We start from the raw sequence: 88806 nt of genomic DNA, 5'->3' as shown, positions 1-88806 counted from the left end.
CGCTTCGCCCCCGCGCGGTCCCCGAGCGCGCGCCCGTCGCCCCCCCCCGCGCCCCGGCGAACGCGACGCCGCCCAGCGACCTCCACGGCGAGGGTCGCCGCCGCGACTTCGACATCACCGTCGAAGGCACCGGCGCGATGGGCGACGGCCGGGTCCTCGACACCCTCGCGGTGGAGATGGACGCGGACATCTACACCCAGACCCCGGCTGCCGCCTCCGCCGACCTCGCGAAGCTCCCGAGTGTCATGAAAGGGTCTTTCAGGGCAATTTTTGCCCTGAAAGACCCTTTCATGACACCTTCGATGCCTGCGGCGGGGCAGGCGATCCTCGCCACTTGGCGGCAGCTGATCGACAACGGCTCGCTCCAGGACGAAGAGCCGCACCTCAAGGGCACCCAGCGCACGCCCGTCGCGCGGCTGTCGGCGAAGACCGCCGAAGGCCTCGGTGGCAGCGTCAAGGTGTTCACCGAACGCGGTGCGATCACCCTGCCGGTCGAGGTCTCGGACCTGCCGGACGGCGTGGTGTGGCTCCCGGGCAACTCGGACGGCTCCCAGGTTCGCGCGTCACTCGGCGCGGGACACGGCGCGGTCGTCAGCATCACCGGAGGTGGGGAATGAGTGCGCGGACGGTGTTGTCTCCACAGCGCCGCGCCCCGGCCGAAGGCCCCGCTATCGCGGCGGCGGCAGGGCGCCCTGCCTTCATCACGCGAGGTGCGTACCTTGGCAGCGCCCTGGTGACGGGATCGCGGTCGCGCGGCCTCAAAGAACACGGAGGTGAGAAGTGACCCCGCAGCTCACGCAGTTCCTGGCGGCGGTGCCGGACCAGGCGGAGCGGGCGCGGCTGCTGGCGGACGATCCGCTGTGGCTGATCCTGCTCAAGACCGTCGTGGTCCTGCTGATCGGGCCGATCCTGACGATCGTGCTGATCGTCTGGGAGCGCAAGGCCGTCGGCCGGATGCAGAACCGGCCGGGCCCCAACCGCGTCGGCCCGAACGGCTACCTGCAGTCGCTCGCGGACGCGATCAAGCTGCCGTTCAAGGAACAGATCATCCCGGACACGGCCGACCGCAAGGTGTACTTCCTCGCGCCGATCCTGTCCGCGGTGCCCGCGCTGATCGCGCTCGCCGCGATCCCGTTCGGCCCGGTGGTCTCGATCTTCGGTGAGCGGACGGTGCTCCAGCTGGTCGACCTGCCGGTCGGCGTGCTGGTGATCCTCGCCTGTTCGTCCATCGGCGTGTACGGCATCGTGCTCGCCGGCTGGGCCTCCGGCTCGCCGTACCCGCTGCTCGGCGCGCTGCGCTCGGCGGCGCAGGTGATCTCGTACGAGATCGCGATGGGCCTCTCGATCGTCGGCGTGATCCTGTACTCGGGTTCCATGTCGACCTCGGCGATCGTCGACGCGCAACGCGGCGGCTGGTACTTCTACCTGCTGCTGCCGAGCTTCGTGATCTACGCGATCTCCATGGTCGGCGAGACCAACCGCGCGCCCTTCGACCTCCCCGAGGCCGAATCCGAGCTCGTCGGCGGTTTCCACACCGAATACAGCTCGATGAAGTTCGCGATGTTCTTCCTCGCCGAGTACGTCAACATGGTGATCGTCTCGGCGTTCGCGACGACGCTGTTCCTCGGCGGCTGGATGTTCCCGTGGGTGGGCCCCGATTCGGCGCTCAACCAGGGCTGGTTCCCGGTGCTGTGGTTCGGCATCAAGCTCGTCACGCTGCTGTTCGGCTTCATCTGGCTGCGCGGCACGCTGCCCCGGCTGCGGTACGACCAGTTCATGCGGCTGGGCTGGAAGGTCCTCGTCCCGCTGAACCTGGTGTGGATCCTGGTCATCACCACGGTCCGCGCGATCCGCCACAGCGGTGGCCTGTCCACCGTGCAGATCCTCATCGGCGGCGGCGTGGTCATCGTCGCGGTGGTGCTGCTGAGCCTGCTGCTGCCGGAGAAGAAGGTCCCGGACGAGAACTACGTGCCGATCACCGGTGGCGGGTTCCCGTTGCCACCACTGGATCTGAAGGTCCCCGAGACCACCCCTCGCCAGAAGGCACTGGCCAGGGCCGAGGCGAAGGCGGCCAGGCGCAAGCCCGCGGTCGTCGGTACTTCCACCACACAGGAAGGGGCACAAGATGGGGATGTTTGATCCCATCAAGGGCTTCGGCGTCACCTTCTCGACGATGTTCAAGAAGGTCGCCACCGAGGAGTACCCCGAGGCCGGTGCGCCCGCCGCGCCGCGTTACCACGGCCGTCACCAGCTCAACCGGCACCCGGACGGGCTGGAGAAGTGCGTCGGCTGCGAGCTGTGCGCCTGGGCCTGCCCGGCGGACGCGATCTTCGTCGAGGGCGGCGACAACACCGAAGAGGCGCGGTTCTCGCCCGGTGAGCGTTACGGCGCGGACTACCAGATCAACTACCTGCGCTGCATCGGCTGCGGGCTGTGCGTCGAGGCCTGCCCGACCCGGTCCCTGACGATGATCAACTTCTACGAGCTCGCCGACGACGACCGTCAGCGGCTCATCTATACGAAGGAAGACCTGCTCGCCCCGCTGCTGTCCGGTATGGAGCAGCCGCCGCACCCCATGCGGCTCGGCGACAACGAGCAGGACTACTACGTGAACGGGCCCGAACTCGCCAAGAAGGAGTCGGCCCAGTGATCGCGCTGCTCAGCGGGGCCACCGTGCTGCTCGCGCAGGCTCCCGACCCGTCGGCGGGCGTGTCCACCGGTGAGACGATCGCCTTCTGGATCCTCGGCCCGCTCTCGCTGCTCGGCGCGCTCGGCATGATCTTCTCGCGCAACGCCGTGCACTCCGCGCTGTGGCTGGTCCAGACCATGCTGTGCCTCGGCGCGCTGTACATGATCCAGCAGGCGCCGTTCCTCGGCTTCACGCAGATCATCGTCTACACCGGCGCGATCATGATGCTGTTCCTGTTCGTGCTGATGCTGGTCGGCCGGGAGAGCTCGGACTCGGTCGTCGAGGTCCTGCGCGGACAGCGCCTGGTCGCGACGCTGCTGGGCATCGGCCTCGCGGGCCTGCTCGCGGCGGGCCTCACCCGCGCGCTCACCAACGTCACCCCGGCGCAGCCGCTCGACCCGGCCAGCCTGGACGGCGGCGGCCCCGGCGGCCTCGGGCGGCTGATCTTCACCCAGTACCTCTTCCCGTTCGAGCTGACGTCGGCGCTGCTGATCACCGCCGCGCTCGGCGCGATGGTGCTCGCGTTCACCGACCGCCACGCCAAGGGCGGCAAGATGAGCCAGAAGGACCTGGTCATCGAGCGCTTCACCGGCGGCCACGCCCGGCCTTCACCCCTGCCCGGCCCCGGGGTGTTCGCCACGGCCAACTCCGTCGCCACCCCGGCGCTGCTGCCGGACGGTTCGGTTGCCCCGGAGTCCCTGTCGGTGCTCATCGAGTCCACCTCGGCCGCGCGGCTGCAGGCGGAGCGCCAGCAAATCGCCGACGAGGGCCCGAAGCCGGACGCGCACGCGCTCATCGGCGGGGAACCCGAGAAGGGTGAAGAGAAGTGACTCCCACCTATTACCTGCTGCTTTCGGCGCTGCTGTTCGCCATCGGCGCCGTCGGCGTGCTGGTGCGGCGCAACGCGATCGTCGTGTTCATGTGCATCGAGCTGATGCTCAACGCGGTGAACCTCACCCTGGTCACGTTCGCCCGGATCAACGGCGGACTCGACGGCCAGGTGATGGCGTTCTTCGTGATGGTCGTGGCGGCCGCCGAAGTCGTCGTCGGGCTCGCGATCATCATGGCGATCTTCCGCACCCGGCGCTCGGCCTCGGTCGACGACACCAACCTGCTCAAGTACTAGGGGCGTAGCACAGTGACCGCATCATCGTGGCTGTTGGTGGCCTTTCCCGCCCTCGGCGCGCTAGCTCTCTTCCTGCTGGGCAAGCGCGCGAAGGGCTGGGGACACCTGCTCGGGACCGGCACGGTCGTCGCGTCCTTCGTGTTCGGCCTGCTCCTCTTCTTCGCCGCCGACGGCAAGTCCACAGTGGACACGAAGCTCTACTCGTGGATCCCGGTCAGCTCGCTGCAGGTGGACTTCGGGATCAGGATCGACGCGCTCTCGCTGACGTTCGTCCTGCTGATCACCGGCGTCGGCATGCTGATCCACTTCTACTCGATCGGCTACATGGCGGAGGATGCCGCTCGGCATCGATTCTTCGCGTACCTGAACCTGTTCGTCGCCTCGATGCTGATCCTGGTGCTGGGCAACAACTTCATCACGCTGTACCTCGGCTGGGAGGGCGTGGGTCTCGCCTCGTACCTGCTCATCGGCTGGTACCAGGACCGCCCGTCCGCGGCCACCGCGGCGAAGAAGGCGTTCCTGATGAACCGCGTCGGTGACGTCGGGCTGGCGCTGGCGATCTTCCTGATGTTCTCCTACGTCGGCAGCACGGGTTACGCCGAGGTCTTCGCGAACATCGACAAGATCCCGCCGGGCGCGGTCACCGCCATCGGCCTGCTGCTCCTGCTCGGCGCGTGCGGCAAGTCCGGCCAGTTCCCGCTGCAGGCCTGGCTGCCCGACGCGATGGAGGGCCCGACCCCGGTCTCGGCCCTGATCCACGCGGCGACGATGGTCACCGCCGGGGTCTACCTGGTCGCCCGCTCCAACACGATCTTCAACGCCAGCCCCGACGCGCGGCTGGTCGTCACCATCATCGGCGCCATCACGCTGCTGATCGGGTGCGTCATCGGCTGCGCCTACGACGACATCAAGAAGGTCCTCGCGTATTCGACGGTCAGCCAGATCGGCTACATGATGCTGGCGGTCGGGCTCGGCCCGGTCGGGTACGCGCTGGGCATCATGCACCTGGTCGCGCACGGCTTCTTCAAGGCAGGGCTCTTCCTCGGGGCCGGTTCGGTCATGCACGCGATGAACGACGAAGTCGACATGCGGAAGTTCGGCGGCCTGGCCAAGAAGATGCCGATCACCTTCGTCACCTTCGGTCTCGGCTACCTCGCGCTGATCGGCTTCCCGTTCCTCTCGGGCTACTTCACCAAGGACGCGATCATCGAGGCCGCGTTCGGCGAGGAAGGCTGGCGGGGCTGGGTGTTCGGCGGCGCCGCGATGCTGGGCGCCGGGCTCACCGCGTTCTACATGACGCGCCTGGTGATCATGACGTTCTTCGGCAAGGAACGCTGGAAGGACATCAAGAGCAGTGACGGCCGCGACTTCCACCCGCACGAGTCGAAGCCGGTCATGTGGATCCCGATGGCCATCCTGGCGGTCGGCTCGGTCGGCGCCGGCGCGTTCTTCAAGATCGGCGACCGGTTCACCACCTGGCTCGCGCCGAGTGTCGGTGCGCTCGAAAAGTCCGAGCACGGCCCGCTTTCGGCGGGGCTGATCACGACGTTCACGCTGGTGCTCATCGCGCTCGGTGTCGTCGCCGCCTGGGCGTTCGTCCGCCGCGGTGTCCCGGTCGAGCGCCCCGAGCGGGTCTCGATCTTCGTGCGGGCCGCGCGCAACGACCTCTACGGCAACACGCTCAACGAGACGCTGGTCGCCCGTCCGGGCACCTGGCTGTCCCGTGCGCTGGTCTACGTCGACAACCGTGGCGTGGACGGCGCGGTGAACGGCCTGGCCGCGCTGCTCGGCGGCGGTTCCGGGCGGCTGCGGCGGCTGCAGACCGGGTTCGTCCGGTCGTACGCGCTGTCGATGCTCGGCGGCACATTCCTGCTCGTGGTGGCTCTCCTGCTGGTGAGGTTCTCCTGATATGACTTGGTTACTAGCCCTCATCCTGCTGCCGCTCGTCGGCGCCGCCGTCGTCGCGGGGATGAAGTCCAACGACAAGCTCGCCGTGGCGACCGCGCTGGCCGTCACCGTGGTCGAGCTCCTGCTGGTCATCCCGTTCTGGGCGAGCTACTCGCCGTCCGGTGCGCGGATCCAGCAAGCGACCACAATGGACTGGATCCCCAGCTTCGGTATCCACATCTCGTTCGGCACGGACGGCATCTCGCTGGTGATGATCGCGGTCATCGCGCTGCTGGTGCCGATCGTGGTCGGCGCGCTCGGCCTGACCGACAAGCTCCCGGCGGGGCGCAGCGCGGGCGGGTTCCTGTCGCTGATCATGCTGCAGGAGGCGCTCACCATAGGCGTTTTCGCCGCCACCGACGTCTTCCTGTTCTACGTGCTGTTCGAGATCATGCTGATCCCGATGTACTTCCTCATCGGCGGTTATGGCGGCCCGAACCGGCAGTACGCGGCGGTCAAGTTCTTCCTGTACTCGTTCCTCGGCGGGCTGATCATGCTGGCCTCGGCGATCGGGGCGTACGCGCTCTCGGTCGACAAGTACGGCAAGGGCACCTTCGACTGGGCCACGCTGGTCACGGTCGTGCGGGACGCGCCGAAGGGCACGCAGATCTGGCTGTTCCTCGGTTTCTTCCTGGCGTTCGCGATCAAGGCGCCGCTGGTGCCGTTCCACACCTGGCTGCCGGACGCGGCGGGGCAGGCGCCCATCGGCGTCGCCGTGCTGCTCGTCGGCGTGCTGGACAAGGTCGGCACGTTCGGCTTCCTGCGCTACTGCCTGCCGATGTTCCCCGAGGCCAGCAAGGCGTTGGCACCACTGGTTTTGGTGCTCTCGGTGGTCGGCATCCTGTACGGCTCGATACTCGCGGCGGGTCAGACCGACATGAAGCGCTTCATCGCGTACGTGTCGATCGCCCACTTCGGGTTCATCGCGCTGGGCATCTTCACCTTCAACGAGCAGGCCATGGTCGGCTCGGTGTCGTACATGCTCAACCACAGCCTCGCGACCGGCATGCTGATCGTGGTCGTCGGCCTGGTCATCATGCGCGGCGGCTCGACCCGGATCTCCGACTACGGCGGCATGGCGAAGGTGACCCCGCTGCTCGGCGGAATGCTGCTGATCGCCGGTCTGTCCACTTTGTCCCTGCCGGGCACGAACTCGTTCATCAGTGAGTTCCTGGTGCTGCTGGGGTCCTTTGTGGACCACCCGGTGTACACGATCCTCGCGACGCTGGGCATGGTCCTCGCCGCGGCGTACGTGCTTTGGCTGTACCAGCGCGTCATGCAGGGCCCGGTGCGCGGGGACGCGCTGTTCTTACCGGCCCCGACGGGGTCTCCCACCCCGACCAGTGCGGGGTCGGCCAGCGCTGTAGGTACGGCGACCGTGGTCGATTCCAAGGCCCTCAAGGCCATCAAGGACCTGGGCGTCAGGGAGATCGCGATCCTCGCTCCCATGGTCGTGCTGATCATCGGGCTCGGGTTCTACCCGAAGCCGGTGCTCGACACCGTTACCCCGTCGGTGCAGCAGACGTTGTCTGCCGTGCAGGGAGGCAAGTAAACCGTGCTCGTAACACTCCTGGCACAACAGCCGCAGCCGATCGCGACGCCGTCGATCAACTACGCGGCCGTCGCGCCGATGCTGATCGTCTTCGGTGTCGCGTGCGTGAGCGTGCTGTTCGAGGCCTTCCTTCCGAAGCAGCTGCGCTGGTCCATGCAGGTGGTGCTGACGCTGGCCGGGATCGCGGCGGCCGGTGTCGCGCTGGTGATCTACGCCAGCGCCGATTCCACGAGCAGCGCGGGCACGACGACGTTCGCCAAGGCCATCTCGGTGGACCGGCCGTCGCTGTTCCTGTGGGGAACGCTGCTGCTGCTCGCGCTCGGCGCGGTGCTGCTGATCGCGGACCGTTCGGTGGAGCCGGGCGGTGCTTTCGTGGCACAGGCCGGGATCCGGCCGGGTACGTTGCAGGATCGGGCGCAGGTCCAGTCGACCGGCATGCAGACCGAGGTCTTCCCGCTGACGCTGTTCGCGCTCGGCGGCATGATGGCTTTCTGCGCGGCCAATGACCTGCTGACCATGTTCATCGCGCTCGAGGTGCTGAGCCTGCCGCTGTACCTGATGTGCGGGCTGGCCCGCCGTCGTCGTCTGCTCTCGCAGGAGTCGGCGGTCAAGTACTTCCTGCTGGGCGCTTTCTCTTCGGCGTTCTTCCTTTATGGACTCGCGCTGCTCTACGGGTACGCGAATTCCGTGAAGCTGGCGGACATCGCGAACGCGGCCGCCGGTTCCGACCGGTCCGACACGCTCCTGTTCGCCGGGCTCGGCCTGCTCGTGGTCGGCCTGCTGTTCAAGGGTTCCGTCGGTCCGTTCCACACCTGGACCCCGGACGTCTACCAGGGCTCGCCGACGCCGGTCACCGCGTTCATGGCCGCCTGTACCAAGGTCGCCGCGTTCGGCGGGATCCTGCGGGTGCTGTCGGTGGCGTTCTCCTCGACCAGCTGGGAATGGCGCGGCGTGCTCTGGGGCGTCGCGATCATCTCGATGGTGATCGGCGCGATCCTCGGCCTCACGCAGACCGACGTGAAGCGGATGATCGCCTACTCGTCGATCGCGCACGCCGGGTTCCTGCTCGTCGGTGCGATCGCGATGACCTCGCAGGGGCTTTCGAGCACGCTGTTCTACCTGCTGGCGTACGGTTTCACGACGCTCGCGGCGTTCGGCGTGGTGAGCCTGGTGCGCGACGGCAACGGCGAGGCTTCGCACCTGTCTTCGTGGGCGGGGCTGGCGAAACGTTCACCGGTGGTGGCAGGCGTGTTCACGTTCCTGTTGCTGGCGCTGGCAGGCATCCCGTTGACGAGCGGGTTCGTCGGCAAGTTCGTGGTGTTCTCGGCGGCGCTGTCCGACGGCATGGCCCCGCTGGTCGTCGTGGCGCTGGTGTTCAGCGCGGTCGCGGCGTTCTTCTACCTGCGGGTGATCGTGCTGATGTACTTCTCCGAGCCCGCCGCGGACGGCCCGACCGTCACCGTCCCCGGCGCCTTCACGACCACCGCCATCACCCTGGGCGTGATCGTGACCCTGGTGCTGGGCCTCGTCCCCTCCTTCGCCCTCAACTGGGCGGGCGGCGGCGGCTTCGCCTCGTAGTTTTGATTGCCCCTGAAGGCCACCATGAGGGACTCTAACGCCCTCATGGTGGCCTTCAGGGTCAGTTGGGCTAGAGGTTCATGATGGTGTCGAAGTTTCCGGCCCCGGCTGTGCGCTTCAGGGTGCTGAGGATCGCCAGGGAGTGGTCGTGGGGGCCGTTGACGTAGAACGGCCTCCCCTCCTTGCCGAAGGTGATGGCGCTGGGGCCGGTCCACGGGCCCAGGTGGGCTTCGACGTGGGGGAAGTCCTCGTGTGGTTCGAAGCCCAGGGTCCGGGCGTAGTCGATCGCGCCGAGGACCACTTCGCGGGCCAGTTCGATCGGTGCTTCCAGGGGTGCGGCGTCGTATGCCTTGAAGTAGTGGGGGACGAACTTGGGTAGTTCGCGGTCGTCCATGACCTCCGGGCCGAAGACGTTCTTCACCCCGAGGCAGTAGGTGTCGACCAGGTAGCCGCAGACCAGGATCTTGTCGTAGCGGTGGTGCCGGGCCACCAGGACCATGACCATGCCGTCGGCGGTCGTGTTCTCGCTGGAGTCCGTGGGCAGTCCGGACTGGGTGTCCACGGTCAGGCCGGTGCTCCAGCCAGGACTGATCCAGCAGCCGGCCAGCTGGGCTTCCGCCGGGGCTTGGGACGCGGCCGCCGCACGGACCAGGCGGGCTGCCTCGGCGGGCTTGATGCCCAGTTCCCTGGCTATTTCCTTGGGGCTGCGGCCCAGCTGCCGGAGCTTGGTCACCTGCGCGATCTGTTCCGCTGAATGCATCGGCTGATCGTAGAGGTCGGTTCGGCCAGATGGGCGAGTGCCGTATTTTTCGCGGCCGGTCGTCGCACTTACTGGCATGGGCATGGCACACACCGCCCGCAGGCCGTCCGTCCACAGCCGGTTGCGGGAAGCGAAGAGATTCTCGTGGACCGGGTTCCTGGTGACCGTCGCCGGGTCGCTGCTGGGCGCGCTGGTGCCCGGTGCGATCGGGGCGGGCTCGAACGCCACTCGCGTGACCATCCTGGTGATGGCGACGCTGACCGCGGGCGGGCTGGCCGCCACGGACGGGTCCGCGCGGGGGGTGAAGGCGATCGCGATCGTGCTGCTCGCGGCCGGTGCGCTGGCGCTGACGGTCTCCGGGGTGACCCTGCTCGATCTGGTGCGGGGCGCCTCGGTGTCCGGCGATCGCACCACCACCTTTCCCGTCGTGCCCGAAGCCGATGAACCACCCGCCGACGCCGCCGTGCCGGACATCAGGATTCCGGACAACGTGGCCTGCGGGAAGGTTCCCGTCGACAGCAGCGCGTCCTGCAAGGTCACGGTGACGAGCTCGGTCAGCCGACCGTGCACCAGAACGTCGCGGGCTCGGTATCGTTCGTCACGCTGACCGGGGAGGGCACGGCGGGCTGAGCGCGATGGCTGATTCTCGCCAGCGACGTCCGGGCTTGATCGCGAGACTTTCTTGGTGAGCAACGAACAGAACGACCTCGCGACGCTGGATCCGCACGTGGCCATCGAGCCGGGAATCCTGTACTTCGGGACGCCCGTGGTGCTGATCAGCACCGTCAACCCCGACGGTTCCGTCAACCTCGCGCCGATGTCGTCGGCGTTCTGGCTGGGCTGGCGTGGCGTGCTGGGCCTCGGTGCGCGAGCGCAGACGGCCCACAACCTCTTGCGCACCAGGGAATGTGTGCTGAACCTGCCGTCGGACGCGCTAGTGTCCCATGTGGACAAGCTCGCGCTGACGACCGGCTCCGACCCCGTCCCGCCGGGCAAGTGGAAGCGGGGTTATCGCCACGAGCCGGACAAGTTCGGCCGGGCAGGGCTCACGCCCGTGGCGTCGGAAACCGTGTCACCACCGCGTGTCGCGGAATGTCCGGTCGCCATGGAGGCCGTCGTCGAAGCCGTCCACGGCATCGCCGAGGACGATCCCGAGCAGCGCGGCGGCATCGTCACGATCGAGGTCCGCGTCCAGCGCGTCCACGTGCACGACACCATCCGCGTGCCCGGTTCGCCGGACCGGATCGACCCCGATCGCTGGCGTCCGCTGATCATGAGCTTCCAGCACTACTACGGCCTGAGCCCCCGGCTGCACGACTCCCGCCTGGCCACCATCCCCGAGGACTTCTACCGTGGCCCGGACATCGCCAAGGCCCGCGCTTGAAGGTCCCTGAAGGCCACCATCACGGCGTTTTACGCCGTGATGGTGGCCTTCAGGGGCAACTACGGAGTGGGGGAGCAGGCCGTGGCGCCGATGACGACGTCGCCGGTCATGCCCGAGGGCGGGAGGAACCTGAGGTGCAGCAGGTTCAGCGCGACGCTGCCGTCGCCGGGGATGATCTGCTCGTTGAACATCGCGTTCGCCACCACGGTCCCGTCCGGCCGGGTGATCGGCTGGACGTAGTTCGCCGGGGTCGGCGACGGCGGGGCGGTCAGCCCGCTCATGCCGCCGAACGTCCAGCTCGCGCTCGTCTGGGTCTGGGTCGCCGCACAGCTGACCGTGTACGACTTCAGCCGGATGCGCTTGCCGCCGCGGCCGACGAGCGCGGACAGGTCGAAGTCCTTGCCCGTCGCCTCGGACTTGGTCGTGGTCACGTGGTTCGCCGCGTCCACCACCGTGGTGGTGCAGGTCGACGTGCCCCCGCCGAACGTGATCCCGTTCCCGGTCACCGGGTCCGCGCTGGAGCTGGCGGGCCCGCTGAGCGAGCAGCCGCCCTGGGTCTCGATCGAGGTCGTGTTCTGGCCGGTCCTGGTGAAGTTCGCCGAACCCAGCGACGCGACGCCCGCGGCGGTCTCCGCCTGCGCGGGCGGTGCGGTGAGGCCGAGCCCGAGCATGAGGACCACGCCACCGAGACCGGCGCGCCTTGCCGTGGTGCTGCGCATGTCGCTACCTCCTGAAGTGCCGGAGAGCTGGCCGGAGTGGCAGTTCTTCCTCCAGGACTATCCGCGCGTCCGATCAGCCCGTTCCTCGTTCCGGAGGGGTGTCACTCGTTCGTGGATCAGGGACGCCCCGATCGGGTGGCCGGTCCTGGATATTCAGGCGAGTATTCAGATACAGATCTGTATCTTGGGCGCATGGCCACCTACCGCGTCCTCGTCAACGGCAAGTTCGATCACCCCGACGACGCAACCCGCGCCCGGCTGCTCGCCGACGCCGAGCCGCAGGGGCTCGCGCAACTGAGGTTCACCGAAGAAGGTTCGCTCGCCTACAGCCCGCACCTCGGCAGCTTCGGGTTCCGCTGCACCGTGCGGGCCGAGGAGGAGCGCGACGCCGTCGACGAGGCCGAGTTCAAGGCGGCCGGGCTGCTGGAGGCCCACGGCTACCCGTACCGCGACCTCGTCTCCAAGGTGACCTGCATGGACGACATCAAGATCAAGCGCCGCTCGGGCTCAGCGAAGTGACGCGAGGAAGGCTTCCCAGGGCTGGCGGGCGAAGCTGACGTCGCCGGAGTGGGGGGCTTTGCTGTCGCGGACGTGCATCGTGCCGGGTTCGACGCGTGCTTCGACGCAGTTGTTGTTCCCGCCGTTGCTGTAGCTGCTCTTGAACCACTCGTGGGGGTGACGGGTCGAGGTCATTGGTCGAACTCCCTTACGCATTCGGCGATGAACTCGCGCGACGGCTGCGGGCCGAGGGCGCTGGCCCTCAACTTATCGTACGCGCGGAAGCAATCCCGGGTGTCGTTCTCATCGTCGGTGTAGACCCCGCTGCCGAACACTGTGGTCTGGTGGACGATGTCGGCGGCCCCGCCAGTGAACCGGAACGCCGTAAGCGAACCGCTCAGCAGCGGGTGGGCGCCGATCATGATCGGGATGACCTGGATGGTGATCCATGGCTGGTCGTCCATGATGGCCAGCAGACGTCGCAGCTGCCCGGCCATCACCTCGTCGCCGCCGATGGGTCGGCGTAGTGCGGGCTCGCCGATGATGAACCACATCCGTGGCGGGTCGTCGCGATCGAGGAGTTTCTGCCGGTCCAGCCGGAACGCGACCCGCGCTTCGATCTCGTCCTCCGCCGACGACTGCTTGCTGGAGATCGCGTTGCGCACCAGCGCTCTTACGTAGTCAGGGGTTTGCAGCAGACCGGGGATGAGCTCGCCGCTGGAGTCGAAGATCTCCGCGGCGTCCTCTTCGAGGTCGCCCAGGCGGCGGAAGGCGCCGGGCAGTGCGTCGGAGTAGACGTGGCGGGGCTGGCGCTTCCGCGCTTCCTGGCCCAGTGAAAGGATTTCGTCGCGTTTCGCCGCGTCGACGCCCAGGAAGTTCAGCAGGGCGGTGAGTTCCAGGACCTTGAGCGCTCGCTCGCCCTTCTCCACCTTGCTGATCTGGCTGGTGTCGCATTCGAGGACCTCGGCCACCTCGCGCTGGTTCTTGCCGGCCTCGATCCGCAGCCGCCGGAGCTCGGTCCCGAGCTGGCGCCGCCCGATCGGCCTTCGCGGCTGGTTCACGTCGAGCCTCCACAGGTTCACCCAGTTGATGTCATGTGTCAGTGTCGCATGACAGCTATGCTGAGGCAAGCACAGGGTGTCGAAACGTGTGCACACAGTAATACAACGGGAGGCCGTCATGTTCACACAGCAGGGGATCGCACTGGATTCCTGGGCAAGGATCGACGGCGATTGTGCCCTGTCCTACCAGGTCAGCGACGGCGAAGTGCAGTTCGAGGCAGGCACTCGCACGGCGTCGCTGACGCTGATCTTCACCGAACGTGGCTTGCGGAACTTCGTGGCGGAGGCCGCCGACGCGCTACTTGCCGGAGCCCAGCAGCTCGACCAGCCTTTTGCCGAGGACTGAAATGCCGGGCGTCGGCTCGCGGTCGAAGTAGTCCGGTTTTCTTGCGGCGCAACAGTTTTTCGCCGTCACGCGGCCACGAGAAGCCAGTTTTGCGCAGGACGGTGCCGAAGATCGCGTCCACGCCCTCGGGGTGGCGCTCCACCAGGCGACGGATCGCCACGGGTGACACCGAGTCGTCTTCCAGGTATTCGCGCAGCTGCGCGACGTACGTGCGATCGCGGACCAGGGCCGGATCGGCGAACAGCGCGTCCAGCCTGCCGAACTCCGCGTAGATGGTGAGGCCCTCGACCTCGTCGTAGATCAGTCCGAGGCTCTCCGAGTCCAGAAAGTCGTCGGAAAGGAGGCCGAGCTCCTCGCCGCCGAGATCGGAAGCCTGGCTCGACGCGGCTGCTGCCCGCCGTCGGCGGTAGTGCTCCTGTAGCTGCTTCTGTGCCTCGGCCGGGGACAGGATCACCAGGTCGGCGCCGAACGTGGCGATGAACCCGGCGCGATCCTCGGCCTGTTGTGCCCAGGCGCGTCGCAGCTTGTCCGGGTTGCGCCAGAGAAGGCGGGGGTTGGCCGTCACCATTTCCAGGGCGGCCTTGGCTAGCTGGCGTCGCTGGGACTTGGGGAACACGGACAGATACCCGGAGATCATCCACGCCTCGGTCGCCGGGTGGACCGGCACGATGCGGCAGATGGCGAACATGCCCTCGCGGACCTGCGCGAAGACACTGGGACCCACGTTGGAGTAGGTCCGGTAGACGAGGTCGTCAACGAGATTGTGGAGGACGATAGCGTCCTCGTCGATTGCTTGAACCTCGAAGACACCCTCGACGACGTCGCGCCAGCCGAGCACCATCTCGCGTTCTTCGGCGGACAGCGCCGGTCGTCGCCGCGTGGCGAACTGCTCCACGACGGTCTGGCCGCCGGGCAGCGGATACTGCAGGGCGAAGTGATCGATCACGTGCACTAGGCCGGAGTCGTCGAAGTAGCCGTCCTCGCCGCCCGCGTCCGCCAGCCGGGCATTCAGCTGTTTGGCGAAGCGAGGGCCTTGGGCGAACTCCACGAGCTCGCCCTTGAGACCCGCGCCCCGCTCCACCAGCTCGTCGATCCGCCGTGTCATCGCCTGCTCCGGGATCGTGTGGACGTCTTTCGCGGGGCGAACGTTACCCGGGCCGCTGGACACGTTCGGGGACCGATGTCATGTTCGTCACCGTTTCCGCAGGACAGCAGGTCAACGGGCTCAGCGGGGTAGCCATTACCCTGGAGTCACCCCGACCGGCGTACGAGAGAGCGGAGCCGACGTGTCTGTGTCTTCACCAGCCCCCGGGCAGGGGCCTGTGCCCCCGGCGGAGGTCGGCGCCATCGAGGACCTCCGCGCGGCCGTCGGCCTTCAGATCACCGACGATCAGCTGGTACGCACCCTGGCCGCCGGCCTGAGCGACGTCGAGAACCTGCTGCGGGAGGTCGTCCGCAGCGACGTCCGCGCCGTGCAGGACGCCGCTTCGCACCTGGTCGAGGCCGGGGGCAAACGCTTCCGTCCGCTGTTCACCCTGCTGTCCGCGCAGTTCGGGCCGAAGCAGGACAACCACGTCGTCATCGCGGCCGCGGCCGTGGAGCTGGTGCACCTGGCGACGCTGTACCACGACGACGTGATGGACGAGGCGACCATGCGGCGCGGCGCCGAGAGCGTCAACGCCCGCTGGGACAACACCATCGCCATCCTCACCGGCGACTTCCTGTTCGCCCACGCTTCGCGGCTGGTCGCCGACCTCGGCACCGACGCGGCGCGGATCATCGCCGAGACCTTCGGCGAGCTGGTCACCGGCCAGATGCGCGAGACCGTCGGCCCGGCCGACGGGGACGACGCCGTCGACCACTACCTGACCGTGATCGCGCAGAAGACCGGGTCGCTGATCGCCACCTCCGGCCGCTTCGGCGGGATGATGTCGGGCGCCTCCGACGAGTACATCGCCGCGCTGCGCCGCTTCGGCGAGCTCATCGGCACCGCCTTCCAGATCTCCGACGACATCATCGACATCGCGTCGGCGTCGGACGAGCTGGGCAAGGCGCAGGGCACCGACCTGCGTGAAGGCGTGCGCACCCTGCCGATGCTCTACGCGCTGGCGGACGCGGACGCCGAACCGCGGCTCGTCGAGCTGCTGTCCGGCCCGATCGCCGAAGACACCCTGGTCAAGGAGGCGTTGGAGCTCCTGCGCGCCTCTGCCGGACTCGAACGGGCAAGGGAAACTCTTTCCGACTACGCTCAGCGAGCGCGTGCCGAGCTCGCTGCGCTGCCCGCGTCGCCCGCGCGGGACGCCTGTGAGTCGGTCGCCGACTACCTGGTCGCGCGAACGCATTAAAGGGGCAGAGGATATGTCCATTTTCGGACAGGTTTGGCTGTGGAGCCTGCTGGCGTTCGTCGTCGGCGCGTTGCTCACCTGGCTCGTGCTGGTGCGTCCCGCCCGCAAGCGGATCCGCGAGCTGGAGGGCCAGCTCAACGCGGCGCACGCCGAAACGGCACGGGTCCCGGCCAACGTGAGCGCGCTCGCCGGTGGCACTCCGTTCCCGGCGCAGCAGGCACAGCAGGCACCCGAGGACGACGAGCCGGACTTCAGCCCGGCGGCGTCGTACCCGGCCACGGTGGCGGAGCACAAGCCGGTCGTCGACTACCCGGAAACCGTGGTCGAAAAGCCCGTTTACTTCGAAACGGGCTCCGGCGAGGCCACGGATCCGGACTATCCGGAGACGGTCATCGACCAGGCCCGCGAGCAGGCCTGGGCCGAGGCGGACACCGCCGACGAGCCCCACGAGGCCGAGCAGACTCGGATCTTCGAGCCCGCGGCTGACTACCGGACGGCGCCGGAGTCCGAGGCGGTCACCGAAGACCCGTACCACGCCGCCGCGACCCAGTACCTCAGCCCGGTTTCGGGTGAGGCCGAGGTCGAGTACGTCGACCCGGAACCCGCGGAGTCCGCACAGTCTTCGCAGTCCGACGTCGAGTTCGCCGAGCTTGAGCACCAGTTCGCCGAGGACGAGCCCGCGTACCAGCCGGAGCCGCCGTACCGGTCGAGCCTGGAGGCCCGGCTCGACCCCGGTGCCGAGGCCCAGCCCGAGCTGCCGGACCCGGAGTCGGTCTCGATGTTCCAGCCGCCGCCGCGGCACGAGCACGTCCCGGCGCCGGACTGGTTCGACCACGAGCCGTCGCCGGAACGTTCGCCATTCGAGGAACCTCCCGGCGAGAACGTGGCCGCCGAGCAGGTCGAGCACGTCGCGCCGGAGCCCGAGGACGAGCCCGCGTACGCCTTCGGCGGGGACACGCATGAGGAAGTCGTGCCCGAGTCGGCCGCGGAGTCGACCCAGCTGCTTCCGAAGCGGCAGCCGCGCGAATCGCCGCGGGGTGGTTTCGAGCAGCCGCGCCCGATCCAGCCGTCGATGCGGGCCGTCGAGCGTCGCGAGCCCAGCCCCGAGCTGACGGGCGGGCACAGCGGTTCGCTGTTCGAGCCGTCCGTGCAGCCGAGCCAGTCGGCCGCCCAGCTGCCCCCCGCTCCGGAGCCGCCGCCCGCCCGCCACGCGAACTCGGACTCGGTGCCGCCGGGGCCGTTCGGGCCCGGTTCGGCGATGCCGCGTCCCGGTGGCGGCCGCCCGGCCGACGAGTTCACGGTCAAGGCGAGCGTGACGGCGTTGCGGTACTGCACCGACGAGTCGCCCCAGTTCCCGCGGATGGTGGCCGAGGTCTGGTTCCGCAACGCCACCGACGCCGAGCGCGTCGGCTTCCGCCCGCTCACCTGAGTTCATTGCCCCTGAAGGCTTTTAGGGCGTGAGGTCAGCGGCGGCGCGAGGTCGAACGTTTCCGCTCCCGGGGCGAAGCGGTTGACGAGCCACTCGGCGCGCATCGCCGCTTCGTGCTCCACCATGAGCTGACGGATCTGCGCTGAGGCGGCCCGCACCAGCTACCGGCTCGCCGCCCGGCGGACGCTGAGTATTCCCGAGCGCCGGTACCTCGAGTCTCGCGCGGCGCGGCTGAATACCTGATGTAGCAAGGAAAAAGGGGGAAGACCATGGAATCGGCAGAGCAGTCTTTCGAACAGGGGTTGAAGCTGATCCAGCGCTTGGGCGGGCAGGAGCGGCCCGCGGTGCTCGACCTGTTCGAGAGCCTCGGGGAGGCAGAATTCGGCGAGCAGTGCGTCGGGTTCATCTACGGGACCGTCTACCACCGGCCGGGCCTTTCGCTGCCGGTGCGGCAGCTGGTCACGGTCGCCGCCCTGACCACATTCGGGTATGCGTCCGCGCAACTCGCCTTCCACGCGAAGGGCGCACTGGCCGTGGGGTGCACGCGGCGGCAGGTCGTCGAGTCGATCGTCCAGGTCAGCGAGCTCGCTGGTTTCCCGGCCACACTCGAGGCTTTGACGGCGGTGAAGGAGGCGTTCGCCGGTTCCGGCTCTGAGCAGGTCGGCGATGCCGCGGGGAGCGAGCTGGTGGAGGCGCTCCAGGAAGTCGCACCGGACGTGGCCCGATACGTCGTCGAGTGCGCTTTCGGCGACACCGACGGCCCGCTGGACCCGAAGCACCGTGAGGTCGTCACGATCGCGGCTTGCACCGCGCTCGGCACGGCCCTGCCGCAGCTCAAGGCGCACATCCATGCGCTGCTCGACCTCGGCGGCAGCGAGCGCGAGGTGGTCGAAACGCTGCTGCACCTGGCGTTCTACGTCGGATTCCCGGCGTCGCTCAACGGCTTGGCCGCGGCCAGGGAGGTCTTCGCGCAGCGGGCCGCAGGCTGAGTGCCCGCTTCGAATGCCCCTGAAGGCCACCATCACGGCGTAAAACGCTGTGATGGTGGCCTTCAGGGGCCGTTGAGAGCGGTTAGACGACGGTCCAGGTGTCCTTGCCGCGCAGGAGGCCCTGGAGGTCGGCCTTGCGGGCCGCCTTCGCCGCCGTGACCTGGGCGCGGGCGTCGTCGTCGTAGGTGGCGCGCTGGACCTGGCGGAGCACACCCATCGGGGTGTGGGTCAGGTTCTGGTCGCCGAGACGCGAGAGGGCGAACGCGTACGACGTGTCCTCGATCGCCGGGTCGTGCACGATGAGGTTGTCCTCGCCGATGTCGACGACCTTGCCCGTTTCGAGCCCGCCCCAGCCGCCGCGCGTGACGCCGTACTCGCCCGCGGGGCCGAACCGGATCGGTTCGCCCGCCTTGAGCGGGATGATCCGCTGGGCCGCCTCGTCCCTGTCCTTCAGCACGTCGAACGCGCCGTCGTTGAAGATCGGGCAGTTCTGGTAGATCTCCACCAGCGCGGACCCGCGGTGCTCGGCGGCGGCCTGCAGGACCTCGGTGAGGCCCTTCTTGTCCGAGTCCATCGCCCGGCCGACGAACGACGCCTCGGCGCCGATCGCGAGTGACAGCGGGTTGAACGGGGTGTCGACCGAGCCCATCGGGGTGGACTTGGTGACCATGCCCTGCCCGGACGTCGGGGAGTACTGGCCCTTGGTGAGCCCGTAGACCCGGTTGTTGAACAGCAGGATCTTGAGGTTCACGTTGCGGCGCAGCGCGTGGATCAGGTGGTTGCCGCCGATGGACAGCGCGTCGCCGTCGCCGGTGACGACCCACACCGAAAGGTCCGGCCGGGACACGGCGAGCCCGGTCGCGATCGACGGCGCGCGGCCGTGGATCGAGTGCATGCCGTAGGTGTTGAGGTAGTACGGGAACCGCGAGGAGCAGCCGATCCCGGACACGAACACGATGTTCTCGCGCTTGAGGCCCAGTGTCGGCAGGAACGACTGCACGGCGTTGAGCACGACGTAGTCACCGCAGCCGGGGCACCAGCGCACTTCCTGGTCGGACTTGTAGTCCTTGGCCTTCTGCGGCTCGTCGGTGGTGGGGACGAGGTCCAGGCCGCCGAGAGTGGGCAGCCCGATGTCGATCGCGGTCACTTCGCCGCCTCCGTACTGGCTTTGGTGATGATGTCCGTGAACACGCCTTGCAGCTCTTCGGCCTTGAACGCCATGCCCGCGACCTTCGTGTAGCTGTGCACGTCGACGAGGAACTTGCCTCGAAGGAGCAGCGAGAGCTGCCCGAGATTCATCTCCGGCACGACCACGGTGTCGTAGGACCGCAGCACGTCCCCGAGGTTGCCAGGGAACGGGTTGAGGTGACGCAGGTGGGCCTGCGCGATCGCCATGCCCTCCTTGCGGACCCGGCGGCACGCGGCACCGATCGGGCCGTAGGACGAACCCCAGCCGAGCGCGAGCACGCGGGCCTGGCCGCCGCTCGGGTCGTCGACCACGAGGTCCGGCACGTCGACGCCGTCGATCTTGGCCTGCCTCAGGCGAACCATCTTCTCGTGGTTCTCGGGCTCGTACGAGATGTGCCCGGTCTTGTCGGCCTTCTCCAGCCCGCCGATGCGGTGCTGCAGGCCGGGGGTGCCCGGCACGGCCCAGGCGCGGGCCAGGGTCTCGGGATCACGCACGTAGGGCCAGAACTCGCCCGAGCCGTCTTCGGCGTTGGGCTCGCTCGCGAACTCGACGCGCAGGTCGGGCAGGTCCTCGACGTCCGGGACCAGCCACGGCTCGCTGCCGTTGGCGATCGCGCCGTCGGACAGCAGGATCACCGGCGTCCGGTACTTCAGCGCGATGCGGGTGGCCTCGATCGCCGCGTCGAAGCAGTCCGCCGGGGACAGCGGGGCCACGATCGGGACGGGGGATTCGCCGTTGCGGCCGAACATCGCCTGCAGCAGGTCGGCCTGCTCGGTCTTGGTCGGCAGGCCGGTCGACGGGCCGCCGCGCTGGACGTCGATGATGACCAGCGGCAGCTCGGTCATCACGCCCAGCCCGATGGTCTCCGACTTCAGCGCCACGCCGGGCCCGGACGTCGAGGTGACGCCCAGCGCGCCGCCGTACGACGCGCCCAGCGCCGCCCCGATGCCCGCGATCTCGTCCTCGGCCTGGAAGGTCAGGATGCCGAACTGCTTGTGCTTCGACAGCTCGTGCAGCACGTCCGAGGCGGGCGTGATCGGGTACGTCCCCAGCAGGATCTGCAGCCCGGACTGCTGCCCCGCGGCGACGAGGCCGTAGGCGAGCGCGGTGTTGCCGGTGATCTGCCGGTAGGTGCCCTGGTTCAGCTTGGCCGGCGCGACCTGGAACGTGGTAGCGAACGACTCGGTCGTCTCGCCGTAGTTCCAGCCCGCGCGGAAGGCGAGGATGTTCGCCTCGGCGATGTCGGCCTTCTTGGCGAACTTCTCGCGCAGGAACCGCTCGGTGCCCTCGGTGGGCCGGTGGTACATCCAGGACAGCAGGCCGAGCGCGAACATGTTCTTGCAGCGCTCGGCGTCCTTCTTGCCGAGGCCGGTGTCCGCGAGCGCGCCCTGGGTCAGCGTGCCCATCGCGACGCGGTGCACGGTGAACGAGGCCAGCGTCTCGTCGTCGAGCGGGTCGTTCTCGTAGCCGACCTTCACCAGATTGCGCTTGGTGAAGTCGTCGGTGTTGAGGATGACCGTCCCACCCTTCGGGACGTCGGCGAGGTTCGCCTTCAGCGCGGCCGGGTTCATCGCGACCAGCACGTCCGGCCGGTCGCCAGGGGTGAGGATGTCGTAGTCCGCGAAATGCACCTGGAACGAGGAGACCCCGGGGATGGTGCCCTGTGGTGCTCGGATCTCCGCGGGGAAGTTGGGCATGGTCGACAGGTCGTTGCCGAAGGCCGCGGCCTCGGACGTGAACCGGTCACCTGTCAGTTGCATCCCGTCGCCGGAGTCGCCCGCGAACCGGATGACGACCCGGTCGAGTTTGCTGATCGCGGTCGTCCTGATGGCGGACAAGGAGCCGTTGCCGTTCGCACTCGTGCTCATGGGTCAGGGAATCCCTCTCTCCCGACTTGCTGCTCGGTCCCCGGTCTGCCCCGGGGTCCTGACTTTCGCTCAGCGATGTCGGCTAGATCACCACGTACTCCACGAGGTTAGCCCGTGTCGCACTCCTAATAGTGCTAGGTGTGGCCCCTGACCTACTCCGGGCTTGCCGTTTCCGCTCACCGCTGAGCTGTACCCGATTTATGTGTTACTCATGGTAACGGTTAACCGGATGGACCTGTTGTGAGCCACGTCTCCATCGCTTGCGGAAGTGTCCCAGGTCACGATCGAGGCCTGCTGATGCGGGACTGGAGACCGGCGAGCGCGCCGGTGACGATCACCGCGTGCACGCTCTCGTCACGCTCGGTGTTCGTCACGGCCTCGCTGAGCTGGGCGGACAGCGCGAGCGTGAGCGCGTTGCGGCTGGCGGGCGCATCGATCGTGAGGATCGCGACGCCGTCGCGGTGGTCGGTGCGGATCTGGTCGGTCATGGGTCGAGGGTGCCCCGGGTTCGGGAGTGTCATGAAAGGGTCTTTCAGGGCAATTTCTGTCCTGAAAGACCCTTTCATGACACTTCAGGGGCGGGAGGGCGCTCCAGTAAGCGTGACAGGACGACGGTTGAAACGGTCCGGTCCACAATCTCCAGCCCGCGGAGCCGCTCCAGCGCCGTCTCGAGGTGGTGGATGTCCGAAGCGCGCAGGTGGACGATCGCGTCGGCGGCGCCGGAGACGGTGTACGCCGCGACGACCTCGGTCAGGGGTTCCAGGCGGGCGCGGATGCGGGCGGGGGTGATGTTGCCCTGGCAGTGGACCTCGACGAAGGCCTCCGTGCCCCAGCCCAGCGCCTCCGGGTCGACGACCGCCGTGAAGCCGCGCAGGACGCCGGTTTCGAGCAGCCGGTCGACGCGGCGTTTGACCGCCGGGGCGGACAAACCGACGATCTTGCCGATATCGGCGTAGCTGGAGCGCGCGTTCGCGACGAGACACGAAATGATTCGCTGGTCGATGGTGTTCACACGCAATGTTTAGCAGGTATACGCGCAGCGAACAGCGATTGATTGCGGATTTGGCGGCCTCTACCCTGCAGATATGCAGGTTTCAGTGCCGCAGGACATCAGCCGTGTGCCCACGACCCGCCGATACCTGATGTGCCCGCCGCGGTTCTTCGCGGTCGAGTACGTGATCAACCCCTGGATGGACCCCACCAAGCCGGTCAGCGTCGAGCTCGCGATGGCGCAGTGGACCGAGCTGCGCGACACCTACCGCCGCCTCGGCCACACCGTCGAGGAGATCGACGCCCAGCCGGGCCTGCCGGACATGGTGTTCGCCGCCAACTCCGGCACGGTGATCGACGGCCGGGTGCTGGGTTCGCGCTTCCGCGCGCCGCAGCGCACCGCCGAGGCCGAGCACTTTCGCCGCTGGTTCGTCGAGCACGGCTACCGCGACATCACGATGCCGGAGAAGATCAACGAGGCCGAGGGCGACTTCGCCTGGACCGGACGGCTGCTGCTCGCCGGCACCGGCTTCCGCACCGACCCGGCCGCGCACGCCGAGGCGCAGGAGTCGCTCGGGGTGCCGGTCGTCTCACTGAAGCTGATCGACCCGCGCTACTACCACCTCGACACCGCGCTGTTCGTGCTCGCCGAGGCGACCGACAGCACGCCCGGCCAGATCGTCTACTACCCGGAGGCGTTCTCGCCCGGGTCACAGCGCGTGCTCAAGCGGCTGTTCCCGGACGCGGTGCTCGCGACCACGGCGGACGCGGAGTGCTTCGGCCTCAATGGCGTTTCCGACGGCCGCAACGTGGTGCTGCCGGTCGAAGCGACCGAGCTGGCGGACCGGCTGGCGGCCCGTGGGTACGAGCCGGTATTTGTCGACATTTCGGAACTTCGCAAGGCCGGGGGCGGTCCGAAGTGCTGCACTTTGGAGATTCGTAAGTAGTTTTCTGTAGAAAGTGTAACTACTCCAATTGCCAACGCGATTAATCGGGAAACGCTCTGACCAGCTTCCCGAGGAGACGCACTTTGTCGGCATCCCTGATCAACCTCGCCGTACACGGGATCGGCCGCCCGGCGCGGGCGCTCGATCCTGGTGAGGAAGAACGCTGGGTGAGCGTCGAGCAGTTCGAGCAGGTGCTCGACATCGTCACCGAGCGCGACGACGTCCACCTGACGTTCGACGACGGCAACGCCTCGGATGTCGAGATCGCGCTGCCGCGGCTCGTGGAGCGCGAGCTGATCGCCGAGTTCTTCCCGCTCGCCGGCCGGATCGGGCAGCGGGGCAGTGTCGACTCCGACGGCCTGCGTGAGCTCGCGCGCGCCGGGATGACGATCGGCTCGCATGGCTGGGATCAGCGCGACTGGCGGCGTCTCGACGGCAGGCACGCGCACCAGGAGCTCGAAGTCGCGCCGCAGGTGCTCGGCGAGCTCTGCGGGGAACTGGTCGAGCGCTTCTCGCTGCCGTTCGGCGCGTACGACCGCCGCGTGCTCGACAGGCTGAAGCGCGCCGGGGCGACTCGCGTCTATACGAGCGACGGCGGCGTCGCGCATGAGGAGCGTTGGCTCCAGGCGCGGATCGAGCTGCCGCACGATCTCGATCAGTGCTGGATCGACGACACGCTCTCCATCACGGCCGGGTTGTACCGGCGAGTGGGACGGGCCGCCGCCAGATTTGTCGGCTTCGCCGGAATCTGACGGCTCTTCGCGTCAACCTCGCCCGAACAGTGGGAAATCAACCCCCGATGGTCTCTTGAGCCGGGGGCTTCCGAGGCGCATCCTGGTGCGCGCCGCCACGGTAAGGAAGCTTTCCTAACTAAGGGAGTCACGGAATGCGGAAGCTGATTCTGCTCGCGACAATGTTCCTGGCCGCGGGGCTCGCCCCCTCGGCGATGGCGGCGGCGAGTCCCGCCGCTCCCGCGTCCCAGGCCATCATCCAGGCCGCCCCGACGGCCGCGCAGCTGCTCGCCAAGACGAACTCCTGCAAGCAGGTCTCCAACGGCAAGTACAAGACCGACGAGGACGTCTCCGCCAAGACCGTCGCCGTCTGCGACGCCAACGGCGCGGTGTTCTGGAAGGCCGACATGGACATCGACTGCGACGGCCAGCGCACCGCGCAGTGCAACGAGAACACCGACTGCTGTTTCCAAGCCGACACCGCGTTCCCGCAGTCGAACGGCAAGCCGCTGATCGCGTCCACCCTGCCGTACATCGTGGTGCCGAGCGCGAGCAGCATTTGGAAGTACAGCTCGGCCAACCTCAAGGGCGGCGGCTCGTGCGCGGTGATCTACAACAACAAGGTGCTCTACGCCGTCATCGGTGACATCGGCCCGAACGCCATCATCGGCGAGGCCTCGTACGCCACGGCCAAGGCGCTGGGCATCAACCCCGACCCGAAGAACGGCGGCGTCGACTCGGGCGTCACCTACATCTGCTTCAAGGGCTCCGTCGTCTCGCCGATCGAGAACCACAACAACGCCGTCTCGAAGGGCGAAGGCCTCGCCACCACCTTCGTCAACAACAACTGACCTCCGCTGGTCCCTGAAGGCCACCATGACGGCGTAAAACGCCGTCATGGTGGCCTTCAGGGACGGCGCGGGCGAGTGCGGGGGACGGGGTGGTCGGCGAGTTCCACATTCGCGGGCGTGGGCGGGCCGGGGACGGTGAGCCAGACCACAAGTCCGGGGCGAATCGACACTCAATTCTTACGCGGGATGTGTTGCGTTTTTCCGGTGTGGGTGCGTTCACGACGGGTGGTAACGAACGGCGGGTGGCCACCGACCAAGGGGTGCAGCAGAAAGCGCCTGGAGGTTATGTCGTGAGGATCAGCGTCTTCGGGCTCGGTTACGTGGGTTGTGTTTCCGCCGCGTGCCTGGCCGGCCAAGGGCATGAGGTCGTCGGGGTCGATGTCAACCCGGTGAAGATCGACCTCGTCCGCGATGGCAAGGCTCCCGTGGTCGAGGAGCGGATCGGCGAGTTGACCGCCGAGGTCGTCGCGTCCGGCGCGTTGCGCGCCACCACCGACGTCGCCGAAGCCGTCGCCGCGAGCGACATCTCGCTGGTCTGCGTCGGCACGCCGTCGGCGCCGAACGGCAGCCTGTCGACGGTCTACCTGGAGCGGGTCGCGGAGGAGATCGGGCACGCGCTCGCGCTCAAGGGCACGCGCCACACCGTCGTGTTCCGCAGCACCATGCTGCCGGGCACCTGCCTCGACCTGCTGGTTCCCATTCTCGAGAAGGCCTCGGGCGGGACGGCGGGCGCCGACTTCGGCGTCGCGGTGAACCCCGAGTTCCTGCGTGAGGGCACCAGCGTCCGCGACTTCTTCGACCCGCCCAAGACCGTCATCGGCGAGCTAGACGCGGCCAGCGGTGACGCCGTGGCCGCGCTGTACGAGGGCCTTCCTGGTGACGTCTTCCGCGTGCCGATCCCGGTCGCGGAGATGACCAAGTACGCCGACAACGCCTTCCACGGCTTGAAGATCGGCTTCGCCAACGAGCTCGGCTCGATCTGCCGCGCGCTCGGGCTCGACTCGCACAAGGTGATGGACGTCTTCCTCGCCGACCGCAAGCTCAACATCAGCCCCGCCTACCTGCGCCCCGGTTTCGCCTTCGGCGGCTCGTGCCTGCCCAAGGACCTCCGCGGGCTCGTGCACGCGGCGCACCGGGCGGACGTGTCGGTGCCGATCCTGTCGCATGTCCTGCCGTCCAACGACGATCACCTGCAGCGCGCGTTCGAGCTCGTCGCGAACACGGGGAAGCGGAAGATCGGGCTGTTCGGGCTTTCGTTCAAGCCCGGCACCGACGACCTGCGCGAGAGCCCGCTCGTCGAGCTCGCGGAACGGTTGCTGGGCAAGGGTTACGACCTGCGCATCTACGACGCCAACGTCAGCCTGTCGCGGCTGATGGGCGCCAACCGCGAGTACATTGAGGGCCGCTTGCCGCACCTCGGGCAGCTCCTCGCCGGTTCCATCGACGAGGTCCTCGACCACGCCGAAGTGTGTCTCGTCGGTTGCTCCGACCCGGACGTCCTGGCGGCGCTGCCGCGCGGCGGCGACCATCTGCTCATCGACCTTGTCCGGATGCCTGACGCGGAGACGCGGCGGCTTGAAGAAGGATATGTCGGCCTTGCCTGGTAAAAAAGCTCTGATCCTGGTCGAGAATCTTTCGGTGCCGTTCGACCGGCGGGTGTGGCAGGAATCCACGACGCTGCGCGACGCGGGCTGGGAGGTGCATGTCATCTGTCCACAAGGGACGAAGCGGGACACCGAGGCCGAAGTCGTCATCGACGGCGTCCACCTTCACCGCTACCCGCTGCGCGCGGCCACCGGCGGGCCCGCCGGGTATCTGCAGGAGTACGGCACGGCGCTGTGGCACACCGTCCGGCTGGCCCGCAAGATCGGCCGCGTCGACGTCGTGCACGCGTGCAACCCGCCGGACCTGCTGTTCCTGGTCGCCAGGATGCTCAAGCGCCAGGGCGCGAGGTTCGTCTTCGACCAGCACGACCTGTGCCCCGAGCTGTATCTGTCGCGCTTCGACCGCGGCCAGGACGCGCTGTACCGCGCGGTTTGCGCGCTGGAGCGGTCGACTTACCGCGCCGCCGACGTCGTCATCTCGACGAACGAGAGCTACCGCCAGGTCGCGCTGATCCGCGGCGGCATGGCGCCCGAGGACGTCTTCGTGGTGCGCAGCGCCCCGATCATCGAGCGGTTCAAGCAGGTCCCGGCCGAGCCCGCGCTCAAGGGCGGCAAGCCGCACCTGCTCTGCTACCTCGGCGTGATGGGCCCGCAGGACGGCGTCGACTACGCGCTGCGCGCGCTCGCTTCGCTGCGTGACGACCTCGGCCGGACGGACTGGCACGCGGTGTTCGTCGGCTCCGGGGACGCTTTCGACGACATGGTCGCGCTGTCGCACCGGCTGAAGCTCGGCGACCAGGTCGAGTTCACCGGCCGGGTCTCCGACGAGGACCTGGTGCGCTACCTGTCCGCGGCCGACGTCTGCCTGGCGCCGGACCCGCTGAACCCGCTCAACGACGTGTCGACCATGAACAAGATCATGGAGTACATGGCGATGAGCAAGCCGATCGTCTCGTTCGACCTGCGCGAGGCGCGGGTTTCCGCCGGTGACGCCGCCGTCTACGCCACACCCAACGACGAGCCCGAGTTCGCCGGGCTGATCGCGCGCCTGCTCGACGACCCGGAGGAGCGCGAGCGGATGGGCAAGCTCGGCCAGGAGCGGGTCAGCGGCCCGCTGGCCTGGGAGAACTCCCAGCGGGCCCTGCTCGCCGCCTACGCCAGGGCGCTCGGCTGATCGAGGAGATCGTCGAGGAGATCACAGTCGCTTTTTGAACAAGACTGGGGTTTTCCTGTAACCAACGGCCTGGGCGCTACGACGGGTTGGGTGATACCCGCCGACGGCAGCGCCCGGCACCGATGGCTACTTCAGTTCACGATGGGAGACCCCGGCGTTGAGTGACGATACGGTGCGTCTGTCCATGGTGGGGCAGGTTCTGCGCAGACGCTGGCGGACGCTCGCCGTGCTGGTCGTGGTGGGTGCCGCGGTCGGCGCCGGCGCCGGGTTGCTGCTCGGGCCGGGGTATTCGACCACCGCGAGCGTGCTGCTGCAGGGCCCGCGGCAGCCGGACGAGCTGCTGACCCAGGCCCAGGTCGCGACGAGTTCGGTGGTGCTCGACCGCGCGGCCGCCGAGCTCGGCTGGCAGATCAGCGGCGCGGACCTGCTGAAATCGGTGACCGCGTCGGTGTCCGACGGGAACGTGGTCAAGATCGGGGCGTCCGCGAACACCGCCGAGCGCGCGCAGCAGCTCGCGAACCAGGTGGCGCAGGACTTCGTCAAGTACTCGACCCAGCTGCTCAGCAACAGCACCGACTCCGCGGCCCAGCTGGCGCAGGGGCAGCGCGACGCGCTCCGCCAGCAGGTCACCCAGACCAACCAGCGGATCACCGACCTGTCCCGGTCGGTGGCGGACGGCGAGACGGTGGAAAGCGTGCAGGCGCGCACCGCGCTCCAGGCGCTGCGGACCTCGCTCGAACAGGCGATGAACAACCTGAACGCCGCCGACGCGGCCAGCGGCCAGGGCAACATGGTCGTGATGGGCTCGGCCGAACGCCCGCTGAGCGCCGCTTCGCCGACGCTAGTCGAGTTCATCGGCGGCGGCGCGCTGCTGTTCTTCCTGATCGGCCTGCTGGGGCACCTGTTCGTGGCCCGCACCGACCGGCGGCTGCGCGAGGAGGACGAGATCGGCGCGGCGCTCGGCTCGGTCGTGCTCGCCGACATCGAGGTGCCGGACGTCCCGCCAGCCGTGGCCGCGACCGGACTGTTCGCGCGGGTGCGGCGGCTGGTGGGCGAAGACCGCCCGTGGTACCTGCCCGAGGTGCGGGTGTCCGCCGAAGAGCTCGTTTCCGACCTTCGCTACCGGCGGGTGCTGGCCAGGCTCGGCGGTTCGTCGCGGCTGCTCCTGCTGGTCGTCGCCGGGGACACCGCCGCGCGCGGCGTCGCCGACCGGCTGATCGACCTCGCCGGGCGGGGCGGCCCGCTGCTCGAAGTGGCCGAGATCGCCGCGGACCGGCCGATCGTGCCGGATCCCCGAGGGGAGTCCGGGGTGCTCGTCGTACTCGCCGCGCGCAGCCGGACGGCGTGGGAACTGGTCGCCATCGCCGAGGCCTGCTCCGACGCGGGCCAGCCGGTCGTGGGCGCCATCCTCACCCGGCCGGTCCGGCTGGCCGGTAAACCCGCCAAAGGCGCCGGAGCCCCGGCATCCGAGGACCACGACGTGATGGCAGGTTCAGCGTGACGAGCACCGACGCGGCCGTGGCCGAGAGCCACCTCATCGACGTCCAGCGGCTCGTCGTCGCGATCCGCCGACGTCGCAGGCTGTGGCTGTCGATGGCCCTGCTGGGCCTGATCATGGGCGGCCTGCTCGCCGTCTTCCTGCCCTCGCCGCCGATCGCCGTGGCGAAGCTGCTGGTCGTGCACCAGGACGACTCGCCGACCGACGCCGGGACCCTGATGCGCACCGACGTCGCGGTGCTGCAGACCACCCAGATCGCGGGCGCCGCGCTCAAGACCCTCAGCAGCACCCAGCCGCCCGAGGACTTCCTGAAGGACGTCACCGCGCTGGGCCTGACGAACAACATGATGCAGGTTTCGGTCAAGGGGACCAGCAACGCCGACGCGATCGCCCGCGCGCAGGCCCTGTCCGACGCCTTCATCGCCGACCACGTGCAGCGCAACCAGGCGGTCGCGGCCGCGCAGGCGAAGGCGCTGCTCGACCAGCGGAACAAGGCGCAGGGCGACCTCGCGCAGGTGGACGCCTCGATCGCCACCGAATCGGCCAAGAACAAGGCCCAGCAGAACCCGATCGAGCTCGAATCGCTCTACACCCGCCGCGCCGCGCTCACCGCGCAGATCTCGGACTTCGAGGGCCGCGCGCAGCAGGCCGGGGTTGGCACCCCGCAGGTCGCGGCGGGCACGCAGATCGTCGACGCGCCGCGCGTGACGCCGCGGTCGCTGCTCAAGGCCGGTGCCACCGACGGCGGGATCGGGCTCGCGCTCGGGCTCGCACTGGGACTCGCGCTGGCCGCCGTCACCGGCGTCGTCCGGGACCGGCCGGTCCTGCGGCGCGAGGTCTCCGCGAACCTCGGCGCCTCGGTGATCGCCCAGCTTTCCCAGCCGCGACGCGGCCCGTCCCGGCCGTGGCGGCGCTCGCGCGGCGTGACCGATCGCAAGCGGGTCGCGACGACACTGGTCCGCGCCGTGCGCGCGGATCGGGGTTCGGTTTCGCTGCTGGAGCTCGAAGCGCCGGGGGTCGCGGCCGCGCTCGCGGTGGACCTCGCCACGGAACTCGCCGCGACCGGTCCGGTCGTGCTCATCGACGACCTCGCCGGTGACGCCGTACGCAAGCTCGCGGCCGACGGCCCCCTGCGGGTCGTCGGGGGCAGCGACCTGACGCCGGGTGATCCCGCCGAGCGCCGGATCGGGGTCGGCTCGGTCGCGCCGGGGACGGCGTGGACGGACCTTTCGCACCTCGGCACCGAGACCGTGCTCGTCGTGCGCGCGGGCCGGGCGAGCACGCTGTGGCTGCACACCGTCGCGCGGCAGCTGGCCGACAGCGGGATCCCGATCATCGGCATCGTGCTGGTGGATCCGGACCCGCGCGACAAGTCCGACGGCACGCTCTGGGACGGCCTGCACACCGCGTTGCGCGGCCGGGCCGGTTCGGCGCCTCGGCCGGTACGTGTCGTCGAAGGAGTTGCCGAAACACCGGTCGAAACGCCAGTCGTCGAGCTGCCCGTCGAGCTGCCCGTCGAGGAGGTCGCGCCGCGGCGGCCCGCCGTTCCCGCCGTGCCCGCTTACGTCGACGCGCCGACCCGGCGGTTCGCGCCGATCCCGGTCGCCAAGCCGAAGCCGAAGGTCAACGGCTACCTCCCGGCCAACGGGACGCTCGCCGCCAACGGCAACGGCCGGACCTCGCCGGAACCCGCCGCCGCGCCGGAAAAGGCTCCGGAAAAGCACGAGCACCCGGCCAAACGGCCGACCCCGTTCAAACGGGACAGCGACCACCCCAGCGACCACACCAGTGACCACTCCAATGAGTTGCCGACCAAGCAGTTCGCCCCGGTCCACCCCGCCGAGGACAACGTGGAAGCGCTATGACCGTCTCGCCGTCCTGCCGTCTCGAACACTGAAGGGGAGCCAAGCGCATGTGCGGTATCGCGGGTGCCTACTGCTGGCCGGACGGTGGTCCGCTCACCGACCGCCTCACCAAGACGCTGGCCCATCGCGGGCCGGACGGCTCCGGCCGGTACGACCATCGCGCCGGGGACGGCGAGGTCCACTTAGGACACCGCAGGCTGTCGATCATCGACCTGTCGGAGACCGGCGCGCAGCCGATGGTCGCCGACGGCCTCGCACTGACCTACAACGGCGAGCTCTACAACGCGCCGGAACTGCGCGGGGAGCTCGAATCCGCCGGGGTGCGCTTCCGTGGCACCTCCGACACCGAGGTCGTACTCCAGGCCTGGCGGCGCTGGGGCACCGGCTGCCTGGCGCGGCTGCGCGGGATGTTCGCGTTCGGGGTGTTCGACGAGCGGACCGGTGAGCTGACGCTGGTGCGGGACCAGCTGGGCATCAAGCCGCTGTTCTTCGTCCGCCGCGGCAAGGGCGTCGTGTTCGCGTCCGAGCTCAAGGCGCTCGCCGGTGAGCTCGGCGGCTCGCTGAAGATCGACGAGGCCGCATTGGTCGCTTCCCTGCTCTATTACTGGGTTCCCGACGGCCGCTGCGCGTTCACCGAGGCCGAGAAGCTGCGGCCGGGCACCTGGGCCCGGTTCTGCCCGGACGGCCAGGTCGAGCGCGGCACCTTCTGGTCGCTGCGCCAGGTCGCCGAAGAGGGCGCCGCGTACGAGGGCGAGTTCGATCTCAACGAGGTCATCACCGAGTCGACGAACAAGCACCTCCTGTCCGACGTCCCGGTCGCGACCTTCCTCTCCGGCGGCCTCGACTCCAGCTACCTGACCGCGCTCGCCGCGCGTCAGCAGCCCGGGATCTCCGCGTACACCATCGGTTTCCGCGCCGAGGACGCCAAGTTCGAGGCGATGCCCGACGACCTCAAGTACGCGCGCCAGGTGGCCGCGAAGTTCGGCGTCGACCTGCACGAGATCGAGATCGCGCCGCAGGTCCTGGACCTGCTGCCGCGGATGACCTACGCCCTCGACGAGCCGATCGGCGACCCCGCGGCCATCAACACCTTCCTGATCTGCTTGGCCGCGCGCGAGGCCGGGGTCAAGGTGATGCTGTCCGGGATGGGCGCCGACGAGCTGTTCGCCGGGTACCGCAAGCACCTCGCGAACCTCCTCGCCGTGCGCTACCAGGGTGTGCCGGGCCTGGTGCGACGCCCGGTCGAGTCCCTTGTGGACAGACTGCCGGTGGCGACGTCGAAGCGCGGGTTCCGATCGGTGCGGTTCGCGAAGCGGTTCCTGTCCTTCGCCGGCTTGCCGGAGGAGACCGCGTTCCGCCGCAGCTACACGATGTACGACCAGCAGGAGCTGCTCGGGCTGCTCAATCCCGACCTCGCCGGGACCGTCGACGACGTGCTGACCGAGCACGCCGACACCTACCACGACAACCAGTTGACCGACTTCGTCAACCGCATGTGCCTCCAGGATTCCCGGATGTTCCTGCCGGGCCTCAACCTCGCGTACACCGACCGGTCGAGCATGGCCGCGTCGACCGAGGTGCGGACGCCGTTCGTCGACGTCGAGGTCGTCAAGGCCGCGTTCCGGATCCCCGGTGACCAGAAGATCGTCGGCCGCAAGGGAAAGATGGCGCTGAAGCAGGCCGCGCTGTCGATCCTGCCCGAGGAGATCGTGCACCGGCCGAAGGGCCTGTTCAGCGCGCCGCTGCGGGCTTGGATGAGCCGCGACCTGGCACCGCTCGTGCGGGAGGTCGTCAACGAGGGCGTGCTCGTCCAGTCCGGTTTCCTGCGGCGCGAGGCGCTGCAGAAGCTCGTCGACGAGGACGCCTCGGGGCAGGAAGACCGCTCCAAGCACCTCTGGCACATCTTGACCCTCGAACACTGGTATCGCAGCGCCACCGCGGCCGGCGCGGGCCGGGCAGACAACCAAGGAGTGTCGTGAAGCAGGTAGTGCAGAACTACAAGAGCGGTGAACTGGCGCTCCTCGACGTACCGACGCCGGCGTGCAAGTCCGGCGGGGTGCTGGTCCGCACGCTGTACTCGCTGATCTCCACCGGCACCGAGATGATGAAGGTCTCCGAGGCCAGTCTTTCGCTGGTGGGCAAGGCACGCGCGCGGCCGGACCAGGTCGCGAAGGTCGTCCAGAGCGTGGCCACCAACGGCCTCGCCGCCACCTACCGCAAGGTGACCAACAAGCTCGACTCGTACACCCCACTGGGGTACTCCCTGTGTGGTGTCGTCGAGCAGGTGGGTGACGGGATCGAGGACGTCTCCGTCGGGGATCTCGTGGCCTGCGCTGGCAACGAGCACGCGCTGCACTCGGAACTGAACTGGGTGCCCAAGAACCTGTACTCGCGGGTGCCCGATGGCGTCGACCCGCGACACGCGGCTTTCGGCACGGTCGGCTCGATCGCGATGCAGGGCGTCCGGCGCGGGGAGCCGCAGCTCGGCGAGCTCGCGCTGGTCATCGGGCTGGGCCTGATCGGCCAGCTGGTCGTGCAGCTGCTGGTCGCCTCGGGCGTGCGCGTCGTCGGGGTCGACCTCGACCCGGCGCGCTGCGAGCTTGCCGAGCGGCTCGGGGCGCTGGTGTGCAGCCACCCCGGCTCCGGCGTGGTCGACACCGCGGTCGGTGAGCTCAGCTCCGGGCACGGCGTCGACCAGGTGTACCTCGCCTCGGGCGGCAGTTCCAACGAGCCCGTCGAGCTGGCCGCGAAGCTGGCGCGCGACCGCGGCCGGGTCGTCGACATCGGCAAGTGCTCGCTCAACCTGCCGTGGAACGCCTACTACGAAAAGGAACTCGACGTCCGGTTCTCACGGTCGTACGGGCCGGGCCGCTACGACCCGTCCTACGAGCTGGAGGGCAAGGACTACCCCATCGGCCAGGTCCGCTGGACCGAGCGGCGCAACCTGGAATGCGTGCTCGACCTGGTCGCGCGCGGCCGGGTCGACTTTGAGCCGCTGATCTCGCACGTCGCCGAGTTCTCCACCGCCGTCGACACCTACCAGCGGCTCAACGCCGGTGAGCTCAAGGCCGTCGCGGTGCTGTTCAGCTACCCCGGTAGCGAAGCGCCGACGCTCGAGCCGGTCGTCACTTCGGCGCCGGTGGTGCTTTCGCAGCAGGCGAAGGTCTCGCCGCGGCTCGCCACCGTGCGCGCGGCGTTCGTCGGCGCGGGCAACTACGCGTCGTCGATGCTGCTGCCGCACCTGGCCGAACGGTCCGATGTGGAGCTTCGCCGCGTGGTCACGACGTCGGCGCTTTCGGGCGCCAACGCCAAGCGCAAGTTCGGCTTCGCCGAGGCGTCCACCGACCTCGACGCCACCTTGGCGGACCCGTCGATCGACGCGATCTTCGTCGTCACCCGGCACAGCTCGCACGCGGCTCTGACGCGCCGGGCGCTGCTCGCGGGCAAGGCCGTGTTCGTCGAGAAACCCCTTGCGCTGTCGGAAGAAGAGCTCTCCAGCGTGCTGTCGGCGATCGAGGAGTCCGGCAACGACCGGCTGCAGGTCGGCTTCAACCGCCGCTTCGCGCCGCTGTTGCTCGAAGCCAAGGAGCAGTTCGGCCAGCGGGTCGCGCCCGCGTCGGTCCGGTACCTGGTCAACGCCGGGAAACTCGACGGCGGCAGCTGGTACAACCAGCAGGACACCGAGGGTTCGCGCTTCGCCGGGGAGGGCGGGCACTTCATCGACACCGTCAGCTGGCTGCTCGACGGCGACCCGACCTCGGTCTACGCCTGCTCGACGCCGGGACAGGACGACCTGCAGATCGTCCTGCGCTACCCGGACGGCTCCACCGCCACGGTCACCTACGCGACCAGCGGCGCCAGCGGCTTCCCGAAGGAGACCCTGGACGTCGTCGCCGACGGCAAGGTCCTGAAGTTCGACGACTTCGTGCGCGCCACGGTGTACGGCCGCAAGAAGTGGGCCAGCTCGCGGATCCCGCGCGGGCGGGACAAGGGCCAGTGCGCCGAGCTCGGCGCGTTCGTCGACGCGGTCAAGTCCGGCGGCCCGATGCCGGTGCCGCTCGACTCGCTGGTCGCGACCACCCTCGCCACGCTCGCGGTTTCGCGCAGCCTGGCCTCGGGGGTGCCGGTCCGGCTCGCGCCGGGCGAGGTGCGCGCGTAATGGACCCCGCCTGGTACCTGCGGAGGCTGTCCCGGATGGGGCCAGCCGAGATCACCGGCCGTGCCACCGACGTGGTGCGGAAACGGCGCTGGCGCGGGCTTTCCCCCGAGCGGACGACGGTGTGGCTGCCGCGGCGGCAGTTCAAGACCGGGCTGTCCGCGGAGGCCCTCGCCTCGGTTTCCGAGGAGTCAAGGGCGAGCCTGCTCGACACCGCGGACCGGCTGATGGACGGCCACGGCGAGTACTTCGGCGTCGAGCGGCACGACCTGGCCGAGCCGGACTGGCAGTACGATCCGAAGACCGGGCGCCGCGCTCCCGACGACGTCTACGCCTTCGACATCGCCTACCGCAGCGAGGAAACCGTCGGGGACATCAAGCAGATCTGGGAGCCGTCACGACACCAGCACCTCACCGTGCTGGCGGCGGCGTACGCGCTGACCGGCGACGAGCGGTACGCCGTCCGGGTGGCCGAACACCTGAAGTCCTGGTGGAGCGCCAATCCGCCGCTGCGCAGCGTGCACTGGGTCAGCGGCATCGAGCTGGGCATCCGGCTGCTGTCCTGGGTCTGGGTCCGGCGGCTGCTCGACGGCTGGGCTGGCGCGTCCGGCCTGTTCGAGGACAATCCCGTGGCGCTGCACCAGATCTGGTTCCACCAGCGCTGGCTGGCCGGGTTCCCCAGCCGGGGTTCCTCGGCCAACAACCACGTCATCGCCGAGACCGCCGGGCAGGTCGCCGCCGCCGCGGCCTTCCCGTGGTTCCCCCAGTCGCCGCGCTGGGGCGCCGCGGCCCTGCGCTCGCTGGACGAGCAGCTGCACGCCAACACTTTCGACTCCGGGCTCAACCGGGAACTCGCCACCGAGTACCACGGCCTGGTGCTGGAGCTCGGCCTCGCCGCCGCATTGGAGGCGAACGCCGCCGGGGTGCCGGTGCCGCACTCGACCTGGCTGGTGCTGCGCCGGATGACCGACGCTCTCGCGTCCATTGTGGACACTGAGCTGAGGCCGCCCCGCCAGGGTGACGCCGACGACGGGTACGGACTCGTCGTCGACGGTGCGGCCACCAGCCGCTGGGCCTCGCTGCTGGCCAGTGGAGAGGCGCTGTTCGGACGGCAGGACTGGTGGCCGAAGGTGCAGGGCGGTGACGTCCGCACCGCGTTGTTCGGCGCCCTCGGCCCGGCGCCGCGGCTGCGGGAAAGCCGCCCGTCCGCCCGTCAGGACCACTTCGCCGACGCCGGGATGACGATCCTGCGGACCGCGCCGGGCGACTCCGGCGAGATCTGGGCGCGCTGCGACGGCGGGCCGCACGGCTTCCTGTCGATCGCGGCGCACGCCCACGCCGACGCGCTCGCCCTGGAGGTCCGCCACGACGGCGTCGACGTGCTCGCCGACCCGGGGACCTACTGCTACCACGGGCAACCGGAGTGGCGCTCGTACTTCCGGTCCACCCTCGGGCACAACACCCTGGAGCTCGACGGGCAGGACCAGTCGAAGACCGGCGGCCCGTTCCTGTGGACCCGCCACGCGCGCACGAAAGTGCTCTTCGCGAACGCGCCCCGCCGCTGGTCCGCGCAGCACGACGGCTACGCCCCGGCCGTCCACCGCCGCACGGCGGAGCTCGAAGGCGCGGCGCTCAAGATCGTCGACGAGCTCGACTGTGCGGTCGGCAGGCTCGCCCGGCTCGTGTTCCACCTCGGCCCCCGCGTCACCGCCGAGCTCGACGGCGCCACGGCCCGGCTGAGCTGGACCCACGGCGGCCGCCCGCGCGAGGCGTCGTTCGTCCTGCCCCCCGAGCTGACCTGGGAGGCCCACCGCGGCCGGGACGACCCGCCGCTGGGCTGGTACTCGGCCGGTTTCGGCCGCCGCGAACCCGCCACCACCCTGATCGGCACCGGCCTCCTCGGCGGCGCCACCCCGCTGACCACCCTGCTCACGTTCGACCCCCCAAACCCGCGACTCGTCGACGAGTTGCGGAAAGTAGTGCCAGGAGGAACACCTATCGTGACCGACACCGCCCGCCAGGGGAGAGGCCGCCGGCTCGCCGTGCTGTTCGGCGCGCTGGGCCTGCTCGCCGCGTGCTCGTCCGAACCGGGCGAGGACGCGGGCCCCGGCCCGGCGTCGTCCGCGGCCCCCGCCGGGCAGGCGGCGTCGGTGTGCGCGAAGCCCCCCGCGGGCCCCGCGACGGCCCCGGCGGGCGCGGTGACGGTCGACTCGGCGGTGCCGGGCGACCTGACGGTCAAGACCAAGGCGAGCCCGCCGGGCACGACGTTCTGGCTCAACCCCGGCACCCACCGGCTCGGCGACGACCGGTTCGACCAGGTCATCCCGACCGACGGCGACGTCTTCCTCGGCGCGCCGGGCGCGGTGCTGGATGGCCGGAAGGTCAACCAGTACGCGTTCACCGGGCACGCCAAGAACGTCAAGATCCAGTACCTGACCGTGCGGGGTTTCGCCGCGCCGCGCGACGAAGGCGTCGTCAACCACGACTCCGGCGAAGGCTGGATCCTGGAGCACAACCTGATCCAGGCCAACGACGGCGCCGGGATGATGGCGGGCGCGCATCAGCAGGTCCGCGCCAACTGCCTGCGCAAGAACGGCCAGTACGGGATGAACGCCTTCGCCGAGGGCAACACCATCACCGGCCTCGTCGTCGAGGGCAACGAGATCACCGGCAACAACACCGGCGACTGGGAACGCAAGGTCGACGGCTGCGGCTGCACCGGCGGGATCAAGTTCTGGTCGGTCAACGGCGCCGACGTCCGCGGCAACTGGGTGCACGACAACCGCGGCGTCGGGCTGTGGGCCGACACGAACAACAACGACTTCCTCATCGAGGGCAACCTCATCGAGGCCAACGACGGCGCCGCGATCGACTACGAGACCAGCTACAACGCCGTCATCTCGGGCAACACGATCCGCCGCAACAACTGGGTCGAGGGCAAGGCCTACGTCGACCGCGGCGACAGCTTCCCGCTCGCGACGATCTACCTCTCCGAGTCGGGCGGCGAGCCCCGGATCAAGGCGCGCACCGACAAACTGGAGATCTCCGGCAACGTCCTGCAGGACAACTGGTCCGGCATCACGCTGTGGGAGAACGCCGACCGGTTCTGCCACAGCCCCGCCAACACCTCCAGTGGCAGCTGCACGCGCCTGGTGACCGACGAGACCCAGTGCGCGCAGCCGGGCATCGCGAGCGGGCCGCTGCACGAGGACTGCCGCTGGAAGACCCAGCGCGTCGACATCCACCACAACCGGTTCCTGCTCGACCCCGCCGTCGTCGGCTGCCAGGAGACCTGCGCGCGGATGGGCCTGCTGTCGAATTTCGGCACGTACCCGGACTGGTCGCCGTACAAGGGGAGCGCCGTGCAGCAGGCGATCACCTCGAAGCAGGGCAACCGCTGGCACGACAACACCTACGGCGGCCCGTGGACGTTCATCGTCTACGAGACCAGCCGCATCCTCGGCATCGGCGAATGGCAGGGCCCGCCCTACCAGCAGGACGCGGGCAGCACGTATTCGCGGACCGGGGGTGGCTGAGATGGCCGAACTGACCGGCGTCCGGCCGGGATCGCCCGCCGGGGAGGTCACGGCCGGGCCGAAGACGCCCAAGCTGGTCGGGCTGGTCTGGGCGCTGCTGATCCTCAACACACTCGGGTCGACCGGCGCGAAGACGGTGATCCCGATCCCGCGCTCGGTCATCCAGCTCGTCACCATGGGCTCGCTGATGACCGCGTTCGCGGTGGCGCTCGCGCTCAACCCGCGGCTGCGCTTCCGCCCGAGTGCCTACCTGCTGCTGCTGAGCATGCTGCTGATGCTCAGCATCATCGCCAGCGCCGGGCTGGAAGGCGGGTACGGCGCGCTGTTCCGGTGTTTCCGGATGGGCATCTTCGTGTCCACGCTGTGGCTGCTGACCCGGTGGTGGGGCGCGAATCTGACGTTCGTCCGCCAGCACATCAAGGTGTACGGCGCCGTGCTCGTCACGGTCGCGATCGGACTGGTGGTCTCGCCGGGCAAGGCGATGCCGTTCGAGTACGGCGGCAGGCTCTCCGGCGCGGTCTGGCCGCTCACCCCGCCGCAGGTCGGGCAGTACGCCGCGGTGATCATCGGGCTCACCGCACTGCTCTGGATGGGCCGCGAGATCGACCGCCGCAGCGCGCTCATCATCATCGTCGGCTCGCTGGCTCTGCTGCTGCTGACCCACACCCGCACGGCCACCCTCGGCCTCGCCGCGGGACTGCTGGTCGCCGTCCTCTCGCTCACGATCACCAGCGCCCGCGCCCGCAAGGTGTTCGCCTCGACGCTGCTGGTCGTCGCGTTCGCCGTGGTGGTGCTCGGTTCCCTGCTGCAGGCGTGGTTCCTTCGCGGGCAGAGCACGGAGAACTTTTCGAGCCTCACCGGCCGCGCGAAGGTCTGGGACGCGCTGCTGTCCGCGCCGCGCACGGCGTTCGAGTACCTGTTCGGCGTCGGCCTGACGGACAAGTCGTACGACGGGCTGCCGATCGACAGCAGCTGGCTCGCGGTCTACCACGAGCAGGGCTACGTCGGCATCGCGATCGTCGCGGCGTTCCTGCTCGTGCTGGTCGTGGTCGCGGTGCTGCGGCCGCCGTCCCTGCACCGGGCGTGCGCGATCTTCCTGATCACGTACTGCCTGAGCGCGTCGTACACCGAAGCCGGGCTCGGCGACGCGTCCCCGTACCTGCTCCACCTGGCCGTGGCCGCCGGGCTGCTCGCCGCGCCGGTGGCGGGCAAGTCCAGGAAGGAAGCCTTTCTGTGAAGGTCCTAGTCGTCCACAACCGGTACCGGTCCGAGCAGCCGAGCGGCGAGAACAACGTCGTCGACCAGGAGGTCGCCCTGCTCGCCGACGGCGGCCACCGGGTCGGCCTGTTCGAGAAACGCAGCGACGACATAGCCCAGATGTCCTTGCCCCGCAAGGCGATCGTGCCACTTCAGGTACCGTGGAACCGCGCGGTGCGGGCCGAGTTCGGCGCCCGCCTGCGGGTGGACCGCCCCGACGTCGTGCACGTCCACAACACGTTCCCGCTGATCTCGCCGTCGGTGCTCGCCGCGTGCGCCGACGCGCGCGTGCCGGTGGTCGCGACGCTGCACAACTACACGATGGTCTGCCCGCCCGGCACGCTCTACCGTGACGGCCACGTCTGCACGGACTGCGTCGGTGGCAAGCCGGTGGCCGCGGTCCGGCACGGGTGTTACCGCGACTCGAAGCTCGCGACCGTCCCGATGGCGGCGAGCTTGGTCGCGAACCGCCGCCGCTGGTGGTCGGACGTGACGCGGTTCTTCTGTATCTCGGGCGCGCAGCGCGAGATCCTCGTCCGCGCCGGGATGCCGTCGGATCGGCTCGTGGTGAAGCACAATTTCGTCGCCGACCCGGGCGTGAGCCGCCTGGGGGAGGGGCAGCACCTGCTGTTCCTCGGCAGGCTCACCAAGGAAAAGGGCGTCGGCCTGCTGATGACGGCGTGGGACCGGCTCGCGGCCGCCGGCGGGCTCGGCCTGCCGCTGGTGCTCGCGGGCACCGGCCCGATGCAGGACGAGGTCGCCCGCTGGGCGGCCGGGCGCGAAGACGTCGAATACGCCGGGCTGTGCTCGAAGGAGCAGTGCCGGGAGCTGACCTCCCGTGCGGCGGCGGTGGTGGCGCCGTCGGCGTGGCTGGAGGCGTTCGGCCTGGTGGTGGTCGAGGCGATGGCCGCCGGCGTGCCGACGGTCGCGGCGGCTCACGGCGCGTTCACCGAGCTGGTGGAAGATGGGGTGACCGGCCTGCTGCACCGGCCGGACGACGCGGGCTCGCTCGCGGATCGCCTGCGCGAGATCGTGGCGGCCCCCGAGCGGAACCGGCAGCTGGGCGAGGCGGCGCGTCGCCGGTACGAGCGGGACTTCACCCCGGCTGTCGGGCTGGACCGCCTGATCACCGGCTACGAGGTCGCGGTAGCCGCATACGAGGGAGTGGCCGCTTCGTGAAGTCCGCAGTCAGGACGGCCCCACCGGCCATGCCTGCCGCGCTGCGCACACCGCTGCTCGTCCTGGCGGCTCTGGCCGCGGTAGTGCTCGCGGTGCTGGGAATCCTCTTCGCGGGCAAGTCGGCCCCGACGGCCTTCGACACCCCGCTGCTGCCCTCACCGGACGGCATCCCGGACCCCTGGTGGTACGTGGCCAGGGTGATCGACTTCTGCGGCGAACCCCTCGGCTCGGCCATCCTGCTGCTGGCGGTGGTCGCGGGCTGTTTGGCCCTGCGCCGGATCCGCACGGCCGTCCTCACCCTGGCGGGCGTGGGCCTGACGGTCGTCGTGACGACGGCCCTCAAGCCACTGGTGGGCCGCACGATCCACGGCGAGTTCCTCTCCTTCCCGAGCGGCCACACGGCCATGGCCACGGCACTGGCACTGGTCCTCGCCCTGGCAGCGGCCGACCACTTCGCCCTGACCCCCACCACCGGAACCCTCCTGTGCCTGACTTGCGCCCTGATCGCGGGCGCAGCGATGGCCTGGGCCCAAGTGGGCCTGGGAGCCCACTACCCGACAGACACAATCGGCGGCTTCTGCGCAGCCCTGGCCACAGTCCCCACCACAGCCCGAGCCCTAGACCACCTCGCCAACCGCCTCTAACCCCCCAGGCCCCGGCCTCCGCTTGACTGCCCCTGAAGGCCACCATGACGGCGTTAGACGCCGTCATGGTGGCCTTCAGGGGCAATCAGATCGGGGGTGGAGGGTTAGCAGGCGGGGGTTCCGCCGGTGAAGGAGCTGCAAGCGTCCTGTGAGTAGGGTGCTGCTTGCCACTGGGCGGCGGTCAGTGTCCGCGAGGTGTCGTGCGCGACGAACGTCCACGGGCCGCTGTACGTGTTCCCCCGGAAATGGTTGCCCTGCGAGGACGTAATGGCGTCCGAGACCCCGGCCCCCTTGTACGGGGACCACTCCGGGTAGCTCCCGAAGTTGGCCAGCACCGCCATCCGCCCGCAAAGCCCACCAGTACACCCGATCCGCCCAGGATCAAAAGAAAAAGTGTTCCCGTGAATATCCACCTGCTGCGTCTTCCACCGGCAATCGTCATACCGGGGCCGCGAGGCGATCGCAGGCTGCGCGCACGCCGAGGTCGGGCTCACGAGTTTCGTGCACGAGCCCGAAGACGTATTCGCGGGGCTGTTGCAGAACCGGTCGGCGTTCTCCCACAAGGTGATCCCGGACCAGTTGTCCTCGAAGGCATTGTCGTGAATGTCGATCTTGGCCGTCCGCGCCGGGACCCGCGACTCCCCGCCGGACTCCGAAAGATACAACGCCCCGACCGGGAAATTATCCCCCCGCCCGGCGAAATCCCGACCCATCTTCAGTGCGTTACGCCGAAAAGTATTCCCGGCAACCTCGAGATTGTAACTGATCTCGTAAAACAATCCTTCCGACTCGTTGTCCTCGATCAGATTGTCCTGCACGAGAAAGTCGTTGTCGTTCGTATCGGCCCACAACCCGGCGCCATGATTGTGGTGGATCCAGTTCCCCCGCACGTCGGCGCCGTTGACCGCCCAGAACTTCACCCCGCCACTGCACCCGCAGCCGGTGACCTTCTGTTCCCAGTCGTCGGTGTTGTTGCCCGAGATCTCGTTGCCCTCGACGACCAGCCCGGTGATCCCGTCCCCGGTGCGGTAGGCGTTCATCCCGTACTGCCCGTTGTTTCGCAGGCAGTTGGCCCGTACCTCCTGGCGGTCCCCGGCCATCATCGCCGCGCCTTTGTTGTCCTGGATGGTGTTGTGCTCGATCACCCAGTGCGCACCCGAGTCGTGGTTCACCACGCCCTGGTCCTGCAGCGCGGCGAAATGCTGGATGGTCAGGTTCCGGATCACCACGTCGGACGCCTCCTGCGTGAACGCCGCCCGGTTCACGCCCCGCCCGTCGAGCACCGCCCCCGGCGCCCCGAGGTAGACGTCGCGGTCCTTCGGCACAACCTGCCCGAACTCATCCGACCCGAGTGTGTGCGTACCCGGCCGAAGCCAGAATGTCGTCCCGGCCGGGCTGGCCTGCGTTTTGAGGTAGAGGTCGTTGTCCACACGGGAATCGACGACCACCGCGCCCGCGGGCGATGAAGCGTCGGCGGCGGGCTGGTGATCGCACACCGCGCCGGGCTTGACGTCGGCGGCCGCCGACGAGGCGAAGCCCACGGGAAGCAGCGCCGAAAACAGGAGGACCGCGAAAGCGGTGTGCGGTCTGAGCATGCGGACAATTTACGTCCGCCGCACCACTATCGACGTCACCCAGAAGCGTCGACCCCGCACTCTAAGGAGTTGTCCGACTGGCGCCCTATCCCGCAACTCGCCGACGAGACGGCGAGACGAGTTGCGAGCGGGAGAGTCAGGCGAACCGGCGGAACACGGGTTTCACCGAGCGGCCGCCGGTCCACGCCGTCGGGTCGCCGGAGTCCAGTGCCTTGCCGTACACGACGCAGGCCTGCGCGACGACGTCGACGGTGCGGTCGATGTCGGCGTCGGTCATCGCGCTACTGACCACAAAGGACGGTCCGATCACGCCGCCGCTGATCAGCTGGCGCAGGAACAGCGTCCGGTAGTCCTGCGACGGCTTCAGGTTGTGGTCCAGTGTCGCGAAGACCATGTTGCTCGCCCGGCCGCGCACGACGACGTGGTCGGCCAGCCCGGCCGCGGCCGTGACCGCCCGGACGCCGGTCGCGAGCCGCTCGCCGAGCGCGTGCAGCCGGGCCGTGATGCCCTCTTCCTCATACGTGTCCAGTACCGCCATCGCGGCCGCGAGCGCGTGGGTTTCCCCGCCGTGCGTCGTCGAGAGGATGAAGGCGCGCTCGCGCGAGTCGCGCAGGCCGCCCAATTCCATCAGCTCGCGCTTGCCCGCCAGCGCGGACACGGCGAACCCGTTGCCCAGTGCCTTGCCGAACGTCGACAGGTCCGGCGTGACGCCGTAAAGCCCCTGCGCGCCCGCCTCTGACCAGCGGAAACCGGTGATCATCTCGTCGAAGATCAGCACGACGCCGTACTTCGTCGCCAGCGCGCGAAGCCCGGCGAGGTACCCGGGAGGGGGCTCCTGCTGCGTCGCGGCTTCGAGGATCATGCAGGCGACGCGGCCCGAGTGCAGCCGCAGCATTTCCTCGGTGGCCGCCAGATCGCCGTACGGGAACGTCACGGTGAGGTCGTTGATCTCGCCGGGAATGCCCGCGGCCATCGCCGTGGTGCCGATGAACCAGTCGTCGGTGGAGAAGAACGCGTGGTCGTGGCAGATCGCCACGAGCGGCCGGTTCGTGGCGGCGCGCGCGAGCCGGACGGCCGCGGTCGTCGCGTCCGAACCGTTCTTCGCGAACTTGACCATCTCGGCCGTGGTCACCGTCGCGAGGAACCGTTCCGCCGCGTCAGCCTCCACAATGGACGGACGGACGAAGTTGCCGCCGCGGTCGATCTCCCGCTTGACCGCCTCGACGACCCGCGGGTGCGCGTGCCCGAGGCTGACCGACCGGAGCCCGGAGCCGTACTCGAGGTAGGAGTTCCCGTCGACGTCCCAGACGTGCGCGCCGCTGCCGTGGGAGATCACCGGGGCCATGTTCTCGGGGTACTGGTCGTCACCCTTGGCGTAGGTGTGCGCGCCGCCGGGGATCATGGCGTGCAGTCGCTTGCTGGCCTGGTTGGACAGTGGCAACGGCGGTTGCTCCATGATTTCTACCTCCCAGATAAGGACTACCGGGTCTTGATCACCTCGGCGAGCGAAGGTGCGTCGGAGTCGCGGGGTGACATCAGTGTCACGGGGAGCGGCCAGGCGATGGCCAGCTCGGGATCGGCGTAGGCGATAGTGACGTCTTCGTCCGGATTGTGCGCTCTGTCTATTCGATACGATACGTCAGCCGGGTCCGTCAAGGCCTGAAATCCGTGGGCGCAACCCGAAGGTATGTAAAGCGTTACCTGGGTGTCGCCGGACAACTCAAAATACGCCTTGTCACGATACGTAGGGGAGTCGGGCCGTAGATCCACTACGACGTCGAACACCTTTCCGTACGAACAACGCACGAGTTTCGCCTCGCCCGCGCCGGCCCGTAAATGCATCCCACGCAGCACACCCTTGCGGGAACGGGACAAACTGTCCTGCGCGAAGCCGTCCGGGTCGATTCCCACCGAGCGCGCGACTTCGGCGTCGAACGTGCGGCTGAAGAAACCCCGCTCGTCACGGTGCGGAGTCGGCTCGAAGAGGTATGCGCCGTCGATGGACGGCACCGGGATGGCCTTCATCGGGCTTCCTCGCGTTCGGCGGTTGACGACTTCGGAACAGTGCTGTTGGGAAAAATGCTGCCGGTCAGGACCGAGAACTGATGCCGCAGCCGCGCTGCCGCCTCGGCGTTGCGCATGGTCATCGTTTCCCGCACCTCCGGTCCCTGCCTTTCGAGTGTGGCGAGCTGGCCGATCAGCCGATCGACCTCGAACGTCCGCACGGGCTGGCAGAACTCCGCCAGCCCCAGTTGCGCCATCAGCACATCGTTCTTCACGGCGTAGCCGAGCGAAATAGTCGGCTTCGACAGTTTCAACGCGCAGAGCACGTTGTGGAAACGCGTGGCGACCACCGCGTCGACCGCGGCCATTTCCCGCATCAGGTCGTCGAGGCAGGACACCCGCGCCGCGGCGACACCGCCATGGCCCGGCCGCCACCGCTGGACGTCGGCGAGGATCTCGTCGACCACGGCCTCGTCCGCGCTGTCCCCGGTGAACAGCCGCACCTCGCGGCCGTCGGAGACCAGCCGCCGGACAAACTGCTTCATCTTGGCGACGTACACCTCGTGGATCTCATCGGCGCGCGCGCGATCCGTGTTACCGCCGTGGTAGTCCATCACCCCGACGCCGACGGTCCCCGCCGCGGCCGGGACGTCCACCGGGATCGGCAGCGAGAACGCCAGGTCGGGATAGACCTCGTCGCGCGAGACGTCCACGCCCATCTCCCGCATCGCGTCGCGCGAAAGCTCGTCGCGATAGGACCGGTACGCGGCGAACCCGGCCGCCAGCTTGACCACCGCGCGGGTCGCCCGCTCGCCGATCACGTTCGCGCCGACGCTGACCAGCGCGACCTTCGTCCCGACGACCCGCCCGGACGCGCAGAGCAGCAGCAGCGAGTACGGGAAACCCCAGGGCCGCAAGGGAAGCGTCGCTTCGAGCACCCCCATGCCCGGCACGATCACGACGTCCTGGCGCCGGACCCACGCCGCCGTCCGGAAGACGTCGACGAGCTTGCCGAAGCCCTTTCCGGCGATGGATTTCACGCCCGACGCCGTCTCGTACTCCGACTGGTTCCAGTGCAGGGGAACGGTTTCGATGCCGTACCGCTCGCGGACCTGTTCCGGCCCACCGCAGAACGCGCTGACGACGGCGTCCGGATGCTGCTCGGCGAGGAAGCCGAGCACCGCCTCCAGCGAGCCGTCGTTGCCGAGATTGCCCGACCCGAGCAGCCCGAACAGGCCCACCTTCGTGCTCAAGCCGACCTGCTTTCACGGCCCGCGACGATCGTGTCGACGGTCAGGGACAGCTCGCTCGACACCACCGGCGCCCGGTCTTCGACGCGCTCACCGGCGCCGGGCCGGACGCGAGAAGCCGCCCACTGCAGCAGCGCGAAGTAGCACTGACGCCGCTCGGCCGACGAAAGCGGCGCGTTGCGGATCCCGGCGACGAAACCCCAGACGTACTCGGCGAGCAGCCGCGCGGTCGGGTTCGTGTACTTGTTGCCCCGCTTCGGATCCAGGTTCGCGCACCGCGAGCGCTTGCTCGGGTTGGCCCGTTCGGCGCGGCCAGGGTGGTCGCGGCGGAAGTACAGCAGCTCCGGCACCTGGTAGAACGGTCCGTGCAGCGCCAGCTCGGCGACGTACGTGCGGTCCGCGTGGTGGTAGCTGTCCATCGGGATCACGCGCCGCAGCACCTCCGTGCGGACGACGCCGTAGAAGTCGTCGCCGCCCGGTTCGAACAGCAGGCTCTTGTACCGCACCGGCGCCCGGCCGGCGTCCGTTTTGTGCTGGTAGTCCAGCGGGACCGTCACCGCGCCGTCGCCGTCGATGATCGCCTGCCACGAGTGGGCCAGGATCATCTGCGGCCTCGCGTCGAGCGCCTCGACGCACTTGCGCAGCAGGTCACGGCCGTACAGGTCGTCGTGCGAAGCCCACTTGAACAGCTCGCCGCGCGCCATCTCCAGCAGGATGTTGTGGTTCGGCGTCGCTCCGACGTTGCGCGGCTGGCGGAAGTAGCGGATCCGGGGATCGGACGCGGCGTACTTGCGGCAGATCTCCTCGGTGCCGTCCGTCGACGCGTTGTCGGCGATGATCAGCTCGAAGTCCTCGAAAGTCTGGCCGAGCAGGGCGTCGAGCGACTCGGCCAGGTATTCCTCGCCGTTGTAGACCGGTAGGCCGATGCTCAACCGGGGCACGGTGGTCATCGCGTCTTCACTTCTTCCTGGTCGGGCTCGGCCGTATCCTCGGGGCCGGCCGGTGGACGGGCGGCGTACTCGCGCAGCCCGATGTGCAGTTGGAACCACCAGACCGCGGACCCGCTCAGGGTGGCGACCGAGATGCCCCAGGCGGAGCCGAGCGCTCCACCCATGAAGGCGCCGGTCAGCCCGAAGGTCACATACGCGGCGGACGCGATCAGCTGGGAACGCAGGCTGCGCTTGGCTGCGCCGAGCGCCCGCAGCCCGGCTGCCGCGCCGGTGGTGAAACTCGCGCCGACGACGGCCAAGGTCACCGGCAGGATCAGTTGCGACGAGGTGTCCCAGAGGGACCCGAGCACGAACCGGCCCGCACTGTCGGGCAGCAGGAACAGGATCCCGAGGCCCCAGAGGAACGCGGCCGCGGCCTGCGCGCCCCCGAGGATCATGCAGAAATGCCGCAGCCGGTGCGGCGAGTGCTTCAGCACCCGAGCGCCCTCGGCCACGGTGACCAGCGACAACCCCATCAGCAGTGCGAGGAACGGGCCGAGCAGTTGCTCGGCGCCCCGCACGGTGCCGACCGCGGCGAACCCGGCGATCGCGCCGAGCCCGTACGCCCGCAGCTGGGAGGCGCCGCTGTTGCTGACGTTCTCGATCAGGTACCGGACGCCGAGTTCTCGATGCTCGGACACCCAGCCTCGGACGCCGCCGAGCTTCGGCCAGATCTCCGTCTGGACCCACCCGAACAGCGCTGCGACGCCCGCCGAAGCGCCCCAGGCCAGCAGGAAGCCGACTACGGTCCCGTGCCGCGCGGCCAGGATCATCGCCGGGAACAGCGCGACGCCCCACATCGCGTCGTTGAAGAAGGCTTTCTGACCCGCTCCAGCGGCGAAGAACGCGAAGCGCCAGGCGTCCTGAAGCAGCAGCGCGGGCATGACGACACCCAGCGCTACAAACGCTCCACCGAGAGGACCTCCGATAGCCATCCCGAACAGCAGGCTCAAGACCCCGGCGGCGACCCCGACGGCGAGCGCGGTGCCCGCGGCCTTCCCGACGGCGAGCCGCCACACGCTGAACGGGACCCCGCCGCCGAACCGCACCATGAGCGGGTCGGTCGCGAGCCCGCGCGACACGTTGAGCACCACGCCGTAGGTCACCCAAGCGAGGCTGAAGATGCCGAAGGCCACCGCGCCGAGCGAGCGGGCGACGTAGATCCCGACGATGAAGTTCGTCAGGCTCGACACCGCCTGGTCGCCCAGCCCCCAGCTCAGCCGCCCCGCCATCTTGCGGACGGCACTTGAGCGCAGGATGCCGGGGGCCACGCGGGTCACGCCTTGATCAGGTCGGCATCGAGCAGGGCGTCGGCGGCCACGACGACCGTGGCGAACGGCAGGCCGGAGCGCTCGGCGATGTCCAGCAGGCTGTGGTCGCCGTCGGACAGGTTGAGCACCCACAGCATCGCCATCTGCGCTTCCTTGGCGTCGCTGCGGCCGCCGAGCGAGCTGTACAGCCCGCGCTTGCCGAGCTGCGGCTCGCCGTACGGGCTCAGGTTCACGTAACTGCGGTCGCGGTCCAGCACGGCGAACGCCTCGCGGCAGGTCGCCAGGGTGTCCGCCATCGAGTCGGGTGACACGAAGTCCGGATTGTCCGCGGAGGTGTGGTACTCCGGGTAACCGGCGTACGGCGTCCGGGTGAGCGAACCGACGCCGAGGTTGAACCCGGGCGAGCAGAACTGCCGCTCGTCGTAGCCGTACGGCGAGAACTCCTTGACCTCGTGCGGCCGCGTGGACGTCTTGAGCACGTGCGCCATGACCTTGTCGATCTCGGCGTCACCCCGGCGGCTTTGCTTGTAAGTCAAGGAACCCCGGTCGCCCGCGCAGGCCAGCACGATCCCGTGCTTGACCCGCCCGACGTTCTCGAAGTTGCGTGCCAGCCACGTGATCGCGCCGATCGTGCCGGGCATGAACAGGAACCGGTACGTGTAGTACGGCTTCTCGCGCGCCAGCGCCTGTGCCAGCGAGATCGCCACCGCGATCCCGGCCAGGTTGTCGTTCGCCAGCGACGGATGGCAGGTGTGGCAGGACACGATCACCTCGTCGGTGACCTGGCCCGGCACCACGTGTTCGCCGTAGGTCAGGTGCCCGTCCTCGAGCGTCGAGTCGATGTGGACGTCGTAGTCGCCGTCCGGCAACGCGTCGAGGGTGTCCTGCGCGAGGCAGAAACCCCAGGTCGACGAGTAGTAACTCGTCCGGTACGGCACCCACGACGGGTTCTCGGGCAGCGTGTGGAGGTGCTTGCGCAGCTCGTCGAGGCTCATCGTCTCCGACACGGGGACGCTGTAGCCGACGACGTGCAGGTTCGACTCCTGGAAGTCGATCACGCGCTTGCCGGAGGCATCCGCGACATAGGCGTCGCGGATGTTCCACTCTTGCGGAACGGTCCAGTCGAGGACCTGCGTGCCGGTCGGCACCTCGTGCATCTCCAGCGGGACATGCTCGGCGACGATTTCCAGGGTGCGCCGGACACCGTCGCCGGTGATGCTGCGGCACAGCGGATACAGCCGCTCGACCAGCTCGTGCATCGCCTCGCCGGTCCCCAGCTCACGCATCAGCGCACCCGGAGGGTGTCGTCGACGCGCCCGGCCCCGGTGCGGTCCGCCAGCCAGTTCAGCCTGGTGAAGCGGCGCTCGAAGGCTTCCTTGGTCAGGTCGAACTTCCGGTACGCCTCGATGAGCTCGACCGCGCCGTCCTTGACCGACCAGTCGCAGTCGAAGCCCGGGATCGCTTCGCGGAAGCGCGCGAAGTCGACCCGGTACGAACGCGGGTCTGCCCCGGCCTCGCCCGTGATCCGCAGCGTCGAGCCCGGAACGGCCTCGACGACCTGCTGCGCGATCTCCGCGACGGTGACGTTGTTGGCCTCCGTGCCGATGTTGAACGCCCGGTTGTGCACGGCCTCGACCGGCGCGGCGAGGGCAGCGGTGAAGGCGCGGGCGATGTCCTTGGCGTGCACGAGCGGGCGCCACGGGGTGCCGTCGGAGAGCACGAGGACCTCGCCGGACAGGTGCGCGTGCGCGGTCAGGTTGTTCAGCACGATGTCCGCGCGCAGCCGCGGCGAGAAGCCGAACGCGGTCGCGTTGCGCAGGTACGTCGGCGCGAAACTGTCGTCCGCGAGCTCGTGGACGTCGGCCTCGACGCGGACCTTGGACTCCGCGTACGGCGTCACCGGGCGCAGCGGCGCGTCCTCGTTGACCAGGCCTTCGCCGCCCGAAGCGCCATAGACCGAGCACGTCGAGGCGTACAGGTAGCGGCTGACGCCCGCTTCCTTCGCCAGCTTCGCGAGCTTGACGGATGCGTGGTGGTTGATGTCGTAGGTGAGCTCGGGCGCCAGCGAACCCAGTGGGTCGTTGGACAGCGCGGCCAGGTGGATCACGGCGTCGAAGCCCGCCAGGTGCGAGGCGTCGACGTCACGCAGGTCGACCGTGAGCCCCTTCGGGTCCGCGGGGGCGGGGCCGAGCAGGCAGTCTTCGAACAGCCCGGAGTCGAGGCCGATGACCTCATGGCCCGCGGCGGCGAGCACCGGTGCCATCACCGTGCCGAGGTACCCCTTGTGCCCGGTCAGCAGCACGCGCATGGTCTTCAGCCCTTCAAATCTAGAGTGAGTTTTTTGAGTTCGAACGCCTCGGCGTAGCGCGCGTTGCACTCGATCCCGCGGATCCGCGCGAGGCCGAGGAAGGCCTCCCGGTCGTACCAGGGGCGATGCCGCTGGGAGCCGTAGTGCTCTTGGAGCAGCCGGACCTTCTCCTCGGCCAGCTCCGGCGTCAACGGCTGGTACGCGGACAGTTTGCCCAGGTCACCGTCCCATTTGACGATCTCGTAGCCGAGCGTCAGATGGTCGCGGTAGACCGTCGGGACCAGTGTGGCGAGCCCGCGGTGGTCCTGGTGCGCGTCCTCGGTCCGAGGTGCCAGCACCAGCTGCGGGTCGGTCCGTCCACGCAGTTCTTCGAGCGCGGACTTGGCCTCTTCCCAATGCGACGGGAAGCGGCCGTCGGGCAGTTTGAGCACGGTGACGTCGAGGTCGGCGCCGGGGCAGAACGCGCCGAGCGCGACCCGCTCCTCGGCCTCCCGGTCCGTCCCGCCACCCGAAAGCACCAGCGCGTCGACCCGGACGCCCGGGTTGTCCGCGCAGATCGTCAGCAGCGTGCCGCCCGCGCCGATCGCGATGTCGTCACAGTGCGCGCCGAGCGCGACGACCCGGGTGAGCCGACCGGCCCCGAACCGGATCACGCGGTGCTCGCCGCAGGCTGCTCCCACAGCGCCCACGGCCGTTCGCCGTGCGCGTAGCCCTCGTCAAGCGCGAAGCGTTCCTTCACCGTGTCGGTCGGCTTCCAGAAACCGCGGTACGGGTACGCCAGCAGCTTGCCGCGCTTCGCGAGCTCGCCGCAGCCGTCGGCGACCAGGTCGCCGTTCTCGGGGATGTGGTCGAAGACCTCCTGGCGCAGCACGAAGTACCCGCCGTTCTCCCACAGCGGCATCTCGGACACCGGCGTGAGCGCGCCGATCATGCCGTCCTCGCCCATCTCGACGCAGTGGAACGACGACTGCGGCGGCACGACCATCATCGACGCGCCCGCTTCGGTCGCCGAGAAACGCTCGATCATCTCGGGCAGCGGGGCGTCGGTGAGCACGTCGGCATAGTTGGCGAGGAACATCTCGTCACCGTCGAGGTACTCACGCACGCGGCGCAGGCGTTCCCCGATCGGCGACTCGATGCCGGTCTGCTTGAACGTGATCGTCCAGTCCGCGATGTCGGTCGAGAGCAGCTCGGGCTTGCCGTCGCGGAGGATGAAGTCGTTGGAGGTGGTCTCCTCGTAGTTGAGGAAGAACTCCTTGATGTGGTGCGCCCCGTACCCGAGGCACAGGATGAACTCGGTGTGGCCGAAGTGCGCGTAGTAGCGCATCACGTGCCAGATCAGCGGTCTCGGACCGACCATCGCCATCGGCTTGGGCACGTCGGACGCGTCACCGTTGCGCATCCGCATGCCGTAACCACCACAGAAAAGGACGACCTTCACGACTTCACCTCAGCGATGCTCGCGCTGTTTACGGACAGGTGCGGAATGGGGAACACGAGCCTGCCGCCCCAATCCTCCACATAGGACAGTTGTTCGGTCAGTTCCGTCCGGAGGTTCCACGGAAGGACGAGCACGTAGTCGGGCTTGTCCGCGGCGATGCGCTCGGGTTCGAGGATCGGGACGCGGGTGCCGGGGGTGAACCGGCCGTGCTTGTAAGGGTTGCGATCCACGGTGTACGCCAGCAGATCCGACCGGATACCGCAGTGGTTGAGCAGTGTGTTTCCCTTGCCGGGCGCGCCGTACCCGACGACGGTCTTGCCCTGCTTCGCCGCGGTGACAAGGAATTCGAGCAGATCCAGCCGGACGCGGGTGACCCGCTCGGCGAACTCGGTGTAGCCAGAGAGCTCGTGCAGCCCCGCGGCCTTCTCGGCCGCGAGGACGTCCATCATGCGCTGGCTCGGCTCACCGGCGACGGCCGTGGGCCGCGACCAGAGGCGGATCGAGCCGCCGTGGGTCGGCAGAAGCTCCACGTCCACCACGGAAAGCCCGCCCATCGCGAGCGCGCGGCGCGCGGATTCCACGGTGTAGTACTGGAAATGCTCGTGGTAGATCGTGTCGTACTGGTTGTCCTGGATCAGCGTGAGCAGGTGCTGCACCTCGATGCTGACCCAGCCGTCGTCCGCCACGAGCGCACGCAGCCCGTGGGTGAACCCGATGACGTCCGGGATGTGCGCGTAGACGTTGTTGGCCGCGACGAGGTTCGCGGGGCCGTGCTCGTCGCGCACCTCACGTCCGGTTTCGGGGCTGAGGAACGCCGTTTTCGTCGGCACCCCGGCTTCGCGGGCGGCCTGCCCGACGTTCACCGAAGGCTCGACGCCGAGGCAGCGGATCTGCCGCGCCACCACATGTTGCAGCAGGTAACCGTCGTTGCTGGCGACCTCGACCACGAACGAGTCCTCGTTCAGGCCGAGCCGTTCGACGGCGTTGTCGACAAACGTCTTCGCGTGTTCGACCCACGACGTCGAGTACGACGAGAAATAGGCATAGTCGGTGAAGGTGTCTTCAGGGCTGATGAGGGGCGGGATCTGCGCCAGCCAGCACTCCGTGCACACCTTGAGGTGCAGCGGGTAAGTGGGCTCCGGCTCGTCGAGCTGCTCCGCGGTGAGGAATCGCTCACAGGGCGGGGTCGCTCCGAGATCGACGACACTGGCCAAGGTCGTCGAACCGCAGAGTCGGCATGAGGTCATTTTTCCTGGCTCCTTGGCTCGCGACAGGCGTCCTAGACACGTCGACGGGCACCGGGAGGTCGTTACAAGGGCTGTCGGGGGCGTTCTCCATCGATTCTGAAATGAGACCTCGTCCAGGGGGTTTGTTCGCCTGCCCGCAACCTGGCCCCACCGGTCACGCTGTGCTTGCCATCACACCCGCACCTGCCATCACACCCGCCGGGGTGACCCCAACGCGGCGACGGCTTCGGTCTCGGCCGCGTGAATCACCCGCAACCGCGTGCCGAGGTCGCCGAACAGCGCGTTCACCTGTTCGGCGGTGAACGGGATCTCCTCGTCGTAGTGCGCGCGCAGCCGCGACAGCTCCTCACCGGCCGCCGCCGCCGCGGCCACACCCTCGTCGACGGCAGGGCCGCCTCGGCCAGCTTGTCCCACTGCCGCCCGATGGCCCGCCAAGCCGTCGCCTGCTCGGCCAGTGTGGGTAGTTCCAGCAGGTCAGACGCCTCACCGAGGCCGTCGGCGAACAACCCGCGCAGGTGCTCACCGGCCGCGACGCCCTCCCACACCGTCAGCAGCGCCCCGACCAGCCCCCGCCGCTCGGCGAACACCCGCGGCCAGCCCTTCGCACTCCGCCCGTCGGTCATGGCCTTGGCCCACCGCTCCCACGCGGGCAGCGAACCGGCCAGCCGCCGCGCGCAGTCCGCCAGCCCGCCCCGCACTGCCGCTGGCAGCTCGCCGACCTTCCCCGGCCGGATCGCGACCAGCAGGTTCTTGTGCGCCCCGACCCCGTCCCGCGCGACGTCGAACGCCCGGCGTTCGACCGTCAACGGCGCGAGATTCCGATCGTCGAGGAGCACCCGCCCGTCCTCTTCGCCGTACGCGACGACGAAGTGCCCGCCGCCCCCGCCGAGCTGCACCAGCACCGGTCCCTCCGCCAGCTCGGCCGAAAACCGTTTGGCAGCAGCACGTTTACTGCCCGTGGTGTGCACCCCGGCCTCGAGCCCCAGTCTGTCCACAATAGACGCAAGCCACTCCTGTGGCTGCTCGTGCCTGCTCCGGAAACCCAGCGCCAGCGCCGAACCCGCCTCCCGCGCGAAGTCCCGCAGGACGTACCCCGCACCGATCCCGCCGCTCGCGACGAACACCAGTGCCTCACTCACCGGCTGCTCGTCCGGCCCGTGGATCCCCAGGTGCGCAAGCACATTCGCCACCGCCGCGACATCGCCGTGGCGCCCGCCCCGCAGCTCGTACCCGCTCATCCCGCCATCGTGTCACGGCCCGGGTAAAGCCACCCTCAGCTCCGCAGCCGCCTTAAAACCCGCTCACCACGGGAATGACGTCCGTTGCGAACCGCTCGAGCACGTCGGGCCGCGGCACGCCGGGAGCCCAGCCGAGGGCCGCGTCGATCCCGAGCTCGGACAGCCTGCCCAGCTCGTCGATCAGCTCACCGGTCTTCTCGCCGTTCTCGCCCGTGTCCAGCCACAACGACACCGTCTTGGTGATCTCGGCGTAGTCGCGGCCCTCGTTCTCGCAGTGCTGCTTGAGCACGTCGAGCTTGTGCCCGAGGTCGGCGCTGCCGATCAGGTTGCACGCGTCGGCGTACTTCGCGACGAAGCGCAGCGTCTTCTTCTCGCCGCCGCCGCCGATCAGGATCGGCGGCCGGGGCCGGGTCAGCGGCTGGGGAACGTTGAGCAGCCGTTCGGCGTCCACGTGCGTGCCCTTGAACGGCTCGTCGCCCTCGGCCCACATCTGCCGCACGTAGCGCAGCGCGTCCTCCAGCAGCTCGAACCGCTCGGCCGTCGGCGGGAACCGGATGCCGAGCCCGCGGGACTCCTCCTCGTTCCATCCCGCGCCGAGGCCGAGGACGGCCCGGCCGTCGGACAGCACGTCGAGCGTGGTGATCGCCTTCGCGAGCACACCGGGGTGGCGGTAGATCACGCCGGTCACCAGGGTGAGCAGCTTGACGCGTTCGGTGTGCGCGGCCAGGAAGCCGAGCGTCGTGTACGCCTCCAGCATGTCGTGCTCCGGTGGCCCGTAGCGCGAGATCTGGAAGAAATGGTCCATTACGGACAGGTAGCCGAAGCCGGCCTGATCCGCGGCGCGCGCGACCTCCGCCAGGTCCTTGCCGAGCCCACTCGGCCCGTTCGCCCACGTGAGGTCGGGCAGGTGCAGTCCCAGTTCCATGCTCAGAGTGCCTCCGCCGCCGGGATGATCTCGCTGCCGAACCGCTCCAGCAGCTCGGTGTCGGGCAGCCCCGGCATCGCGCCCAGCGCGACGTCGATGCCCAGCCCCCGCAGCCTGCCCAGCTCGTCGATGAGCTGCGCGGACTTCTCGCCCTTCTCGCCGATGTCGAGCACGTGGTAGACGGTCTTGGTGATCTCGGCGTAGTCGCGGCCCTCGTTCTCGCAGTGCTGCTTGAGCACGTCGAGCTTGTGCTCCAGGTCGGGGCTGTTGAAGAGATTGCACGCGTCGGCGTACTTCGCGACGAAGCGCAGCGTCTTCTTTTCCCCGCCGCCGCCGACCATGATCGGCGGGTGGGGCCTGGTCAGCGCCTGCGGAACGTTGAGCAGGCGCTCGGCGTCGACGTGCTTGCCCTTGAACGGCCCGTCGCCGTCGGCCCACATCTGCTTGACGTACTGGAGCGCGTCCTCCAGCAGCTCGAACCGCTCGGCGGTGGACGGGAACGGGATGCCAAGGCCCTTGGACTCCTCCTCGTTCCAGCCGGCGCCGATGCCGAGGATCGCCCGGCCGCCGGAGAGCACGTCGAGCGTGGTGATCGCCTTCGCGAGCACACCGGGGTGGCGGTAGATCACCCCGGTGATGACCGTGAGCAGCTTGGCGCGCTCGGTGTGCGCGGCCAGGAAGCCCAGCGTCGTGTACGCCTCCAGCATGTCCGTGTCGGCCGGGCCGACCTGCGAGATCTGGAAGAAGTGGTCCATCACGGCGAGGTATTCGAAACCCGCCTCGTCCGCCGAGCGGGCGACGCGCGCGAGGTCGGCACCGAGGGTGGCGGGCCCGCCCGCCCAGGTGAAGTTCGGAATCTGCAGCCCAAGTTTCATGACTCCGACGGTATACCCGGAGTTACTCCATGTGTGGGCTTCGCGGCACCGCTCAGAAGTCCCTGATCAGGGAAACCCTGCCGTGCAAGGGATCCGTCACATAAACAGCGCGCGTGCGCTGATCGACGGCGAGGTCGCCAGGGTTGATCCCGAGGGTGAGCTCGCCGCTGAGCGCGCCCAGCGCGCCGTCGATCTTCGCGATCCCGTTCGGACCGCCGTTGGTGTACACGGTGTTCGTGCCCTCGTGCACGGTCACCGCCGAAGCCTCGCTGCGCAACAGGATCGTCTTGCGCTCGGCGTATGTCCTGGAGTCCACAACGGACAGATGGTGGATGGCGGAGTTCGCGACGTAGACCGTGCCGGTCGCGCGCTGGACGGCCACCCCGGTGGGGGACTGGCCCACCTTCGCGCTGCCGGTGAACCGCCCGGCCGTGATGTCGAAGATCTCCACCGAATTCGTCCCGACGCTGGTGCAGTAGGCGAGCTTGCGGCCGGGGTCCACGGCGATCCCGGTCAGGCTCGGCACCGGGCCCGGCACCAGGCTGCGCAGCGTGCAGCTCACGCCGTCGAGCACCGCGATCGTGCCGGTGGCGGCGCTGACGGCGTAGATCCGGTTCGCCTCCTCGTCGACGTCGACGCTCGACGCCCCGATCCCGGCGCCCAGCACGCTGACGACCTCGTGGGTGAGCCCGTCGAGCACCACGACCGTGCCGCCGGGCGGGTTGGCCACGTAGATCCGGTTTGTCACCGGGTCGACGGCGAGATCGCCCGGCCGCCCGCCGATCGGGATCACCGCGCTCAGCGTGCCGCTGACCGAGTCGAGCACCGAGACGACGCCGGTGGACGGGTCGGAGACGTAGGCGAAGCCGGTCACCGGGTTCACCGCGACCGAGGCCGGCGTGCCCCCGACGTCGATGGACGTCACCTGTTCGGCACGGGCCGGCGGTGCGAGCACCACGGCCCCGGCACCCGCCGCGGCCAGCGTGAACAGGGCTCGGCGGCTCAGTTCCGGTCCCCGCATCGACGCCTCCCACCAGTGGTGAATTCCGCACAGCGGCTGATCGTTTGCCGTTCGACCCTAACCCGCGCGAGGATGAGACGAAGGAACTTCGGGTCCCCCGATCGCGTTGTTTCCAGTGAGTAACCCACCCTTTGACGCCCGGTGAGCCGGAAGGAGCAGGACGCGTGCACAAGCACCAGAACGGGCTGAAGACCGTGCTCCTGCTCGGCGCGTTGTCCGCGATCATCGTCGGTATCAGCAGCATCTTCGGCCGGGGCGCGCTGTTCATCGGCCTGGTGATCGCACTCGGTGTCAACGCCTACGCGTACTTCAGCTCCGACAAGATGGCGCTGAAGGCCATGCACGCGCGCCCGGTGTCGGAGGCCGAACAACCCGCGATGTACCGGATCGTGCGCGAGCTGGCCACCACCGCCCGCCAGCCGATGCCGCGCCTCTACGTCAGCCCCACGCAGGCGCCCAACGCGTTCGCCACCGGCCGCAGCCCGCGCCACGCCGCGGTGTGCTGCACCGCGGGCATCCTCGGCCTGCTCAACGAGCGCGAGCTGCGCGCGGTGCTCGGCCACGAGCTGTCCCACGTGTACAACCACGACATCCTGATCTCCTGCATCGCGGGGGCGCTGGCCAGCGTCATCAGCGTGATCGCCAACATCGCGATGTTCTCCGGGCTGTTCGGCGGCGGCAACCGCGAGGGCGGCAACCCGCTGGTCGCGCTGCTGCTGGTGCTGATCGGCCCGATCGCCGCCGCCGTGGTCAAGATGGGCGTCAGCCGGTCACGGGAGTACCAGGCCGACGCGTCCGGCGCTGAGCTCACCGGCGACCCGCTCGGCCTGGCCGACGCACTGCGCAAGCTGGACAGCGGGACGAAGGCGGCGCCGCTGGTGCCGGAGCCGAACCTGGTCTCCCAGTCGCACCTGATGATCGCCAACCCGTTCCGCCCCGGCGAGTCGCTCTCGAAGATGTTCGCGACCCACCCCCCGATGGCCGACCGCATCCGCCGCCTCGAGGAAATGGCCCGCCGCCCCCGCTGACCCCGCGACTCGCGTCCGAATCGCGTCCCAGGGGGTGGGAGGGGGAATTCGGCAACCGGGAAGAAGGTTCGGCCGGACATGGTCTCCGCACAGCAGCTGCATCTGAGCGCCGCCCTCGACGGGGCGGGCCACCACCCCGCGGCCTGGCGGGTCTCGGCCGTCGAACCGCGAGCACTGTTCACCGCCGCTCACTACCTACAGCACGCGAAGCTCGCCGCAGCGGCTTCGCTCGACTTCGTCACCCTGGACGACACGCTGGGCCTCCAGCCCGGCGGCGAGGACGCCGTGCGCGGGCGGCTCGACGCCCTGCTTACCTTCTCCGCGCTGGCCCCCGTGACCAGCGGGATCGGCCTGGTCCCGACAGTCACCACGACGCACACCGAGCCGTTCCACGTGTCGACCTCGGTCGCGACCCTCGATTACGCCAGCCGCGGCCGCGCGGGCGTCCTCGCCGTCCCCTCGCGGTCGGAGGAGGAGGTCGCGCACTTCGGCCGCCGCACCCTTCCGGGTGACGCCGACGCCGAGGCGGAGAACACCGACGTCGTCGAGGTCATCACCCGGTTGTGGGACAGCTGGGAGGACGGCGCGATCATCCGCGACGAGCCGACCGGCCGGTTCATCGACCGCGAGAAGCTGCACTACGTCGACTTCGAAGGCCGGTTCTTCAGCGTCAAGGGCCCCTCGATCACCCCGCGCCCGCCGCAGGGCCACCCGGTCGTCGCGGTTTACGGCGACTCGCCGCACGCCACCGGCGCGGACGTGGTCCTGACCAGGGCAAACGACGTCACCAAGACCCGTGAGCTCGCCGCCCGGTTCCCCGGCGCGAAGGTCCTCGCGACGCTCTACGTCGTCCTCGCCGAGACCGAACAAGCCGCCCGCGACCGCCAGCGCGCCCTCGACGCGTACCTGGCCGAACCCTTCCGGCCCGACGCGCTCGAGTTCGTCGGCACCTCCGCGCGACTCGCCGCCGAGCTGCCGGGGCTGGCCGCCGCGGCCGGGGTCGACGGCTTCCACCTCCGTCCCGCCGTGCTGCCCGACGACCTGGAGCTCCTCACCGGCGAGGTCGTCCCCGCGCTGCGCGCCACCGGGCACTTCCGCGACGGCTACACCGGCGAAACCCTGCGCGAGCACCTCGGTCTGGGTGCCGCCGCCAACTCGTTCGTGGAGGCCTGAGGATGACCAAGCAGATCAAGCTCGCCGCGCACTTCCCCGGCGTCAACAACACGACGGTCTGGAGCGACCCCCGATCGGGTAGCCAAATCGACTTCTCGTCCTTCGAACACCTCGCCAGGACGGCCGAACGCGGCAAGTTCGACTTCCTCTTCCTCGCCGAGGGCCTCCGGCTGCGCGAGCACGCGGGCCAGATCCTCGATTCGGACGTCGTCGGCAGGCCGAACACCACCACGGTCCTGGCCGCGCTCTCCGCGGTCACCACCCGCCTCGGCCTCGCCGGAACGCTGTCGTCGACGTTCAACGAGCCCTACGAGGTCGCTCGCCAGGTCGCCAGCGTCGATCACCTGTCCGGGGGACGCGCGGCGTGGAACGTCGTCACCTCGCCGGACGCCTTCACCGGCCAGAACTTTCGCCGCGGCGGCTTCCTCAAGCGCGAGGACCGCTATCAGCGCGCCGAGGAGTTCCTCGCCACCGTGCGCGAGCTCTGGGACAGCTGGGCGCCGGACGCGCTGGTGGGGGACAAGGAAAACGGCGTGTTCGCCCGGCCCGGCCACTTCGTCCACAGTGGACCGCGGTCCGAGGCGGGTTTGCCAGCCGAAGGCCCATCGGCACAGTTCGACATCCGCGGCGAGTTCACCCTGCCGCGCACCCCGCAGGGCCAGCCGATCGTCATCCAGGCGGGTGACTCCGACGAGGGACGCGAGTTCGCCGCGAAATCCGCCGACGTGATCTTCAGCCGCCACGGCACCCTGGAAGACGGCCAGGCCTTCTTCCAGGACGTCAAAGGACGTCTCGCCGCGTACGGCCGCGAGCACAGTGAACTGCTGATCATGCCCGCGGCCACCTTCGTGCTCGGCGACACGGCCGCCGACGCGGAGGAGCGCGCCCGCGAGATCCGCTACCAGCAGGTTCGCCCGGCGACCGCGATCCAGTTCCTTGAGCAGCTGTGGAGCCGGGACCTGTCCGCCTACGACGCCGACGGCCCGCTGCCCGAGGTCGACCCCGACCCCGACGCGGAGCCGCTGACCTGGGGTCGCGTCCGGCACGAGAAGGACCCGGTCGCCACGGCCGCGAAGTGGCGCGCGATCGCGGAGGAGAAGAAGCTCTCGATCCGCGAGCTGGTGATCGAGATGACCACGCGGCAGCAGTTCGTCGGCACCGCGAGCGGGATCGCCGAGACGATCGACGACTACGTCCAGTCGGACGCGGCCGACGGCTTCGTGCTCGTCCCGCACCTGACTCCGGGCGGGCTGGACGAGTTCGTCGACAAGGTCGTCCCCCACCTGCGGGAACGCGGCGTTTTCCGGACGGACTACACCGGCACGACGCTGCGTGAGCACCTGGGCCTGTAAAAGCTCAGCCGGTGGCGCCCTTGGTGCGGGCCACCGCCATCAGGTACTCGCCGTAGCCGGACTTCGCGAGCTTGGCGCCCAGCGCGAAGCACTGGTTCGCGTCGATGTACCCCATCCGCAGCGCCACCTCTTCGAGGCACGCGATGCGGACCCCGGTGCGGTGTTCGAGCACCTGGACGAACTGGCCGGCTTCGAGCAGCGAGTCGTGCGTCCCGGTGTCGAGCCAGGCGAAACCGCGCCCGAGGTCGACCAGCTGCGCGCGGCCGCGGCGCAGGTAGTCCATGTTGACGTCGGTGATCTCCAGCTCGCCGCGGGGCGAGGGCTTGAGCCCGCGGGCGATCTCGATGACCTCGTTGTCGTAGAAGTACAGGCCGGTGATCGCCTTGTTGGACCGGGGGTTGGCGGGCTTCTCCTCGATCGAGATCAGCCTGCCGCCGGCGTCGACCTCGCCGACGCCGTAGCGCTGCGGGTCCTTGACCGGGTAGCCGAACAGCACACAGCCGTCGAGGCTCGACACCGCGTCGTGCAGGCGGGTGGAGAAGCCCTGGCCGTAGAAGATGTTGTCGCCGAGGACCAGCGCGACCTCGTCGTCGCCGATGAAGTCCGCGCCGATCACGAACGCCTCGGCGAGACCGTTGGGGCTGGCCTGTTCCGCGTAGGAGAGGCTGAGGCCGAACTGGTCGCCGTCACCGAGGAGCTTGCGGAAGTTCGGCAGGTCCTCGGGGGTGGAGATGATCAGGATCTCCCGGATCCCGGCGAACATCAGCACCGAGATCGGGTAGTAGATCATCGGTTTGTCATAGACCGGCAGCAGCTGCTTGGACACCGCCTGGGTGATGGGATGGAGGCGCGTTCCGCTGCCCCCGGCCAGCACGATGCCCTTCATGCACACTCCCGAACCTCGCCCGACGACCCGACAGGTTCACCCTACCGGTGGCTACTCGAGAGCCGGTCGACTCAGGAGCTGGGGCCCTTGCCGAAGTAGGCCTTGCAGCCCTTGTCGTACTCGGTGGCGACCTCGAGCACGTTCTTGCCGTCGTCGACCGGCAGCAGCGTCGAGCTGTAGTTGGGGCAGAAGTTGTTGTAGATCCCGTTGATGCGCACCGGCGCGGGCAGCTCGTACCAATTGCCGGAGCCGAGGTTGTCGTTCGCGAGCAGCGTCTGGCCGTTGCCGGGCTGGGCAACGCCGTCGGCGTTGGTGTAGATCTGCCCGACCATCATCAGGCGTACCCCGTTCGGGCCACCGGGGAACAGCGTCACGGTCTGTGCGTGCTGGAAGTAGTTGCCGGTCGCGGTGACCACCCTGGTGCCGGGGTCGGCGGGGTTGCCCCAGTTCGCGCCGTCGGGGGAGATCTTGAAGTACGGGTCGCAGTAGCGGTCGCCGAAATTGCAGATCTCGTAGGCGAAGTACGAGCGGCCGTCGGGGAGCTTGCGGATGTTCGGCATGCCGGGGCGCACCCGGTCCGGCGGGATGGCCAGCATCAGCTGCTTGGTGCCCCAGCTGGCCCCGTCGGTCGACGCGACCCGGTTGATCACCTGGGCGTACTTCGGCGCCTGGCTCTCGTCGGCGTAGCTGAGCCAGAGGGTGCCGCCGTTGTCGATGTTGAACTCGGGTTCCCAGACGCCGTCGTGGTTGTGCGACTGCGCGGGCTCGGCGAGGAACGACCAGGTGCGCCCGCCGTCCTTGCTGGCCCAGACCTTGATGCCGATGCGGCGGGCGGCGCCCGCGTCCTGCCGGTAGCTGGCCGCCCACAGCAGCGTGCCCGCGCGCAGCCGCCCGACCCGCTGGGGCAGCTCGAACAACGTGCCGCAACACTCGCCGAGCGCGCCGTCGGGGTCGCGCACCTCACCGATCTTCTGGAACGACGCGCCCTCGTCGGTGCTCTCCATGACCGGGGTGAACTTGCCACTGGCGTCTTCGCTGGTCAGCGCGGCGACGATGCGCCCGCGGTAGCCGGGCGTGTATTCGAGGCGGAGCAACCGCGCGTACGAGCCGTAGCCGGGCACGAGCTGCTGGCGTTCAGCCGCCGACGCGGGAGCGAACAGCGCCGCGATCACCGTCAGTGACATCAGCAGCGCGAGACGACGGGTGAAACGGCGCATACTGTGGACCTTCCTCACGGCAACCGGCCGATTACAGCACAGCGGATTCCGTGGTGGCCGAGGCTCGCGTACGCCGATAGCGAGAACCCCGCTTTCGGGTTACCTCAGGCAACCCGTTCGAGATTTGGTAGCCGTCAGTGACCGCCTAGTTGTCCGTGTACTTGATCGCGGTCAGCGTGATCACCGTGTCCGGCGCGACCTTCGTCCCGGCCGAGGGCGACTGCCCGGTCTGGACCCAGTTCCGGTCGAGGATCAGCGCCCGGCCGAGGCCCTTGCCGTCGACCTCGCGCAGGTTGTAGAGCCCGGCCTTCTGCATGGCGTTCTGCGCGTCCTGGTGGTTCATCCCGGAGACGTCCGGGACGGTGATCAGCTTGGCCGCGGGCGCTGTGGGGGCCGTGGGCGCTGTGGGGGCTGCGGGCACCGCCGTCGCCGCGGTGCTCGCCTGCTGGGCCGCCGAGGTCTCCGAGGTCTCCGACGTCGTCGAGGTCCCCGACGTCGTCGAGGTCCCCGATCCGGGTGAGCCGCAGGCGCCCAGTGCCGCGAGGGTGAGCAGGAAACCGGCCGTGTACCGCGCGATTCTTGCCATACCGGAATCATCGGCCCAGCGCGGGCGAGTGTTTCCGAAACCACTCGAACGGTGTGCGAAAATCGTCCGGGATGCGCCGATCGTCCGGCGCTCGAGGGGGATTCGGTGAACACGCGGAGTAAAAGCCTGCTCATGACAGGCGCGGTCGCGCTGTCGGTGCTGATGGCGGCCACCGGCTGTTCGTCCGGCGCGCGCGAAGGCCACGGCCGCATCGTGCACGCTGCGGCGGGCTCGGGTGACATCCCGCACGTCCCGACCGCCCCACCGTCACCGACCTCGACTCCGCCACCGGCACCCCAGGCGCCGGAGACCCATTCGGGCAAGGGCAACGCCGAGGTCGCCATCACGTGGCCCGACCGGATCGGCTTCGTCACCTTCGAATGCCCGAAATGCGGGTCCAACGTCATGGTCGACTCGGACGGCGGCGACTACGGCCTGGTCAACGCGATCGGCTCCTACAAGGGCACCCACTGGCTCAACTCCCTGCCGGGCCACCCCGCCACGAAACTCACCGTGCGCGCGACAGCCGACTGGACGTTCACGATCGCCGACGGCCGCGACCTGCCCGTCGCCGAGCCGGGCAAGACTCTTTCTGGCACCGGCGACGCCGTGGTGTCCCTGCCGGGCAAGACGGCGACGGCGGAGATCACGGCCAAGGGCAAGGGCCATTTCTCGGTGATGCTCATGCCCGCCGATCACACGGCGTACACGTCGCTGCCGGTCAACACCTCCGGCGGCGACGGCTACCACGGAACTGTCCCGCTCGCCGGTCCCGGCCTCCTGCAGCTGGACGCCGACTCGTCGTGGACCATCACCCCGGCGTAGTTTTGCCCGATGGACCCAGCCGAGGAACCTGACCTGGACCAGCTGCGCGCGCAACTGCGCGAGTCGGAGGAGACGAGCGCGAAGAGCAAGCAGATGCTCGAGGACACCGAGGGCGCGGAGCTCATCCGCGACCTCCAGGAGGCGATGGCGAAGGCCATCCTCCTCGGCCGCCCCGACATCGCCAGGAAAACCGCCGCGACCCTGGCCGAGCTGCAGACGGCCGAGAAGGAACTCCGGCTGCGAGAAGAGCTTTCGTCCGCCGCGAGGCACGAGGCCCAGACCCGGCTCTCGGACTTCCAGAACCGCGACTGACTGCCCCTGAAGGCCACCTTGACGGCGTCTAACGCCGTCAGGCCCGTCGCCGACGAGGCGACGGGCCTTTTGAAGACACAGTGGCCTTCAGGGACCTACCGGTAGTTCGTAAACTGCAGGGCGATCTCGAAGTCCTTGCCCTTGAGCAGCGCGATGATGTCCTGCAGCTGGTCCTTCTTCTTGCCGGACACCCGCAGCTGGTCGCCCTGGATCTGCGCCTGGACGCCCTTGGGACCCTCGTCACGGATGAACTTGGCGATCTGCTTCGCCTTGTCCGACGCGATGCCCTGGACGATCTTGCCGCTGACCTTGTAGATCTTGCCCGACAGCGCGGGCTCGTCGGGCTCGAAGGCCTTCAGGGAGATGTTCCGCTTGATCAGCTTCTCCTTGAACACCTCCACCGCCGCCAGCGCGCGCTCCTCGGTCTCGGATTCGATCGCGATGGCCTCCTCGCCCGACCAGTCGATCTTGGTGCCGGTGCCGCGGAAGTCGAACCGCGTGCCGAGCTCCTTGCTCGCCTGGTTCAGCGCGTTGTCCACCTCCTGGCGATCGACCTTGCTCACCACGTCGAAAGAGGGATCCGCCACGTGTTCTCACACCTCGTACTCGCTCGTCAGAAGCCTTCACCCTAGCCCTGGGCCACCCCGTCGACCGGCCCGCCACGGCGTTGGGTATTCTTTCTGACGGCTGGTTCGCCCAGCCACGGCGAGTTGCCCGAGCGGCCAAAGGGATCTGACTGTAAATCAGACGCGCAAGCTTCGGGGGTTCAAATCCCTCACTCGCCACACCACGAACGCCCCCGCTCAGCGGGGGCGTTTTCCGTTCCCGCAACCAGAACCCCGAAACTGTCGGACCCCCTCGCTAGCGTCGGGCATCCGGGGAAGGGGGATGACCGTGGCGTTCAGGATCGATCTGACGCTCGACTGCGCACAGTCGACGAAGCTGGCCGAGTTTAAACGAGCGAAGGGCCCTTACTCGCAGCCATCGCGAAGAAGGGCTCTTCGGCCAGTTTGCTTACGCGGCCTGTGGCACCGGTGTCGACGCCGGGGTCAGCGCCAGCTCCAGGACCTCGCGCACGTTCGCCACGGCGTGGACGTCCAGCTGTGCTAGCACTTCGGCGGGCACGTCGTCCAGGTCGGGCTCGTTGCGCTGCGGGATGATCACGGTCTTCATCCCGGCCCGGTGCGCCGCGAGCAGCTTCTGCTTCACGCCGCCGATGGGCAGCACGCGCCCGGTCAGCGACACCTCACCGGTCATCGCGACGTCCGACCGCACGACCCGCCCGGACAGCAGCGACGCCAGCGCGGTGGTCATCGTGACGCCCGCCGACGGGCCGTCCTTCGGCACCGCACCCGCCGGGACGTGGACGTGGATCCCACGCTCCTTCAGGTCGCCGACCGGCAGCTCCAGCTCCGCGCCGTGTGAGCGCAGGTAGGAGAGCGCGATCTGCACCGACTCCTTCATCACATCACCCAGCTGACCGGTCAGGGTCAGCCCGCTCGCGCCGGACTCCTGGTCCGCGAGCGACGCCTCGATGTAGAGGACGTCACCCCCGGCCCCGGTGACCGCCAGCCCGGTGGCGACACCCGGCGTCGCGGTCCGCTGGGTCGACGCGGGCAGCGAAGACTCCGGCAGGTGCCGCGGACGGCCGAGGTACGTGTCCAGGTCGGCGGCGTCGATGTTCAGCGGCAGCTCGATCTCGTCCAGCGCGACCTTGGTCGCCACCTTCCGCAGCACCTTCGCGATGGTCCGGTTCGTGTCGCGCACGCCCGCCTCGCGGGTGTACTCGGCGGCGATCCGGCTCAGCGCCGCGTCCGTCACCTTGACGTCCTCGACGCCGAGGCCCGCCCGCTCCAGCTCACGCGGGAGCAGGTGGTCGCGGCCGATGGTCACCTTCTCGTGCTCGGTGTAGCCGTCCAGCGTCACGAGCTCCATCCGGTCCAGCAGCGGGCCGGGGATCGTCTCGAGCGCGTTGGCCGTGGCCAGGAACACCACGTCCGACAGATCGAGCTCGACCTCGAGGTAGTGGTCGCGGAACGTGTGGTTCTGCTCCGGGTCCAGCACTTCGAGCAACGCGGCCGTCGGGTCGCCGCGGTAGTCGGCGCCGACCTTGTCGATCTCGTCGAGCAGTACCACCGGGTTCATCGACCCGGCCTCCTTGATGGCGCGGACGATCCGGCCGGACTGCGCGCCGACGTAGGTGCGCCGGTGGCCGCGGATCTCGGCCTCGTCCCGCACACCGCCGAGCGCCACGCGGACGAACTCGCGGCCCATCGCCTTCGCGACCGACGCGCCCAGCGATGTCTTGCCGACGCCGGGAGGGCCGACCAGCGCGAGCACCGCGCCCGAACGCCGTCCGCCGACCGGGCCGAGGCCCGCTTCGGCGCGACGCTTGCGCACGGCCAAGTACTCGATGATGCGTTCCTTCACGTCGGCCAGCCCGGCGTGATCGGCGTCGAGCACGTCACGGGCGGCGGCGATGTCGTGCACGTCCGTGGTGCGGTTGTTCCACGGCATTTCGAGGACGGTGTCGAGCCAGGTCCGGATCCAGCCGCCCTCCGGCGACTGGTCGGAGGTGCGCTCCAGCTTGTCGACCTCGGCCAGCGCGGCCTTCTTGACGTTGTCGGGCAGCTCGGCGGCCTCGACGCGGGCACGGTAGTCCGTGTCCTCGGCGGTGCCGTCCAGCTCGCCCAGCTCCTTGCGGATCGCTTCGAGCTGGCGGCGCAGCAGGAATTCCTTCTGCTGCTTGTCCATGCCCTCCTGGACGTCCTTGCGGATGGTGTCGGTCACCTCGAGCTCGGCCAGGTAGGCGCGGCTCCATTCGAGGGCCTTCTCCAGCCGGGCGGCGACGTCGAGGGTGCTGAGCAGCTCGAGCTTCTGCTCGATGTTCAGGTACGGCGCGTTGCCGGACAGGTCGGCGATCGAGGACGGGTCCTCGACCTGCTGGACGGCGTCGATCAGCTGCCAGCCGCCGCGCTGCTGGAGCACGGAGATCACGACGGACTTGTATTCGGAAGCGAGCTTGGTCGCCTGCTCGCCGGAGACCTCGGGGGCGTCGTCTGCGTGGACCCAGCGGGCGGCGCCGGGGCCGTCGGCGATCCGGCCCACCACGGCGCGGCCGGTGCCGCGCAGCAGGACGGCGGCCTTGCCACCGGGCACGCGCCCGATGCGCTCGACGGTCGCGATGGTGCCGAATTCGGCGTACTCGCCGTCGACGCGGGGGACGATCAGGACCTCGGCCTTGGCGGCCGAGCCCGACCGGATGCCGGGGAAGGACGCCGTGCTCGGCGTGTTGGCCTGCGCGGACTCCACCGCGGCTCGCGTCTCGGCGTCGGTGAGGTCGAGCGGCACGACCATGCCGGGCAGCACGACGTCGTCATCGAGCGGGAGGACGGGCAGGAGGCGGGTGTCGGTCATCTGTGCACTCCTCGGGTAGTTGAGTCTGCCTAGCTCAACTCTCCGATCGACCCGTTTGTTTCCGCTGGAGTGTTCACCCTGAGCGAAGCGGTCCCAGGCCCCCAAACATCCGAGCTAAATCCGTAGGTCACCGCAAAAACCTGACAGTTAGCCCGATAACTGTAGGTGCACTGGCGCAGACATCGGAGGTGTCAGGAGGGGCGTTGGGCGACGGCGCACCAGGCGAACGGCCGGGCCCCGGCCTCGATCGCGTTCGGCTTCCGCACCGGCCGCCAGTCGGGCAGGTGCGTGATCCCGGGTTCGAGCAGCGGCCAGCCGCCGAACAGCGCCTGGAGCTCGTCGCGGTCACGCAGCCACACCGGGTTGCTCGTTTCGCGGTACTGCTCGACGAACCACTGGATCCCGGCGAGCGCTTCGCCGGTCGCGGAGCCGTAGCTCATGTGCGAGATCGCCAGCCAGCTGCCGGGGACCAGGGCGTCGCGGTACTGCGCGACGATGCCTTCCGGGTCGTCGTCGGGGCCGACGAAGTGCAGGACGGCCATCATCAGCACGCAGACCGGCTTGTCGAAATCGATCAACCGCTTGGTCTCGGCGTGCCGCAGGATCTCCTTCGGCTTCCGCATGTCCGCCTGGACCAGCGCGGCCCAGTCGGTCGCGTCCTGGTCCTCGAGGATCAGGGTCCCGTGCGCGGCGGCCACCGGCTCGTAGTCCACGTAGATGACGGTCGCGCGCTCGTCGGCGCCGAGTTCGTCCATGATCACCTCGTGCACATTGCCCGCCGTCGGCACGCCGGAGCCGAGGTCGATGAACTGCCGGATGCCCGCCTGCAGCGCCGCCCGGACCGCCCGGTTCATGAACTCCCGGTTGTGTTTCGCGCCCGGCTTCACCCAAGCCCACTGCTCTTCGACGCGACGGCCGAACTCGCGGTCCACCGCCCAGTTGTGGCTGCCGCCGAGGTACCAGTCGTAGATCCGCGCCGCGGACGGCTTCTCGGTGTCCACGCCTTCGGGCGCTTTGGGCGCGGCGTCATCACTGTGGTTCACGTTTTCTCCCCGAGCTCTCGACCTTGCCGCCAGCGTAGCGAGCGGCACGCCGGTCAACGGCGGACGGCGGGCCTCCGCTGCCAGTACGTCCAGAGCGGCCGGTAGCCCTGCGCGTACCAGAACGGCGTGGACCGCGGATTGGCCAGCGCGTGGTGCAGCAGGACGACGTCGGCGCCGGCCTCATCGAAGACCTGGTGCGCGTGCGCGGTGAGCGCAGTGCCGACGCCGGTGGAGCGCGCGGCTTCGGCCACAGCCAGTGACGATAGGTAGCCGACTCTGCCCGCCGCCACCCGGTCGCTGATCCAGCCCGTTTCACCCGGTAACTGCACGTGTATGAGGCCGAGGGGCTGGCCGTAGAGCTCGGCGATCCACATCCTCGGCTCGTCACGCGCGAGCAGCGCACTCTGTTCGGTGGTGATCAGCTGCTCGGCGTTGTCGCGCAGGGTGACCGTGCCGAACTGGGCGTCGTACCGCTGCAACTCCCACTGCAGGTGCACCACGGTGGGCAGGTCACCGGGTTCGGCCGGGCGGATGCAGACCCCGGGCGTCGTGGGCGGACCAGCGCCGAGCCGGTCGGCGGGGCGCGCGGCGATGACCAGGACGGGCGCGAAACCGTGCCGGAGCAACTCCGCCGCGCCCGCCGAATCGCGGCTCGGCCGCGCCACGACGGCCGCGGCCTCGAGGTCGCCAGGTGTCGCCCTCATCCGGAGGTGTTCATCCCATTGGGTGAGTACTGCGCCGAAGGCTTCTTCCGGTTCGGTGCCGCACAGCTGGACGTCGAGCCGGTGCTCGACAAGCGTTCGCCAAAGGGCCACCGGGGAGTCCCCGGTGATCTGGGTGCGGGTCGCGAACCCGGCTGCCGCGGACTCGCCGGCGGTGGCGGTGAGCCACTCGCCGGCCGCGGAATCGGGCTCCGGTGCAGGTGATTCGGGCAGCAGCGCGTCGATCGTGGCCAGCCGCGCGGAGTGCGCGGCGGCGATCGCCTCGGTCGTCATCGCCCCATTGAAGCGCCTTCGCGGCCGATCGGGGGAGAGTTCAGGAGATCGTGTCCCGGCTACCGGGTGTGCCGGAGCGGAACGCGAATAACGCTCCTATTTCACTCCTTGGTCCACGCAGGTCAGCGAGACATGCCCATTGTTAACCCTGGGGTGATCTCCTACTGTCTCGAAAGGGACTCGGGTACGCCCTCCGGGGTACTGTAATGCCCTTGGTTCCGCCGAGCGGTCGATGTCGAGTGACATCGCCCGGCTCGACTGGCAGAGAACAGCGACCGGTTGGCCGCCGGGAAGGAAGGTCGGATGCCGGACTCGAACGGCACGCCCGGTACCGCCGCAGGGGCGAAACCGGGCAGGGGGAACGCCGTTTCCGGTGAAGCACGCACCGACGAACGCCGGTTCCGTGTCTACACCTTCGCCGTACTGACCGTGGGCCTCGCCGCCGCGGCCGCCGTCGGCTCGTGGCTGCCCTTCAAGGGCGACATGAGGCTGTGGTGGATCGCGCCGGTGCTCGCGCTCGCGTTCCTGCTCGCCGAACAGCTCGGCATCAACGTCGACGTCCGCAGCGGTATCTCGTGGACTATCTCGTTCACCGAGATCCCACTGGTCATCGGCTTCTTCATCGCCCCGTTCGAGGTGGTGCTCGCCGCGCACCTGGTGGCGGGCATCGGCACGTTGCTCGCCCGCAAGGTCGCCGGGCGCGTGCTCTACAACGCGGGTGCCTTCCTGCTCGAGATCACCGGCGCGTTCGCCGTCGCGGGCCTGGTCAAGCAGGCCTTCGGCGGGCCGGGCATCCCGATGCCCTGGCTGGCCGCCCTCGCCGGGACGCTGACCGCGCCGCTGGTCAGCACGCTGCTCGCGCTCGCCGCGGTCCGCGTGCTGCGCCGCCGCATGCGGATCAGCACCGCGATCCGGCTGACCGGGCGCATCCTGGTCGTCGGGTTCGTCAACGCCTCGGTCGGCCTGTCGGGCTACCTCGTCATCTCCAACACCCCCAAGGCTTGGCCGCTTGTGCTCGCGGTCTTCCTCGGCCTCACCGCGTTGTACTGGGCGTACTCCGATCTGCTGCGCGAGCAGCGGGACATGGAAGCCCTGTCCGACGTGAGCCTGATGGTCGCCAGGTCCGGCCAGCTCGCGGCCGCCCGCCCGGCCAGCCGCGCCGACGAGCTCGTCGGCGGCGTCGACGTCCGCGAGTGGGTCACGATCGCCGAGCGCATCAAGGACCAGCTCGCCGCGGGCCGGGTCGTGCTGAGACTCAGGCTCGACCCCTCCGACACCATGCGCGTGGTCGTCGCCGGTGACGACCTGCCCGACGGCGACGTCGCCACCGACGACCCGCTGCTGCGCCTGCCCGGCGCGCACGTCCGGCACTTTCGTATCACCGAGGCCAACCCGGACGTGCGGGCTTCCCTGCTCGACCGCGGCGCGCAGGAGGCGCTCGTCGTGCCGCTGCGCAGCGCGAACCAGCTCTTGGGCGTCGTCGAGGCGCACGACCGGCTCTCTCGCTGGCGCGGTTTCGGCAAGTACGACGTCCAGCTGCTCGGCACCATGGCCAGCCACCTCGCCACCTCGCTGGACAACCGGCGCCTGCTCGCCACGCTGCGCCACGACGCCTATCACGACCCGCTGACCGGTCTGCTCAACCGGCCGGGCTTCCGCCAGGTCGCCAGGGAGCCGCTGCGCGAGCAACCCAACGCCGTGGTGCTGCGCGTCGATCTGGACGTCTTCTCCACGGTCAGCGACGCGCTGGGCTACACCTGGGCCGACCGGATGGTCATCGCCGCAGGCCGCCGCATCCGTGACGCGCTCGGCTCCGACGTCCCGCTCGCGCGGCTCGAGGGCGCTTCGTTCGCCGCGCTGCTGACCGGCTGCGTGCCTGAGCAGGCCCACGCCGCGGCCGAACGCCTGCGGACCCAGCTTTCCGCGCCGTACCCGGTCGACAGGCTCGCCGTCGAGGCGAGCGCCATGGTCGGCTTCGCCTGCTCCGCGACGGAAGAGAACGGCGACGCGGTCGACATCGACGGGCTGCTCCAGCGCGCCGACGTCGCCGTCCGCGCCACCAAGGGCGGAGAGGAAGTCCGCGGCTACGTCCCCAGCATGGGCCAGATCTTCATGCGCCGGTTCCAGATGGTCACGCAGTTCCGGCAGTCGCTGGAGGACGGTCAGGTCAGCGTCCACTACCAGCCCAAGATCAACCTCCCGAGCCGGCAGGTGCAGGGCGTCGAGGCGCTGGTGCGCTGGGTGCACCCGGAGTTCGGCAGGCTCGGCCCTGACGAGTTCGTCCCGGCGATCGAGGCGGCCGGGCTGATCGGCGTGCTGACGTCGTTCGTGCTGGAGGAGTCGCTCAAACGGGTCCGCAAATGGCTCGATGAGGGTCTGCGGATCTCCGCGGCGGTCAACCTGTCGGTCCGCAACCTCGCCGACGAGGACTTCCCGAAGAAGGTCAAGGCCGAGCTGGAGCGTTTCGGCATCCCGCCGGAGCTGCTGACGTTCGAGCTCACCGAATCCGGTGTGATGTCCGACCCGCAGAAGGCGCTGCCGATCCTGCGGGAGCTGCACTCGCTGGGCATCGAGCTGGCGGTGGACGACTTCGGCACCGGTTACTCGTCGCTGGCGTACCTGCGTCAGCTCCCGGTCGACCAGGTGAAGATCGACAAGAGCTTCGTCCTCGGCATGGGCACGGATCTCGGCGACCTCGCCGTGGTGCGCTCCATCGTCGAGCTGGGGCACTCTCTGGGCCTCACGGTGGTCGCCGAGGGCGTCGAGGAGGACGTGGCGCGGGATCAGCTCGAAGCGATGGGATGTGACGTCGCACAGGGCTATCTCATCTCGCGTCCGCTGCCCGAGGACCGGCTCGAGGCGTGGCTCCAGGCCCGCACGGCCCGCTCGCAGGGACGGCACGCCGAGACCGTCCTGACCCTCCTGAGCTGAGGTTTTGTCGTTGGGGCACCCCGGTTGCGGGCCGCCGGAGCGCCTCTTGTAATCTTTTCTAGGCCTCAACAAGGCAGGCCCCTTTAGCTCAGTCGGTAGAGCGTCTCCATGGTAAGGAGAAGGTCTACGGTTCGATTCCGTAAAGGGGCTCGCTAGTGGGTGGGCTTCGCCTGCGGAAGTCGCAGGCGGAGCTCGCTTCGTAATGTCCGCTGGGGGCCAAACCCTCAGACCCCGCCAGGGCCAAGCCCTGGGGCCCGGGGTGGGCATGCTTGGCGGTGTAGCTCAGCTGGCAGAGCAAGCGACTCATAATCGCTGTGTCGCCGGTTCAAGTCCGGCCATCGCTACGCGAGTGGGCGAGCTGTGCTGGCGGAACGCGCCAGCCGTGTTCGCTGCGCAATAACCCTGGGGGGTCGTACCCCCAAGGCCCCACCAGGGCGGGCTTCGCCCCCCTGGACCCCCCACCCGGTGGGCACCGTAAGCTTGGGTGTCCCGGTTGGGAACTTTGTGTCTTTTAGAGATGAGGAAATGCTGTGGCTTCCACCGACGTGCGACCGAAGATCACGCTGGCGTGCGAGGAGTGCAAGCACCGCAACTACATCACCAAGAAGAACCGGCGCAACGACCCGGATCGCCTGGAGATGAAGAAGTTCTGCCCGAACTGCGGTACGCACCGGACTCACAAAGAGACCCGCTGACGTAAGCGGTTCTACCCAGCTTCTGCCCCAAGGATTCACACGAGCCGCTCCGGATACCCGGGGCGGTTTTGTGCTGTCCCCACCAGTTTCGGCCCGAACTTTGGCCGTACCGGCATGGCGGCGCCCCCGGCCCCGGTAGGTAACCTGCCCAGGTGGCCTTGGACGAGTCGTTTACCGGGCGGGTCTACCCGCCGACCAGCACCTACGAAGTGAGCCGCGAGAAGATCCGGGAGTTCGCCGACGCGATCGGCGACGAAAGCCCGCTCTACCGCGACGTCGACGCGGCGGAAGCGGCCGGCTACCCGGACGTGATCGCACCCCCGACGTTCCTCACCGTCATCAACCTCGCCGCGATCAACGCGATCGTCGCCGACCCCGAGCTCGGCCTCGACTACTCGCGGATGGTCCATGGCGACCAGAAGTTCACCCACGCCCGGCCGGTGCACGCGGGCGACAGGCTCGAGCTGACCACCCACATCGAACGCATCATGGCCCGTGCGGGCAACGACTTCATCAACGTCCGCGCCGAGATCGCCGACGAGCACGGCGAGCCGGTCTGCACCACCCGTGCACAGCTCGTGGTCCGAGGAGACGACGGATGAACATCGGCGACGAAATCCCGGCCCTCGAAGTCCGGCTTACCCGCGAGAAGCTGGTCCGCTATGCCGGCGCTTCACTCGACTTCAATCCGATCCACTGGAACGAGCGATTCGCCAGGGAGGTCGGCCTTCCGGACATCATCGCCCACGGCATGCTGACCATGGCACTCGCCGCGCGGCTCGTCACCGAGTGGCTCGGCGACCCCGGGCTGCTGCTGGAGTACAGCGCGCGGTTCACCCGGCCTGTCGTGGTGCCTGATGGCGAGGACGGTGCCGTAGTCGGGTTTGCGGGGAAGGTCTTCAAGGTCCATGACGACGGGACCGTGCTGGTGAACATCACCGCCACCTTCGACGGGCAGACCGTGCTGGGAAAGGCCCAGGCCCTGGTCCGCGTGCCCCAGCCCTGAGCCTTCGGCCCTACGCGCCCACAACGACTTTTGATTGCCCCTGACGCGGCTGGTCGGTGCGCTCGGTGACACCGGGGGTTTAGGGGGTTTTTACTAGGTTCTCCACCGTTTCCGCCATTGCTTGCTCGCCTTTGGCGTTGGGGTGCAAGGGGATTGCGTGGGAGGTGGGGACTATTCCCTCTGTCCATCTGGTGTCCGAGGCTGTGCAGAGGTCGTGGCCCTTGCTGGGAGTTGCCGTGTCCGCGTAGCCGGCTTTGTGCGCTTTTGCCTGGTCCGAGAGCATGGTGTTCAGGTTCGCCAGGGAGTCGCGGAGGTAGGCGACGTCACCTGAGCCGACGGGCAGCGCTGGCCAGCAGCCGTCGCCGTCCGGGAGGACCGTGGGGTAGCCGACCACGATGATCTGGGCCTTCGGGGCTTTGGTGTGGATCGTGTCCAGGAGCGCCGCGATCTTGGGGGCCGTGGCCGCTGTTCGCTCGGCGAGCTGGTCGTGGCCGTCGGCCGTGAGGCGGTCCCGGCAGGCCGCGCCGTTCGGGTGGACCGTGGTGCATTGCTGCGCCAGGGCTATGAAGCCGACGTCGTTTCCGCCGATCCCGACCGTGACCAGGGTTGTCGTCTTGGTCACCGCGTCCAGTTGGGCGGGGTTGGTGCCGTTCGCGGTCTTCTGCGTTCCGGTCATGCTTGCCGTTACTGCTCCGCTGCAGCTGACGTCGACGAACTCGGCCGGTTTGATGCTCGCCGAGACCAGGTGCGGATAGTTGTTGGCCGAACGGTCGCAGCCCGGCGGGGTGCCCGCCGCCGCGCCCGTCCGCGGTGCCGAGGTGTACGAATCGCCCAGCGCCACGTACCGGCCGGTGCCGCCGCCGGTGTCGTCCCCGCTCGGCGGCGCCGCCGATGAGCCCTTCTGCCACTGGTAGTACCCGAATATCGCCAGCCCGGCCACGATCACCAGGACCAGACAGCCCCCACCGCTCTTTTTCGCCACTAGTCCTTTTCTACGCGATCAGCGCGCGGATTACGTCGCCGTTCCGGGTGAAGACCGGTGCTGCCGGACGAGATCGTTGATCAGCCCGGCGCCGGGCTCGGGGTGGTCGACGCTGATCAGCACGGACCGGCCGCCCACCAGGCCGATGACCAGGGCAGGCCCGCCGCGCACCTTGTACGCCGTCTTGCCGGACAGCGGGTTCACCCGGATGCCGAGGCCGCCGTCTCCCAGCGCGCTGAGCTTCGCGGCTTTCGCTTCCGTGATGTCGTCCAGCTCGAGATGACGATTCGGCCAGCCGAGCACGCCCATCCGCACGGTGACCCCGGACGAGTCCACGGTCGCGCGGACCTTGACCGTCATCGTCGAGGCCAGCGCCACGATCACCACGAGCAGCGTGAGGAACGGCCACCGCGCGGACGAGCCGACGACCGCGCTGATCCCCACCGCGACCACCAGGGTGGCCGGGAAGAGCCGCAGCAGCATGGAATTGACCGCGTGACCGGACCAGAACGCCCGTTGCCCGGCCTCCAGCCCGATGCTCGGCGCCGCATTGCCGGGACCGTCGGCGTGTGGTGCGCGCAACCCGCCGGCAAACCCGCCCAGCGCACCGAGCAGAGCCGTCCCGCCGAGATAGAGCACCACGATCCAGCCGCTGGTCGCCTGCTGCCAGGTCGGTGCGTCCAGATTCGCCTGCAGAACGCTCAGCAGGACGGCTGAAGGCACAGTGGACAGTGCGGTCGAGAGGCCGACAGCGCTGCGTGGCAGGGGCTCGCCCTGCCGAAGTGAGTTCACCGCCAGCGCCGCACTTCCCAGCGTCACGACCGCCGCGATCACCAAGAACACGGTGACCGTCGTCCCCAGCGCGGACGAGTCGTTCGGCGGGCCGCCGCTCCAGTGGGTCGCGACGGGATCGGGCAACCGGCCGGACCAGGCCTGGCGGAAGCCGATCGTGACGGCCAGCGCGGCCGTCGGCAGACCGAGCGTGGCGGCCAGCACGCGAGTGAGTTTGACGCCGTTCATGAGTACTTCTCCTTGATCACCCCAGTGAGCTCGTCGAGGCTGACGCCTTCCTTGCGCGCCTCGGCGATGAGCTCGTGGACAAGCCCGGTCAGCCGGGCGCGTGCGTGCGCGCCGCCGATGACCACCGCGCCACGCCTTCGCCGCAGGTCGATCAGGCCCTCGTCGCGCAGCAGCGCGTACGCCCTGAGCACGGTGTGGACGTTGATCTCCAGCGACGCCGCCAGCTCGCGGGCGGGCGGCAATTGCTCGCCGCGTTCGAGCGTTCCGTCCGCGAGCGCGCGGCGGACCGACGACGCCACCTGCTCGAACAGCGGCACGGTCGAACCAGGATCGATGCGGACCAGCATTGTTCTAACTGTACTAGAACTAACCGTCTTTGTCGCCGGGGTTGCGCCCGGCCGGTGACAGGGCGAGGGTGAGGCGGTCCGGACAGACCTAGAAAGGCGGAGTTCGACGTGGGATTGAACCTGAACAAGCTGGTCGACAAGGCATACGAGGGCAAGACGATCAACGAGCTGCTGGACGCGCCGCCGTCCGCGCTCGAAGGGCTCACCCCGAAGCACGACGAGCTGCTCGCGGATCTCAAGATCAAGACGATCCGCGACCTGGGAAACTGGAAGTACGCGGCCAAGGCCGCCGCACTCGTGGAACTGTCCGCGAACGAAGCCTGATCCAACTGACCCTGAAGGCCACCTTCACGGCGTAATACGCCGTGAAGGTGGCCTTCAGGGGCTTTTCAAGCCTGAGGAACGAGAGGGCGCAGTTCGGCCGCGAGCCCCAGGGCGTGCGGGACGTCGCGGGCGAGATAGTGCAGGTCGACGAACGCTTCGGTGAAGCCGATCTCCCAGGCCGCCGTCAGCTGCTCCGCGACCGCGGAAAGCCGTGAGTCCGCCGCCGGATTGAGCCGCAGGACCCGCCGCAATGCCGCCGGATCCCGTCCCGCGCGCTCGGCCGACGCCGTGACGACCTGCCACAGCTTCCGCAGCAGCGGCGCGGGCAGCCCGCCGGGGAGCCAGCCGTCCGCGGTCCGGCCCACTCGGTCGAGTGAAGCTTTCGACATTCCGCCCAGCAGGATCGGCGGATGCGGCCGCTGGACCGGCCGCAGGCCGACCTTCGACGCCGGGACGTGCCACCGCTCGCCGAGATGCTCGACCGGCTCACCGGTCCAGAACGCGCGCAGCACGTCGAGGAGCTCTTCGAGCCGCTTCCCGCGCCCCACCCATGGCACGCCCGCCGCGGTGTATTCGTCACGCAGCCAGCCGATCCCGAGCCCGGCGTCGAGCCTGCCGCCGCTGAGCTGGTCCAGCGAGGTCAGCGCACGCGCGAGCAGCACGGGCGGGTACACCGGGCCGGTGAGGGTGCTGCTGCCGAGCCGGGCGGTCTTCGTCGCGGTGGCCGCGACGGTCAGCACCGTGAACGGGTCGGCGAACGTGACGAACTCCGGTGGGTACGGCCGTTCCGCCGTGCCGCCGGGATAGCGGTCCGAGGGCGAGATCGGCGTCAGCACGCGGTCGCCCACCCAGAAGGACGAGTAGCCGAGGCCCTCCGCGGTTGTCGCGAACCCGGCGACCGCGGTCAGCGAAGCCAGCCTGCCGTATTGGGGGAGTGCGAGCCCGAGTCTCATGCCGCTACCGCGCCTCGGCGAGGAGAGCACCCATCCGGGTGACCCCTTCGACGAGCTCCGCCTCCGCGAGGGCATACGAAAGTCGGAAATATCCGGGAGTTCCGAAGGCCTCGCCAGGCACGACGGCGACCTCCACCGCACGCAGGATCAGGTCCGCCAGCGCGACCGAGTCGGCCGGCCGTTCGCCGCGGATCTCCTTGCCGAGCAGGGCTTTCACCGACGGATACGCGTAGAAGGCGCCCTCGGGCGTCGGGGTGTGCACGCCGGGGATCTCCGAGAGCAGCGAAACGATCCGTTTCCGCCGTGCGTCGAACGCCTCGCGCATGGTGGCGACGACGTCGAGCGGACCGGCCACCGCGGCCAGCGCCGCCCGCTGCGCCACGTTCGACACGTTGCCGCACAGGTGCGACTGGTACGCCGTCGCAGCCTTGACCACGTCGGGCGGACCGAGCAGCCAGCCGACCCGCCAGCCGGTCATCGAGTAGGTCTTCGCGACGCCGTTGAGCACCAGCGTCCGGTCCGCCAGCCCGGGCACCACGACCGGCATCGAGGGCGCCTCGGCGCCGTCGTAGACCAGGTGCTCGTAGATCTCGTCGGTGATCACCCACAGTCCGTGTTCGTCCGCCCACCGGCCGATCGCCTCGACCTGTTCGCGCGGGTAGACCGCGCCGGTCGGGTTGGACGGGGAGACGAACATCAGCACTTTCGTGCGCGGCGTCCTGGCGGCCTCGAGCTGCTCGACGCTGACCAGGTAGCCGGTGGACTCGTCGGCGGTGACCTGCACCGGAACGCCGCCCGCCAGCACGATCGACTCGGGGTAGGTGGTCCAGTAGGGCGCCGGCAGCAGGACCTCGTCGCCAGGGTCGAGCAGCGTGGCGAAGGCCGAGTAGACCGCCTGCTTGCCGCCGTTGGTGACCAGGACCTGACCGGGGTCGACGGCGAATCCGGAGTCACGCAGCGTCTTCACCGCGATCGCCTCACGCAACTCCGGCAGCCCGCCCGCGGCGGTGTAACCGTGGTTGGCGCGATCCCGTACGGCGGCCGCGGCGGCCTCCACCACGTGCGCCGGGGTGGGGAAGTCGGGCTGGCCGGCGCCGAAACCGATCACCGGCCTGCCCTGTGCCTTGAGCGCTTTCGCCTTCGCGTCGACGGCGAGCGTGGCCGACGGGGTGATGCCGCCGATCCTCGCCGAGACGCGGGAACGGTCGGGTTCGGGGGCGGCCGCGGGGTCCATGCGGCCATCGTGGCACGATCAACGCGTTCGCAGTACGGCGATTTCGAGCTCGGCGGGGTACCCGGCGGGCTTGAGGGGCGTGGTTGCGGGCGGGTTCGAGGGTTGCCGTAGACTTCTGGTCTTGGAACGCACTACGGTCATCCCCGCTGGATGGTGGGGATGCTGGAAGGCGTCCACGGGAGCTTCGGGTAGCCGGTGCTCCCAAAGGGGTGTAGCTCAATTGGCAGAGCAGCGGTCTCCAAAACCGCAGGTTGCAGGTTCAAGTCCTGTCACCCCTGCGTAAGCAAACTGGTGAAGCGGAGGAGTGGTCGTGAGCGACAGCGACGCCAGCGGTGAGAACGAGCAGGAAAAGACGCCCGAGGCGTCTTCCCGCCCGAGTACTGCCGCTGCTCGGCGTGAGCGCCGTTCGTCCGCCCGTCCGGCTGGGAAGTCCGAGGCCAAATCGGACGACAAGACCAGGCCTGCCGGTAAGACGAAGCCCGGTGACAAGACCGAGAAGGCCAAGGACGCCAAGGGCACGGCGACCCCCAAGCGGGATCGCAAGGCCAAGCAGGCGTCCCCGTTCGCCCGGCTGGTCCGGTTCATCCGTGAGGTCTGGGCAGAGCTGCGCAAGGTCATCTGGCCGAACCGCAAGCAGATGGTCACCTACACCGCGGTGGTGCTGGTCTTCGTGGTGTTCATGGTGGCACTGGTGAGCGGTCTCGACCTGGCTTTCAAGCAGGTCGTCGGTGCCGTATTCGGCAGCTGAGGTTGTCAGGACGCGGCGCCTTCGATGCGTCGCGCGGCAGCCTGCGCGGATACGGCAAGCGATCAACTGAGAGGACGGAACGTGACCTCCGACAACGGCACAGCAGCCGGTCATGACCTGACCGAGCTTTCCGACGAGCAGGTGCACGCGGCACTCGGTGACGAGGGCTCGGAGCACCTGGAACCCGTCGAGGTGCCCGCTGAAAGCGAAGAGGTCGACGCAACCGCCGAAGCCGAGGAGACCTCTGCCGACGTCGCCGAGACGGCCGACGTCGCTGCGGAAACCTCGGAAGCCGACGAGCCCGCGGAGCCCGAGGCCGACGACGAGGACCCCATCGCCAAGTTGCGCGCGGAGCTCTACGCCGCGCCCGGCGAGTGGTACGTCGTGCACTCGTACGCGGGTTACGAGAACAAGGTCAAGACCAACCTCGAGACCCGGACCACGACGCTGGACGTCGAGGACTACATCTTCCAGATCGAGGTCCCGACCGAAGAGGTCACCGAGATCAAGAACGGCCAGCGCAAGCTGGTGCAGCGCAAGGTGCTGCCCGGCTACATCCTGGTCCGGATGGAACTCAACGACGCTTCGTGGAGCGCCGTCCGCAACACCCCCGGTGTCACCGGATTCGTCGGCGCCACTTCGCGTCCGTCGCCGCTCACCGTCGACGAGGTGCTGAAGTTCCTCGCCCCGAAGGTCGAGAACGCGGCACCCGCGAAGTCCGGCAAGGGCGATTCCTCGGGCTCCGAGTCGCAGCTGGGCGGCCCCGCCGTCGAGGTCGACTTCGAGATCGGCGAGTCGGTCACCGTCATGGACGGCCCGTTCGCCACGCTGCCCGCCACGATCTCCGAGGTCAATGTGGACGGACAGAAGCTGAAGGTCCTGGTGTCGATCTTCGGCCGGGAGACCCCGGTCGAGCTGTCGTTCACCCAGGTCTCCAAGATCTGACGGCCGCCAGACGGCCGGCAGTCCCCGCGTACTGGCAGGTGTGCGGGGGACTCGAAAGTCAGTAAGAAGGAAACAAAGAAATGCCACCCAAGAAGAAGAAGCTTGCGGCGATCATCAAGCTGCAGATCAAGGCCGGTGCGGCCAACCCGGCGCCGCCGGTCGGCCCCGCGCTGGGTCAGCACGGCGTCAACATCATGGAGTTCTGCAAGCAGTACAACGCGGCGACCGAGTCGCAGCGTGGGGACGTCGTCCCGGTTGAGATCTCCGTGTACGAAGACCGGTCGTTCGACTTCAAGCTGAAGACGCCGCCGGCCGCGCGCCTGCTGCTCAAGGCCGCTGGTGTCGAAAAGGGTTCCGGCGAGCCGCACAAGACCAAGGTCGCCCAGGTCACCTGGGACCAGGTCCGCGACATCGCGAAGACCAAGGAATCCGACCTGAACGCGCACGACATCGATCAGGCCGCGAAGATCATCGCCGGTACCGCCCGCTCGATGGGCATCACGGTTGTTTAATGGCCTCGACTTCGTCGAGGCGGCGAAATCGCCCTAAGCCGATTTCTTCCCTCACGATTCCGCTCGGCCCAGGGGCCGATCGGAATCGCTCGGTCCAGAAACCGGCGCGATTTCGCACATCCCCCGTGGGAGAGCCAGTGCTGGCTCGCACCACACTGATCCGTTTTTGAAAGTTAAGGACAGAAGCATGACCAAGCACAGCAAGGCCTACCGTCAGGCCCTCGAGCTGGTTGACCGCGAGCGGCTGTACGCCCCGCTCGACGCGGCCAAGCTGGCCAAGGACACCTCCAAGACGAAGATGGACGCCACCGTCGAGGTCGCCATGCGCCTCGGTGTCGACCCCCGTAAGGCCGACCAGATGGTCCGCGGCACCGTGAACCTGCCGCACGGCACCGGTAAGACCGCCCGCGTCATCGTTTTCGCCGTCGGCGACAAGGCCGCTGAGGCCGAAGCCGCCGGCGCTGACGCAGTCGGCACGGACGAACTGATCGAGCGCATCCAGGGTGGCTGGCTCGACTTCGACGCCGCGATCGCGACGCCGGACCAGATGGCCAAGGTCGGCCGCATCGCCCGCATCCTCGGCCCGCGTGGCCTGATGCCGAACCCGAAGACCGGCACCGTGACTCCCGCGGTCACGAAGGCCGTGCAGGACATCAAGGGCGGTAAGATCAACTTCCGCGTGGACAAGCAGGCCAACCTGCACCTCGTGATCGGCAAGGCCTCGTTCGACACCGAGAAGCTGGTGGAGAACTACGCGGCCGCGCTCGACGAGGTCCTCCGCGCGAAGCCGTCCTCGGCCAAGGGCCGTTACCTGAAGAAGGTCACCTTCTCCACGACGATGGGCCCTGGCATCCAGGTCGACCCCGCCCGGACGCGCAACCTCCTCACCGAGGAAAACGTCTGAGTCGGACATCACCGAAGAGGGCGGCCCCGCTTCGTGCGGGGCCGCCCTTTATGCTTTAAAGACACTGTTTGTTGTGTGATGGCCCGATGCCGACTTTCACTTCGTTCGACGGGGTCCAGCTGAGCTACACCCGCTGGGAAGGGATGGGCCGTCACCCGCGTCCCGTGGTGCTGCAGCACGGGTTCGCCGCGGACACGAACGCGAACTGGATCGCCCCCGGCGTGGTCGCCGCGCTGCGCGACGCCGGGTTCACCGTGATCTCGCTCGACGCGCGGGGTCATGGACGTTCGGAGAAGCCGCACGACGAGGCGAGCTACAGCGGCGACGCGATGGCGTACGACGTGTCCGCGTTGCTCGACGAGCTGCGCTTGGACGAGGTCTCGCTGGTCGGCTATTCGCTGGGCGCGATCATCGCGCTGACGGTCGCCGCGACGGACAAGCGTGTCCGCTGCCTCGCGACCGGCGGTGTCGGCGCCGGGATCGTCGACTTCGGCGGCGTGGACACCCGCGTCGTCACGCCCGAGGTGATCAGCGAGGCGATGCTGGCGGACTCGGTCGAAGCGGCCCCGCCCGCGGGCGCGCCGTTCCGGATGCTGGCCGACGCGCTCGGTGGCGACCGCTTCGCCCTCGCCGCCCTCGCGCGCGGGGCCCGGAACAAGCCGATCGACCTGTCCGCGATCGCGGTCCCCACCCTTGTCCTCGCCGGTGAAGCCGACCCGCTGGCCGCCCAGCCCGAACGCCTCGCCGCCGCGATCGCCGGCGCCCGCCTGGTCCGCGTCCCCGGCGACCACCTGGCCGCGGTCATGTCCCCAGCCTTCGCCGAAGCCCTGACCACCTTCCTCGCCACCTCCCACGCCCTCTGACGACGTTTAGCCCGCTAAACGCACGCAGTGGGGGTCCGGCGAGCGCGTTTAGCGGGCTAACCGTCCCCGCCCACCTACTTGCACGCGCCTCTAGTCCGCGTCCGCAACGACGACGTTTAGCCCGCTAAACGCAGGTGGCGGGGGTGCGGCGAGTGCGTTTAGCGGGCTAAACGTACGTGGGGGGTCAGGAGAGGTGGGCGATCTCCTCGGGGGTGTAGCCGAGTTCGGCGAGGACCTCGGCGGTGTGCTCGCCGAGACGGGGGGTGTGGCGGTGGACGGCGGCCGGGGTGTCGGAGAGGATCATCGGCGGGCCGACGCGGCGGTAGGCGCCCTCGGTGGGGTGCTCGACGACCTCGATCAGGCCGCTGCCGGTGAAGTACGGGTCGGTCTCGGCGTCTTCCAGCTTCATCACCGGAGCGAACGGGACGGACAGCTCCGCGCAGATCTTCTGCCACTCTTCGGTGGTCTTGTCCACGGCGACGCCCTCGACCTCCTCGTACAGCTCGCCGTAGTGCGCGGCACGGTTGGCCGGGTCCTGGAAGCGGGGGTCGGCGGCCAGGTCCGCGCGACCGGCGGCGGTGAAGAAGTCGGTGATGTTCTTCGCCGTGTACGGCAGGATGCACGCCCAGCCGTCGCTCGTGCGCACGGCCTGGTGCCCCCGCGTCATCGAGCGGTTGAAGCCCATCGGGCCGATCGCGGGCTCGAACGTGTGGCCGGCGAGATGCTCGACGAGGTTGAACGCGAGCATCGTGTCCGCCATCGGGATCTCGACGCGCTGGCCGCGCCCGGTGGCGCGCTGGTGGATCACCGCGGCGAGCACGGAGTACACGATGGTGAGCGCGCACAGCTTGTCGGCCAGGATCGTGGGCGCGTAGGTCGGTGTGCCGGTCGCGCGCAGCATCAGGTCCGCCATTCCGGACGACGCCTGCACGATCTCGTCGTAGGCGGCCAGCCCGGCGCGGTCGGAGTCACTGCGGAAACCCTGGGCGTTGCAGTAGACGAGCTTCGGGTTCTCGACGGCGAGCCGCGCGTAGTCGAGGCCGAGCCGCTCCAGCGCGCCGGGGCGCATGTTGGTGACCAGCACGTCCGCGTCGCGCACCAGCCGGAGGAAGGCCTCGTGGCCGCCTTCGGTCTTGAGATTGAGCTCGACGCTGCGCTTGTTCCGGTTCACGTTGAGCGCGAGCGCGCCCATGCCCTCGTGGCGCTGCGGGTGGGTCGTGCGGGTGCTGTCCCCGGCGGGCGACTCGATCTTGATCACGTCCGCGCCGAGATCGCCCATGATCTGGGTGGCGTACGGCCCCATCACCACGGACGAGAGGTCGACGACGCGTACTCCGTGCAGTGCGCCTTGCGGGCTTTCGGTCACGGTTCCTCCTTCTCGGGCGAGCTCCTGCCCAATAACTTAGCTATCCTAACTAAAGTACGCAATGTGATACTACGATACCTATATGGATAACAGGCGTCCGCGCCATCGCACGGTCGATCGCATCGCGGAGATTCTCGACGCAGTGGCGAACAGCGCCGCCGGGATGACGCTCACCCAGCTCGCGCTGCGGCTGGAAGCGCCGGTCTCGTCGATCCAGAAGCTGGTCAACGGGCTCGCGGCGGCCGGGTATCTGGACGAGGAGGGGCACCGGTTCCTGCTGGGGCCCGCCCCGCACGTGCTGACGGTCCGGTCGGGCCGGATCCCGGTGCGCGGCGTGGTCCACGCCGATCTGGAGTCGCTGAGTTCCGCCGCGGGCTGTCCCGCGCTGCTGGCGATCCGGGTGGGGGACAACGCGGTCTACGTCGATTGGGCCGGGACGGACGAGCCTTTCGACTACGCGCTTTCCCGGCGCCTGCGCTCACCGCTGCCGGACACCGCGTCGGGCCGCGTGCTGCTCGCGCACCTTCCCGAGCGTGACCGCCGCGCTGTCGTCGAGGCCGCGCTCGGCCACGAGCCCCGATCCGCTGTCGAGTTGCTGGAAGAGGCCGAGCGGATCCGGGCGCGGGGTTACGCCGTCCTCGGTTCCGGCCACGTCATGCGGACGGTGACAGCGGTCGCCGTGCCCGTCGTCGAGGAGGGCCGGGTGGTCGCCGCACTCGCGCTGGCCACCCACTCGGACCTCGGGACGGAACGCCTGGTGGGGCTGCTCCGCGACTACAATTAGCCCGCTAAACGCAGGTCAGCGGGTTGGGGCCGAGCAGGACTTCGGGCCGGGGAGGTGGCCGGTGATGAGCCACTGGTTGCCCTCGACCTGGGTGACGATGAAGTCGCCCAGTGCCGGGCCGCCGACGATCCGGAACGCGCACGACCTGATCGTCACGGTCTTCCCCGGCAACGGCTCGGACAGGTCCGACGGGACAGATTCGGCGTACGCGGTCTTCATCCCCTTGCCGACCTGGTCGTGCAGGCCAGCGATCGCGGCGGCGCAGTCCGGGTAGCCGAGATCGGCGGGGAACTGCAGCTGGGTGCGTTCGTCGAACAGGCCGCAACCGTGGTCGACCATGCTCGCCGCACCGGCCCCGTGCTGGGCGATGGCGTCGTACACCCGGCGGACGGACTCGTACGGCGACGCCGTCGTGAGGATGTGCCGCGTCTTGTAGGTCCCGCCGCCCTGCGCCGCGACCTGCTCAGAGGTCTGGGCGTCGTCGCTGGGGAAGAAGTGGTGATACGCCCAGGTGCCGGCGATGATCAGCAGCAGGACCGCGACCAGCCAGCCGAGCAGCTTGCGCACCAGCCACGTCAGCCAGCGCGGCGCCTTCCGCGGCGGCCGCTCCGGCGGCACCAGCTGCCCTGGCGGCGGCACCGGGACCGGCGGCTGCCAGGACTGTTGCGGCACCGGCTGCTGGGACGGGGCCGGGACCAGCCCGCCCTGCCCCTGCGCCTCGGTGAACTTCAGGTAGTCCTGGAACTGCTGGAACTGCTGGAATTGGCGCAGCTGTTCGGCGTCGAGCGGGGCGGAATCCGGGGGCGGGACGGCCGGGTGCGCCGGTCCCGCGGGTTGGATGCCCGTGCCGGGCTCGACGCCCGTCTGTCCGTCATCGCGCTGCTCCGCCACGTCACCATGATGCCTGGTCGAGCCCCGCACGGAAGGGGCAGGGCGGGTGACGTATGCTCACTTCTAGTTCTACTGAAGTTCTACCGAAGACCGCTGGTTTTCTGTGTGCCACCTGGCGCACAGAACGAAGGTCCCGCATTCGCCGGGCGACCCGCGCAGGAGGAACGAGGCTGGTCCGTGGTTCGCCACGGTCATTCACGCCCCGCGCCCTTGCGCTGGGGCGTTTTGTCGTTTCAGGGCTCTTCGGCCGGTGGGAACACTAGCCAAGAGAGGAGGCGACCATGGCGAAGCCCGACAAGATGGCGGCCGTCGCCGAGATCGCGGAGAGCTTCCGCACCAGCTCGGCCACCGTCGTTACCCAGTACTCCGGCCTCTCCGTGGCCCAGCTTTCCAAGCTGCGCCTTGCTCTCGGCACCAGTGCCAAGTACCGGGTCGCGAAGAACACCCTCGTCCAGCTGGCGGCCAAGGATGCCGGCGTCGAGGGTCTCGAGGACCTGTTCGTCGGCCCGACGGCCATCGCCTTCGTGCAGGGCGAAGCTGTCGACGCGGCGAAGGCTCTTCGCGACTTCGCGAAGGACAACAACGCGCTTGTCATCAAGGGCGGCTACATGGACGGCAAGCCGCTGTCCATCGCCGAGATCAACCAGATCGCCGATCTCGACAGCCGTGAGGTCCTGCTGGCCAAGGCCGCGGGCGCGTTCAAGGCGAAGCTGTCCCAGGCCGCCGCGCTGTTCCAGGCGCCGGCGTCCCAGGTTGCCCGTCTGGCTTTCGCGCTGGAAGAGAAGCGCGGCGCCGAGTCCGGTACCGACACAGCCGACGCACCCGCCGAGAGCTGAACAAACCACCCGAACGTTTAGTTCGTTTCAGAGAGGAAAGCCATCATGGCGAAGCTCAGCACCACCGAACTTATCGACGCTTTCAAGGAGCTGACGCTGCTTGAGCTGTCCGCGTTCGTCAAGGAGTTCGAGACCACCTTCGACGTCACCGCTGCCGCCCCGGTCGCCGCCGCTGCCGCCGCCGGCCCCGCCGCCGCGGTCGTCGAGGAGCAGGACGAGTTCGACGTCGTCCTCGAGGGCGCCGGTGACAAGAAGATCCAGGTCATCAAGGTCGTCCGCGAGGTCGTCTCCGGTCTGGGCCTGAAGGAGGCCAAGGACCTCGTCGAGAGCGCCCCCAAGGCCATCCTCGAGAAGGTCGACAAGGAGGCCGCCGAGGCCGCCAAGGAGAAGCTCGAGGCTGCCGGCGCCAAGATCTCCATCAAGTGATTCCGGGCGCGTGAGCGCCTAGAGCACCGCTCAGAGGGGCGGGCATCCCACGTGGATGCCCGCCCCTCTTGCTGTCCCCGGCGTTTACGTTTAGCCCGCTAAACGCACTCGCCGAGTGCGTTTGGCGCG

At 69.0% G+C, this 88806-nt stretch carries 82 protein-coding genes, 4 tRNA genes and 3 pseudogenes; 50 read left to right on the top strand and 39 right to left on the bottom strand.

The window, feature by feature from the left end; genetic code table 11:
- The 8 genes and pseudogenes from QMK34_RS14940 to nuoN form a co-directional block, all read left to right on the top strand.
- Window positions 1–617, top strand: a pseudogene (locus QMK34_RS14940) (NADH-quinone oxidoreductase subunit G); the annotation flags it as partial.
- 163 nt (window positions 618–780) lie between these two features.
- Window positions 781–2139: an NADH-quinone oxidoreductase subunit NuoH gene (nuoH, locus tag QMK34_RS14935; RefSeq protein ID WP_326414529.1), complete on the top strand. Its 1359-nt coding sequence runs from the start codon at window positions 781–783 to the stop codon at window positions 2137–2139.
- A complete protein-coding gene (gene nuoI, locus QMK34_RS14930) occupies window positions 2126–2650 on the top strand; it encodes an NADH-quinone oxidoreductase subunit NuoI (RefSeq protein WP_326414528.1) in 525 nt (174 codons plus the stop codon). Before nuoH ends, nuoI begins: the two co-directional genes overlap by 14 nt.
- On the top strand, window positions 2647–3519 hold the full coding sequence (locus QMK34_RS14925) for an NADH-quinone oxidoreductase subunit J (protein WP_326414527.1): 873 nt from the start codon (window positions 2647–2649) through the stop codon (window positions 3517–3519). Before nuoI ends, QMK34_RS14925 begins: the two co-directional genes overlap by 4 nt.
- Window positions 3516–3815: an NADH-quinone oxidoreductase subunit NuoK gene (gene nuoK, locus QMK34_RS14920; protein ID WP_326414526.1), complete on the top strand. Its 300-nt coding sequence runs from the start codon at window positions 3516–3518 to the stop codon at window positions 3813–3815. Before QMK34_RS14925 ends, nuoK begins: the two co-directional genes overlap by 4 nt.
- Window positions 3816–3827: 12 nt before the next feature.
- Window positions 3828–5723 (top strand): NADH-quinone oxidoreductase subunit L, encoded by a 1896-nt coding sequence (nuoL, locus tag QMK34_RS14915; RefSeq protein ID WP_326414525.1) that lies wholly within the window; start codon window positions 3828–3830, stop codon window positions 5721–5723.
- Between the two features lies 1 nt (window position 5724).
- On the top strand, window positions 5725–7314 hold the full coding sequence (locus tag QMK34_RS14910) for an NADH-quinone oxidoreductase subunit M (protein WP_326414524.1): 1590 nt from the start codon (window positions 5725–5727) through the stop codon (window positions 7312–7314).
- A 3-nt stretch (window positions 7315–7317) separates the two neighbouring features.
- Window positions 7318–8892, top strand: a complete 1575-nt coding sequence (gene nuoN, locus QMK34_RS14905; protein WP_326414523.1) for an NADH-quinone oxidoreductase subunit NuoN — start codon at window positions 7318–7320, stop codon at window positions 8890–8892.
- A 70-nt stretch (window positions 8893–8962) separates the two neighbouring features.
- Here the strand turns inward: nuoN and QMK34_RS14900 are convergent, their stop codons facing one another.
- Window positions 8963–9652 (bottom strand): helix-turn-helix domain-containing protein, encoded by a 690-nt coding sequence (locus QMK34_RS14900; protein WP_326414522.1) that lies wholly within the window; start codon window positions 9650–9652, stop codon window positions 8963–8965.
- 76 nt (window positions 9653–9728) lie between these two features.
- On the opposite strand from QMK34_RS14900, the gene QMK34_RS14895 reads away from it, so the two are divergent.
- Both QMK34_RS14895 and QMK34_RS14890 read left to right on the top strand, forming a co-directional pair.
- Complete coding sequence (locus tag QMK34_RS14895; RefSeq protein WP_326414521.1) at window positions 9729–10259, top strand: hypothetical protein; 531 nt, start codon at window positions 9729–9731, stop codon at window positions 10257–10259.
- A gap of 159 nt (window positions 10260–10418) precedes the next feature.
- Entirely contained in the window at window positions 10419–11036 is a 618-nt protein-coding gene (locus QMK34_RS14890; RefSeq protein ID WP_326414538.1) for a flavin reductase family protein, read from the top strand.
- A 59-nt stretch (window positions 11037–11095) separates the two neighbouring features.
- On the opposite strand, the gene QMK34_RS14885 is transcribed toward QMK34_RS14890, so the two are convergent.
- A complete protein-coding gene (locus tag QMK34_RS14885) occupies window positions 11096–11755 on the bottom strand; it encodes a hypothetical protein (RefSeq protein ID WP_326414520.1) in 660 nt (219 codons plus the stop codon).
- 192 nt (window positions 11756–11947) lie between these two features.
- Here QMK34_RS14885 and QMK34_RS14880 point away from each other — a divergent pair, with 192 nt between their 5' ends.
- Complete coding sequence (locus tag QMK34_RS14880; RefSeq protein ID WP_326414518.1) at window positions 11948–12274, top strand: DUF6204 family protein; 327 nt, start codon at window positions 11948–11950, stop codon at window positions 12272–12274.
- Here QMK34_RS14880 and QMK34_RS14875 read toward each other — a convergent pair.
- From QMK34_RS14875 to QMK34_RS14865, 3 genes are all read right to left on the bottom strand, one after another.
- Complete coding sequence (locus tag QMK34_RS14875) at window positions 12263–12448, bottom strand: DUF397 domain-containing protein (RefSeq protein WP_326414517.1); 186 nt, start codon at window positions 12446–12448, stop codon at window positions 12263–12265. The two genes, QMK34_RS14880 and QMK34_RS14875, sit on opposite strands and share 12 nt — an antisense overlap.
- Window positions 12445–13314 (bottom strand): helix-turn-helix domain-containing protein, encoded by an 870-nt coding sequence (locus QMK34_RS14870; protein WP_326414516.1) that lies wholly within the window; start codon window positions 13312–13314, stop codon window positions 12445–12447. The genes QMK34_RS14875 and QMK34_RS14870 overlap by 4 nt, the downstream gene beginning before the upstream one ends.
- 251 nt (window positions 13315–13565) lie before the next feature.
- Window positions 13566–14765, bottom strand: coding sequence for a hypothetical protein (locus QMK34_RS14865; protein ID WP_326414515.1), 1200 nt, complete (start codon window positions 14763–14765; stop codon window positions 13566–13568).
- 187 nt (window positions 14766–14952) lie between these two features.
- On the opposite strand from QMK34_RS14865, the gene QMK34_RS14860 reads away from it, so the two are divergent.
- Window positions 14953–16005, top strand: a complete 1053-nt coding sequence (locus QMK34_RS14860; protein WP_326414537.1) for a polyprenyl synthetase family protein — start codon at window positions 14953–14955, stop codon at window positions 16003–16005.
- A 13-nt stretch (window positions 16006–16018) separates the two neighbouring features.
- Window positions 16019–17434 carry a sunset domain-containing protein gene (locus QMK34_RS14855; protein ID WP_326414514.1) on the top strand — a complete coding sequence of 472 codons (1416 nt, stop codon included), beginning with the start codon at window positions 16019–16021 and terminating at the stop codon, window positions 17432–17434.
- A 2-nt stretch (window positions 17435–17436) separates the two neighbouring features.
- Here QMK34_RS14855 and QMK34_RS14850 read toward each other — a convergent pair whose 3' ends face one another.
- Window positions 17437–17559, bottom strand: a complete 123-nt coding sequence (locus tag QMK34_RS14850) for a hypothetical protein (protein WP_326414513.1) — start codon at window positions 17557–17559, stop codon at window positions 17437–17439.
- 144 nt (window positions 17560–17703) lie between these two features.
- On the opposite strand from QMK34_RS14850, the gene QMK34_RS14845 reads away from it, so the two are divergent.
- A complete protein-coding gene (locus tag QMK34_RS14845) occupies window positions 17704–18423 on the top strand; it encodes a carboxymuconolactone decarboxylase family protein (RefSeq protein ID WP_326414512.1) in 720 nt (239 codons plus the stop codon).
- A gap of 82 nt (window positions 18424–18505) precedes the next feature.
- Here the strand turns inward: QMK34_RS14845 and QMK34_RS14840 are convergent, their stop codons facing one another.
- The 4 genes and pseudogenes from QMK34_RS14840 to QMK34_RS14825 form a co-directional block, all read right to left on the bottom strand.
- Window positions 18506–19570, bottom strand: a complete 1065-nt coding sequence (locus tag QMK34_RS14840) for a 2-oxoacid:ferredoxin oxidoreductase subunit beta (protein ID WP_326414511.1) — start codon at window positions 19568–19570, stop codon at window positions 18506–18508.
- Window positions 19567–21480 (bottom strand): 2-oxoacid:acceptor oxidoreductase subunit alpha, encoded by a 1914-nt coding sequence (locus tag QMK34_RS14835; RefSeq protein ID WP_326414510.1) that lies wholly within the window; start codon window positions 21478–21480, stop codon window positions 19567–19569. Before QMK34_RS14835 ends, QMK34_RS14840 begins: the two co-directional genes overlap by 4 nt.
- 320 nt (window positions 21481–21800) lie before the next feature.
- Window positions 21801–21968, bottom strand: a pseudogene (locus QMK34_RS14830) (enoyl-CoA hydratase-related protein); the annotation flags it as partial.
- A 74-nt stretch (window positions 21969–22042) separates the two neighbouring features.
- On the bottom strand, window positions 22043–22492 hold the full coding sequence (locus QMK34_RS14825; protein WP_326414509.1) for an Lrp/AsnC family transcriptional regulator: 450 nt from the start codon (window positions 22490–22492) through the stop codon (window positions 22043–22045).
- A 73-nt stretch (window positions 22493–22565) separates the two neighbouring features.
- On the opposite strand from QMK34_RS14825, the gene ddaH reads away from it, so the two are divergent.
- From ddaH to QMK34_RS14755, 14 genes and pseudogenes are all read left to right on the top strand, one after another.
- Window positions 22566–23417, top strand: a complete 852-nt coding sequence (gene ddaH, locus QMK34_RS14820; protein WP_442785153.1) for a dimethylargininase — start codon at window positions 22566–22568, stop codon at window positions 23415–23417.
- Between the two features lie 83 nt (window positions 23418–23500).
- The gene (locus QMK34_RS14815) at window positions 23501–24169 is read left to right on the top strand and encodes a polysaccharide deacetylase family protein (protein ID WP_442785152.1); all 669 of its coding nucleotides are present in this window, start codon (window positions 23501–23503) and stop codon (window positions 24167–24169) included.
- A gap of 134 nt (window positions 24170–24303) precedes the next feature.
- Window positions 24304–24999: a glycoside hydrolase family 75 protein gene (locus QMK34_RS14810; RefSeq protein ID WP_326414508.1), complete on the top strand. Its 696-nt coding sequence runs from the start codon at window positions 24304–24306 to the stop codon at window positions 24997–24999.
- Window positions 25000–25289: 290 nt separating this feature from the next.
- Entirely contained in the window at window positions 25290–26606 is a 1317-nt protein-coding gene (locus QMK34_RS14805) for a nucleotide sugar dehydrogenase (RefSeq protein ID WP_326414507.1), read from the top strand.
- On the top strand, window positions 26587–27777 hold the full coding sequence (locus tag QMK34_RS14800; RefSeq protein WP_326414506.1) for a glycosyltransferase family 4 protein: 1191 nt from the start codon (window positions 26587–26589) through the stop codon (window positions 27775–27777). Before QMK34_RS14805 ends, QMK34_RS14800 begins: the two co-directional genes overlap by 20 nt.
- 184 nt (window positions 27778–27961) lie before the next feature.
- Window positions 27962–29278, top strand: a complete 1317-nt coding sequence (locus tag QMK34_RS14795) for an exopolysaccharide biosynthesis protein (RefSeq protein WP_326414505.1) — start codon at window positions 27962–27964, stop codon at window positions 29276–29278.
- The gene (locus QMK34_RS14790; RefSeq protein ID WP_326414503.1) at window positions 29275–31140 is read left to right on the top strand and encodes a Wzz/FepE/Etk N-terminal domain-containing protein; all 1866 of its coding nucleotides are present in this window, start codon (window positions 29275–29277) and stop codon (window positions 31138–31140) included. The genes QMK34_RS14795 and QMK34_RS14790 overlap by 4 nt, the downstream gene beginning before the upstream one ends.
- A 47-nt stretch (window positions 31141–31187) precedes the next feature.
- Window positions 31188–33119, top strand: a complete 1932-nt coding sequence (gene asnB, locus QMK34_RS14785; protein WP_326414502.1) for an asparagine synthase (glutamine-hydrolyzing) — start codon at window positions 31188–31190, stop codon at window positions 33117–33119.
- Complete coding sequence (locus QMK34_RS14780) at window positions 33116–35299, top strand: bi-domain-containing oxidoreductase (protein ID WP_326414500.1); 2184 nt, start codon at window positions 33116–33118, stop codon at window positions 35297–35299. Before asnB ends, QMK34_RS14780 begins: the two co-directional genes overlap by 4 nt.
- Window positions 35299–37179: pseudogene (locus QMK34_RS14775) on the top strand (alginate lyase family protein); the annotation flags it as partial. The gene QMK34_RS14780 and the pseudogene QMK34_RS14775, both read left to right, overlap by 1 nt.
- Before the next feature lie 117 nt (window positions 37180–37296).
- Window positions 37297–38832, top strand: coding sequence for a right-handed parallel beta-helix repeat-containing protein (locus tag QMK34_RS14770; protein ID WP_326414534.1), 1536 nt, complete (start codon window positions 37297–37299; stop codon window positions 38830–38832).
- 1 nt (window position 38833) lies between these two features.
- On the top strand, window positions 38834–40069 hold the full coding sequence (locus QMK34_RS14765; protein ID WP_326414499.1) for an O-antigen ligase domain-containing protein: 1236 nt from the start codon (window positions 38834–38836) through the stop codon (window positions 40067–40069).
- A complete protein-coding gene (locus QMK34_RS14760; protein ID WP_326414498.1) occupies window positions 40066–41268 on the top strand; it encodes a glycosyltransferase family 4 protein in 1203 nt (400 codons plus the stop codon). The genes QMK34_RS14765 and QMK34_RS14760 overlap by 4 nt, the downstream gene beginning before the upstream one ends.
- A complete protein-coding gene (locus QMK34_RS14755; protein WP_326414497.1) occupies window positions 41265–41912 on the top strand; it encodes a phosphatase PAP2 family protein in 648 nt (215 codons plus the stop codon). Before QMK34_RS14760 ends, QMK34_RS14755 begins: the two co-directional genes overlap by 4 nt.
- A 104-nt stretch (window positions 41913–42016) precedes the next feature.
- On the opposite strand, the gene QMK34_RS14750 is transcribed toward QMK34_RS14755, so the two are convergent.
- The 15 genes from QMK34_RS14750 to QMK34_RS14680 form a co-directional block, all read right to left on the bottom strand.
- Window positions 42017–43507, bottom strand: coding sequence for a right-handed parallel beta-helix repeat-containing protein (locus QMK34_RS14750; protein ID WP_326414495.1), 1491 nt, complete (start codon window positions 43505–43507; stop codon window positions 42017–42019).
- Between the two features lie 136 nt (window positions 43508–43643).
- A complete protein-coding gene (locus QMK34_RS14745; RefSeq protein WP_326414493.1) occupies window positions 43644–44963 on the bottom strand; it encodes a glutamate-1-semialdehyde 2,1-aminomutase in 1320 nt (439 codons plus the stop codon).
- A gap of 23 nt (window positions 44964–44986) precedes the next feature.
- Window positions 44987–45532, bottom strand: a complete 546-nt coding sequence (rfbC, locus tag QMK34_RS14740) for a dTDP-4-dehydrorhamnose 3,5-epimerase (RefSeq protein WP_326414492.1) — start codon at window positions 45530–45532, stop codon at window positions 44987–44989.
- A complete protein-coding gene (locus QMK34_RS14735) occupies window positions 45529–46764 on the bottom strand; it encodes a polysaccharide pyruvyl transferase family protein (RefSeq protein WP_326414491.1) in 1236 nt (411 codons plus the stop codon). Before QMK34_RS14735 ends, rfbC begins: the two co-directional genes overlap by 4 nt.
- Window positions 46761–47711, bottom strand: coding sequence for a glycosyltransferase family 2 protein (locus QMK34_RS14730; protein WP_326414490.1), 951 nt, complete (start codon window positions 47709–47711; stop codon window positions 46761–46763). The genes QMK34_RS14735 and QMK34_RS14730 overlap by 4 nt, the downstream gene beginning before the upstream one ends.
- A complete protein-coding gene (locus QMK34_RS14725; protein WP_326414533.1) occupies window positions 47708–48982 on the bottom strand; it encodes a hypothetical protein in 1275 nt (424 codons plus the stop codon). Before QMK34_RS14725 ends, QMK34_RS14730 begins: the two co-directional genes overlap by 4 nt.
- 44 nt (window positions 48983–49026) lie before the next feature.
- Window positions 49027–50307, bottom strand: a complete 1281-nt coding sequence (locus QMK34_RS14720; protein ID WP_326414489.1) for a DUF4910 domain-containing protein — start codon at window positions 50305–50307, stop codon at window positions 49027–49029.
- On the bottom strand, window positions 50307–51329 hold the full coding sequence (locus tag QMK34_RS14715) for an NAD-dependent epimerase/dehydratase family protein (protein WP_326414488.1): 1023 nt from the start codon (window positions 51327–51329) through the stop codon (window positions 50307–50309). The genes QMK34_RS14720 and QMK34_RS14715 overlap by 1 nt, the downstream gene beginning before the upstream one ends.
- Before the next feature lie 5 nt (window positions 51330–51334).
- Complete coding sequence (locus QMK34_RS14710; RefSeq protein ID WP_326414487.1) at window positions 51335–51982, bottom strand: PIG-L deacetylase family protein; 648 nt, start codon at window positions 51980–51982, stop codon at window positions 51335–51337.
- On the bottom strand, window positions 51979–52770 hold the full coding sequence (locus QMK34_RS14705; protein ID WP_326414486.1) for a sugar phosphate nucleotidyltransferase: 792 nt from the start codon (window positions 52768–52770) through the stop codon (window positions 51979–51981). The genes QMK34_RS14710 and QMK34_RS14705 overlap by 4 nt, the downstream gene beginning before the upstream one ends.
- On the bottom strand, window positions 52767–54017 hold the full coding sequence (locus QMK34_RS14700) for a class I SAM-dependent methyltransferase (RefSeq protein ID WP_326414485.1): 1251 nt from the start codon (window positions 54015–54017) through the stop codon (window positions 52767–52769). Before QMK34_RS14700 ends, QMK34_RS14705 begins: the two co-directional genes overlap by 4 nt.
- A gap of 284 nt (window positions 54018–54301) precedes the next feature.
- Window positions 54302–55255: a BtrH N-terminal domain-containing protein gene (locus tag QMK34_RS14695; RefSeq protein WP_326414484.1), complete on the bottom strand. Its 954-nt coding sequence runs from the start codon at window positions 55253–55255 to the stop codon at window positions 54302–54304.
- Window positions 55256–55307: 52 nt separating this feature from the next.
- A complete protein-coding gene (locus tag QMK34_RS14690) occupies window positions 55308–56180 on the bottom strand; it encodes an LLM class F420-dependent oxidoreductase (RefSeq protein WP_326414483.1) in 873 nt (290 codons plus the stop codon).
- Window positions 56181–56182: 2 nt separating this feature from the next.
- Window positions 56183–57055, bottom strand: a complete 873-nt coding sequence (locus QMK34_RS14685) for an LLM class F420-dependent oxidoreductase (protein ID WP_326414482.1) — start codon at window positions 57053–57055, stop codon at window positions 56183–56185.
- 52 nt (window positions 57056–57107) lie between these two features.
- Window positions 57108–58076, bottom strand: coding sequence for a YncE family protein (locus QMK34_RS14680; protein WP_326414481.1), 969 nt, complete (start codon window positions 58074–58076; stop codon window positions 57108–57110).
- Between the two features lie 164 nt (window positions 58077–58240).
- Between QMK34_RS14680 and htpX the strand changes: the two genes are divergently transcribed.
- The 3 genes from htpX (at window position 58241) to QMK34_RS14665 (ending at window position 61629) form a co-directional block, all read left to right on the top strand.
- Window positions 58241–59104 carry a zinc metalloprotease HtpX gene (gene htpX / locus QMK34_RS14675; RefSeq protein WP_326414480.1) on the top strand — a complete coding sequence of 288 codons (864 nt, stop codon included), beginning with the start codon at window positions 58241–58243 and terminating at the stop codon, window positions 59102–59104.
- Between the two features lie 78 nt (window positions 59105–59182).
- Window positions 59183–60277 (top strand): LLM class flavin-dependent oxidoreductase, encoded by a 1095-nt coding sequence (locus QMK34_RS14670; protein WP_326414479.1) that lies wholly within the window; start codon window positions 59183–59185, stop codon window positions 60275–60277.
- Between the two features lie 2 nt (window positions 60278–60279).
- Entirely contained in the window at window positions 60280–61629 is a 1350-nt protein-coding gene (locus QMK34_RS14665; protein WP_326414478.1) for an NtaA/DmoA family FMN-dependent monooxygenase, read from the top strand.
- Window positions 61630–61633: 4 nt separating this feature from the next.
- Here QMK34_RS14665 and rfbA read toward each other — a convergent pair whose 3' ends face one another.
- The 3 genes from rfbA to QMK34_RS14650 all read right to left on the bottom strand — a co-directional run bounded on the left by rfbA (window position 61634) and on the right by QMK34_RS14650 (window position 64318).
- Window positions 61634–62515 (bottom strand): glucose-1-phosphate thymidylyltransferase RfbA, encoded by an 882-nt coding sequence (gene rfbA, locus QMK34_RS14660; RefSeq protein WP_326414477.1) that lies wholly within the window; start codon window positions 62513–62515, stop codon window positions 61634–61636.
- A 71-nt stretch (window positions 62516–62586) separates the two neighbouring features.
- Window positions 62587–63732, bottom strand: coding sequence for a sialidase family protein (locus QMK34_RS14655; protein WP_326414476.1), 1146 nt, complete (start codon window positions 63730–63732; stop codon window positions 62587–62589).
- 145 nt (window positions 63733–63877) lie between these two features.
- Window positions 63878–64318, bottom strand: coding sequence for a PASTA domain-containing protein (locus QMK34_RS14650; protein ID WP_326414475.1), 441 nt, complete (start codon window positions 64316–64318; stop codon window positions 63878–63880).
- Between the two features lie 132 nt (window positions 64319–64450).
- Here QMK34_RS14650 and QMK34_RS14645 point away from each other — a divergent pair, with 132 nt between their 5' ends.
- Both QMK34_RS14645 and QMK34_RS14640 read left to right on the top strand, forming a co-directional pair.
- Window positions 64451–65143 carry a hypothetical protein gene (locus QMK34_RS14645; RefSeq protein ID WP_326414474.1) on the top strand — a complete coding sequence of 231 codons (693 nt, stop codon included), beginning with the start codon at window positions 64451–64453 and terminating at the stop codon, window positions 65141–65143.
- 9 nt (window positions 65144–65152) lie between these two features.
- On the top strand, window positions 65153–65455 hold the full coding sequence (locus QMK34_RS14640; RefSeq protein WP_326414473.1) for a hypothetical protein: 303 nt from the start codon (window positions 65153–65155) through the stop codon (window positions 65453–65455).
- Window positions 65456–65550: 95 nt separating this feature from the next.
- Here the strand turns inward: QMK34_RS14640 and QMK34_RS14635 are convergent, their stop codons facing one another.
- Complete coding sequence (locus QMK34_RS14635; RefSeq protein WP_326414471.1) at window positions 65551–66042, bottom strand: YajQ family cyclic di-GMP-binding protein; 492 nt, start codon at window positions 66040–66042, stop codon at window positions 65551–65553.
- A 117-nt stretch (window positions 66043–66159) separates the two neighbouring features.
- Between QMK34_RS14635 and QMK34_RS14630 the strand changes: the two genes are divergently transcribed.
- Window positions 66160–66240: transfer RNA gene (locus QMK34_RS14630), tRNA-Tyr, on the top strand.
- A 229-nt stretch (window positions 66241–66469) separates the two neighbouring features.
- Here QMK34_RS14630 and lon read toward each other — a convergent pair.
- The 3 genes from lon to QMK34_RS14615 all read right to left on the bottom strand — a co-directional run bounded on the left by lon (window position 66470) and on the right by QMK34_RS14615 (window position 70910).
- Window positions 66470–68872 carry an endopeptidase La gene (gene lon / locus QMK34_RS14625; RefSeq protein WP_326414469.1) on the bottom strand — a complete coding sequence of 801 codons (2403 nt, stop codon included), beginning with the start codon at window positions 68870–68872 and terminating at the stop codon, window positions 66470–66472.
- 191 nt (window positions 68873–69063) lie between these two features.
- Window positions 69064–69915, bottom strand: coding sequence for an SAM-dependent methyltransferase (locus QMK34_RS14620; protein ID WP_326414468.1), 852 nt, complete (start codon window positions 69913–69915; stop codon window positions 69064–69066).
- 53 nt (window positions 69916–69968) lie between these two features.
- The gene (locus tag QMK34_RS14615; protein WP_326414466.1) at window positions 69969–70910 is read right to left on the bottom strand and encodes a GNAT family N-acetyltransferase; all 942 of its coding nucleotides are present in this window, start codon (window positions 70908–70910) and stop codon (window positions 69969–69971) included.
- 303 nt (window positions 70911–71213) lie between these two features.
- Here QMK34_RS14615 and QMK34_RS14610 point away from each other — a divergent pair, with 303 nt between their 5' ends.
- From QMK34_RS14610 to QMK34_RS14585, 6 genes are all read left to right on the top strand, one after another.
- A complete protein-coding gene (locus QMK34_RS14610; RefSeq protein WP_326414464.1) occupies window positions 71214–73841 on the top strand; it encodes an EAL domain-containing protein in 2628 nt (875 codons plus the stop codon).
- Window positions 73842–73918: 77 nt separating this feature from the next.
- Window positions 73919–73991: transfer RNA gene (locus QMK34_RS14605), tRNA-Thr, on the top strand.
- A 121-nt stretch (window positions 73992–74112) separates the two neighbouring features.
- Window positions 74113–74185: transfer RNA gene (locus QMK34_RS14600), tRNA-Met, on the top strand.
- A gap of 186 nt (window positions 74186–74371) precedes the next feature.
- Complete coding sequence (gene rpmG / locus QMK34_RS14595; RefSeq protein ID WP_091293539.1) at window positions 74372–74536, top strand: 50S ribosomal protein L33; 165 nt, start codon at window positions 74372–74374, stop codon at window positions 74534–74536.
- Window positions 74537–74688: 152 nt separating this feature from the next.
- Window positions 74689–75138 (top strand): MaoC family dehydratase N-terminal domain-containing protein, encoded by a 450-nt coding sequence (locus QMK34_RS14590; protein ID WP_326414463.1) that lies wholly within the window; start codon window positions 74689–74691, stop codon window positions 75136–75138.
- Window positions 75135–75542: a MaoC family dehydratase gene (locus tag QMK34_RS14585; protein ID WP_326414462.1), complete on the top strand. Its 408-nt coding sequence runs from the start codon at window positions 75135–75137 to the stop codon at window positions 75540–75542. The genes QMK34_RS14590 and QMK34_RS14585 overlap by 4 nt, the downstream gene beginning before the upstream one ends.
- A gap of 79 nt (window positions 75543–75621) precedes the next feature.
- Here QMK34_RS14585 and QMK34_RS14580 read toward each other — a convergent pair whose 3' ends face one another.
- Genes QMK34_RS14580 through QMK34_RS14570 form a run of 3 tightly spaced genes read right to left on the bottom strand, consistent with a single transcriptional unit; the run spans window position 75622 to window position 77891 of the window.
- The gene (locus QMK34_RS14580; protein WP_326414461.1) at window positions 75622–76524 is read right to left on the bottom strand and encodes an SGNH/GDSL hydrolase family protein; all 903 of its coding nucleotides are present in this window, start codon (window positions 76522–76524) and stop codon (window positions 75622–75624) included.
- A gap of 30 nt (window positions 76525–76554) precedes the next feature.
- Window positions 76555–77544 (bottom strand): hypothetical protein, encoded by a 990-nt coding sequence (locus tag QMK34_RS14575; protein ID WP_326414460.1) that lies wholly within the window; start codon window positions 77542–77544, stop codon window positions 76555–76557.
- Window positions 77541–77891, bottom strand: a complete 351-nt coding sequence (locus QMK34_RS14570) for a GntR family transcriptional regulator (RefSeq protein ID WP_326414459.1) — start codon at window positions 77889–77891, stop codon at window positions 77541–77543. Before QMK34_RS14570 ends, QMK34_RS14575 begins: the two co-directional genes overlap by 4 nt.
- 108 nt (window positions 77892–77999) lie before the next feature.
- Between QMK34_RS14570 and QMK34_RS14565 the strand changes: the two genes are divergently transcribed.
- A complete protein-coding gene (locus QMK34_RS14565) occupies window positions 78000–78215 on the top strand; it encodes a hypothetical protein (protein WP_326414458.1) in 216 nt (71 codons plus the stop codon).
- Between the two features lie 65 nt (window positions 78216–78280).
- Here QMK34_RS14565 and QMK34_RS14560 read toward each other — a convergent pair whose 3' ends face one another.
- Both QMK34_RS14560 and QMK34_RS14555 read right to left on the bottom strand, forming a co-directional pair.
- Window positions 78281–79168 (bottom strand): TIGR03619 family F420-dependent LLM class oxidoreductase, encoded by an 888-nt coding sequence (locus tag QMK34_RS14560; protein WP_326414457.1) that lies wholly within the window; start codon window positions 79166–79168, stop codon window positions 78281–78283.
- Window positions 79169–79172: 4 nt separating this feature from the next.
- Window positions 79173–80402, bottom strand: coding sequence for a pyridoxal phosphate-dependent aminotransferase (locus QMK34_RS14555; protein WP_326414456.1), 1230 nt, complete (start codon window positions 80400–80402; stop codon window positions 79173–79175).
- Between the two features lie 205 nt (window positions 80403–80607).
- Here QMK34_RS14555 and QMK34_RS14550 point away from each other — a divergent pair.
- The 6 genes from QMK34_RS14550 to QMK34_RS14525 all read left to right on the top strand — a co-directional run bounded on the left by QMK34_RS14550 (window position 80608) and on the right by QMK34_RS14525 (window position 84374).
- Window positions 80608–80680: transfer RNA gene (locus tag QMK34_RS14550), tRNA-Trp, on the top strand.
- 26 nt (window positions 80681–80706) lie between these two features.
- The gene (secE, locus tag QMK34_RS14545) at window positions 80707–81150 is read left to right on the top strand and encodes a preprotein translocase subunit SecE (protein ID WP_326414455.1); all 444 of its coding nucleotides are present in this window, start codon (window positions 80707–80709) and stop codon (window positions 81148–81150) included.
- An 81-nt stretch (window positions 81151–81231) separates the two neighbouring features.
- On the top strand, window positions 81232–82095 hold the full coding sequence (nusG, locus tag QMK34_RS14540) for a transcription termination/antitermination protein NusG (RefSeq protein WP_326414454.1): 864 nt from the start codon (window positions 81232–81234) through the stop codon (window positions 82093–82095).
- Between the two features lie 80 nt (window positions 82096–82175).
- Window positions 82176–82607 carry a 50S ribosomal protein L11 gene (rplK, locus tag QMK34_RS14535; RefSeq protein WP_326414453.1) on the top strand — a complete coding sequence of 144 codons (432 nt, stop codon included), beginning with the start codon at window positions 82176–82178 and terminating at the stop codon, window positions 82605–82607.
- A 187-nt stretch (window positions 82608–82794) separates the two neighbouring features.
- Complete coding sequence (gene rplA / locus QMK34_RS14530; protein ID WP_326414452.1) at window positions 82795–83511, top strand: 50S ribosomal protein L1; 717 nt, start codon at window positions 82795–82797, stop codon at window positions 83509–83511.
- Between the two features lie 86 nt (window positions 83512–83597).
- Window positions 83598–84374: an alpha/beta fold hydrolase gene (locus QMK34_RS14525; protein WP_326414451.1), complete on the top strand. Its 777-nt coding sequence runs from the start codon at window positions 83598–83600 to the stop codon at window positions 84372–84374.
- 184 nt (window positions 84375–84558) lie between these two features.
- Here the strand turns inward: QMK34_RS14525 and QMK34_RS14520 are convergent, their stop codons facing one another.
- Window positions 84559–85740 (bottom strand): CaiB/BaiF CoA transferase family protein, encoded by a 1182-nt coding sequence (locus tag QMK34_RS14520; protein ID WP_326414450.1) that lies wholly within the window; start codon window positions 85738–85740, stop codon window positions 84559–84561.
- 82 nt (window positions 85741–85822) lie between these two features.
- Here QMK34_RS14520 and QMK34_RS14515 point away from each other — a divergent pair, with 82 nt between their 5' ends.
- The gene (locus QMK34_RS14515; RefSeq protein ID WP_326414449.1) at window positions 85823–86524 is read left to right on the top strand and encodes an IclR family transcriptional regulator; all 702 of its coding nucleotides are present in this window, start codon (window positions 85823–85825) and stop codon (window positions 86522–86524) included.
- 15 nt (window positions 86525–86539) lie between these two features.
- On the opposite strand, the gene QMK34_RS14510 is transcribed toward QMK34_RS14515, so the two are convergent.
- A complete protein-coding gene (locus QMK34_RS14510) occupies window positions 86540–87415 on the bottom strand; it encodes a hypothetical protein (RefSeq protein ID WP_326414448.1) in 876 nt (291 codons plus the stop codon).
- Between the two features lie 281 nt (window positions 87416–87696).
- Here QMK34_RS14510 and rplJ point away from each other — a divergent pair, with 281 nt between their 5' ends.
- Both rplJ and rplL read left to right on the top strand, forming a co-directional pair.
- Window positions 87697–88251, top strand: coding sequence for a 50S ribosomal protein L10 (gene rplJ / locus QMK34_RS14505; RefSeq protein WP_326414447.1), 555 nt, complete (start codon window positions 87697–87699; stop codon window positions 88249–88251).
- Between the two features lie 45 nt (window positions 88252–88296).
- Window positions 88297–88677, top strand: a complete 381-nt coding sequence (gene rplL, locus QMK34_RS14500; protein WP_326414446.1) for a 50S ribosomal protein L7/L12 — start codon at window positions 88297–88299, stop codon at window positions 88675–88677.
- Window positions 88678–88806: the final 129 nt, after the last annotated feature.

The organism is Amycolatopsis sp. H20-H5, assembly GCF_035828755.1.
In the GTDB taxonomy this organism is placed as follows: Bacteria; Actinomycetota; Actinomycetes; order Mycobacteriales; family Pseudonocardiaceae; genus Amycolatopsis.
The sequence above is the reverse complement of the archived record's forward strand: the minus strand, read 5'-3'. Positions and strand labels throughout refer to the sequence as shown.

Excerpts from the sequence above, each read along its gene's own strand:
- nuoI (WP_326414528.1), top strand. The coding sequence starts at position 2,126 with ATGGGGATGTTTGATCCCATCAAGGGCTTCGGCGTCACCTTCTCGACG.
- QMK34_RS14910 (WP_326414524.1), top strand. The coding sequence starts at position 5,725 with ATGACTTGGTTACTAGCCCTCATCCTGCTGCCGCTCGTCGGCGCCGCC.
- QMK34_RS14900 (WP_326414522.1), bottom strand. The coding sequence starts at position 9,652 with ATGCATTCAGCGGAACAGATCGCGCAGGTGACCAAGCTCCGGCAGCTG.
- QMK34_RS14895 (WP_326414521.1), top strand. The coding sequence starts at position 9,729 with ATGGGCATGGCACACACCGCCCGCAGGCCGTCCGTCCACAGCCGGTTG.
- QMK34_RS14885 (WP_326414520.1), bottom strand. The coding sequence starts at position 11,755 with ATGCGCAGCACCACGGCAAGGCGCGCCGGTCTCGGTGGCGTGGTCCTC.
- QMK34_RS14880 (WP_326414518.1), top strand. The coding sequence starts at position 11,948 with ATGGCCACCTACCGCGTCCTCGTCAACGGCAAGTTCGATCACCCCGAC.
- QMK34_RS14875 (WP_326414517.1), bottom strand. The coding sequence starts at position 12,448 with ATGACCTCGACCCGTCACCCCCACGAGTGGTTCAAGAGCAGCTACAGC.
- QMK34_RS14865 (WP_326414515.1), bottom strand. The coding sequence starts at position 14,765 with ATGACACGGCGGATCGACGAGCTGGTGGAGCGGGGCGCGGGTCTCAAG.
- QMK34_RS14855 (WP_326414514.1), top strand. The coding sequence starts at position 16,019 with ATGTCCATTTTCGGACAGGTTTGGCTGTGGAGCCTGCTGGCGTTCGTC.
- QMK34_RS14850 (WP_326414513.1), bottom strand. The coding sequence starts at position 17,559 with ATGGTGGAGCACGAAGCGGCGATGCGCGCCGAGTGGCTCGTCAACCGC.
- QMK34_RS14845 (WP_326414512.1), top strand. The coding sequence starts at position 17,704 with ATGGAATCGGCAGAGCAGTCTTTCGAACAGGGGTTGAAGCTGATCCAG.
- QMK34_RS14835 (WP_326414510.1), bottom strand. The coding sequence starts at position 21,480 with ATGAGCACGAGTGCGAACGGCAACGGCTCCTTGTCCGCCATCAGGACG.
- ddaH (WP_442785153.1), top strand. The coding sequence starts at position 22,566 with ATGCAGGTTTCAGTGCCGCAGGACATCAGCCGTGTGCCCACGACCCGC.
- QMK34_RS14810 (WP_326414508.1), top strand. The coding sequence starts at position 24,304 with ATGCGGAAGCTGATTCTGCTCGCGACAATGTTCCTGGCCGCGGGGCTC.
- QMK34_RS14800 (WP_326414506.1), top strand. The coding sequence starts at position 26,587 with ATGTCGGCCTTGCCTGGTAAAAAAGCTCTGATCCTGGTCGAGAATCTT.
- QMK34_RS14795 (WP_326414505.1), top strand. The coding sequence starts at position 27,962 with ATGGTGGGGCAGGTTCTGCGCAGACGCTGGCGGACGCTCGCCGTGCTG.
- asnB (WP_326414502.1), top strand. The coding sequence starts at position 31,188 with ATGTGCGGTATCGCGGGTGCCTACTGCTGGCCGGACGGTGGTCCGCTC.
- QMK34_RS14765 (WP_326414499.1), top strand. The coding sequence starts at position 38,834 with ATGGCCGAACTGACCGGCGTCCGGCCGGGATCGCCCGCCGGGGAGGTC.
- QMK34_RS14750 (WP_326414495.1), bottom strand. The coding sequence starts at position 43,507 with ATGCTCAGACCGCACACCGCTTTCGCGGTCCTCCTGTTTTCGGCGCTG.
- QMK34_RS14745 (WP_326414493.1), bottom strand. The coding sequence starts at position 44,963 with ATGGAGCAACCGCCGTTGCCACTGTCCAACCAGGCCAGCAAGCGACTG.
- rfbC (WP_326414492.1), bottom strand. The coding sequence starts at position 45,532 with ATGAAGGCCATCCCGGTGCCGTCCATCGACGGCGCATACCTCTTCGAG.
- QMK34_RS14730 (WP_326414490.1), bottom strand. The coding sequence starts at position 47,711 with ATGACCACCGTGCCCCGGTTGAGCATCGGCCTACCGGTCTACAACGGC.
- QMK34_RS14725 (WP_326414533.1), bottom strand. The coding sequence starts at position 48,982 with ATGGCGGGGCGGCTGAGCTGGGGGCTGGGCGACCAGGCGGTGTCGAGC.
- QMK34_RS14720 (WP_326414489.1), bottom strand. The coding sequence starts at position 50,307 with ATGCGTGAGCTGGGGACCGGCGAGGCGATGCACGAGCTGGTCGAGCGG.
- QMK34_RS14715 (WP_326414488.1), bottom strand. The coding sequence starts at position 51,329 with ATGCGCGTGCTGCTGACCGGGCACAAGGGGTACCTCGGCACGGTGATG.
- QMK34_RS14700 (WP_326414485.1), bottom strand. The coding sequence starts at position 54,017 with ATGACCTCATGCCGACTCTGCGGTTCGACGACCTTGGCCAGTGTCGTC.
- QMK34_RS14695 (WP_326414484.1), bottom strand. The coding sequence starts at position 55,255 with ATGAGCGGGTACGAGCTGCGGGGCGGGCGCCACGGCGATGTCGCGGCG.
- QMK34_RS14690 (WP_326414483.1), bottom strand. The coding sequence starts at position 56,180 with ATGGAACTGGGACTGCACCTGCCCGACCTCACGTGGGCGAACGGGCCG.
- QMK34_RS14685 (WP_326414482.1), bottom strand. The coding sequence starts at position 57,055 with ATGAAACTTGGGCTGCAGATTCCGAACTTCACCTGGGCGGGCGGGCCC.
- QMK34_RS14680 (WP_326414481.1), bottom strand. The coding sequence starts at position 58,076 with ATGCGGGGACCGGAACTGAGCCGCCGAGCCCTGTTCACGCTGGCCGCG.
- QMK34_RS14670 (WP_326414479.1), top strand. The coding sequence starts at position 59,183 with ATGGTCTCCGCACAGCAGCTGCATCTGAGCGCCGCCCTCGACGGGGCG.
- QMK34_RS14665 (WP_326414478.1), top strand. The coding sequence starts at position 60,280 with ATGACCAAGCAGATCAAGCTCGCCGCGCACTTCCCCGGCGTCAACAAC.
- rfbA (WP_326414477.1), bottom strand. The coding sequence starts at position 62,515 with ATGAAGGGCATCGTGCTGGCCGGGGGCAGCGGAACGCGCCTCCATCCC.
- QMK34_RS14655 (WP_326414476.1), bottom strand. The coding sequence starts at position 63,732 with ATGCGCCGTTTCACCCGTCGTCTCGCGCTGCTGATGTCACTGACGGTG.
- QMK34_RS14650 (WP_326414475.1), bottom strand. The coding sequence starts at position 64,318 with ATGGCAAGAATCGCGCGGTACACGGCCGGTTTCCTGCTCACCCTCGCG.
- QMK34_RS14645 (WP_326414474.1), top strand. The coding sequence starts at position 64,451 with ATGACAGGCGCGGTCGCGCTGTCGGTGCTGATGGCGGCCACCGGCTGT.
- QMK34_RS14640 (WP_326414473.1), top strand. The coding sequence starts at position 65,153 with ATGGACCCAGCCGAGGAACCTGACCTGGACCAGCTGCGCGCGCAACTG.
- lon (WP_326414469.1), bottom strand. The coding sequence starts at position 68,872 with ATGACCGACACCCGCCTCCTGCCCGTCCTCCCGCTCGATGACGACGTC.
- QMK34_RS14615 (WP_326414466.1), bottom strand. The coding sequence starts at position 70,910 with ATGACGACCGAGGCGATCGCCGCCGCGCACTCCGCGCGGCTGGCCACG.
- QMK34_RS14610 (WP_326414464.1), top strand. The coding sequence starts at position 71,214 with ATGCCGGACTCGAACGGCACGCCCGGTACCGCCGCAGGGGCGAAACCG.
- QMK34_RS14585 (WP_326414462.1), top strand. The coding sequence starts at position 75,135 with ATGAACATCGGCGACGAAATCCCGGCCCTCGAAGTCCGGCTTACCCGC.
- QMK34_RS14575 (WP_326414460.1), bottom strand. The coding sequence starts at position 77,544 with ATGAACGGCGTCAAACTCACTCGCGTGCTGGCCGCCACGCTCGGTCTG.
- QMK34_RS14570 (WP_326414459.1), bottom strand. The coding sequence starts at position 77,891 with ATGCTGGTCCGCATCGATCCTGGTTCGACCGTGCCGCTGTTCGAGCAG.
- QMK34_RS14560 (WP_326414457.1), bottom strand. The coding sequence starts at position 79,168 with ATGAGACTCGGGCTCGCACTCCCCCAATACGGCAGGCTGGCTTCGCTG.
- QMK34_RS14555 (WP_326414456.1), bottom strand. The coding sequence starts at position 80,402 with ATGGACCCCGCGGCCGCCCCCGAACCCGACCGTTCCCGCGTCTCGGCG.
- rplK (WP_326414453.1), top strand. The coding sequence starts at position 82,176 with ATGCCACCCAAGAAGAAGAAGCTTGCGGCGATCATCAAGCTGCAGATC.
- rplA (WP_326414452.1), top strand. The coding sequence starts at position 82,795 with ATGACCAAGCACAGCAAGGCCTACCGTCAGGCCCTCGAGCTGGTTGAC.
- QMK34_RS14525 (WP_326414451.1), top strand. The coding sequence starts at position 83,598 with ATGCCGACTTTCACTTCGTTCGACGGGGTCCAGCTGAGCTACACCCGC.
- QMK34_RS14515 (WP_326414449.1), top strand. The coding sequence starts at position 85,823 with ATGGATAACAGGCGTCCGCGCCATCGCACGGTCGATCGCATCGCGGAG.
- rplJ (WP_326414447.1), top strand. The coding sequence starts at position 87,697 with ATGGCGAAGCCCGACAAGATGGCGGCCGTCGCCGAGATCGCGGAGAGC.
- rplL (WP_326414446.1), top strand. The coding sequence starts at position 88,297 with ATGGCGAAGCTCAGCACCACCGAACTTATCGACGCTTTCAAGGAGCTG.